At 40.6% G+C, this 115,343-nt stretch carries 103 protein-coding genes and 1 riboswitch (1 of these 104 running past the window's edge); of the genes, 45 read left to right on the plus strand and 58 right to left on the minus strand.

The genetic code is table 11. From position 1 onward, the window contains the following. Positions 1–1,245 precede the first annotated feature (1,245 nt). From AC0N32_RS00005 to AC0N32_RS00065, 13 genes are all read right to left on the minus strand, one after another. Positions 1,246–1,926, minus strand: a complete 681-nt coding sequence (locus AC0N32_RS00005; protein WP_476391830.1) for a hypothetical protein — start codon at positions 1,924–1,926, stop codon at positions 1,246–1,248. 9 nt (positions 1,927–1,935) lie between these two features. Beyond that, complete coding sequence (gene rfbD / locus AC0N32_RS00010) at positions 1,936–2,796, minus strand: dTDP-4-dehydrorhamnose reductase (protein WP_476391831.1); 861 nt, start codon at positions 2,794–2,796, stop codon at positions 1,936–1,938. Continuing rightward, positions 2,796–3,281, minus strand: coding sequence for an acyl-CoA thioesterase (locus AC0N32_RS00015; RefSeq protein ID WP_476391832.1), 486 nt, complete (start codon positions 3,279–3,281; stop codon positions 2,796–2,798). The genes rfbD and AC0N32_RS00015 overlap by 1 nt, the downstream gene beginning before the upstream one ends. Positions 3,282–3,350: 69 nt before the next feature. Continuing rightward, positions 3,351–3,854, minus strand: coding sequence for an OmpH/Skp family outer membrane protein (locus AC0N32_RS00020; RefSeq protein ID WP_476391833.1), 504 nt, complete (start codon positions 3,852–3,854; stop codon positions 3,351–3,353). Between the two features lie 62 nt (positions 3,855–3,916). After that, positions 3,917–4,462 carry an OmpH/Skp family outer membrane protein gene (locus tag AC0N32_RS00025; RefSeq protein WP_476391834.1) on the minus strand — a complete coding sequence of 182 codons (546 nt, stop codon included), beginning with the start codon at positions 4,460–4,462 and terminating at the stop codon, positions 3,917–3,919. A gap of 8 nt (positions 4,463–4,470) precedes the next feature. Beyond that, the gene (gene bamA / locus AC0N32_RS00030) at positions 4,471–7,008 is read right to left on the minus strand and encodes an outer membrane protein assembly factor BamA (RefSeq protein ID WP_476391835.1); all 2,538 of its coding nucleotides are present in this window, start codon (positions 7,006–7,008) and stop codon (positions 4,471–4,473) included. A gap of 29 nt (positions 7,009–7,037) precedes the next feature. Continuing rightward, positions 7,038–7,787 carry an isoprenyl transferase gene (locus tag AC0N32_RS00035; RefSeq protein ID WP_476391836.1) on the minus strand — a complete coding sequence of 250 codons (750 nt, stop codon included), beginning with the start codon at positions 7,785–7,787 and terminating at the stop codon, positions 7,038–7,040. A gap of 1 nt (position 7,788) precedes the next feature. Continuing rightward, complete coding sequence (porG, locus tag AC0N32_RS00040) at positions 7,789–8,682, minus strand: type IX secretion system protein PorG (RefSeq protein ID WP_476391837.1); 894 nt, start codon at positions 8,680–8,682, stop codon at positions 7,789–7,791. Positions 8,683–8,891: 209 nt separating this feature from the next. Beyond that, on the minus strand, positions 8,892–11,381 hold the full coding sequence (locus AC0N32_RS00045) for an exopolysaccharide transport family protein (protein WP_476391838.1): 2,490 nt from the start codon (positions 11,379–11,381) through the stop codon (positions 8,892–8,894). 3 nt (positions 11,382–11,384) lie between these two features. Then, complete coding sequence (locus AC0N32_RS00050; RefSeq protein WP_476391839.1) at positions 11,385–12,263, minus strand: polysaccharide biosynthesis/export family protein; 879 nt, start codon at positions 12,261–12,263, stop codon at positions 11,385–11,387. 25 nt (positions 12,264–12,288) lie between these two features. Further along, a complete protein-coding gene (locus tag AC0N32_RS00055; protein WP_476391840.1) occupies positions 12,289–13,416 on the minus strand; it encodes a glycosyltransferase family 4 protein in 1,128 nt (375 codons plus the stop codon). A 95-nt stretch (positions 13,417–13,511) separates the two neighbouring features. Then, on the minus strand, positions 13,512–14,513 hold the full coding sequence (locus tag AC0N32_RS00060; protein ID WP_476391841.1) for a glycosyltransferase family 2 protein: 1,002 nt from the start codon (positions 14,511–14,513) through the stop codon (positions 13,512–13,514). Between the two features lie 4 nt (positions 14,514–14,517). Continuing rightward, a complete protein-coding gene (locus AC0N32_RS00065; protein WP_476391842.1) occupies positions 14,518–15,588 on the minus strand; it encodes a formimidoylglutamase in 1,071 nt (356 codons plus the stop codon). A gap of 437 nt (positions 15,589–16,025) precedes the next feature. Here AC0N32_RS00065 and AC0N32_RS00070 point away from each other — a divergent pair, with 437 nt between their 5' ends. Next, positions 16,026–16,502: a hypothetical protein gene (locus AC0N32_RS00070; RefSeq protein ID WP_476391843.1), complete on the plus strand. Its 477-nt coding sequence runs from the start codon at positions 16,026–16,028 to the stop codon at positions 16,500–16,502. Positions 16,503–16,848: 346 nt separating this feature from the next. On the opposite strand, the gene AC0N32_RS00075 is transcribed toward AC0N32_RS00070, so the two are convergent. From AC0N32_RS00075 to AC0N32_RS00090, 4 genes are all read right to left on the minus strand, one after another. After that, positions 16,849–17,790 carry a fasciclin domain-containing protein gene (locus tag AC0N32_RS00075; protein ID WP_476391844.1) on the minus strand — a complete coding sequence of 314 codons (942 nt, stop codon included), beginning with the start codon at positions 17,788–17,790 and terminating at the stop codon, positions 16,849–16,851. A gap of 203 nt (positions 17,791–17,993) precedes the next feature. Then, positions 17,994–20,567: a type I DNA topoisomerase gene (topA, locus tag AC0N32_RS00080; RefSeq protein WP_476391845.1), complete on the minus strand. Its 2,574-nt coding sequence runs from the start codon at positions 20,565–20,567 to the stop codon at positions 17,994–17,996. A 51-nt stretch (positions 20,568–20,618) separates the two neighbouring features. Continuing rightward, the gene (locus AC0N32_RS00085; RefSeq protein ID WP_476391846.1) at positions 20,619–21,764 is read right to left on the minus strand and encodes a hypothetical protein; all 1,146 of its coding nucleotides are present in this window, start codon (positions 21,762–21,764) and stop codon (positions 20,619–20,621) included. 34 nt (positions 21,765–21,798) lie between these two features. Beyond that, the gene (locus AC0N32_RS00090; protein WP_476391847.1) at positions 21,799–22,947 is read right to left on the minus strand and encodes a hypothetical protein; all 1,149 of its coding nucleotides are present in this window, start codon (positions 22,945–22,947) and stop codon (positions 21,799–21,801) included. A 172-nt stretch (positions 22,948–23,119) separates the two neighbouring features. Between AC0N32_RS00090 and AC0N32_RS00095 the strand changes: the two genes are divergently transcribed. Then, complete coding sequence (locus tag AC0N32_RS00095; RefSeq protein ID WP_476391848.1) at positions 23,120–24,256, plus strand: EpsG family protein; 1,137 nt, start codon at positions 23,120–23,122, stop codon at positions 24,254–24,256. Here AC0N32_RS00095 and AC0N32_RS00100 read toward each other — a convergent pair. Further along, on the minus strand, positions 24,219–25,253 hold the full coding sequence (locus AC0N32_RS00100) for a hypothetical protein (protein WP_476391849.1): 1,035 nt from the start codon (positions 25,251–25,253) through the stop codon (positions 24,219–24,221). The genes AC0N32_RS00095 and AC0N32_RS00100 overlap by 38 nt on opposite strands. 174 nt (positions 25,254–25,427) lie before the next feature. On the opposite strand from AC0N32_RS00100, the gene AC0N32_RS00105 reads away from it, so the two are divergent. From AC0N32_RS00105 to AC0N32_RS00220, 24 genes are all read left to right on the plus strand, one after another. After that, a complete protein-coding gene (locus AC0N32_RS00105; protein ID WP_476391850.1) occupies positions 25,428–29,078 on the plus strand; it encodes an MMPL family transporter in 3,651 nt (1,216 codons plus the stop codon). Positions 29,079–29,120: 42 nt separating this feature from the next. Next, complete coding sequence (locus tag AC0N32_RS00110; RefSeq protein ID WP_476391851.1) at positions 29,121–30,035, plus strand: dialkylrecorsinol condensing enzyme DarA; 915 nt, start codon at positions 29,121–29,123, stop codon at positions 30,033–30,035. Position 30,036: 1 nt separating this feature from the next. After that, complete coding sequence (darB, locus tag AC0N32_RS00115) at positions 30,037–31,176, plus strand: dialkylresorcinol biosynthesis protein DarB (protein WP_476391852.1); 1,140 nt, start codon at positions 30,037–30,039, stop codon at positions 31,174–31,176. Then, on the plus strand, positions 31,176–31,607 hold the full coding sequence (locus AC0N32_RS00120) for a hotdog family protein (RefSeq protein WP_476391853.1): 432 nt from the start codon (positions 31,176–31,178) through the stop codon (positions 31,605–31,607). The genes darB and AC0N32_RS00120 overlap by 1 nt, the downstream gene beginning before the upstream one ends. Before the next feature lie 22 nt (positions 31,608–31,629). After that, the gene (locus AC0N32_RS00125) at positions 31,630–32,073 is read left to right on the plus strand and encodes a hotdog family protein (RefSeq protein WP_476391854.1); all 444 of its coding nucleotides are present in this window, start codon (positions 31,630–31,632) and stop codon (positions 32,071–32,073) included. A 5-nt stretch (positions 32,074–32,078) separates the two neighbouring features. Further along, on the plus strand, positions 32,079–32,483 hold the full coding sequence (gene DarG / locus AC0N32_RS00130; RefSeq protein WP_476391855.1) for a flexirubin biosynthesis protein DarG: 405 nt from the start codon (positions 32,079–32,081) through the stop codon (positions 32,481–32,483). A gap of 35 nt (positions 32,484–32,518) precedes the next feature. Continuing rightward, positions 32,519–33,514 carry a BtrH-related acyltransferase DarH gene (gene darH / locus AC0N32_RS00135; RefSeq protein WP_476391856.1) on the plus strand — a complete coding sequence of 332 codons (996 nt, stop codon included), beginning with the start codon at positions 32,519–32,521 and terminating at the stop codon, positions 33,512–33,514. Between the two features lies 1 nt (position 33,515). Further along, on the plus strand, positions 33,516–34,271 hold the full coding sequence (locus tag AC0N32_RS00140; protein ID WP_476391857.1) for an ABC transporter ATP-binding protein: 756 nt from the start codon (positions 33,516–33,518) through the stop codon (positions 34,269–34,271). Further along, positions 34,258–35,526: an ABC transporter permease gene (locus AC0N32_RS00145; protein WP_476391858.1), complete on the plus strand. Its 1,269-nt coding sequence runs from the start codon at positions 34,258–34,260 to the stop codon at positions 35,524–35,526. Before AC0N32_RS00140 ends, AC0N32_RS00145 begins: the two co-directional genes overlap by 14 nt. After that, a complete protein-coding gene (locus AC0N32_RS00150; protein ID WP_476391859.1) occupies positions 35,501–35,941 on the plus strand; it encodes an acyl-CoA thioesterase in 441 nt (146 codons plus the stop codon). The genes AC0N32_RS00145 and AC0N32_RS00150 overlap by 26 nt, the downstream gene beginning before the upstream one ends. Before the next feature lie 46 nt (positions 35,942–35,987). Continuing rightward, entirely contained in the window at positions 35,988–37,133 is a 1,146-nt protein-coding gene (locus tag AC0N32_RS00155; protein WP_476391860.1) for a beta-ketoacyl synthase N-terminal-like domain-containing protein, read from the plus strand. Between the two features lie 34 nt (positions 37,134–37,167). Next, positions 37,168–37,407, plus strand: coding sequence for an addiction module protein (locus tag AC0N32_RS00160; protein WP_476391861.1), 240 nt, complete (start codon positions 37,168–37,170; stop codon positions 37,405–37,407). Continuing rightward, the gene (locus tag AC0N32_RS00165; protein ID WP_476391862.1) at positions 37,404–37,691 is read left to right on the plus strand and encodes a type II toxin-antitoxin system RelE/ParE family toxin; all 288 of its coding nucleotides are present in this window, start codon (positions 37,404–37,406) and stop codon (positions 37,689–37,691) included. The genes AC0N32_RS00160 and AC0N32_RS00165 overlap by 4 nt, the downstream gene beginning before the upstream one ends. A gap of 19 nt (positions 37,692–37,710) precedes the next feature. Next, entirely contained in the window at positions 37,711–38,250 is a 540-nt protein-coding gene (locus tag AC0N32_RS00170) for a 3-oxoacyl-ACP synthase (protein WP_476391863.1), read from the plus strand. A gap of 95 nt (positions 38,251–38,345) precedes the next feature. After that, complete coding sequence (locus tag AC0N32_RS00175) at positions 38,346–38,603, plus strand: phosphopantetheine-binding protein (protein ID WP_294225820.1); 258 nt, start codon at positions 38,346–38,348, stop codon at positions 38,601–38,603. Between the two features lie 78 nt (positions 38,604–38,681). Continuing rightward, positions 38,682–39,881, plus strand: a complete 1,200-nt coding sequence (locus AC0N32_RS00180) for a beta-ketoacyl-[acyl-carrier-protein] synthase family protein (protein WP_476391864.1) — start codon at positions 38,682–38,684, stop codon at positions 39,879–39,881. Further along, positions 39,878–40,939 carry a beta-ketoacyl synthase N-terminal-like domain-containing protein gene (locus tag AC0N32_RS00185; protein WP_476391865.1) on the plus strand — a complete coding sequence of 354 codons (1,062 nt, stop codon included), beginning with the start codon at positions 39,878–39,880 and terminating at the stop codon, positions 40,937–40,939. The genes AC0N32_RS00180 and AC0N32_RS00185 overlap by 4 nt, the downstream gene beginning before the upstream one ends. Before the next feature lie 166 nt (positions 40,940–41,105). Then, entirely contained in the window at positions 41,106–41,873 is a 768-nt protein-coding gene (locus AC0N32_RS00190; RefSeq protein ID WP_476391866.1) for a polysaccharide deacetylase family protein, read from the plus strand. Between the two features lie 112 nt (positions 41,874–41,985). Next, the gene (gene lolA2, locus AC0N32_RS00195; RefSeq protein ID WP_476391867.1) at positions 41,986–42,612 is read left to right on the plus strand and encodes a flexirubin biosynthesis/transport protein LolA2; all 627 of its coding nucleotides are present in this window, start codon (positions 41,986–41,988) and stop codon (positions 42,610–42,612) included. After that, positions 42,578–43,216, plus strand: a complete 639-nt coding sequence (gene lolB2 / locus AC0N32_RS00200) for a flexirubin biosynthesis protein LolB2 (protein WP_476391868.1) — start codon at positions 42,578–42,580, stop codon at positions 43,214–43,216. Before lolA2 ends, lolB2 begins: the two co-directional genes overlap by 35 nt. Before the next feature lie 6 nt (positions 43,217–43,222). Then, complete coding sequence (locus tag AC0N32_RS00205; protein WP_476391869.1) at positions 43,223–43,825, plus strand: outer membrane beta-barrel protein; 603 nt, start codon at positions 43,223–43,225, stop codon at positions 43,823–43,825. Positions 43,826–43,829: 4 nt separating this feature from the next. Beyond that, positions 43,830–44,210: an ApeI family dehydratase gene (locus AC0N32_RS00210; RefSeq protein ID WP_476391870.1), complete on the plus strand. Its 381-nt coding sequence runs from the start codon at positions 43,830–43,832 to the stop codon at positions 44,208–44,210. After that, on the plus strand, positions 44,207–44,683 hold the full coding sequence (locus AC0N32_RS00215; RefSeq protein ID WP_476391871.1) for a hypothetical protein: 477 nt from the start codon (positions 44,207–44,209) through the stop codon (positions 44,681–44,683). Before AC0N32_RS00210 ends, AC0N32_RS00215 begins: the two co-directional genes overlap by 4 nt. A gap of 4 nt (positions 44,684–44,687) precedes the next feature. After that, on the plus strand, positions 44,688–45,860 hold the full coding sequence (locus AC0N32_RS00220; protein ID WP_476391872.1) for a DUF2062 domain-containing protein: 1,173 nt from the start codon (positions 44,688–44,690) through the stop codon (positions 45,858–45,860). Between the two features lie 56 nt (positions 45,861–45,916). Here the strand turns inward: AC0N32_RS00220 and AC0N32_RS00225 are convergent, their stop codons facing one another. From AC0N32_RS00225 to flxA, 9 genes are all read right to left on the minus strand, one after another. After that, positions 45,917–47,929 carry an FG-GAP-like repeat-containing protein gene (locus AC0N32_RS00225; RefSeq protein WP_476391873.1) on the minus strand — a complete coding sequence of 671 codons (2,013 nt, stop codon included), beginning with the start codon at positions 47,927–47,929 and terminating at the stop codon, positions 45,917–45,919. Positions 47,930–47,960: 31 nt separating this feature from the next. Further along, entirely contained in the window at positions 47,961–49,055 is a 1,095-nt protein-coding gene (locus tag AC0N32_RS00230) for a hypothetical protein (RefSeq protein ID WP_476391874.1), read from the minus strand. A gap of 225 nt (positions 49,056–49,280) precedes the next feature. Beyond that, the gene (locus tag AC0N32_RS00235; RefSeq protein ID WP_476391875.1) at positions 49,281–50,969 is read right to left on the minus strand and encodes a C45 family autoproteolytic acyltransferase/hydolase; all 1,689 of its coding nucleotides are present in this window, start codon (positions 50,967–50,969) and stop codon (positions 49,281–49,283) included. Further along, complete coding sequence (locus AC0N32_RS00240) at positions 50,959–52,497, minus strand: phytoene desaturase family protein (RefSeq protein ID WP_476391876.1); 1,539 nt, start codon at positions 52,495–52,497, stop codon at positions 50,959–50,961. The genes AC0N32_RS00235 and AC0N32_RS00240 overlap by 11 nt, the downstream gene beginning before the upstream one ends. Positions 52,498–52,592: 95 nt before the next feature. Continuing rightward, positions 52,593–53,477, minus strand: coding sequence for an LpxL/LpxP family acyltransferase (locus tag AC0N32_RS00245; RefSeq protein WP_476391877.1), 885 nt, complete (start codon positions 53,475–53,477; stop codon positions 52,593–52,595). Positions 53,478–53,581: 104 nt separating this feature from the next. Continuing rightward, a complete protein-coding gene (locus tag AC0N32_RS00250) occupies positions 53,582–53,836 on the minus strand; it encodes an acyl carrier protein (RefSeq protein WP_476391878.1) in 255 nt (84 codons plus the stop codon). A 4-nt stretch (positions 53,837–53,840) separates the two neighbouring features. Beyond that, positions 53,841–55,061: a beta-ketoacyl-[acyl-carrier-protein] synthase family protein gene (locus AC0N32_RS00255; protein ID WP_476391879.1), complete on the minus strand. Its 1,221-nt coding sequence runs from the start codon at positions 55,059–55,061 to the stop codon at positions 53,841–53,843. Positions 55,062–55,136: 75 nt separating this feature from the next. Next, positions 55,137–55,868 carry a flexirubin biosynthesis SDR family reductase FlxB gene (flxB, locus tag AC0N32_RS00260; RefSeq protein ID WP_476391880.1) on the minus strand — a complete coding sequence of 244 codons (732 nt, stop codon included), beginning with the start codon at positions 55,866–55,868 and terminating at the stop codon, positions 55,137–55,139. A gap of 69 nt (positions 55,869–55,937) precedes the next feature. Then, a complete protein-coding gene (gene flxA, locus AC0N32_RS00265; RefSeq protein WP_476391881.1) occupies positions 55,938–57,458 on the minus strand; it encodes a flexirubin biosynthesis tyrosine ammonia-lyase FlxA in 1,521 nt (506 codons plus the stop codon). Positions 57,459–57,556: 98 nt separating this feature from the next. On the opposite strand from flxA, the gene AC0N32_RS00270 reads away from it, so the two are divergent. Beyond that, positions 57,557–58,801: an NAD(P)/FAD-dependent oxidoreductase gene (locus tag AC0N32_RS00270; RefSeq protein WP_476391882.1), complete on the plus strand. Its 1,245-nt coding sequence runs from the start codon at positions 57,557–57,559 to the stop codon at positions 58,799–58,801. 33 nt (positions 58,802–58,834) lie between these two features. Here AC0N32_RS00270 and AC0N32_RS00275 read toward each other — a convergent pair whose 3' ends face one another. After that, positions 58,835–59,443, minus strand: coding sequence for a hypothetical protein (locus AC0N32_RS00275; protein ID WP_476391883.1), 609 nt, complete (start codon positions 59,441–59,443; stop codon positions 58,835–58,837). An 18-nt stretch (positions 59,444–59,461) separates the two neighbouring features. Then, positions 59,462–60,754 (minus strand): flexirubin biosynthesis putative acyl-CoA ligase FlxY, encoded by a 1,293-nt coding sequence (flxY, locus tag AC0N32_RS00280; RefSeq protein WP_476391884.1) that lies wholly within the window; start codon positions 60,752–60,754, stop codon positions 59,462–59,464. 542 nt (positions 60,755–61,296) lie between these two features. Between flxY and ileS the strand changes: the two genes are divergently transcribed. The 7 genes from ileS (at position 61,297) to trpS (ending at position 68,463) form a co-directional block, all read left to right on the plus strand. Continuing rightward, a complete protein-coding gene (ileS, locus tag AC0N32_RS00285) occupies positions 61,297–64,761 on the plus strand; it encodes an isoleucine--tRNA ligase (RefSeq protein WP_476391885.1) in 3,465 nt (1,154 codons plus the stop codon). A gap of 61 nt (positions 64,762–64,822) precedes the next feature. Beyond that, the gene (locus AC0N32_RS00290) at positions 64,823–65,203 is read left to right on the plus strand and encodes a TraR/DksA family transcriptional regulator (protein ID WP_027378898.1); all 381 of its coding nucleotides are present in this window, start codon (positions 64,823–64,825) and stop codon (positions 65,201–65,203) included. 81 nt (positions 65,204–65,284) lie between these two features. Beyond that, positions 65,285–65,530 carry a DUF6576 domain-containing protein gene (locus AC0N32_RS00295; protein WP_476391886.1) on the plus strand — a complete coding sequence of 82 codons (246 nt, stop codon included), beginning with the start codon at positions 65,285–65,287 and terminating at the stop codon, positions 65,528–65,530. A 16-nt stretch (positions 65,531–65,546) separates the two neighbouring features. Beyond that, on the plus strand, positions 65,547–65,738 hold the full coding sequence (locus AC0N32_RS00300) for a DUF2683 family protein (RefSeq protein ID WP_476391887.1): 192 nt from the start codon (positions 65,547–65,549) through the stop codon (positions 65,736–65,738). Then, positions 65,738–66,376 carry a lipoprotein signal peptidase gene (locus AC0N32_RS00305; protein ID WP_476391888.1) on the plus strand — a complete coding sequence of 213 codons (639 nt, stop codon included), beginning with the start codon at positions 65,738–65,740 and terminating at the stop codon, positions 66,374–66,376. The genes AC0N32_RS00300 and AC0N32_RS00305 overlap by 1 nt, the downstream gene beginning before the upstream one ends. 15 nt (positions 66,377–66,391) lie before the next feature. Continuing rightward, on the plus strand, positions 66,392–67,036 hold the full coding sequence (locus tag AC0N32_RS00310) for a SanA/YdcF family protein (protein ID WP_476391889.1): 645 nt from the start codon (positions 66,392–66,394) through the stop codon (positions 67,034–67,036). A gap of 458 nt (positions 67,037–67,494) precedes the next feature. Further along, positions 67,495–68,463, plus strand: coding sequence for a tryptophan--tRNA ligase (gene trpS, locus AC0N32_RS00315; RefSeq protein ID WP_476391890.1), 969 nt, complete (start codon positions 67,495–67,497; stop codon positions 68,461–68,463). Positions 68,464–68,522: 59 nt separating this feature from the next. Here trpS and AC0N32_RS00320 read toward each other — a convergent pair whose 3' ends face one another. The 5 genes from AC0N32_RS00320 to AC0N32_RS00340 form a co-directional block, all read right to left on the minus strand. Beyond that, positions 68,523–69,218, minus strand: coding sequence for a YjjG family noncanonical pyrimidine nucleotidase (locus AC0N32_RS00320; RefSeq protein ID WP_476391891.1), 696 nt, complete (start codon positions 69,216–69,218; stop codon positions 68,523–68,525). A 201-nt stretch (positions 69,219–69,419) separates the two neighbouring features. Further along, positions 69,420–70,010 (minus strand): RNA polymerase sigma factor, encoded by a 591-nt coding sequence (locus tag AC0N32_RS00325; RefSeq protein ID WP_476391892.1) that lies wholly within the window; start codon positions 70,008–70,010, stop codon positions 69,420–69,422. 195 nt (positions 70,011–70,205) lie between these two features. Beyond that, a complete protein-coding gene (locus tag AC0N32_RS00330; RefSeq protein ID WP_476391893.1) occupies positions 70,206–70,697 on the minus strand; it encodes a hypothetical protein in 492 nt (163 codons plus the stop codon). A gap of 82 nt (positions 70,698–70,779) precedes the next feature. After that, complete coding sequence (gene metK / locus AC0N32_RS00335; protein WP_476391894.1) at positions 70,780–72,060, minus strand: methionine adenosyltransferase; 1,281 nt, start codon at positions 72,058–72,060, stop codon at positions 70,780–70,782. Between the two features lie 236 nt (positions 72,061–72,296). Further along, a complete protein-coding gene (locus AC0N32_RS00340; RefSeq protein WP_476391895.1) occupies positions 72,297–73,247 on the minus strand; it encodes a LysR substrate-binding domain-containing protein in 951 nt (316 codons plus the stop codon). A 132-nt stretch (positions 73,248–73,379) separates the two neighbouring features. Here AC0N32_RS00340 and AC0N32_RS00345 point away from each other — a divergent pair, with 132 nt between their 5' ends. From AC0N32_RS00345 to AC0N32_RS00365, 5 genes are all read left to right on the plus strand, one after another. After that, a complete protein-coding gene (locus AC0N32_RS00345; RefSeq protein WP_476391896.1) occupies positions 73,380–74,867 on the plus strand; it encodes a catalase in 1,488 nt (495 codons plus the stop codon). 105 nt (positions 74,868–74,972) lie between these two features. Beyond that, on the plus strand, positions 74,973–75,740 hold the full coding sequence (locus tag AC0N32_RS00350) for an enoyl-CoA hydratase/isomerase family protein (protein ID WP_476391897.1): 768 nt from the start codon (positions 74,973–74,975) through the stop codon (positions 75,738–75,740). Between the two features lie 48 nt (positions 75,741–75,788). Next, the gene (locus AC0N32_RS00355; RefSeq protein ID WP_476391898.1) at positions 75,789–76,211 is read left to right on the plus strand and encodes a deoxycytidylate deaminase; all 423 of its coding nucleotides are present in this window, start codon (positions 75,789–75,791) and stop codon (positions 76,209–76,211) included. 6 nt (positions 76,212–76,217) lie between these two features. After that, entirely contained in the window at positions 76,218–77,129 is a 912-nt protein-coding gene (gene xerD, locus AC0N32_RS00360; RefSeq protein ID WP_476391899.1) for a site-specific tyrosine recombinase XerD, read from the plus strand. Continuing rightward, positions 77,129–77,644 carry an NUDIX hydrolase gene (locus AC0N32_RS00365; protein WP_476391900.1) on the plus strand — a complete coding sequence of 172 codons (516 nt, stop codon included), beginning with the start codon at positions 77,129–77,131 and terminating at the stop codon, positions 77,642–77,644. Before xerD ends, AC0N32_RS00365 begins: the two co-directional genes overlap by 1 nt. Before the next feature lie 89 nt (positions 77,645–77,733). Here the strand turns inward: AC0N32_RS00365 and AC0N32_RS00370 are convergent, their stop codons facing one another. The 4 genes from AC0N32_RS00370 to AC0N32_RS00385 form a co-directional block, all read right to left on the minus strand. Further along, complete coding sequence (locus tag AC0N32_RS00370) at positions 77,734–78,192, minus strand: heme-binding domain-containing protein (protein ID WP_476391901.1); 459 nt, start codon at positions 78,190–78,192, stop codon at positions 77,734–77,736. A gap of 2 nt (positions 78,193–78,194) precedes the next feature. Then, a complete protein-coding gene (locus tag AC0N32_RS00375) occupies positions 78,195–79,946 on the minus strand; it encodes an Ig-like domain-containing protein (protein ID WP_476391902.1) in 1,752 nt (583 codons plus the stop codon). A 25-nt stretch (positions 79,947–79,971) separates the two neighbouring features. After that, a complete protein-coding gene (locus tag AC0N32_RS00380; RefSeq protein WP_476392655.1) occupies positions 79,972–81,234 on the minus strand; it encodes a serine hydrolase domain-containing protein in 1,263 nt (420 codons plus the stop codon). A gap of 115 nt (positions 81,235–81,349) precedes the next feature. After that, positions 81,350–82,300, minus strand: a complete 951-nt coding sequence (locus AC0N32_RS00385) for a 2-hydroxyacid dehydrogenase (protein ID WP_476391903.1) — start codon at positions 82,298–82,300, stop codon at positions 81,350–81,352. 90 nt (positions 82,301–82,390) lie between these two features. Between AC0N32_RS00385 and AC0N32_RS00390 the strand changes: the two genes are divergently transcribed. After that, the gene (locus tag AC0N32_RS00390) at positions 82,391–82,747 is read left to right on the plus strand and encodes a hypothetical protein (protein ID WP_476391904.1); all 357 of its coding nucleotides are present in this window, start codon (positions 82,391–82,393) and stop codon (positions 82,745–82,747) included. Between the two features lie 115 nt (positions 82,748–82,862). On the opposite strand, the gene AC0N32_RS00395 is transcribed toward AC0N32_RS00390, so the two are convergent. From AC0N32_RS00395 to AC0N32_RS00410, 4 genes are all read right to left on the minus strand, one after another. Next, positions 82,863–83,387, minus strand: a complete 525-nt coding sequence (locus AC0N32_RS00395; protein WP_476391905.1) for an acyl-CoA thioesterase — start codon at positions 83,385–83,387, stop codon at positions 82,863–82,865. Beyond that, positions 83,375–84,157 (minus strand): hypothetical protein, encoded by a 783-nt coding sequence (locus AC0N32_RS00400; protein ID WP_476391906.1) that lies wholly within the window; start codon positions 84,155–84,157, stop codon positions 83,375–83,377. The genes AC0N32_RS00395 and AC0N32_RS00400 overlap by 13 nt, the downstream gene beginning before the upstream one ends. A gap of 273 nt (positions 84,158–84,430) precedes the next feature. After that, the gene (locus AC0N32_RS00405; RefSeq protein WP_476391907.1) at positions 84,431–86,536 is read right to left on the minus strand and encodes a TonB-dependent receptor; all 2,106 of its coding nucleotides are present in this window, start codon (positions 86,534–86,536) and stop codon (positions 84,431–84,433) included. Positions 86,537–86,824: 288 nt separating this feature from the next. Next, positions 86,825–87,619 (minus strand): WG repeat-containing protein, encoded by a 795-nt coding sequence (locus AC0N32_RS00410; RefSeq protein WP_476391908.1) that lies wholly within the window; start codon positions 87,617–87,619, stop codon positions 86,825–86,827. A gap of 102 nt (positions 87,620–87,721) precedes the next feature. Here AC0N32_RS00410 and AC0N32_RS00415 point away from each other — a divergent pair, with 102 nt between their 5' ends. Then, positions 87,722–89,992 carry an aconitate hydratase gene (locus AC0N32_RS00415; protein ID WP_476391909.1) on the plus strand — a complete coding sequence of 757 codons (2,271 nt, stop codon included), beginning with the start codon at positions 87,722–87,724 and terminating at the stop codon, positions 89,990–89,992. A gap of 323 nt (positions 89,993–90,315) precedes the next feature. Here the strand turns inward: AC0N32_RS00415 and AC0N32_RS00420 are convergent, their stop codons facing one another. Both AC0N32_RS00420 and AC0N32_RS00425 read right to left on the minus strand, forming a co-directional pair. After that, positions 90,316–90,999: a LytR/AlgR family response regulator transcription factor gene (locus AC0N32_RS00420; protein ID WP_476391910.1), complete on the minus strand. Its 684-nt coding sequence runs from the start codon at positions 90,997–90,999 to the stop codon at positions 90,316–90,318. Beyond that, positions 90,986–92,002 carry a sensor histidine kinase gene (locus tag AC0N32_RS00425; protein ID WP_476391911.1) on the minus strand — a complete coding sequence of 339 codons (1,017 nt, stop codon included), beginning with the start codon at positions 92,000–92,002 and terminating at the stop codon, positions 90,986–90,988. Before AC0N32_RS00425 ends, AC0N32_RS00420 begins: the two co-directional genes overlap by 14 nt. A gap of 183 nt (positions 92,003–92,185) precedes the next feature. On the opposite strand from AC0N32_RS00425, the gene AC0N32_RS00430 reads away from it, so the two are divergent. The 4 genes from AC0N32_RS00430 (at position 92,186) to AC0N32_RS00445 (ending at position 96,846) form a co-directional block, all read left to right on the plus strand. Further along, complete coding sequence (locus tag AC0N32_RS00430; protein ID WP_476391912.1) at positions 92,186–93,025, plus strand: DUF5694 domain-containing protein; 840 nt, start codon at positions 92,186–92,188, stop codon at positions 93,023–93,025. Positions 93,026–93,077: 52 nt separating this feature from the next. After that, positions 93,078–93,893 carry a DUF5694 domain-containing protein gene (locus tag AC0N32_RS00435; RefSeq protein ID WP_476391913.1) on the plus strand — a complete coding sequence of 272 codons (816 nt, stop codon included), beginning with the start codon at positions 93,078–93,080 and terminating at the stop codon, positions 93,891–93,893. A gap of 59 nt (positions 93,894–93,952) precedes the next feature. Beyond that, positions 93,953–96,172, plus strand: coding sequence for a TonB-dependent receptor domain-containing protein (locus tag AC0N32_RS00440; protein WP_476391914.1), 2,220 nt, complete (start codon positions 93,953–93,955; stop codon positions 96,170–96,172). 251 nt (positions 96,173–96,423) lie between these two features. Then, the gene (locus AC0N32_RS00445) at positions 96,424–96,846 is read left to right on the plus strand and encodes an endonuclease domain-containing protein (protein ID WP_476391915.1); all 423 of its coding nucleotides are present in this window, start codon (positions 96,424–96,426) and stop codon (positions 96,844–96,846) included. A gap of 444 nt (positions 96,847–97,290) precedes the next feature. Here AC0N32_RS00445 and AC0N32_RS00450 read toward each other — a convergent pair whose 3' ends face one another. The 14 genes from AC0N32_RS00450 to AC0N32_RS00515 form a co-directional block, all read right to left on the minus strand. Continuing rightward, on the minus strand, positions 97,291–98,025 hold the full coding sequence (locus AC0N32_RS00450; RefSeq protein WP_476391916.1) for a DNA-binding domain-containing protein: 735 nt from the start codon (positions 98,023–98,025) through the stop codon (positions 97,291–97,293). Between the two features lie 179 nt (positions 98,026–98,204). Continuing rightward, a complete protein-coding gene (locus AC0N32_RS00455; RefSeq protein WP_476391917.1) occupies positions 98,205–101,414 on the minus strand; it encodes a beta strand repeat-containing protein in 3,210 nt (1,069 codons plus the stop codon). Between the two features lie 821 nt (positions 101,415–102,235). Continuing rightward, positions 102,236–102,814, minus strand: a complete 579-nt coding sequence (locus tag AC0N32_RS00460) for a hypothetical protein (protein ID WP_476391918.1) — start codon at positions 102,812–102,814, stop codon at positions 102,236–102,238. A gap of 409 nt (positions 102,815–103,223) precedes the next feature. After that, the gene (locus tag AC0N32_RS00465; RefSeq protein WP_476391919.1) at positions 103,224–106,028 is read right to left on the minus strand and encodes a DUF8202 domain-containing protein; all 2,805 of its coding nucleotides are present in this window, start codon (positions 106,026–106,028) and stop codon (positions 103,224–103,226) included. Between the two features lie 49 nt (positions 106,029–106,077). Further along, positions 106,078–106,656 (minus strand): hypothetical protein, encoded by a 579-nt coding sequence (locus AC0N32_RS00470; protein ID WP_476391920.1) that lies wholly within the window; start codon positions 106,654–106,656, stop codon positions 106,078–106,080. 265 nt (positions 106,657–106,921) lie between these two features. Next, on the minus strand, positions 106,922–107,632 hold the full coding sequence (locus tag AC0N32_RS00475; RefSeq protein WP_476391921.1) for a HesA/MoeB/ThiF family protein: 711 nt from the start codon (positions 107,630–107,632) through the stop codon (positions 106,922–106,924). An 875-nt stretch (positions 107,633–108,507) separates the two neighbouring features. Then, positions 108,508–109,632 (minus strand): 2-iminoacetate synthase ThiH, encoded by a 1,125-nt coding sequence (gene thiH / locus AC0N32_RS00480; RefSeq protein ID WP_476391922.1) that lies wholly within the window; start codon positions 109,630–109,632, stop codon positions 108,508–108,510. Between the two features lie 118 nt (positions 109,633–109,750). Then, a complete protein-coding gene (locus tag AC0N32_RS00485; RefSeq protein WP_476391923.1) occupies positions 109,751–110,527 on the minus strand; it encodes a thiazole synthase in 777 nt (258 codons plus the stop codon). 3 nt (positions 110,528–110,530) lie between these two features. After that, a complete protein-coding gene (gene thiE, locus AC0N32_RS00490) occupies positions 110,531–111,145 on the minus strand; it encodes a thiamine phosphate synthase (RefSeq protein ID WP_476391924.1) in 615 nt (204 codons plus the stop codon). 114 nt (positions 111,146–111,259) lie between these two features. Then, on the minus strand, positions 111,260–112,003 hold the full coding sequence (locus AC0N32_RS00495) for a hydroxymethylpyrimidine/phosphomethylpyrimidine kinase (RefSeq protein ID WP_476391925.1): 744 nt from the start codon (positions 112,001–112,003) through the stop codon (positions 111,260–111,262). Then, a complete protein-coding gene (locus tag AC0N32_RS00500) occupies positions 111,979–112,563 on the minus strand; it encodes a thiamine phosphate synthase (RefSeq protein ID WP_476391926.1) in 585 nt (194 codons plus the stop codon). Before AC0N32_RS00500 ends, AC0N32_RS00495 begins: the two co-directional genes overlap by 25 nt. Beyond that, on the minus strand, positions 112,560–114,371 hold the full coding sequence (gene thiC / locus AC0N32_RS00505; RefSeq protein ID WP_476391927.1) for a phosphomethylpyrimidine synthase ThiC: 1,812 nt from the start codon (positions 114,369–114,371) through the stop codon (positions 112,560–112,562). Before thiC ends, AC0N32_RS00500 begins: the two co-directional genes overlap by 4 nt. Positions 114,372–114,395: 24 nt before the next feature. Then, positions 114,396–114,602, minus strand: a complete 207-nt coding sequence (thiS, locus tag AC0N32_RS00510; RefSeq protein WP_476391928.1) for a sulfur carrier protein ThiS — start codon at positions 114,600–114,602, stop codon at positions 114,396–114,398. 58 nt (positions 114,603–114,660) lie between these two features. Then, positions 114,661–114,761: riboswitch (TPP riboswitch) on the minus strand. 95 nt (positions 114,762–114,856) lie between these two features. Then, on the minus strand, positions 114,857–115,343 hold the 3' portion of the coding sequence (locus tag AC0N32_RS00515) for a hypothetical protein (protein WP_476391929.1). 356 nt of this gene lie beyond the right edge of the window; only the last 487 of its 843 coding nucleotides appear in the window; the start codon falls outside the window, past its right edge; the stop codon is at positions 114,857–114,859.

A 115,343-nucleotide genomic window follows, 5' to 3' on the forward strand; every position in this document is an offset into this window, starting at 1 on the left:
ATCCTGAGCCAGGATCAAACTCTCCATTGTATGTTTGTTCTTGACTCACTCAAAGTTTTTTTACGCTTTAGTTTTTCCTTACTTGGTTGTTATATTGTATGTCAATGATCTTCTTTGTCTTTCGCTTTTTAACGAAGCAATCTTTTCTGTCAGTGTCGCTCCGTATTTGCGAGTGCAAAAGTAATAACTTATTTTTTAATGACCAAATGTTTTTGAATAAATTTTAAAGTTTTTTTTATTAACCTTAAACCATTCTCCAACTTCCAATCCTATACTCCTGCGCTCCCTGTATTAGGGATTGCAAAGATACAAAACTTTTTAATTCCCACAACTCTTTTTTCAAAAAGTTTTTAAGGTTTAAACCGTTTCTCATATATCTCTACAGAGCCGTTTCTTTAAATTATTCTGCTTATTTAAATGCTCTTCTGCGCTACCTACTCACCTCTCGTTTTCAGTGGGGCAAAAGTAGGACTTTAATCAGATACAATCCTAATTTATTTAACATAAAGTTTATTTTTGATTCATATTTAATCCCTAACCTCCTGAGCCTTAACGACAATAATTTTAAACTAATGTTTGATTTGTTGAGTGTAGTGTGGGTGGCGGGATTAGCGTTTTTGAGAGGTTGGAGAGTTTGAGGGTTGAGGGTTGGAGAGTTTCAGCGTGGAAGGGTTTGAGGGTTTCGGCGTGGGAGGGGGTGGAGTGTTGAGGATTCATTAAGGGTGGTTTTTTGTTTTAGCGTAACCCTGGACGCTCAGTTTTACCCGACGCTGCGATAGGCCGCCTCTTCAGCACTCGGGTTTATTACTGAATGGCTGGCTTTCTTTAATTCTGATTCCTTTTTTTAATCCAGCTGGCTTTTTAGTGATTGGATATTATTGCGGCGAGTATTTTAATAATGTGTGTTCGACATAAAAATAGAGCTAGTTAACTGAACATTGTAATTACAAAGTGGCTTTAGCCGAAATTTATCGTAGGTTTCGGCTAAAGCCGATCTTCATGCTTATCAGGTAAAATGGGCTAAAGCCCATTTCTATTGATATCTGAATAATATAGTTACACCGAACTCACGTTAAATATAAAGACTACCGCTGAAACAGCGTCTTCTACCCTAGCCCGGATCGCAGCGGTTACCCCACAGCAAGCAGAAGGAAAGAGAGGGACTTTGCAAAGGAAGCGTCGGCGCGAGGAGTAGTAGCGGAGAGCCGGATTAAGCTCCTGAGAAAAAAAAGAAAAGCAAAGTTTTCACTCTGCTTTCTGTTTGTTGTAGATGACACTGAGAAATTCGGCATACGATTTTTCAAGTCCTATAATATCGCCACTTTTTAAATTCAGTCCTCCGACACCGGTTTCATCTGATTTTACTTTTGTCGCTGATATCTGAAAGTAAAGATTGGAACTGTTGTCTTTCGGCTGGATCTTAATGGTGGATCCTAAAAGTTTTTTGGTAGAAATGGTGTAAATTTCTCCGGGAGTTGTTTTGATGACCAGATAAGATCTTGGGGAAATCAGATAATCCTGCCTGTTGATGGAAATTTTCTGGTCTTTATCTGAGGAAGCAAATAAATACATATTCCCTGTCTGGTCTGAAAGTTTTTCTTTCGGCAGGTAATATAAGGCAAGCCGATAGTTTGAAGGATTGAACACCTGCGGTGAACCGTCGACGGCTTCGAAGGGTTTTAAGGTAAATGTATTGGCTCCAATTTCTTTTGCCTTCTTGTATATTGCTGAAAAAATTGCTGCGTCATCTTTCGAAAATCCCTGTACTTCGATTTCTCCTAAATATTCGGCATCTTTAATTTCTTCGTTTATTTTATACAAAAAGCGGTCTTTATTTTCATGGGTTTTCTCAACTTTCGTTAAAAATACATTTTGCGCACAAAAAAGTTGAGCGAGGAATATAAAAATAATGGTTAGGTTTTTCATTGTATATGGTTATTGAGTAAGAATACCGACGCATTCTTCCAGGCTGTTTTCCCAATGTTTGGGTTCAATGTTATAGGTTTCTTCAATTTTATCGAGGCACATCGTACTTCTTTTAGGCCTTTTTGCTGGAGTCGGATATTGCTCGGTCGTTAATGTATTCAGCTTAATTTCTGATTTTGAAAATTCAGCTATTTTTTTTGCAAATTCAAACCAGGTTGTTTCGGGATAATTTGAGAAGTGAAATACACCATACGTCTTTTTAGGGGATTCTATGATATTCATAATCGCTTCGGCAAGATCATTGGCGTTGGTAGGCTGCCCAAACTGATCGCTCACAATTCCCAATTGGTCTTTCTGTGAAAATAAATGAAGCATTGTTTTTACAAAATTTTTATTAAACTCTGAATAAAGCCATGAGGTCCTGAGTGTAATCGTCTGCGGATTAATTTCCAAAGCAAGCTCTTCACCTCTGAGTTTTGATTCGCCATAAATTCCTATGGGATTTGTAAAGTCATCTTCAGAATAACAAAGATTGGTTTCGCCATCAAAAACATAGTCTGTAGAAACGTGAATCAATACTGTTTTATGCTCTTTACAGGCTTCCGCAAGGTTAGCAACGCCTTGTGCATTTACCGCAAAAGCTTTGTCTTTTTCAGTTTCTGCAAGGTCTACAGCGGTAAAAGCGGATGCATTGATACAGAAATCGGGTTTGTTATCGTAGAAGAATGAGTTTACCTGATCTTCATTTGTAACATCGAGGGTCTGGGAGTCTGTAAAAATAAACTCGTAATCCAGTTCAAAATCAGGAGCGATTTTCCTGATACAATTTCCCAGCTGTCCGTTTCCTCCTATTACCAATATTTTTTTCATTATGAATTTTTTGCGTTCTGTGATCTTAAAAATTTAACTCTTGACTGAAAATCTTTCTGCTCTAAATCTACATAAAATTTATTGAAAGTTTCTTTAATGTCTTCGGGATGTATTTCTGATTTTCTTGTTTTAACATTAAAATAAATTACAGTGACCCATAACACGGCATGAATTGTCTTTTCGTCGAGGCTTTTCATAAGGATTTCTACTTTTGCCGTTCTGTCCTGCACTTCTATTGTTTTGCTGCTGATGATGACGGATGTATTATATCTTACTTCCCTGAGATAAGCGATCTCGTTTTGGATGGCTATCCATGTACAGCCGGTGAGCTTTGTATATTCTTCGTAGGTAAAACCGTAAAATGTTTCTACGTGATCTTCTCTGGCATTGAACATATAGTCCAGATATTTCACATTATTTAAATGACCAATCGGATCACAATCACTAAACCGCACCTTTACCGTGGTTGATACTTCTTTTTCCATGGTGCAAAAATAAAAAAACCACCCCGATGAGAGATGGTTATTTTATAAATGTTTTTTAATTTCTAAAAATTATTGAACACCCAATTCTTTTTTTACAGCCGGAGTTGCATCAGGACCGCCTTTGAATACGAAGGCAGAAGAGTTTGCATCCATGATATAATCGTAACCGTTTGCTTTGGCTACTTTAGAAACCGCGTCGTTCAGTTTTTTCTCGATTGGTTCATAGGCAGCATCCTGCTTTGCTACGAAATCCTTCTGAGCTTTGTCGTTCATATCCTGGATTTCCTGCTGCATTTTTGCCAATTCTGCTTCTCTTGCTTTGTTTTCTTCGGCAGTTTTCTTAGGAGCTTCTTCAGTATATTGCTTTAATTTCGCCTGTCCTGCGTCTGCTTTTTTCTTGATTTCAGCTTGTTTAGTATCTAAGTAAGCTTTAAGATCAGTATCTGCTTTTTTCTTTTCAGGCATTACATTAAGAACACCTATAACGTCTAAAGTTGCAATTTTTTGAGCTTTTGCCATACCTACCGATACAACCATCATTACCGCTGCAAATAATACACTTAATTTTTTCATAACTGGTAAATAAATAATTTAATTTTGTTTTTAGATCTGTAAATGTAATAAAAGTTAAACTTTTATTTTCTGGTTTTAGTTTTTTCTTTCTTATCGGTATCTTTCAGTAAAATATCCAATACTTTATCTGAATAATCGAATCGTTTCTGCAGGAAAAGTACGTTATTGCTTGTTTTATCGAGCACGATGCCAATTCCGTTTTTCTCAGCCATTGTTTTGATTGCTCCCCAGATCTGATCCTGGAAAGGCTGTACAAGATTGGTCCTCAGTTTTTTTATCTCGCCGGTAGCCCCAAAGCGTAAACTTGTAGTGGTTTTAATATTTTTCTCCAGATCCGTCACTTCTTTTTCTCTCAGTTTCAGCTGATCACCGATTAAAAGAACCTTTTCGTTTTCAAAAGCGGATCTTTTGCGCTCATATTCCGACTGCAGATTCTGCAGCTCAGACTGCCATGTATCAATCTGGGCATTCAGTCTGGCTTCTGCTTCTTTATACTGAGGCATTTTATTCAATATATATTCGGTATCGACAACGCCTACTTTCTGCGCATTGCTTAAACCGAAAAGCAAAAATAAAACAAATGAGAAAACAATTCTAAAATTTTTCATACCATGAATTATAAAGATTGGTTCATCAGGAAGTGTGTTTTCCATCCTGAAGGTTCTGAGGTGCCAATAGGTTTATCAAATCCATAAGCGAAGTCGAACCCGATAAGCCCGAATGCTCCCATATAAACTCTTACCCCAACCCCTACAGATCTTTTTAGCTGGAACGGATTGTAGCTTCCCCATGAATTCCAAACATTTCCTCCTTCAGCAAATGTTAATGCATAAATCTTTGCCGTCTGGTTTAATGAAATCGGATATCTTAATTCTAACGTAAATCTGTTATAAATAGTACCTCCACCTGTCGGCGTAATATCTTCAGAAGTTCCTCCGTACGTAGAAGCATTTTCGTAACCTCTCAACGGAATCAGCTCTCTACCGTCATATCGGCCACCGAAAAGGCCGGTACCTCCCACATAAAATCTTTCAAATGGCGGTGCACCAAGTTCTTTGTTGTATCCATCCATGAATCCCATTTCTGCAGATGATCTCAACACCAGTTTTCCAACAATTTCGTTATAAACATCGGCCTTGAACTTCACTTTATAGAATTCCATCCACTTATATTTTTCCGTCGGAGACATTGTCGAGTAGTCTTTGTTACTAAACAATGAATAAGGCGGAGTGAATTTCACGGAAAGATCAATATTCGAACCTACTGTCGGGAAAATCGGGTCGATACCCGCAGAGTTTCTGCTCAATCCTAAATTGATACTGAAGTTGTTTGCCGTCCCATAATTTTCCGTAACGCCTCCAAAGTCGAAAGGATAATTTTTAAAGTCATATTTCTGGAACTGAAGCCCGGTATACAACGAGAAATAATCATCCGGCCATCTCAACAATCTGTTTAATCCTACTGAAGCGGAGAAAATATTCAATTTCTGAGAAGCTCCATACACATCAGAATATTTTACTCTGGAATTATTAAGACTTACAGAAAGTGCTGTCGCTCTCGTTCCGAATAACCAAGGTTCAGTGAATGAAATTCCGTAATTCTGGAAATATTGTCCTGCCTGAGCCTGAAGGGATAAAGTCTGTCCATCACCTTGTGGCACCGGCTTAAAGTCTTTGAATTTAAGGAAATTCTTCAGCGAGAAGTTGTTGAATGTCAATCCTAAGGTTCCGATAAAGCTGTTACCACCGTAACCGGCCTGTAGCTGAACCTGTGAAGAACCTTTCTCTACCAGTTTCCAGTTGATATCCACCGTGTTATCTTGTTGGTTCGGCTGGATATCCTGACCCACCTGCTGAGGATCGAAGAACTGCATACCAGCCAGATCGAAATAGGTTCTTTTAATATCACTTTTCGCAAAAAGATTACCCGGTTTAGTTCTTAAAGCTCTTAAAATTACATGGTCATGGGTGGTGGTATTTCCCTCCCATGTCACTCTGTTCCAGGTTGCTTTTTCACCTTCGTTGATACGGATTTCAAGGTTGATTTTATCTCCGTCTACCGATTTTTCAACCGGTGTCACGTTTGAGAAAAGATAACCGTTGTTCATGTAGGAAGATTTGATATCGGAATCGTCTTCCTTACCTCCGTCTTCTCCTACTTTCTTGTTGAAACCTACCGCATCGTAGATATCTCCCTTCTTATATCCTAAAAGTCTCTGTAAATAATCTGTAGAATAAACGGTATTTCCGGTAAATGTAATATCACCGATATAATACTGCTTTCCTTCATTAAGCTTTACATTGATCTCATAGTTGTTTCTTTTGTTTCTCCATACGGAATCAGATACGATTTTCGCATCTCTGTAACCCAAAGAATTATAATAATTTATAAGATTCTGTTTGTCATCCTGATACTTTTCTTCGATAAACTTTGAAGATTTCAAAATTCCGCCGATACCGAATCTCTTCTGCTTGGTTTCTTTAAATCCTTTCTTTCTCAGTTTTCTGTCCGTTACTGCCGTATTTCCTTCAAACTCGATATGATCGATCTTGATTCTTTTTCCTTTATCTACATTGATTGTCCAGTCTACGAGATTCGGATCTCCTGCATTTACTTTATCCTGGATGGTAATTTTAGCATCAGCAAATCCTTTTTTAACGAAATCTTTGGGAATATTGGTTTTAAGGCTTGAAACCAGGTTTTGGGTAATTTTGGTTCCCGGCTTCAGATTGTTGTCTTTCGCCATCTTTTCATTCTTGGATTTACCGATCCCTCTCCCGGTGAATTTCACTTCGCCAAGATCTTTAAGATCCTGCAAATGGAATCTTAAAACAATCGTTTCGCCCTCAATACTCTGTACGTACACCTCAACCTCGGAAAAAGATTGGGTATCCCAAAGTTTCTTTACTGCATTACTGACTTTCTGTCCCGGAATATCTACCGTTTCACCTTTGGTTAAACCTGTAAATCTCAAAATCTGAGCGGGCGTATATTTTTTGACCCCATCTACAACGATGTCTTTCAGTGTGTATGTTCCAGCCTGGTTTTCTGCATGTACAGAGTTGGTTACCTTTGTGCTGTCCTGTGGAGTTACCTGTCCATAAAAATGTGCAGAAGCAACAAACATAATGATGGGTAATAGTCTAAACTTCATTTTTATCGTAGTCTTTCTTGTCTTAAATTTTACTGGATTTTTATTTGTTCCCCGGTCTTTCCGAATCTTCTTTCTTTGTTTTGATAATCAACAATACACTGAAAGAAAATATCTTTTGTAAAGTCCGGCCACAGAACATCTAAAAACTGCAGTTCTGCATAGGCGATCTGCCAAAGGAGGAAATTACTGATTCTGATCTCTCCGCTGGTTCTTATTAAAAGATCAACAGGCGGAAAATCTTTAGTATACAGATAGTTTTCGAATAATTTTTCATCAATATCCTCTGCATCTATCTTGCCTTCCTTTACGTCTTCACTTATGCTTTTTACGGCATTCAGTATTTCATTTTGAGAGCCATAGCTTATGGCCAATACCAAATTACCTTTTGTATTTTCCCTGGTTAGTTCCACCACGCGGTTGAGTTGGTCTTTAACCAACGGAGGAAGTTTATCCAGATTACCTATTACATGCATCCTTAACCCTTTACTGAAAATCTCTTCTGCTTCGAGCAATAATGTTTCGACAAGCAAATTCATTAAAGTATTTACTTCTTCGGCAGGGCGATTCCAGTTTTCAGAAGAAAAGGTATACAGTGTTAAATACGGAATATGTATTTCATTACATGCATTAATGGCATTTCTTACCGCCTCAATGGCATTTCTGTGACCGAAAGTTCTTTCTTCGCCACGCGATTTTGCCCACCTTCCATTACCATCCATGATAACAGCAACGTGCTTCGGTAAATTATCAGGATCTATTTTATCTTTTATCAATGACATATTAATCACAATAACACGGAGGTCTTCCGAACGAATAAGTCAATCCGAGACTTACCGTATTCATCCAGTCTTTCGACCTTGAATCTCCAACATTTCTATCTCTCAACAAAGCGGCTTCTCTTTCTTTAGACACGACATAATAAGCATCCGTCTGAAGGAGTGACCCTCCGGTAACCGGGCTTAAAATATCTGCGTTATAAGTAGAAACGACATCTTTGCTCATCACACTGCTGTAATCCAGCTGGTCTGTAAGCGTATATCTTAGTGTAACTTCTCCAAAGATAGCCCAGTTATAATTAAATTTATATTTCAGACCTACTCCAAAAGGAATATTCATGGTAGTTTTTGTTCCTGTAGAATACACCGGCGTTGTGGTAAAATCAAGCTCATTGATAGGCGCCTGTGCCACACCGTCCGCATCTCTTCTGAAATCATTAATAAGGGTTGCTTTCGGGGCATCAAACATCAAAGCGCCTACCCCACCGAATATATATGGGCTCAGCATGCTTTTCTGTTCGTTGTTTACCGGAAAAAAATTATATTCAAAAACCAAACTTGCCTCATAGACATTGTTTTTTCCAAATGAATTTCTATTTTTTCTGTATTCTTCTTTCGCAACTTTATCACTAAACTGAATCTGATTATACCCAAGATCCAATCGGACAGTCTGATGAGGATTAAAATTAAATCTATATAAAATACCACCATAAAACGGAACTCCCCAATCCGACACTTTATGTAAATCCAATGGCTTTTGTAAAATATAATTCGTCCTCCCTATATCCCCAACTAGGTTACTCATACCTAGACGAACTCCCAGTTCGTTTCTTTGAGCTTTAACACTTACCACAGTTCCTAGTGCGGCAAGGAAGCTAAACAATAATTTTCTATTCATAAAAGAATATGGATTTATGGTTATTTTAAAATTTAATTTTTGCAAATATAAAACATTTTTATATTAATGATAATCTTAATGTTTAGTTAAAAATAAACAAAAAAACATAATTTGTTATAAAGTAAACGATAAAGTCACTAAATTATTCTTTTTTTAATAGAATCATAGCGATCATCGTAAAATAAACCCCGCTAAACGAGGTAAAAGTATTATTTTTTATTGAATATCTCACGTACTTTATTTCTAATTCTTATTAACAATGGCTCTTTGTAGTTTTTGTCTTCATCAAAATACCCGTAACCATATCCGTAGCCATATCCATATCCGTAGCCATACCCTTGTGCTACAGTGTAATCGTTATACACAAGACCTAACTTATCCACCTCTCCCTTATGATATTTTTCCGTAATCATCCTCAGCATATATTTCTCGGTATACTCGTGACGGACTACATAAATATTCGCATCAGAATATTTCATTAATTCATAAGAATCTGCTACAAGGCCTACCGGAGGGGAATCTATGATAATAAAGTCATACATTGATTTTAAATCCTGAATAAAACGAATATTTTTTTCACTCATCAGAAGTTCGGAAGGATTCGGCGGAATCGGGCCTGAAGTCGCTACATCAAGATTAGGAATTCTTGTTTTGTTAATGATCTGACTCATTTCGACCTCACCGGTAAGGTAGTTTGATATTCCGTATTTATTATCGATCTTAAAATCTCCGAAAATTTTTGGTTTTCTCAGATCCATCCCCAGAAGAATTGTTTTTTTGTCACTTAATCCTAACACAGAAGCCAGATTAATGGATACATACGTTTTCCCCTCCCCTCCGATAGAGGATGTTACCAAAATTATTTTACTCTTTTCATGATCGCCCGACAAAAATCTCATATTAGCACGAATTCCCCGAAATGCCTCCGAAACCGAAGATTTAGGCTGATCCAAGACCGTAAGCATCGTTTCGTTGCTGTTTTTCCCGATCACTCCCAAAAGAGGAATTTTGGTTGCATTCAGCAATTCCCTGATATTTCTGATTTTGGTATCAAGGAGCTCACCCATCAGAATAAACAATACCGGAAGAACCAAAAGACCTCCTATAATTCCTGATTTCACAATTTTTACATTCGGACCGATGGGCGCCTGCCCCACATTTTTTGCCGGATCGATTACACTGATATCCGACTGGTTTCCGGCTATTTTCAGCTGGGTCTCATTTTGTCTCGTGAGTAAAGTATTGTAGGTAGCTTCAATCATATTATATCCTCTTTCGGCATCCAGATATTTTCTTTCTTTTTCCGGATACGCCTGAAGATCCAGGTCAGCAGTGGCTACTTTATTATTGATCTTCCCTATTTCTTTGAGATATTCGCCATAGTAATTCCTTAAAATATTATCGGAATTCATCCTGGATTCATTAATGAGCTTATTGATCTCAATCATCGGTTCGGAATTTGGCCTGTAGATGAGAGCCATTTCTCTTCTTTTAAGATACAGTTCTTTAAGTTCTGCCAGGGAAGCGGTGAACATGCCATCCTGGAAGCCTGCTGCACTAGTGCTGATCATTTTATCAAAAATCTGTGTGGCCAGCATCTGCTTTATTTTATTAAGAGAATTAATCCGGCTTTCGAAGTCCGCTTTTTTAGCCTCCAGCTCTTTGATCTCATTCAGCGATTTTTCATCGCGGTCTTTGATATCATAGAGCTTTTCTGTCGTCTTCATGTAGTTGAGAATATTGGCACTCGAATCGAGTTTTTTCCTGATTTTATCAAGATTTTCCGTTAAGTAAGCGTCCGTATTTTTATCGACAATCAGTTTGTCGGCCTGTCTTTTTTTCTGAAGTTCACTGACTGATTTATTCAGGAAACTCACGGTTCCATTAAGATTATATCCTGTTTTGGTAATAATCATAATGGTATTAATTTCTTTGTCAAAGTCTACCGAAATCGTAGAAGTAATATCATTGACCGAATTATTAATGGTATTCAGTTTAAAAACAATATTTTCAAGATAAAGTTTAGGTACAATCGTATTTTTAACTAATCTGAACCTCAGATTGGGTGAAGTATACCATTCGCCGACTTCAATAACCCTGTCAGCCGGTTTTTCATAAGGCCCGATCGTAGTAAAACCTTCATTTTGGTAACTATAAAGGTTGGACGATTCTCCATCTTCCGGCAACACCACTTCAAACTTATTCTTCCCTTTTGGGATCAGCGTCACCGGATAATCCATTTGCTGAAGATGCCTTTTATCAACCTCAACCAAAACCGGAATGTCATTTTTGTCCAGAAATGTAGATTTTATGGCTCCCTTTGTAGAATAGTTTACATAAAGCCCAAGCTCCTTCACCAGAAACTCATTATGAGTTCTCGACAAAAGCATTTTTTTAAGATAAATCCCATCCTGGTTACCGCCGTTATTCCAGATAAGGTTTACAGACTGGCTTGGCGTAAAATAGCTTGCCGTATTGCTTGACACACTCAAAGACAAGCTTGAGGCATAAATACTTTGCGCATAATAATTGGTATAAACCCTCGAAATCGAATAGCCGATCACAAACATCATCACAAACCAATACCAGTTTTTAAGGATTCTCTTTAAAAAATGTCCGATATCAAATAATGCGAAAGAACCGTATTTTTCTTTCTGAGAAATCTCCTTCTCAACATTGGTTTCTTTTCCCGGGATCATAGATTAAAGGTTTTTAAGAAGTAAATAGATGGATAAAGCCGTTGTAATCACCGATACACCGGTAGTCAGGGTCTGGATAGGATCTTTCCCTAAACCGTTGAGACTTTTTGCTCTCGTATTAAGATAGATCTCATCCCCATTCTGCACATAATAAAAGGGAGAATTCATGATATCTTCTCTGGTAAGATCAATTTTAGCCACTTTTATGCCTTCCGGAAGTTTTCTGTGGATCACAATATTCTGTCTGTCAACCGTCCTGTTAAGACCGCCGTTCATCGCCAGTGCTTCAGTGATGTTGAGGGTATTTTTATGGGCTACTTTTTCGCCTGTAAGGCCGGTTGTTTCAATATCTCCCAATATATAATAGGTAATTCCGTCAGTATTTAGCCGTACTTCAGATTTTCCTTCCTGGAAATTTTCATTTACCTTAGCCTGTATCTCCTGGGAAACCTCGTCAATCGTTCTTCCTTCCGCTTTAATATAGCCGATACCAAAGACATTGATATCGCCGTTGGCATCCACCTTCAATCCGTTGAAATAAAAGACCGCATTACCTCCCGTAGATGTTCCGCCGACAGCTCCGGAGCCGCTGCCCCGTATACTGGATGTCGCTGCTGACGCACCCTGCGATACCGATGATCCCGAGGTATTCAGTGATGAATAAAACTGGGCGGCATCTCCTTTCGGTGTGGTGACGATATTCAGGTTCAGCAGATCATTCCTGGTGATTCTGTACACCGGAATATTGTACGGAATAAGACCTTCCTCATTGATGACAAGGCCCTCGCTCGGCTGCATATAACGCACATCCTTTGTTGTAATACAGGATGTCACCATAAAAGGCAGTATTAAAAGAAATAAATATTTATAATTTTTCATCATATTTGAAATTATTACAGAGTGTAAATTAATCGTGAGTGTTTTTAATATGTCTGAGGGTATAAAAGATCTGAGGAATATAAGCCCCCAGAAAACCGAAAATAACAATGATAAAAAGTAAAAGGTTTACATCAATATGCCTTAAATAATAAGCAATGCTTACCACAAAAAGATAATACAGAATAATGTAAAACGAAGACCTTCTGTGGGTAAGATTTAGCTTTAAAAGCTTATGGTGAATGTGGTTTTTATCGGCATCGAACGGCGATTTTCCATTAATGATCCTGATAACAATCACATTGAGCGTATCAACGATCGGTAAAATAAGTATGGCGACCGCCACCACCGGCGCAGACTGAAGATGATACCTCGGAACATAAGGAATATTTTTATCGATAAAAATATCAATGAAAGAAATAGATGTGAAGGCAAGCAGGAAACCCAAAAGCATCGAACCCGTATCGCCCATAAAGATTTTATTGGTTCTGTAGTTTGATAAATTGTAATACAGAAAACCGAGAACCGAACCGATAATAATCACCGACAGTACCACCAAAGGATAATTGTATTCCCCAAGCCGGTAATAGCTTATCCCGAACAGTCCGCTGCAGATCAGCGAATATCCGCCGGCAAGGCCATCAATCCCGTCAATAAGATTAAAGGCATTGATCAGGATGATGAATGTAACGATACTGAAAATCACACTGACAAAATAATTGATCTCGTAAATCCCGAAAATCCCGAAAAGATTCCGGATTCTGATATCAGATCCTATTACAACAAGTGACGAAACAACAATCTGGGCAATCAGTTTTTTGTAGGCTCTCATAACGACAATATCGTCCATCACGCCAACATAAAGAAGGATTACCAGAGAAGCAAAGAGAAATTTGTAGAGATCAAAAAGCTCATAAGCGAAAATGGGCGCACAGATACCGATGGAATAAAAAATAGCAACGCCCCCGAGATTGGCGATTTTGCGCAGATGAGAGCTCCTGACGCCAGGCTCATCCATAAGATTCTTTTTTCTCGAAATCTTGAGAATGGTAGGAATCGAAAAAAATGTGATTAAAAAGGAAAATAAAAAACCAAGTCCTATTTTGATGTAAAATATGGGAAGACCCGATTGAGCTAAGAACAATTCAAAATTTTTCATCTTTTTTCATTTAAAAAGCCCTGCTGATTTCTTCTTAAGAAACGTCCCGGAAAAAGTTGTGTCGCCTTAGTTCCGAACAGCGCTTACATTTGTGTTTATATTAATTTTCTTATCAGTTTTTTCTGCCTCGCAAAAAATAAAAGATAAAATATGCGTTTTTTCAGTGACAAAGATAATAGATAATTCTTACCAAAACGACTATAATTCAATAAATTTTTAAGTTTTATATCCCTTTTCTTCATGAATTGTTCTAGTTTTTCGCACATTTTATAAAAAACATCATCATTTTTTACATAAGCGAGATAGGCAATATAACAGTAAACCCCTTCAAAAATCTGGAAATTCTTAAGCTCGTGCAGCTGGTCGGAATACTTTGTCTTTGCGAAAAAAATCTCAACATCTTCTACCGCTCTCAGAATATCGAGACCTTTTTCGGTATGGGTTTTTGTGATAGAATCTGCCCTTTCAAGATACTGGTAGTGAAAATTCTGGGTCTGCGAAATTATTTTACAGCCCAGTAACAGCTGAGGAATAAGCTGTATATCTTCAAAATGAGCATCTCTTTTAAATCTTTTCTCTTTAAAAAGTTCTTTTTTAAACAATTTATTGCAGGCGAAATAACTGATATCGGAAAAAACCGAAAAATGATCCTCAAGAATGATCTTTTCAGGCATATCCGGGAGTTGAGTCAGTTTCTGTATCACCTTTCCCTGCCCGTTTACCTTCTGAATATTACAGATCACCATTTCCGACTGATGTTTTTCCGCGAGCGTTGCCATCTCTTCGAACATAGAAGGATCTACATAGTCATCACTATCTACAAATCCTATATAATCTCCGGTAGCGCGGTCGATGCCGAAATTTCTTGCATCGCTGAGTCCGCCGTTTTCTTTGGTGAAAGATCTTATTTTATCCGGATATTTCCCGGCATATTCCCGGATGATGTTCCCGGAATGATCTTTACTTCCATCATTCACCACCAGGATTTCGATATTCTGGTGGGTTTGGGAGACTAATGATTCAAGACAAAGGGCAAGATAATTTTCAACATTATAAACGGGAACAATAACAGAAACTTTTGAGGGAACATGTTTCATACATTTAAATTTTCGTCAGTCGTGTGTTTAGCCAGCCTTTTTTGGCATCATCAAAATCTTTTCGGGAACAGGGGACGCAGTTTTCCACGCTTTCATCATTCCCGAAATACCAAAGATTACTGAAGGTATCCCGCCGGAAGGTATACTGCCGATCATCGACCAGGACATAAAACACTTCATAGTGCCGTTCCTTCGGGTGAGATCTCTGAATATTGATGCCTTCGATCAGGTACCAGATCATTTGTGCAAGCAGCTGGTGATTGAGCTGGTTTTCAGAATAGATATTATAATTAAAGATTCCTACGGACTTCAGGTTTTCGCTCAGTCCGATTTCCTTCATATAGGCGCAGATCTCGCGGCGGTTCAGGCCGTTTACCTGGGGATTCATCGAGAATGGTTCTCCAAAACTTTCGATCGCATCGCAGTTTACCGTCACCAGATCCGCTTTTCTGAAAAACGGTTCCGTTTTCTCCGTAGAATTCATCATTTCCGCAAGACGGATGATGTCAAACTCCACTTCTTTGATGAGCCTTACCGAGTCTATCTCATTAAGATGCTTCTGATAGCCCAGGTGATGATAGTTTTTAATGGAAAAATTCTTTGCCCCGAAAATCTTACTTAAAAAAGTATATTCATTAATCATCTCTCCCTGCTGAAGCGAAATGATATTGCTGATCTGCGTATAGCTGATGTTTTTAGTGTGAAAATTGAGCGCAGAAAAAAGAGAGAACGCAAAATCGTTGGAGCCTCCAACGATCACCGGAATGGCCCTTTTGTAATGACAGGCCGACAATACCTCCTGCAGAATATAATGGGAATCCTGAACCGATTTCCCGGAAACCAGATCCCCGAGATCGACCACCGGAATTTCAAAATCCAGCTGCGACAGCTTGTAAAACTCCCTTCTGATCCCGGTGAAATCCTGAACTTCAGCATCCCCGTTGGCTCCCCTGTAATCGGAAACAAACAGCAGAACGATGCTGTCTTCCTTAATATCTTTGGTGACCCTGTTTCCGATCTGCCAGCTTTCCGTCTTGAAATTCCTGGGCGAAATGATAAAATCTTCAAAATCCATGTTTCTTTTTCAACATATATATATTGAGATCAAAAATATTAAAATTAAATTATTTCCCAAGTATAAAATAATACCTGTTTTCGGTTTCTTTTAAGAGCCCGATCAAATTCTAAATACATTTTTAACATTAAAAATCAAGGTCTGGCACATTAAACAGGTCCATAAGAAATTATCAGATCAATTTAAACCGGTTCTAAAATTCATTTGCATCATTAATACCGGATTATCTTTGTTTGGATGTGCATCCAGAAATTCTTCACCTCTAAACACTTTTTCCATGCTTTTGTTTAAATTATTTTAAACTAAAAAAGATTCGCGACTGAGGGTACTTTGTCCTGCAAATCGGGTTAACATAATAATATTCAGGCATTATCATGATTTCTTTTTCCGAAAATTTCTTTACTTTTAACCGTTCAACAATTTAAAATCCACAAACGATGAGTACACAAAATCAGATCAGTGTAGAAATCCCTCAATCTGTAATCGAAGAGGTAAACGAAAAGCTACAGGAATGCAAGAAACTTCTCACTCCTTATTTACAGGCATTAACTTCCGAAGAAAAAGAATCCATCTTTAAAATGGGAGACAAAACGGTAGCTACCGTACAAAAGGTAAAAGGCTACATGGAAACCAACCCTGAATTCATTCCTAAATACATGGACAAAAAAGAGTTTCTGAAGGACGAAGCTTTGGTAAGCGCACTGGATCCTATCGGGAATCTGGCCACACAGCTGGCCTCGGACATCAGGGACACCACAATTCTTGCGGGAAGTGAGGCGCTCACGGCGGCCATGTTTTATTACGGCTCCGCGAAAGAAGCTTATGACAAGGGAGTTCTCACAGCAAAACCGATCTATGAAGATCTGAGCCAGAGGTTTGTAAGGAAAAGCTATAAAAAAGCCCCTAAACAATAGCCCCTGCTCATCCCAGGTTTCAAAAACGACCCTTTTAGGCTCACCAACCAGCCAAAAAGGGTCGTTTTTCATGCAAAAAGGGTGAAATTACAGCCTAAAAGGTTCAAATTTCACCCTAAAAGGGTCAACGATGAACCTAAAAGGGTGGAAAACCAGTCTTTTATACTGGTTTTTGAAGGTAAAAGGGTGAATGATGAGTCTAAGAGGCTGACGGACGAATGTTTTTGGGTGGACGCTCATTATTTAACGGTAACGAACCCTACAGATTTACACTTCATTAAATGTAATGGAAATAAAAAAGACCACCTTGCAAAAGGCAGTCTTCGAGAAATAATTATTATAAAAATTATGGTAATAAGACCTGATCGATCACGTGAACCACTCCGTTCGTAACGACCATATCTTTCGCAGTAATATTTGACGCTGTAGTGTTGGAATTTCCTTTTACCTTGGCCCCTCCGGAAAGGGAGATGGTTACTTTAGCCCCATTCAGTGTTGTTGGCATGGCTCCGTCGGTAAGATCGGTAGAAAAGATCTTCGCATTGATGACGTGGTAGGTAAGAATATTGGCCAGCGTATCCGGATTCATTGCGTTGATCACCGCTTCAGATGTAAGCCCTGCATTGATGAATGCCTGGTTCGTAGGGGCAAAAACGGTAAGGGAAGCATTGGCGTTTGATAATACAGCAGCCACATTAGTGGTTCCCTGGCTTGCGCGTGTCACGGCAGCGACCAGCAGGCTCAAATTAGGATTTGCCTGGGCAGCCTGTACGATATTGTTGGTCGGCGGCATCAGAACTTTGTTTATAATGTGTACAATCCCGTTTCTTGCCATCACGTCTGCTGTAGTAACCTGTGCGGCATTCACGTAAACCCCGCTGCTGTTTTTTGTAATGTGAAGTTTCTGGTTGTTTGCAATCGAAATATCCGTTGCCCCTGTCGGAATGTCTGCCGAAGCATATTTCTGCATGGCGACATGGTACATCAAGATGCTTTTCAGCTGGTCTACCGGCACTGCGTTGATGGCCGCTTCGGTACCCAACCCAGCCGCTGCAAATGCTTCATTGCTTGGTGCAAAAACGGTAAACGTACCGTCTGCCGCCAGTGTCTGGGCCAACCCGGCGCGTACTACCGCCACTTTTAAAAGCGACAGGTTGGGATTCTTTGATACGAGATCAGTAATAGATTTTCCGCTGTTGTCCATGACCATATCATCATTATCGTCACATGAAATGAGACATACGGTCAAAAGTAAAAATCCGAAGAAAGTTTTTAAGAGATTTTTCATAAAATTTTGCTTTTGGTTTATAAATAAATTAATGATTGATAATTTAGTGTATAAATCCACCATTCAAACTTTATGCCGATTATGTGGTATGATGATCCCGCGATGATTCTATTGTAGATAATCATCGCAAAGAACCTCCATGAATACGGGGAATAAAAAAAGCACAGATTGAAATCTGTGCTTCGTATGTTAAGAAAAACATTTTATTTTTTTGCAGCTGGCTTTTTGGCGGCAGGTTTTTTTGCAGTTGTTGTTTTCTTCGCTGCGACTGTTTTCTTGGCGGCAGGTTTTTTCTTTTCTGCAAAGGCATTTTTATCCTGATCGGTGATCCATTTTTTAACCTCATCCAGAGAAACTTCTTTCAGCTCTTCCGCATCATATTTGGTATCATCTTTCTTCTTCGGAATTTTAAACATGCCTTTTCCGAATTTGATGAAAGGCCCCCATCTTCCGTTTTCAATGGAGATCTTTTCCTTTTCCCATTGCTGAATGTAGCGGTTGGCTTCTTTTTCAAGCTTGGCATCGATCAGTTCATTGATGTCACTTTGAGAAAGATTTTCGAAATCGTATCTCTTCGGAACATTGATGAAAATATCTTTATACTTGATGAACGGCCCGAATCTTCCGGAACCTTTCGTTACCGGTTCACCTTTATAGGTTGCGATGGGTGCGTCGGCAATTTTCTTTTCATTAATGATCTCTTCTGCCCTTTTCTGATCTACGGAAAGCGGATCTTCCCCTTTCGGAATGCTTATATAAGTATCGCCCCATTTCACATACGGCCCGAATCTTCCGACTCCCACTGAAACCGGCTGTCCGTCTACTTCATTAAGATCAAACGGAAGCTTAAACAATTCCAGCGCTTCTTCAAGGCTAATGGTTGCGATATTCTGGCCAACCATTAGCGAGGCAAAAACAGGTTTTTCTTCATCATCCGTTTCCCCGATCTGGATCATGGCCCCGAATCTTCCTATCCTGGCGTGAACATTTTTCCCGGTTTTCGGGTCGATCCCAAGAAGTCTGTCTCCGGTCGCCCTGTCGGCATTTTCTTCTACATCTTCAATTCTCGGATGGAATTTAGAGTAAAAATCATTCATCATTTGCTTCCATTTCTGGTCGCCGCTGGCAATTTCATCAAAGCTTTCTTCTACTCTTGCTGTGAATCCGTAGTCAAGAATTTCTTTAAAATTATCGGTCAGGAAGTCATTCACTACTTCACCGATGTCTGTAGGAACGAATTTATTTTTATCGCCCCCGAATTTTTCTTCGAGAACTTCTTTTTTAATTTTATCTTTTGCTAAAGAGATTTTTACCACTTCGCGGGTTTGCGGCTCGATTTCGCGCTTATCCACGTACTCACGATTCTGAATGGTCTGAATGGTCGGCGCATAAGTAGAAGGACGCCCGATTCCCAGCTCCTCAAGCTTTCTCACCAATCCTGCTTCGGTGTATCTTGCGCTTGGTCTTGTGAATTTCTCTGTGGCGGTAATTTTTTTATAGTCTAAAACTTCTCCCACATTTACTTTGGGAAGCAGTTTTTCATTGCTTTCTTCGTCATCATCCTCGGCTTTTACAATTCCGTAGGCTTTAAGGAATCCGTCGAAGATAATCACTTCCCCCTGCGCTTCGAAATGCTGAGGTAATTTCGCATTCCCAATTTCGATTACTGTTTTCTCTATTTTAGCATTGGCCATCTGAGAAGCTAATGTTCTTCTGTAAATTAACTGATACAATCTGTTCAGTTGGGCATCTCCTATACTTTTAACGGTAAAATCAGTCGGACGGATGGCCTCGTGAGCTTCCTGAGCCGACGCTGATTTGGTGGTATAATTTCTTGGAGAAGAGTATTCTGTCCCGTATTCTGAAGTGATCTGTTTTTTTGCGCCCTCAATGGCTTCCTGGGAAAGGTTTACGGAGTCCGTTCTCATGTAGGTAATGTATCCCTCTTCATATAATCTTTGTGCAAGACGCATGGTATTGGTCACATTATATCCTAATCTGGAAGAAGCTTCCTGCTGTAGCGTAGAAGTCGTAAAGGGTGCTGAAGCGGATCTTGTTCCGGGTCTTGTTTCAACATTTAAAACTTTGAACTCTACTGTTTTTGCGAGCTCGAGGAATTGTTCTGCGTCCTGTTCTTTATCGAAATCTTTTTTAAGCTTTGCCGCAATTTCCTGGTTGGTTTTGTTCAGGAAAACCCCATCAAGCTTGAAGCTTGCTTTCGGAACAAACTCGCGGATTTCTTTTTCCCGCTCCACGATCAGCCTTACGGCTACGGACTGCACTCTTCCTGCGGATAGTCCCGGTTTTACTTTTTTCCAGAGAACCGGTGACATTTCAAAACCTACGATCCTGTCGAGAACCCTTCTTGCCTGTTGGGCATTTACCAGATTCTGATCGATATCTCTCGGGTTATCGATTGCTTTTAGAATAGCATTTTTAGTAATCTCGTGGAAAACGATTCTCTTCCTGTTTTCCGGTTTCAGCTTCAGTTCGTCGGCAAGATGCCACGCGATGGCTTCCCCTTCGCGGTCTTCATCGGAAGCGAGCCACACCATTTCGGCTTTTTTCACAGCGGCTTTCAGCTCGGTCACCAATTTCTTTTTGTCGGCGGAAACTTCGTAATCAGGACTGAAGGTAGCCAAATCGATTCCCATTCCTTTTTTAGGCAGGTCACGGATATGTCCGAAACTGGATTTCACTTCAAAATCCTTCCCTAAATACTTCTGAATCGTTTTTGCTTTTGCCGGTGATTCGACGATTACTAAATTTTTCGACATTCTAAAAATTTTTGCAAAAGTAAAGTTTTTTTATTAGATAGGTTTTTGGAATTACATTTTATTTAGCAATTCCCCTTGTGCCACGAATAATCTGTAGAGAATTCCTTCGAAAGTAAAACCTTTTCCTGACATCTCAACCCTGTAGATAAGGGACGCTAAAATAATGAATGCGGTAATGTAAAATTTTTTACTGATTATTATTCTTTCAAAAGCGTATGGCGAGCATGCTTTCGGCAATTTTAAAGTAAAAAGGATAATGATCATTATCATATGAATATACATCCATCTTCCCCAGTCGATCGCCAGATAAAAAAGCGGCAGGGAGAACAGGAATGTACATACTAATGCTATAGATAAAAGTTTTCGGTTGTTTAGAAATTTTAAATAATAACCTATGTGAAACACACTTATTGCTAAACTGACTCCATAGAGCAGATATTCTTTCCTGTGCTGAATGATATATTTTCTTTCATCGATATTCCAATAGAATATACCGTATACCGGATGAACGCCTCTGGCCGCTAAGATTTCCAATGATTTCCCTTCATTTACATTTTTCCCGAATAAAAAGATAACGAGGGCGGGAATTCCTACGGCAAGAAAGTACTTAATATACCTTTTAAAATGAATTTCTCCGGTTTTCAGGTATAATGCCAAGGCAAAATAGGGGACGTAGAACACCATGATTTCATGTAAGAGAACGGTCACAAAGAGTGCCGCACAAAAAAAGTATTCTTTATCACTGGAAAGCCTGTTCCGGTCTAAAAAATATACAAACCATGTAAAGAGCAGGAAAACGATAAATTCTTTTTTACCGACATAAGTAACGGTATTCAAAAGACCTATAAAGCCAATGGGCGACAATAATAGAGACAGGTACAGCAAATCTGTCATTTTATAACGGATGAGTTTTGCATACAGCAGAAAAAATCCTGAGATAATGACAAACTGAAAAAAATACACAAGGTAATTTAGTCTTAAGCCCGTGAGATCCTGCAACAGGAAGAAGAAACTCCCTGACAAACCTCTTCTTTTGAAGCCGCCGTCCTGGTAGTTGATGAGCCAGTCTGCGAGAATATATCCGTCGTCTTTAAAATTATAGTAACAGGTAAAGGCCAGCGTGTAAACTGCGGTTATTGCAATTAAAAAATAAATGAAGATTTTGATATTAAAATATCGTGAAACGTTTTGTATCATAATGTGTTTTTTAAATTGAGATGAAATCTGTGAGCTAAAAACGAATACCGAAAAGGTTCAGAAAAAATCTTAATGGCAATCCGGTTTGTATTCCAATCAGTGCTGAGGGAACCCTGTACACGAAAATGGCTATTAATGTGAGAATACTAAAGACAAACATCATGCGATTTTTTATCAGTTGGAGGTCAAAAAATTTCATTTCCGATACAGGAACCAGAGAAACAAGAAGTATCTGAAAAAGAATAAAATTATTGTAGAACCATCTTCCCATATCGATAGCGATCAGAAAGAGCGGAATGCTCATTAAAAAAGCCAATGCAAAAGCGAGTAACAGTTTTCTTCTGTCTTCAGGGGTAATTTTTTTCAGAACCATGTAAAACACAACAAACATGAGCTGAAGCACGACACTGATAATGTATAAACTCAGATTTTTAATTTCCTTCGTGAGATAATCTACCTTGATAAGCTGCGTTTCTTTCCACCGGAAAATATTCTCTTTCTGCAGCTCGATCCCACAATCCTGAACCAGCTGTAATGTTTTGGGATAGTCGATGCTAATCCCCGACCACAAAATAATTACGGCCGGAATATAAAAGGACAGTAAAATAAGGCTGTACCTTTTAATATCAATTTTTCTGTTCTGAAAATAGAGGACGATCAAAAAATACGGCGCATAAAAAACAAAGCTTTCATGAACTAAAACCGAAACGGCAAACAATACCAAAAAGAGATACTCCTTCGTTTTGCTGAGTTTATTCTGGGAAATATAATACGTAAAAGCAGTAAAAAGCAGCCATAAAATCCCATCTTTCCGGGCACCGATAGCGGGATCAGAAAAAAAACCCCACAGACAAAATGGGGTAAAGAGAAACAGAACATCGACAAGATTCGCTTTTTTAAACCGTAAAAGCTTGTACAGAAAATAGAAAAACCATACATACACGATGGTTTGCATCAGAAAAACAGAGTACTGAATCTTTATTGAAAAAACTTTATATAAAAGAACAGAGACCGTTCCCGGAAGTCCTCTTCTGGTGAATCCTGACTCCTGATAATTGATCAGCCAGTCGGCAAATGCATAACCGTTGCAGGTGAGGTATGCAAAATATATTTTAAAAATACATAAGAACGTAATGACAGTGAGATAGAGAACGACCGGATAATCGATTGTGTTTTTTTTCATCTTTAAAAATTTGATTCTGTTAGAATTAATCTCTTTTTAAATGTGCTTAATTTGTGTTTTTATCAGATTCGCTAAATTACATAATTTCTTTTAAGGTTTTGTTTATTTTTAGCGATCGTATATTAATTATTTTACTACTTTTGCATACACAGACTCTGAAAAACACAAATGTATGCATCTATTGCACCCTTACTATCTGGTTCCCTGCATTATCATTTTATGCCTCAGCTTTGCCGAAGCCTACCGGGACGAAAAACCAAGTACAAAATACCTGATTCCTATCGCGGCATGGTTTATCCTTGTTGTCGGTTTCAGAGATGCGGGTCCCGATTACGGGAGCTATAAGAATATTTATTTGTGGTACAGCTCCCATACCCATTACACCGATATTTTCAGGAAAGCGCTGAAGCTCGACAGCCCGCTGGATATGGAGTGGCTGTATATTCTCATCAATAAATTAATATTTGATGTTTTCCTGGCTCCCCCATTTTATGTGGTCACTTTTTTCCTGGCTCTTATTTCGATTCCATTAAATTATATAAACATTAAAGAAAATTCGCTTTATCCTTATACAACGATCCTGCTTTTCTTTTTTCCAAGTTTTTTCATTGGCGAAAACGGCCAGATGAGACAGGCATTGGGAACTATTATCTGTTATTTTTCGATTCGTTTTATCAAGGAAAGGAAGGTGTGGTACTACCTCATTTGCATTTATCTGGCGATGGGAATTCATAATGTATGTATATTTTTCCTGCCGATGTATTGGCTGGCCAGAATCCCTATCAACAAAACGGTTATGGCCACCGCCATCATCGGATCCATGATTGTTTCACCTTTTGAAATTTATAAATATTTCGGGAGCCTTCTTCCTGAAGAAAGTACTTTAATGACCGGGTTCAACAACTATATCAACATGAGTACCACCACGGAAAGGCTAAATGGCGGGATCGGAATTCCTGAAGGAAATGCTATCCTTTCTACGATATTTCTTTTTGCATTTGACAATAATATGAAGGAGAAATACCCTTACTACGAATACATGAGGAATTTTTGTGTATTAGGAATATGCTTCTTTTTTATATTCAGGGGAAGCACCATTTTTTCTTCCAGGCTCACCGGGATATTCTTTACGGCAACAGGCTATTTAATGCCTTATGCTATGTATTCGACGAATAGCGGGAACAGAAAAATAATACACGGAATTATCATCTTCTACTGTCTTTTCAACTTTGTTATTTTTTCCATCTTTAAAAATATCGAAAGAGGAAAGTTTACGATTGATACGTATTCGAATTTTTTGTTGCCTTAATTTTTCCGGCGTCATTTTGTGAAGCGGCTATCATTCCGGTGAGAATCAGAGGCAGGAAAAGCCTTGCTTCCCAGAAAAGGCCTACCGAAGCAATCATGAGAATGTAAGGTAAAGAGAATAACAGATACTTTATGATCAGTCGTTTTCCGGCTTTTCCAGAGATTTTATAACTTAAGTAAATACCCAGTAAGCCAAATAAAAGCCCGAGAAGATTGTAAGGACTCGTAAAATTTTTAACCAAATAAATCCCCTCCACAAAGGAGGTGTGCTGATGAATCATGAGACGCAAAACTATATAGGGCAGAATAAAGGCCAGAACCAGAAAGCAAACCTCTTTTACACAGACAAAATTTCTTTTCCTGAGATGAACGGGTTCGATAAAAACCGCCGCAAAAAAAGCAATATTAAGGCAAGCCGTTTCCCTGACGCAGGTGGAAATAAATATAACCGCAGCCAGGCAAATAAAATACACCGGTTTGTTTTCCTGCAGATATTTAAGATTGAAAAAAATTCCCAGGACGTAAAAAAAAATGGCGATACAATCACAGTTTGTCGGCACATACTGTACGATCACCATAAAAAATACAGCAATCAGGTGAAGCATTCTTCCTGCATTTTCATTCGGCAGAAGTTGTTGCCCCGATTTTAATTTAAAAATTTTATCTAAAAAAATAGAAGCCAGAAGAAAGAAGAAAACATTGATAAGAAAAGTGCTGTGATAGAATAATGAACCCTGTTTTAAAAGAAAGCTTTTCGCAAAAGGCATATAATTATTGACGATAAACGTCACAGTTTCCGTTACATGAACACTTAAATAATTGGGGATAACCCGGTAGGCATAGACCGATGAAAACATGAAATCCGGGGTCTTCTCCCAAAATTTGATTCTTACGACATAAGAAGATTCAAATCCGTAGTAAGACATGAAAAACAGAAGGAACGGGAGTACGATCACGAATAGAAATTCGTTTATTTTTTCATCAAATGTTTTAAGCATAATAATTCCAGGCAACGGCCAAGCTTTTTTTTCGTCATTAATAGGGAACTCTTACAAAAGTATATATTTTTTCGATTTTAACTAAATATTTTATTGATTTTCAGACAAACTTATGTTAAAAATTTTCAGACTGTAATGAAAAAATTAAATTTGCAAACTTGATTTGATAACCTGATGCATCGTTTCTTCATTTTTTTATATTACCTGATCTCTAAAAACAGGCTTTTATCCATACTCTTTGCGGTAGGAATTGCTGTGGCATGCGGCTTTTTCGCTTCAAAAATCAATTTTGAAGAAGATATCAATCAGATCATCCCGAAAAATGAAAAGTCTGACCTTACGGCAAAAGTTCTCAAGCAGCTCAACTTTTCAGACAAAATTATTGTCATCATTGAAAATAAATCGAAGGAAGATAACTTCCAGCTTTCCGAGACTGCCGACGCCTTTTTGCAGAAAACGGAGCCTTTAAAGAAGTATATAGGTTCCATTCAGGGAAAAGTAAATGACAATGAAATTTCGGAGACTTTTGATTTTGTCAATCAGCACCTTCCCTTATTTTTAGATGAAAATGATTATAAGGAAATCGAAAGAAAACTGAATAAGGACAGTATTTCAAAACAGGTAGAAAGTAACTATATTTCACTGGCATCTCCCACGAGCTTAGTCACGAAGGAATTCATCAAAAAAGATCCCCTTGGAATTACTTTTTTAGGCATTAAAAAATTAAACGCGCTTAATATCAGTAAGGATTTTAAACTCGAAAACAGCTATATCGTTACCAAAGACGGAAAAAATCTCCTGCTATTTATCGATCCAAAAAATAAGAGCAACGACACCAAACACAATGAAACTTTCGTCAATGAACTTAATGAAATAAAAGATCACCTCAATAAACAATTTAAAGGCAAAACGGAAATCAGCTATTTCGGTTCCCCTGTCATAGCGGTGGCCAATGCCCAGCAGATCAAAAAAGACATTCAGAATACCGTGATGATCTCCATGACCGTACTTTTGATTCTACTGATTTATTATTTCCGGAATTTCTTTACCCCGATTATTGTTTTCCTGCCGACGGTTTTTTCGGTTTTACTGGCTTTACTGATTTTATACTTTATTAAAGATAAAATTTCGGCTATTTCGCTGAGTGTAGGTGCTATTCTGATTGGGATAACGATCGATTATGCGCTTCATATTCTTACCCATTACAAGCACAACAACAATATAGAAGAGCTTTACAAAGAAATCACCCAGCCGATCATACTGAGCAGTGCAACGACTGCTGTTTCTTTTCTGTGCCTCGTATTTGTCCGTTCGGAAGCGCTAAAAGACCTGGGCCTATTTGCCGCGATTACCGTGATCCTCTCTTCGGTCACGGCATTAATCATCGTTCCTCAATTGTATCATCCGAAAAAAGAAAAGAAAGCCAACACCAATTTTATCGATAAAATAGGCGCTTATCCTTACGAAAAGAACAAACCTCTGATCATCGGCTGTTCGGTAATCATTATTGCCTGCCTGTTTGGGTTCAGGCATGTCGGGTTTAATGAGGACATCGGAGATTTGAATTATATTCCTAAAGACCTCAAGATCAGTGAAGCGAAACTTCAGAAGCTTTCGGATATCACTTCAAAATCCATTTATACCATTTCTTACGGGAATTCTGCGGAAGAAGCCCTTACGAAAAATTCAGCGCTGAGCGGTTTCCTTGAAAAAGAAAAGCAGGAAGGGAAAATCATGAACTATAATTCTTTGGGAAAGGTGGTTTTATCACAAAAAGACCAGGATGAAAAAATAAAAGAATGGAATACATTCTGGACGAAAGAAAAAAAAGCGTCTACAATGTCGGAGCTGATCAGAAATGGAAATGAATATGGCTTTAACAGCGCTGCATTCAACCAGTTTAATGATCATTTAAATAAAAACTATACCCCGATAAGCCTTAAGGACTACGAAAAAATAAAGGCGCTGCAGGTATCCGAATTCCTGAGTGAGGAAAACGGATTCTTTACGGTCTCTAATGTGGTGAAAGTAGATGAAGGCAAAAGAGATGCTTTCATTAAAGATATTGAGCAAAAACACGATGTTCTGGCCATCGACCGCCAGCAGATGAATGAGAATTTCCTTGGCCTGCTGAAAAGGGAGTTCAATACCCTAATCAATTATTCTCTTTTAGCCATTATTCTCACGATCATCGTATTTTTCAGGAATTTTGAACTTACGGTTCTTACCATGTTCCCGATTGTTCTTACCGGGATTGTAACAGCTGGAATTTTATACTTTCTGGGGCTCGAGCTTAATATTTTCAGTACCGTGGTCTGTACGCTGGTATTTGGTGTAGGTGATGATTTCAGCATCTTCCTTACGCAGGCCATGCAAAAGGAACATACGACCGGAAAAAATGAACTTCCGACCTACAGGACATCCATTATCCTGGCCGTTTTTACGACTATTTTATCGATCGGCTCACTGATTTTTGCCAAACACCCGGCGCTTCATTCGCTGGCGCTGGTAGCATTAATTGGGATGTTTTCGGTGATCATTATTACTTCAACCCTGTACCCTTTCTGGTTCAGGTTGCTGATTACCAACAGGGCGAGAAAAGGACTTTCGCCGATTACGTTCAGACTTTTTTTACATTCAATCCTTTCTTTCCTGTATTATGGATTGGGAGGTCTATTCTTTTCACTGATCATCAGCCCTTTCGCCAAAAATTCAAAAGGAAAAACCCTGAACTTTTTTAAATTAATTTCCGCCAGGTTTTTAACTTCCGTGCTGTTTACGAATCCATGGGTAAGGAAAAAGGTCATTAAAGTTACGAAAGAAGATTTCAACAGGCCGGCAGTCATTATTGCCAATCATACGTCGTTCCTGGATACTTTGGCTATTGCAATGGCGACTCATAAGATCGTTTACCTGGTCAATGACTGGGTATATACATCCCCTGTGTTCGGGAAAATGGTAAAGGCCATGGGATTTTATCCCGTATCTCAGGGTATTGAAAACGGGATGAGCAAACTGCAGGAAAAGATCAATCAGGGCTATTCGCTGGTGGTATTTCCTGAGGCGGAGCGTTCTTATACCAATGACATCAAAAGGTTTCATAAAGGAGCATTTTATCTGGCTGAACAGTTTAACCTTGATATTTTACCTATTTATATCCATGGGAATTCTGAAGTTTTACCCAAAGGAGATTTTATCATTTATGACGGCTCAATAACCGTAAAAATTGGTGAGCGGATTAAAAAAGAAGATCCGAGTTTTGGATTAAATTATTCAGAAAGGGCAAAAAAAATCAATGCTCATTTCAGAAAAGAATTTGCCGGTTTGAGAAGAGAGCTTGAAGATGAAAATTATTTTAAGAAAAAACTTTTTTTAAGCTTTTTATATAAAGATAATGAAGTGGTAAGTGAAGTAAAAGCAGATTTCAAGGAGAATAAAAGTGTTTATTTTCAGCTGAATAAACATATTCCGAAAAATGCGAATATCCTTCATATCGCCGATGATTTTGGACAGAAAGATGTTTTACTGACGCTTCAGCAGGCAGGAAGACGAATGTTCAGTCATATTAAAAATAACGAAAAAAGACAGATTGCCAGACAGAATTACCTGGTGAAAAGAAGGAAGATCAATTACATAGAAAGCATGAGTGAAATCAATAAAAACATTGACGTATTGCTGATTTCAGATGAAAATTTTGACATCGCTTCACTGGAGCAGCTTCCCGGAACTATCATCTTTTGTAATGTAAAAAGCGGAATGGTAAACAATGCTGACTACGCACTAAAATTCAGTTCTGAATCATTAAAAGTATTTAGTTCTGAATAATAAATATGAAAAGCATATTTTTGTAACGGATAAAAAGAATTAATGAAAAAAAATATACTGGTTATATACTACACTCAGTCCGGACAGCTGGAAGATATCGTAAAAAATATCGCCCTCCCGTTTGAGGAAAAAAGTGAGCAATATGACGTGACGTACTACAACATCAGACTGAAAAAAGATTTTCCTTTCCCATGGTCCGGTGATGTATTTTTCAACACGTTTCCCGAATCTTACCTTCAGATTCCGAGTGAAATTCTTCCACCGCCGGAAGAGGTCCTGAACAAAAAGTTCGATTTGATTCTTTTCGGATATCAGGTATGGTATCTTACGCCTTCCATTCCGATCATTTCATTCCTGAAGAGTGGTTTTGCAGAAAATATACTCAAAGACACTCCCGTAGTTACGATTTCCGGAACTAGGAATATGTGGATGTTTTCCCAGGAAAAACTGAAAGTATATTTAAAACAAATGCAAGCCAGGCTGGTCGGAAATATCGCTCTTGTAGACAGACATGACAATTACACCAGTGTACTGACGATTCTTCGCTGGATGACCACCGGGAAAAAAGAGAAATCAGGAATGCTTCCTGCCGCGGGTGTTTCAGACGAAGAAATCAATGGCTCCCCGAAATACGGAAGGATTATTGAAAAGCATTTTTCAGAAAACACCCTGGAAACGCTGCAGCCCGAGCTCGTAAAGAACGGTGCGGTAGAAATCAGGGCCTTCCTGGTAAGGGTGGAAAAAGTAGGAAACAAGATTTTCAAAGTCTGGTCTAACCTCATTATCAGGAAAAAAGAAAAGCGACCTTTGCTGATCAAATTCTTTAAGGTATATTTGATGGCTGCAATCTGGATTATTTCACCAATTGTTTTGGTTTTACATTTGCTTACAACACCTATCTTTTGGTTTAAAAGAAAAAAACAAAGAGAATATTTACAAGGAATTAATATAAAATAGAATGTACGACGTATTTATAACAAAAGCATCAACATACCTGCCGAATGAACCGGTTTCTAATGATGAAATGGAAACGTATCTTGGTTATATAAATGACGCAAAATCTAAAGCTAAAGCACTTATTTTAAGAAATAATAAAATCACGACGCGATATTATGCTTTAGACAAAGAAGGAAATCCTACCCATACCAATGCTCAGATTGCAGCCAATGCAGTGAAGCAGCTTTTTGATGATAAATTCAGAAAAGAGGATATGGAACTCCTTTCGGTAGGAACTTCTTCTCCTGACCAGATCCAGCCTTCCCATGCCTCGATGATTCATGGTGAGCTTGATATCAACAAACCCCTGGCCATCAATACAGCCTCCGGACTCTGCAATTCCGGGATGAATGCCCTCAATTACGGATTTCTTTCCGTAAAAGCCGGCGTTCACAACAATGCGGTTTGCTTAGGTTCCGAAAGAATGTCTGCATGGATGACGGCAGATAAATTCAACCATGAGGCAGAAAACCTGGCTCTGTTGGAAGAAAGACCCATTATCGCTTTCAAAAGAGAATTCCTGAGATGGATGCTTTCTGACGGTGCCGGAGCTTTCCTTCTGGAAAATAAGCCGAGAGAAAATGAGGTTTCCCTGAAGATCGAATTCATCGATTTTTATTCTTACGCTCACGAAATAGAAGCCTGTATGTATGCAGGTTGTGAAAAGCAGGAAGACGGAAGCTTAAAATCCTGGGCAGATTATCCATCAGATGAATGGCTGAAGCAATCTATTTTTGCATTAAAGCAGGATACGAAAATTTTAGATAAATACATTCTGGTAAAAGGTGCCGAAAGTTTAAGATCATCTTTCGACAAGCACAATCTTGACCCGAATACGATAGACCATGTGCTGGCACATATTTCCTCAGGTTATTTTAAAGAAGGTTTAAAAAATGAATTTGCCAATGTAGGGCTCGATTTCCCTTGGGAAAAATGGTTCTATAATCTTTCAGAAGTAGGAAACATTGGTGCGGGATCAATTTTCATCGCCCTGGAACAGCTTATGAATTCAGGAAAGCTTAAAAAAGGTGAAAAAGTACTTCTCTGCGTTCCTGAAAGCGGAAGATTTGCCTATTCCTGCGCTTTATTAACTGTTTGCTAATGGAAAACCAATTGCCTACCTCTGATCAGGATTTTGTGGAAAGCTTAATTCCTCAAAGAGCTCCATTTGTAATGGTGGACCGTATTGACGAATATTCTGAAAATCATCTGGTTTCAGGATTTAAAATCAAAGAGGAAAACATTTTTGTTCAGGACGGAATCTTTCAGGCATCCGGGCTCATTGAACATCAGGCACAGAGCGTAGCCCTTCATACCGGATACAAATTTTATCTTCTGGGAAAAGAAGCTCCGACGGGATATATCGGCGCCATAAAAACATTCGAGGCCCATACTCTCCCAAAAGCAGGAGATGTTCTTACTACGGAAGTCAAAATCCTCAGTGAGATCATGGGCGTAACCTTAGTTGACACCACTACCCGACTGAACGATAAGGTGATTGCCGGCAGCCAGATGAAAACTGTTGTAAAATAATTATGATTAAAAATGTAACATCATGGAAATCAAGGAAGAAAACATCATCAATATACATAATTTCCTGCCACACCGCGAGCCGATGCTCATGGCAGATTACATTCTGGAATTGACTGAAGAAAAAGTAGTGACTTCCTTCGAGATCAAAGAAAACAACATTTTTGTTCATCATAATGAGTTTGCAGAAGCAGGACTGATTGAAAACCTGGCACAAACCTGCTCTTCAATCCTCGGTCAAAGCTTCTTTGAAAATCAGGAAGCCCACACAAAAGTGATCGGCTTCATTACCAACATAAAGAAAATTGAAGTTTTTGCATTACCAAAAGTAGGTGACCGAATCATTTCCAAAGCTTCACTGATTTCGAAATTTGAGAATATCTGCCATATTTTTTGTGAAGCTTTTCATCACGATGAATTATTAATAAGAGCTGAAATAAATTTGTTTATTCAGGAAGTAAAACCCTAATACGAATGAAAAAACAAGATCTTCCACAGGACGAAAGCAACTTACAATCTGCCAACATGACAGAAGTACTGTATGTAACGGATGAAAATAACAATTACACCACGGCAAACAGCATCGGCTGGGAAGCTAAGAAAGCTGCTTTGGAGGAATCTCTGGCTTTGATCAGCGAAAGGATTGAAGAAGCCAGGCAGAACGTCGCCAGCAACACCGTAAGCCCTATCGTCTACTTCATGGAGCTTAATAAAATGGACCTTCAGGTTCTGGCAGCTTATGTCGGGATGTGGCAGTGGCGTGTAAAAAGACATGGCAAACCAAAAGTATTCAAAACACTAAGCGAATCTGTCCTGAAAAAATATGCCGATGCCTTCGGAATTTCAACAGATGAACTCAAAAATTTCAACGGAAAATAAAGGAACCTTGCGGGTTCTGTAATACCAAGCTAAGAATGAAACTTAATTTTGAACACCATCAGACTGCGCATTGCGAGAACGGTGTTGCCTCCAATTTATTATTAAACAAAGGGTTGAAACTCAGCGAGCCGATGATCTTCGGGATCGGTTCGGGATTATTCTTTGTATACCTCCCTTTTTTAAAAGTAAATTTCGCACCCGGATTCAGCTACCGCCCGATGCCCGGAGCGATCTTCAGCAAAGCCGCAAAAAGACTGGGAATTAAAATTAAAAGACTGAAATTCTCCAATCCGGATGAAGCTCAGAAAGCATTGGAAAAAAACCTGGAAAACAATATTCCCACAGGTCTTCAGGTGGGCGTTTTTAACCTAACCTACTTTCCGGAAGAATATAAATTCCATTTCAATGCCCATAATCTTGTGGTGTATGGCAAGGAAGACGGAAAATTCCTGATCAGCGATCCGGTGATGGATTACACCACGACCCTTACCGAAGCCGAGCTGGAAAAAGTAAGATATGCCAAAGGCGCGCTTCCCCCGAAAGGACACATGTATTACCCGACCTATATTCCGGAACAAGTGAATCTGGAAGAAGCCATTAAAAAAGGGATTAAAGATACCTGCAAAAATATGCTGGCTCCGGTTCCGATCATCGGAGTAAAAGCCATGAGATGGGTCGCGAAAAGCATTCCGAAATGGGCTGAGAAAAAAGGCACGAAAACCACCAATCACTATCTGGGACAACTGATCCGGATGCAGGAAGAAATCGGTACTGGCGGCGGCGGATTCAGGTTCATTTACGGAGCATTCTTACAGGAAGCGGCAGTTACCCTGAAAAATGACCAACTCAACGAACTCTCCAAAGAAATTACAATGATCGGTGATCTCTGGAGAGATTTTGCCGTAGATATTGCCCGGGTATATAAAAACAGGAATTCCAAAAGCGACATCTACAACCAGCTTTCAAAAACCATGCTTCATATTGCCGACCTGGAAGAAGCTTTCTATAAAAAACTCAGAAAAGCGATATAACGTGGAGCATTTCATAGAGATAAAAAACCTGTACAAAAAATATAAAAATGCTGAAGACTTTTCGGTGAACGATATTTCTTTGATCATCGATAAGAATGAAATCTACGGAATCCTTGGCCCCAACGGAGCTGGAAAAACCACTCTGATTTCTATGCTTTCGGGACTTATAAAACCGACTTCGGGACAATTTACGATCGATGGACTCTCCCACCAGAAAAATGGTTTTAAACTCAGGCAGATCATGGGCATCGTTCCGCAGGAATATGCCTTGTATCCTACGCTGACTGCCCGGGAAAACCTGATGTTCTTCGGGAGCCTTTACGGGTTAAGCCATAAAAATTTAAAAAAAGCTATTGATGAATCTCTGGAAATCATGGGCTTATCAAAATTTGCCGATAAAAAAGTAGAACAGTTTTCCGGAGGCATGAAGCGAAGATGCAACCTGATTGCCGGAACACTTCATAACCCGAAGGTTCTTTTTTTGGACGAGCCTACTGTTGGCGTGGATGTTCAGTCCAAAAAAGCGATAATCGATTATCTTTTGGATTTAAATAAAAAAGGGACCTGCATTATTTACACCTCGCATCACCTTTCGGAAGCTGAGGAATTCTGCACAAAAATTGCGATCATCGATCATGGTAAAATCCACGCGGTAGGAACACCGGAAGAACTGATCGGTAAAGTTGCCCATGCGGAAAATTTAGAAGATGTTTTTATTTCATTAACCGGAAAAGAATTACGCGATGTTGTTGTATAAATTGTGGAGAAGTTTTGTGAAGGAAATCCTTTTGCTGAAAAGAGATATCGGAGGGATCGTCATTATTTTCGTAATGCCGCTGCTGCTGATCATCACGATCACCCTGATCCAGGATTCCACGTTTAAAAACCTGGAAGGCTCGAAAATTCCGGTTATTTTCATCGATCACGACAGGTCTGAAGTCTCACAGAGCATAAAAAAAGAACTTGAAAACAGCAATACGTTTGAATTGCTGACCGATTTCACTGAAAAATCCGCACAGGATGCCGTATTTTCCGGAGATTACCAGATGGCGATCGTTATTCCTGAGCATTTAACGAAAGACATCAATTCCAATATCGATTCCAAGGTACAGACGATTGTAAGTTCATTCGGCCTGGAATCAGATTCTGCAAAACTAAAGAAAGAAGCCCCGAAAGCCAAAGAGATTCATTTGTATTTTGATCCGGCCACCAACATCGGATTCAAAAATAATGTGATGAATTCCATCAACAAAATGGTCTTTGAAATCGAAAATAAAAAGATCTACAAAGCATTCCAGGATCAGCTGGGTACTACGGAAGATCTTGAAAAAGACAAAAGCCTGATCGGTTTTAAAGAAATCACTCCGAAGAAAGGGGAAATGGATGTGATGCCGAATTCCGTTCAGCATAATGTTCCGGCATGGGCACTATTTGCGATTTTCTTTATCGTCGTGCCGTTATCGATTAATTTAGTTAAAGAAAAAAGCCAGGGAACCAGTGTAAGGGCAAGAATCAGCCCGACGCCTTATTTCGTTCACATCCTCGGAAAGACTTTTACGTATCTTATCATCTGTGTCATCCAGTTTTTGCTGATGGTGGCCGTCGGGATTTACCTGTTCCCCTATATGGATCTGCCACAGTTCGACGTTACCGGGAAGATGTTCCCAATGATTATCGTAACGATCTTTGCGGGATTGGCTGCTATCGGATTCGGCGTTTTACTGGGAACGATAGCAGATACACAGGAACAGTCGGCCCCATTCGGAGCGACTTCCGTAGTGGTTCTGGCAGCCATCGGAGGAATCTGGGTTCCGGTATTTCTAATGCCCGAATTTATGCAGACCATCGCTAAATTTTCTCCGATGAATTGGGGGCTGAATGCGTATTATGATATTATTTTAAGAAACAGCGGAATCGGCGGTATTGCCAAAGAAATTACGTTTTTATTTTTATTCTACATCGCAATGGTGGGTATTTCATTATTTTATGAAAGAAAACAAAATGCAGTCTAAAGAAAATATATTGACGTGTACCGAAGAGGTACGGGTAAGATTTAATGAAACAGATCCGCTGGGAATTGTCTGGCACGGCCATTATATCGTCTATTTCGAAGACGGAAGAGAAGCCTTCGGAAGACAGCACGGCTTAACGTACCTTGATATTCAGAAAGCAGGTTTTGTAACCCCCATCGTTAAAAGTACCTGCGAACATTTTCTTCCTTTGAAATACGGGGAAACATTCAGGATTGTTACGACATTCGTGAATTCGGTTTCTGCCAAGTTAATTTACCGGTACGAACTTTTTAACCAGGAAGACAAGCTGGTCTGTTCGGGAGAAACCATTCAGGTTTTTCTGGATTCCGATAATAATTTATGCTTATACAATCCTGAATTTTTTCAGGCATGGAAAGATAAAATGGGACTTTAGCTATATTTTGGCTTTACCAGATATGAATCGAAAATTTCATTAATGAATGAACAACGAAATTTACATTACGGATTATAACTGCATCACGCCTTTGGGTTTTGATGTTTCCTCGAATTGGAATGCTCTCTTAGAAGGGAAATCCGGTGTTTCCTTACACAAGATTATCGAAAATCAGGAGCCTTTTTATGCTTCCATGATAGAGGATGAAAAACTCAATGAAAAATTTGATAAAGTCTTTGAAGTTCAAAACCCACAGCATTTTACCCGGTTGGAAAAGATGTTCCTGTTAAGCCTAAAACCTCTGGTTGAAAAACATCCCGTTTCAGAAGGTACGGCTTTTATTTTATCCACCACAAAAGGGAATATCAGTTTATTAAAAAATCAAGAAACATTACCGGAAGGTGCTTTTCTTTCAAGCCTGGCTCAAAAAATTGCCGATTTTTTCGGATTTAAAACCAAACCTGTCGTTGTTTCCAATGCCTGCGTTTCCGGAGTGATGGCTATGGCCGTTGCGAAAAATATGATCCGGGCAGGAAAATACAAAGATGCTTTTGTCATCGCCGGTGATGAGATTTCGGAGTTTGTGATTTCGGGCTTCAATTCCTTTCAGGCCATCGGAACCAGAATCTGTAAACCCTATGACAAAAACCGGGACGGCATCAACATCGGTGAAGCCGCAGCAGCCGTTTATATAACTTCCGAACCTACAGGGAACGAAAAATTTAGTTTTAAAATAGCCGGAGATTCGGCAGTAAATGATGCCAACCATATTTCCGGCCCTTCCAGAACAGGCGACGGGCTGTTTGCCAGCATCAGGAATGCCATGAAAGAAGCACAGGTTTCCCCGCAAGAGATTGATTTTATTTCCGCCCACGGTACAGCAACCATTTACAACGATGAAATGGAAGCCATTGCCTTCAACAGGATGGAACTGCAGCATATTCCCCTCAACAGCATGAAAGCCTATTACGGACATTGCCTGGGCGCTTCGGGACTGCTGGAAAGCATCATTTCCATGGAAAGTGCCCTGAACAGCACCCTGATCCCATCCAAAAACTTTGAAGAGCAGGGAATCTCCCAATCTTTGAATATCATCAGAGAAAATCAACCTGCAGACATCCGATATATTCTGAAAACCGCTTCCGGATTCGGTGGGTGTAATGCGGCGGTTGTTTTGGAAAAATGTAAATAATAATTTCGTATTTTTGATAGATTAAGTTTAAAAAATGGAATCTACCTTAGAAATCAGAAAAAGAATTCACGAATTCATTGAGACGGCAGACGACAGGATCCTGCGGATTTTCAACGGGATTATTGATGCTGAAGAGCAGGAAGAGGATCAGCCGTCTGTTCCTGAATGGTTTTATGAAGAGCTTGATAAGAGAAAAGAAAAGTACATCAGTGGAGAATCAAAATCATTTACCTGGGAGGAAGTAAAAGCAAAGGCGAAAGCTTCTTTAAAATGATGTATAAACTGATCGTACAGGAAGAGGCGGGTCTTGAAATTTTGGAGACCTACATTTACTATGAGAGCATGCAAACAGGCCTTGGGGAAAAATTCCTCATGCAGGTTGAAAAATATTTTCTTCAGATTCAAAATAACCCAAAACATTTTCAGATCAAAGGAAGTAAATATAGAGAAGCCTATCTTCGTAAGTTTCCCTACATTATCATTTTCGATACGGTGGATGACAGAGTAATTATTCTGTCTGTTTTCAATGCCCATCAAAACCCGGAGCGGAAGCCCTAATCCTTTTTTTAACGTATTCATGAAGAAAACAGAAACCTGCCTCATCGAAAATTCAAAAATTATTCTGAACGACGAAACCGTTTTTGAACTCCCTGTCGGAAATTTTTCAGATTTCGCCAAAGAAGCCTATAAAAGCATGGAGTTAGGCTATCCAAAATTTCACAAAATGGATAACCTCAGCAAACTGGCTTTCCTGGCTTCTGAAATAATCTTAAAAAATGAAGATCACAGCCGGACCGGCCTGGTTTTTGCCAACCGTTCCTCCAGCCTGGATACCGATTCCAAATATCAGGAAAGCATTAATTCACCTGAAAACTATTTTCCGAGTCCTGCGGTTTTTGTATACACGCTGCCCAACATCTGTGTAGGTGAGATCAGTATCCGGCACAAGATGCAGACCGAAAATGCGTTTTTTGTACTGGATGAATTCGACGAAGAATTTGTAAACAGCTATGCCGGACAGCTTATACAGTCGGGAAAAGCCGATAAAGTATTGTGCGGCTGGGTAGAACTTTATCAGGAAAGTTATAAAGCTTTTGTATATTTGCTGACTGCGTAATTTAATAATATAACAGTATAACATTGTAACAATCATATTCAGTAATATCCTATTGGTAAACTGGTAGATTGATACATTGGTAAATTTTAAAAAATATGGAAAACTTAAGAGAAGAATTAAAACACAAAATCATTGAAGTTCTTAATTTAGAAGATGTTGCGGTAGAGGAAATCCAGGATACGGATCCTTTATTCGGCGGAGGTCTTGGTCTTGACTCTATCGACGCGCTTGAGCTGATCGTTCTTCTGGATAAAGAATACGGCATCAAATTATCCGATCCCAAGAAAGGAAAGGAAATTTTTACCTCTATCGATACGATGGCGAAATTTATCGAAGAAAACAGAACAAAATAAATTAATATACCAATATATCAGTGTAACATTCTAACCATTGGTAAACTGTTACACTGATATATTGTTACATTTTTAAACATGGGTCAAAAAATTGCCATCACAGGAATGGGCATCATCTCTTCCATCGGGAACAACGTGGAAGAAAACCTGAGTTCATTACAGTCCGGGAAGCACGGGATTTCAGACATCCAATTGTTTGAAACACGCCACGCCGGACATATCAAAACCGGAGAAATCAAGCTTTCCAACGCACAGCTGATGGAAAGACTTCAGCTGAAAGATGAAAAGAATGCGACAAGAACAGCCCTGTTTGGCATGATTGCCGCAAAAGAAGCCATCGAAAGCGCTGGGATTTCGGATATCAATGAATACAAAACAGGTCTGATCTCCTCTACCAGTGTCGGCGGAATGGATGTTACCGAAAACTACTTCTACACGTACGAAGATTTTCCTGACAAGCAAAAATATATTGACTCCCATGATGCAGGCAATTCCTCATTATTAATCGCCGATTATTTAGGTTTAAAGGGCATGGTCTCCACGATCAGCACCGCCTGTTCTTCAGCAGCCAATGCGATTATGATGGGGGCAAAGCTTATTAAAAACGGTGTTCTGGACCGGGTAATCGTCGGCGGAACAGACGCGCTTTCCAAATTTACCTTAAACGGGTTCAATACGCTGATGATTCTTACCGATTCCTACAACACACCTTTTGACAATAACCGGAAAGGATTGAATCTGGGGGAAGCCGCGGCATTCATTGTCCTGGAATCTGATGAGGCGGTCCAAAAAGAAAATAAAAAAGTCATCGGCTATCTCTCAGGATACGGAAATGCCAACGATGCTCACCACCAGACGGCTTCTTCGGAAAACGGACAGGGTGCTTATCTCGCCATGGAAAAAGCTCTGAAAATCTCCGGTTTGGATAAAGAAAACATCGATTACATCAACGTTCACGGGACGGCAACGCCAAACAACGACCTTTCGGAAGGAATCGCAATGATCCGGATCTTCGGAGAAGGAAAAGTTCCTGAATTCAGTTCTACAAAAGCATTTACAGGTCATACTTTAGCTGCTGCGGCAGGAATTGAAGCCGTATATTCATTACTGGCCATCCAGAACGGCCTTATTTTCCCAAACCTGAATTTCAAAACCAAAATGGCAGAATTTGACCTGACACCGGTGACGGAACTAAAAGAAAAAAATATAGATCACGTCCTTTCCAATTCGTTCGGATTCGGAGGAAATTGTTCAACCCTAATTTTCTCGAAATCATGACGGACGCTTATATCAACAGTGCCGCCTGCATCTCTGTACAGGACACTTTAAACGAAAATTTCTTTGAAAATCTTCATCCCTTTAACTCAAACCAGGTTCTCAAAGCCGTTGAGCCCGTTTACAAAGAATTCATTCCGCCGGCTATGATCCGGAGAATGTCTAAAACGGTAAAAATGAGCTCCGTGGCATCTCAATATGCTTTGAAGGAAGCGGGAATCGAGAACCCGGATGCGATTATCGTAGGAACCGGAATCGGCTGTTCGCAGGATTCCGAAAAATTTCTGAAAAATGTGCTGGACAACAACGAAGAGTTTCTTACGCCTACTTATTTTATCCAGTCGACCCATAATACCGTTGCGGGACAGATTGCATTGGGGCTGCAATGCCACGCTTATAATTTCACCTATGTAAACAGTTCTTCATCACTCGAATTTTCATTTTTAGATGCTAAACTTCAGATTAATGATGGTGAAGCCGAAAATGTTCTGGTAGGTTCCACAGATGAACAAACCGAAAGAACAATGGAATTGTATGAACTCAACAAAACTATTAAAAAAGAAGAACATCTTCCTGTAGATTACCTGAACTCAACTACGGACGGCGTTGTCTGGGGCGAAGGCGCCAGCTTTTTTGTGATGAGCAAAGATAAAAAGGACAGTTCTTATGCCCGATTGAAAGACATCCGGATCACCAACCGGCTGGACTTGGAAGAAATACAAGATTTTATTCAAGATTTTTTAGCTGAAAATAACCTGAAGAATAATGAAATCGATGCCGTAATTCTGGGTTTCAGCGGTGATGCAAAGTCTGATGCTTATTATACACAAGCCATGGAATTGTTCACGGACTCTGCTTTGCTGTATTATAAACATCTAAGCGGAGAGTTCAATACCGCCAGCGGTTTTTCAACGTTTATGGCTTGCCAGATCCTGAAAAAACAGGAAATCCCGGAAGTAATGAGAATTAATGAGGTGAAAAAAGAGGAAGTAAAGAATATTTTACTTTACAATCATCTTAGTGGAAACGACCATAGTCTGGTTTTGCTGGAAAGAGCTTAAAAAACTTTTTATATACGTATTCTCAACATATTCGACCTTTTCAACATTTTCAAATTGTGCAAGCGCCACCTGCATAAATTAACCTGATATCACATCAGCTTAACCGATTGGAGCAACTGGTCAAGGAAAATATCGACAAACTGAATATTGATAACGAAGAAATATAATGAAACATTATTTATTTATCCTATTCTACCTCTTCTGCAACGTGTTTATCTATACGTTTCATGGGACAGTCTGGGTATATCTGTTTTGTTTTCTGATGTTCTCAGCCATGGTAATCTGGGGATCCTTTGATATCGAGCTTGGCTATTTTGTCAATAGCATTACACACAAAAGAACAAAAACAAAGGAAGTAGCCCTGACTTTCGATGACGGACCGACGGAGTTTACCCCGAAGTTTTTAGATCTTTTAAAAGAAAATAATATTAAAGCCACCTTTTTCTGCATCGGAAAACAGATTGAAAAATATCCCGAAACCTTTCAGCGGATTATTAATGAAGGCCATGCTGTTGGGAATCATACCTACTCACACTCCAATCAGACCGGGTTTTTATCCACCTCAAAAATGGTGGAAGAAATGAAAAAGTGTGATGAAGTCATGCTGAAAACCGGAAATCTGAAGACCTATCTGTACCGCCCGCCTTTCGGGGTTACCAATCCGAATATTGCCAAAGCGATAAAGCTGACCGGAAAAAAAAGCATTGGCTGGAACGTGCGCTCACTGGATACCATTACCGAAAATGAGAATAAAATTTACCGGAAAGTTACCAAAGAAGTGAAAAAAGGCAGCATCATCCTGCTTCATGACACTTCGGAAAAAACGTACAATGTTTTGGTAAATTTATTAGTATTTTTGGAGGATAAAAATTACTCAACATTTACAATTGATAATATTTTAACCGTAAAAGGACCAAAAGCTTTTAATAAGTGAAAGTTTAAAGGGGATCATTTTGAAAGGTTTTACTTTACATTTTGGTGAGCTTTTCATTTACAAAATTTTAAATGGGATATTATTTTATGGTTGAATTTAAACATGTTATATAATGATTAAAAATCTTTTCATCACCATGCTTTTATCCGTTTCCGGATCATCCTTCGCGCAGAATACAGCCATGTCGGGAGCGGAAGCCAAAGCTTTTGTAAGCAAAGTATCATCGGAAGCCAAAGAGATCAAGACCTTGCAGAGTGATTTTAACCAGACTAAAAAAATGGATTTCCTGGATAAAAATATCGTTACCTATGGGAAGATGTCACTAAAAACCCCGAATATGCTGAGCTGGAAATATACAAAGCCTTATCAGTACAGTATTGTCTTTAAGGAAAATAAGATTTTCATCAACGACCAGGGGAAAAAATCAGCCGTAGATGCCAAAAGCAAAACCTTCGAGAAGATCAATAAGCTGATTGTCGGAAGTTCCAACGGACAAATGTTTAACGATCCGGAATTTTCCGTAGCTTACTTCAAAAACGGCAGTTTCAATATTGCGAAATTCACCCCCAAATCTGCACAGCTGCTCAAATACATTAAGCAGATCGAACTGTATTTTCCTAAAAACCAGTCGACGGTTTCACAGGTGAACATGACGGAAGCTTCGGGAGACACGACCAATATCGTTTTCAAAAACACAAAGATCAATGCACCGGTTGCTGCTTCGGAATTTAGCTTATAGCCTGATTTTCACATCGTTCGTATCCTGTAAAACCTATAAGCTTACGGATGCGAAACCTGTTCTGAATACAGAAAAAAAAATGGTGGAAAATCTGTATTTTTCCTCCAAGGAAGACTATGTGTATAAATGCCAGATGGATATTTACAAAAATCACGTCAGCGGAATCCTGATATTAAAAAAAATTAATGAAACGACCCATCGCGTTGTGCTGACTTCAGATTTCGGAAACAAATTAATCGATTTTGAAATTTCCGGAGATGATTTTAAACTCAATTATGTCCTTCCCGATCTGGATAAAAAAATCGTCATTAATTTTCTGAAAGACGATTTTCAGCAGCTTTTAAGGCAGAAATATCCCGTGGCCGAAAGTTTTGAAAATGAAATCAGCCGCATTTACCTTTCAAAGATCGATGCTAAAGCCTATTATTTATTTTTTAACAAACAGAACGGTTTGCTGAAACAGATCATTTACACGAAAAACAATAAGGAAAAAATCGATTTTACTTTTGAGGCAAAAAAACATATCTTCGCGGACAGTATCAACCTTCAGCATAAAGATTTTAAAATAAACATAAAACTATTCCAGATAACCGAAAACGAATAAATTCACATGAAAAAACTTATTTCTTTATTTACGTTAATCATTTCAGCCATTGCTTTCTCACAGGTAACTTTTAATCCGGGAATCAGGGCGGGTGCCAATTTTTCGCATTTTACCAACAAAGCCCAGTGGTATTCTTATATGGATTTAGATTACTACGGCAATGCCGATCCCAATATGGAATTTAAAAATAAAACCGATCTTTATCTGGGACTTTTCGGCAATATCCGGTTTGCCCGGTTTTATGCATTGCAGCCGGAGATCAATTACTCAAGACAAGGCGCAAAACTGGAAACCAATATCAACAACTGGAACGGACAGACGCTTACGGCTTCTTATGTGAGTATTCAGTTGGTTAACAAATTCTATTTCAACAAATTCAATATCCATTTCGGCCCCACGCTGGAATTTCTGGTGGAACAGAAAAACTTCGATGCCGCTAATGAAATCGACCTGGGCATTACGGCAGGAGCAGGATTTGACATCACCGATCATTTCGGGGTTGAAGCCAGGGTAAAAAAAGGTTTTGTCCCGGTATACTCCTTTTACAACGACCATTCGAACATCACGTTCCAGGCCGGCGTGTATTATGCCTTTAACATGAAAAAATAATTCTATGCAGACTATTCTTACGGATTTTTATACTTTACAGTCTTACGAGCAGGCCGAAAACGGAAGTTATACGGCCAACATCTCCCTGAATAAAGATCATGATATATTCAAAGGACATTTTCCGGGAAATCCGGTAACGCCGGGTGTATGCATGATGCAGATCGTAAAGGAACTTTCTGAAGAATTTACCGGTCTGCCCCTATTCCTGAAGACGGCTTCCAATGTAAAATTCATGGCCATTATCAATCCATTTGAAACACCGGACCTGAAGCTGCAGCTGGATATTACCCAGACCGAAGGAGAAGTGAAAGTAAAAAATACCACATCCTTTGGCGAGACTATTGCATTAAAAATGTCAGTTAACTACCAAAAATTGACCTCATGAAATTTATGTTCTCCCTCATAACGGCCTTCGTCCTTTTTTTCCAGTCGAATCTTGAATCGCTGAGAGAAAGCTACGCAAAAGCCAATGCTTCCAATGCGAATACGGAATCTTTCATCAATATGGCCGAAAAAGCTGCGGGCTCGGATGCCGTAATCCAGGGATACAAGGCTGCTGCGCAGATTATGGAAGCAAAGATTGCCAAATCCAACCGGAAAGCTTTGGTGAAATCCGGAGCAACCAACCTGGAAGCAGTGATCAAAAGCAATCCCAATAATGCCGAACTCAGGGTAATCCGGATGAGCGTTCAGGAAAACATTCCGAAAATCGTAGGATACAGAGGAAGCCTAAGAGACGATAAAGCATTTCTTCTGAATAATTACAGCAAGCAGAATACCGCCCTGAAAAATTACATCAAACGTTTCGCCGCACAGTCCAAAACCATTACCCCGGCCGAAAGAGCAACCCTAAAATAACACAATGACCCTGCCCGAAGTGCAAAACGCGATTCTTGAAAAGAAAATCTGTGTTTTAATCCCGACTTACAACAACGAGAAAACCCTGAAAAGAGTCATTGACGGCGTTCTCGATTATACGCAGGACATTATTGTGGTCAACGACGGCTCTACCGACTCCACCAGGGAGATTTTAGGGCAGTATCCTCAACTTCACGTCATCCATTTACAGGAAAACAAAGGCAAAGGAAATGGCCTTAAAACCGGCTTCAGGAAGGCAAAGAAACTCGGCTATCATTATGCCATCACCATCGATTCCGACGGGCAGCATTATCCTGATGACATTCCCGTTTTCGTGGAAGCATTACTTTACGAAAAAGAAGATGTCCTTTTGATCGGGAACCGTAATATGGCCCAGGACGGCATTCCAAAGAAGAGCAGCTTCGGAAACCGGTTTTCCAATTTCTGGTTCTGGTTTGAGACCGGGATCAAACTGGAAGATACCCAATCCGGCTACCGCCTTTATCCTTTACATAAAATTCCAAAGAAATACTTCACCCCGAAATTTGAATTTGAGATCGAGATTATCGTACGAACTGCCTGGAGGCATGTGCCGGTAAAGAACGTTCCGGTGAAAGTGTTGTACGATCCTGCAGAAAGGGTATCGCATTTCAGGCCGTTCAAAGATTTTACGCGGATCAGCATTCTCAATACCATTTTGGTAACGATTACTTTAGTGTATATTATTCCACGCAACTTTATCCTTAATTTCAGAAAAAAAAGCTTTAAAAGATTTATTCAGGAAGATGTACTGGAAAGCGACGGAACCAACCGTACAAAAGCTTTTTCCATTGCTCTTGGTGTGTTCATAGGGTTTTCGCCTTTTTGGGGTTTTCATACCCTTTTAACCATCTCTTTGGCGGTACTTTTTAAACTAAATAAGGTTCTTGCTTTTGTGGCTTCCAATGTCAGCTTACCTCCTTTTATCCCTTTCATCATTGCGGCATCACTTTTTTTAGGATCACCTTTTGTGGAAGGAGACAGCAATATTTTCAGTCAGGAACTGAATTTCGACCTGGTAAAAAACAATCTCCTGCAATATCTCATTGGCAGTGCTATATTATCCATTACCATGTCCGTAATTTCAGGAATCGCTACTTTTTTATTTTTAAACAAGGTTAATCCTGAAGATAGTTAATAAAAAAACTGCAGGACCTTTCGATCCTGCAGCATGATTTTGATTAATATAAATAATTACTTTACAGTTAGCTTCTGTGAAAGTCTTTTTCCATTTTTATCTGTCAGCACCAGCATGTAATTACCCGCATTCAATTGTTTTACAGAAACTGAATCTCCTTCAATTTTGCTCTGCAATACCACTCTTCCGGTAAGATCATAAATTTTAACTTCAGTAGGAACAAAATCTTTCTGAGCCTTAAAATAGACCATGTCATGAGCCGGATTCGGATATATCGCCAATGCCTGCTGAACTTCCTGCACCTCGCTTGTATTAAGGAATGAACCTTCTACAACATTCAGGGTTGTGTTTGGCGTCACATTATTGATGACATCCACCACTCCGGATGGCCATCTTACGATAACTTTTGTAATCGCCGTGGCCTGCCCGATTCCAAAATGAGCATTCAGTGTGCTCATGTTTGCGAAACCGGTTCCGCTTTGTACATCTCTGATCTGTTTGCCCCATGATCCATATATTTCTACTCTTGCCCCGATTCCGTTTCTGTTGCTTTGGGTACCTTTCAGAGTTACTTTCAGCCATTTATTCGTGTTTCCGGCATTCATCATGATGGTAGTGCCGCTTTGGATATCCAGGAATCCGTCATTATTTAAATCTCCGATCGGACGATCATAGAAATCAAAATTATATGCAGTCTGATTAGGGGTAAATGTAAAATCTCCATTGCCAAACATAATCCTGTTTCCTGCTCCCAAAACATCTAAAAACCCATCGTTATCGAAGTCGTGCGCTACATATTCACGGCTTAGATCATAAACAACATCGTATCCCGATCCTGCCGATTTGTCTGTAAATGTGCCGTCCCCGTTATTTTTCATCACTTTGCTCAGACCGTTGCTGTTGGAGTTGATTCCCACTACGGCGTCCATCCATCCGTCATTGTTAAAATCGCCCCATGCGGAAGACCATGTCTGAACGGGATTTGCCATGTTTGCCGCCGCCGCTACATTAGTAAAGGTTCCATTACCATTATTTCTGTGGAGTTCATCGATATTTCCGCCGGGGCCGGAACCTCCGCCGCTGCATTTCGCGATGAAAAGATCCATATCGCCGTCGTTGTCATAATCAATCCATATCGAACCGTAATTTCCGCCGGAAGGAAAATCTCCCAGTCCGCCCTGATTATGGTTCATATTCGTTCCGTCGTTGATATAATAACGGTTCGGGGCGTTATCATCACAGACAAAAGCGTCCAGCTTTCCATCATTATTGATGTCTATAAAATTGGTTCTCTGTACCAGGAAAGACTCTGATTTTCTGTCGGATGTGTAAGCTGTTCCGGTGGCATTCGCTTTTAGAAATGCAACTCCGCTGCTGGAACCATAAATAAGGTCGTTGTAGCCATTGTTGTCATAATCTCCTGCCGCAATGCTCCAGGATGGTGTTATGATGGTAGAAGGAACCGTATAGGTAACATTATTGAATCCTCCGCCAGGCTGCTGATAAGAGATCATCAGTTGCGTCGCACTCATCACTGATACGATGTCATCGAGGTAATCGCCGTTCATATCGACGATACAGTTGTTAAAATTCGTTGGCACAGAGATCGACTGCGGAACAAAAGATAAGCGATCCGGAACGATAACCACTTCAGAAATGGTAATATTAAAGCCTAATGCAGAATATTTATTATCAAATACAATGTAATAAGTGGTTCCTGCTACCGCATTGAAAGTGACGGCAGAAAATGCCCCTGCACTATCGTCATTTGCCGCAACACAAGTCAATGCATTACAGTTTCCGGAAAATACAATGAGACGAGTATCTGCATTTTGTCCCGCAGAAGAGGTGGCAATTTTAATGCTTTTATTTTCTGTAGGCGTAAATTTGTACCACAAGCCTTTAGTGCCGGGAGTTCCTAAGGAACAGGCTGTGGTTGGTGGCGTTCCGGTTACGCTGGGAGCAGTAACGGTTCCTAATCCAAGAGGGACCGCTGTGGCACATGTCAATTGCGCCATAGCCCAGGTACTATTCAATAATAAAATAAAAAAGGGTAATATTTTTTTCATGAATTAAAAGTTTTGTTAGTATTAAATTAAATTATGGACAAGTTTGATTCAATGAAGAAATCCACTGGCTTAGAAGATCGACGCCTTCATCATGAACAATGGTTCTGCCTAGCAAGGGCATTCTGTTGTTTTCATCTATAGAGCTTAGTCTGAAATGCATCACCGATTTGGCAGGATTTCCTGCCATAATAATCCTTTCTACAGAAGGACTGATAGGCTCATCGGCCGTAATACATACACCCAGTTTTGTTAAGTCCGAGGTTTTACTGAAACTTAATCGTATGGCCCGGTAGTCACAACGGGCATTGTCCTGGTGACAATGGGCACAGTTGATATCGAGATAAGATCTCAGGCGGATATCTAAAGGTTTGCTGGTGTCTTTATAATTCACCGTAGACACAATGTTCGAAGGATAGCTTTGCAGGTAACCTTCATCTACAAACTTTTGCAGCTGGTTCTTTATTCCGTTCGGATAATTGTAGGAAACATTTATATTCTGGGGTTTCAGACCAATCGGAATCGGTTTATTATCAAGCTTATGACAGGCCAGACACTCAGTTTCCGACGGAATTCTGTAGGCTGTTGCAATGAGATCGCCGTTTTCTTTTTTAAATGAAATGTTTTTGGAACTGCCACTCGCGAAATTACTTCCTGTAACGAGTTCTGCTTCTGTCTGAGCATCATTCCAAAGGTATTCTGCAAAAATCCACCCGCTTGATTTTCTGATCATTAAACGTGTTTCAATGATTTTCGTTGTATTACCAGGCTGTATCGTATTGTAATAGAAATTTTTGATCAGGACGGTTCCTACAGGAAAATTTAATATTTTATCATCGGTGTCATAAGTTGCCTTCGTCCCCCCGGGCATCCAGATAAATCTCTTTTTTAAGGCATAATCCGTGAAAAGTGAACTGGCAGGCTCATAAGGAACCACCTTTGTGTTAGGCTGGAGATTTTTAAGATCTCCCGTAAAAAACATATAGGTTGATAATTTTGCATACGGAACTGCATCGATATTGAAATTCACGAAAGAACCTTCCGTTTCTATACTCTCAATTTTTTCGTCGCTTTTGCAGGAAAACACAGTCAGAAAACAAAATAAATACAAAAAGTAGATTTTTTTCATTCATTAAAAAATTAATGAACGAATATAAATAATAAATCCAAAACAAAACAAATTTTTCCCAATAAAAAGAATATTATATTTAAAAATACTTAACAGGATATACTATTTAAAGAATTTTCTCTGTTAAAAAATATTAATTTCACTAAAATTAAAAAATTTCAGACAATAACATGAATACTAACAATCACATCTTAATACCACAATAATTTTATAATATTGAAAATGCTATTTCATTTTCTTCAGGGTTTTCCTGAGATATTTTTCAACATTTTCTCTGTCAGGAACCGTAGTGATTTCTTTGCTTAAAGCCAATTCAAATTCATTTTTAGCCTTAGAATATTGTCTGGTATGATAATAATATTTCCCGGCCTGGTAATACACCAGCCAGAAATCGGGGTTCAGTGACTGGTAATGAGGAAAAAAATCATCTTTGACCGCTATTTCTCCATCGACAGCTTTACCGACTTCTGCGCTCATCAGTTTATACTGTTCATAATTCTGAAATTCCCGGGTTTTTAAAAACGGATCTTCAGGAATGTTTAATTCAGATTTTGAAAACTGTCCGTTTTTTAGTCTTTTATCCGAAAAAATCTCATTGAGGTCGTAGCAGACGAATTCGCCCAGCTGATAAGGATTGGCGGAAACCCACACCAGTCTTTTCTGAGGAGAAAAAATCACGGCATGATGGGCCAAAAGCTGATTAATGGCCTTTTCATTGCCATACCCGATCTTTTCTCTTTTCAGCCCTGATTTATCTCTTAAAATAGCGGCCATCTTTTCAGGATTCAGCTTTTTGTTTTCCTGCAAAAGCTCCTGCAGTTTTTCGTAGCGGTATTCGGAATGGCTTTCCAGGATATGTTTCTGATTTCTCTTGTCATTTTTATAAGCCTCCGACTGGAAATGATTGGTACAGAAAATCCTCGCGCTGTTTTCAACCCGGTATACGCCGAAATTATCCGGCGAAACTTCGATAATCGCGGCATTTTTATCATTCGCACTTCCAACCAGAATGGATTCCGAGACAAAAACTTTTCTTTTTTTGGCAATGGCAATGGCTTCATCGATATTTCTGGCATATTGGAGAATTTCACGCGTCACAAGTGAAATAGGCGTTTTGGCCGTCAGCGGAATTTTAGACTTTCCCGCATTGATGGTCACGGTAATCCCTTCTTTATTCATCCCCGAAACAACGCCTATCATCCCAGGCCAGCTTACGGACATATAAGGAATCCCATCCTCCGGTTCTACAAACTCAATAAATTTATTCTTAGCAAAATCATCACCGACGTAAAAATCGAAATTCCGGCCGATAAGAAGATCGCCGTCTTCGGTATTTTCGTTCCAGACGGCAAGCGACGTACAGCCGACAATCATCAGGTCCTGCATCGCATGACCGATGTCGTGCGCACCGTGCAGGTAAAGATTCCTCAGATATTTCGGGGCGATAAAATCGTATTCATCCGACGAGTACTGTGACAGCCCGTACAACTCTGCCTGGTAATCCTCACGTACATTCAGGTACATCTTCCTGTTGTACCATTTCAGAAAGCCCCGTAAAAGATTTTGTTTAAATTTTGAGGGAACAAAAGTCTCTACTTTCGAGAAGAAGATTTTCTCCTGCTTCTGCATCAGGCTTTGGGTCAATGCCCCGTTATTATAGCCCAGCTGCAAAGGATTTCCTTTAATATATAATTCCCAGATTTTCTGCTTGTTTTTGGTTAAATAATTTTCACGAAAACTAAATGTCGAATCATTAACCTTATTCACTTTCGGAATGTCAAGCGCATATTGTCTGATTTCCGGAAGATGCCGGACGGATTTTCTTGTACCGCAGGAAATAAGGCTGAGATTCAGGATAAGGCTGAAAAATAATATCCAATAAGAACAGCTGCCTGCAATAACTTTATTTTTCACCTTTGTTCTTATTAATCAGTTGTGTTAATCTTTCATCAATCACTTCTTTTCCAATGATTTCCGCGCATGTATTGAATGCACCGATGGTACAGCCCAAAATGCCGTGCATATTTACGGACTGGCCTGTCAGGAACAAATTGTCGATTTTCGTTCTCGGGGAAACCATTGTTTTCAGCGGATTTTCCGAACTCTTCATATACCCATACATATTTCCGTCGGCACTGCCAATGTAATCGCGATAAGACAGCGGCGAAGAAGTATATATCCTCTTGATGGATGTTCTCAGATCAGGAATTTTCTTCTCCAGGGCGGCAATCATTTTTTCAGCCTTTTCAAGTTTGAATTGTTCATAGGCTTCTCCCCGGTCCTGCTCTTCCGCTACCGTATTGAATGTATCTTGCCATTTTTTTACTTCTTCAAAATCCATATAGGAAATGGCGGTCAGGCTTTCGGCGAAATCCGGGTCGTGTTTAGATTGCGTCGAGGACAGCATATAGGTTTCCGGCCAGGCATCTTTATCATAACGATGGGCATTCCATACCGATTCTTCACTGGAAAAATGGTAAACATTATAATTAAAATTCTGAACCGTCCGGGGTTTTAAAACGAGATACACACTGAAACAGGAAGAAACCGGTTCCCAGCTTTTAATTCTGTTTAAGAAAGATTTTTTCAGCCGGTCTTCCCCGATCAGCCTGATGGCAGAACGAATCTCAATATTGGAGATAAACTTTTCAGCAAAATATTCTTTTCCGGCCTTTGTACGTACTCCGGCCAGTATATTTCCGTCATTAAATATAAATTCCGAAACTTCAGAATGTTTATGCACTTCCACCCCATGTTCACGAAGCCTCTTAATCAGTAATTTTGAAATCTGGCTGCCTCCTTTCACACACTTGTAAGCGCTCTGAATGTAAGAATTTACCGTAAGGGCATGTACATAAAAAGGAACATTTTCAGAATCTCCGGCGTATAAAAAGTTAGATCCCAGTAAAACCGACTGAAGTTTCCTGTTCGGGGTAATGGATTCGATAAACCGTTTGGTATTGAGGTGCAGGACTTCTTCATTATAATTGTCTTTCCCTACCAGGTTATATCTCGGGAACTGGCCGCATACCCTTTGGATTTCTTCACAGTAATTCTGCAGGTTTTCCCTTTCGTCAGGAAAATGCTGAACCAGCTGCTCTACAAAATTATCGTAGCCCTGCGCATGAGGATATTCGGTTTTATAATTCCCGAAAGTAATTTTATCATACCCATTCGGCTCCATCTGCTGAAGCTGAAGGTCATCCCTAATACCGAGGTAGGAAAAATACCGATGAAGGTTCTGGCCTTCGGAAAGCCCGCCCAGGTAATGAACACCGGTATCAAAAATCAGTTTGTCGCGGGAAAAGGTCTGGAGGTTTCCGCCATATTGGTTATTTTTCTCTAAGACACAGACTTTCAGGCCTTCTTTGGCGAGCACCAGCGCCGAAACAAGACCTCCCAATCCGCTGCCAATTACCAGTATGTCGAATTCTTTTTTCAAGGAGAAAAGCTGTGTTTAGTGATTTTGAATTAAATTTCTCAATCACTTTGATGTTGCGTTAAATATTAGTTTTATTTGGGGTAAAAGTAGGAAAATTAATCAATATCATCCCAAAAATCAAAATAATTGAACCATTGGAGCGGATATTTTCTGATCATGGATTCCAGATTCTGGGTATAGGAATTGAGAAGACCCTGGGCATCCCGTTTTTTTACATTTTGAGCAACTCTGGCGTACAGGTGGTAATGAAGATTTTTTTCTTTCATTACATACACATACACCACCGGAACACCCAGTCTTGAAGCGATAAGGAAAGGACCCGCCGGGAATTTTGCCGTTCTTCCGAGCAACTCGCCTTCCAGAAATTTGGAACCCTCGAAATACCGGTCGCCGGTAAAGCAGATCAGTTCATTTTTAGACAGTGCCTCATTGATCTCGAAAATATGGGACATATCTTCTTTTACATAAATAAATTTAATGCTGCTCTGTTTTACGGAAACACTTTCCAGATATTCTTTAATGACCGTAACTTCCTGATCGGTGGTAACCAGATTGATCTGGCAATCGAAATCGATATCGGCAAAGAAATGTTCCGCGATCTCAAAGTTTCCGATGTGGGCACTGATGAGAACGCCGCCTTTTTTTTCCGCTAAAAGGTTTCGGAGGTTTTCAATTCCGTCGAATTCGTAGGTATATTTATTTCTGAGTCCTGCGGAAATGGCCGTTTTATCAATTAAAACCGTTCCGAAGGTGAAATAATTTTTAAACAACGAGAGTTTTGTTTTCCAGTAGCCGTATTTCAGTCTTTCCCGGAAGTAATACCGGTAATATGTGTTGCTCCTTTTTTCGAATACGAAATAGTAGAATGCAACGAAATACAGTACAGCGTATGAACTCCGGATCCCGATATTTCTAATGCACCAGACAAAAATCCTGTACCCCAGGATCGTCCCCTTAGATTTACCTTTCCATTTGTTCATAGCATTGTTTTCATAATGTACCAATATACACAATGTACCAGTTTAACAATTATTCAATGAAGCATTGGTAAATTGTTATATTATTACATTTTTACATTAATATATTATTTATTCTTTTCTGTGATTTTGTTTTCAATGGTCGTGTAGAAATCATCGAACGTAACCATCTTTTTAAAGTCTGCTTCGCCTAATTTCACCCCGAAATTAGATTCGATTACAACAACCATATCAATATAATCCAGGCTGTCCAGCCCAAGCGTTGTTTTTAAGTTTGCCTCGTTGCTGATCTCATCGCCGTCCACCTCAAATTCATTGACCAAAAAATCATTAACGATCGCAACAATTTTCTCCCTTTCCATGTTTTTAATTAAATTTTTTAACGATTAATGCGGAGTTGGTTCCCCCAAATCCGAAAGAATTCGACAAAAATACGTCAATTTTTTGACTTTTTGTTTCGGCGACCAGATTTATCTTTTTCGCCTCATCATCAGGATGTTCCAGATTGATATTCGGGGCAATAAAGCCGTTCTGCATCATCAGGATTGAGTAGATCACTTCACTGGCGCCGGCCATCCAGCATTCGTGCCCTGTCATGGATTTTGTAGAACTTACCGGAACCTCCCCACCGAAAATTTCGAAAATTGCTTTGGCTTCATTGGCATCACCAATCGGTGTGGAAGTGGCATGGGCATTAATGTAATCAATATCTTCTGCTGTGAAGCCCGATTGTTTCAGCGCTCTTTCCATCGCCAGTGCCGGCCCGTCTACATTCGGGGTGGATATATGTCCGCCGTTTGATGAAAATCCGTAGCCTACGATTTCTGCGATAATATTCGCTCCTCTTTTTTGTGCGGACTCTAAGCTTTCAACGATTAAGGTCGCTGCCCCGCCGCTCGGAATCAGGCCGTCCCTTCCCGAGTCGAAAGGTCTTGAAGCTTTCGTCGGTTCGTCTTCCCGCACAGAGAAAACACCAAGCCCGTCAAAGCTCGCCATGGAATATTTATTGGTTTCCTGCGCTCCTCCGCAGACGATCATCTCCTGGAAACCGTTTTTAATCATCATAAAAGCCAATCCCAAGGAATGAGAACCGCTTGCGCAGGCAGCACTGATGGTCAGATTAATCCCTCTCAGTTTAAAAATCGTGGAAAGATTCATCGTTACCGTAGAGTTCATCGATTTGAAAATCGCTCCCGAACCCATCAGCGTCGTATCTTTTTTCTCTCTGGCAATATCGATGGATTCCACCACTGCCTGAGAAACACTGTCGTTTCCATATAAAATTCCGACTTCGTGGTTATCTAAAAAATCCTGGTCTATTCCTGCCTGTCTCAGAGCATCTAAAGTAGCGATATAGGCATACTCGCTCTCTTCCCCCATACTTACACGCTGCCGGCGGTTCAGAAGATTCTTCAGATCCGGCTTCGGGACAACGCCCGTTAATCCCGACCTGAAACCGAATTCTTTTCTTTCATCCACTAAAAATATACCGGATTTCCCCTGAAATAAAGATTCCTTTACCTCTTCCAAAGAAGTTCCGATGCAGGAATAAATTCCCATTCCGGTAATGACAACCCTGTTTTCCATTTAAAATTCAAGATTTTAGGTTGCAGATTTTAGGTTGCAGCTATTCCCTGCCATCTTATATCTGCTGCCTGATTTTTATGAATAAATTCCTCCGTTAATATTAATGATTTCGCCGGTAATATAAGATGACTTTTTAGAAGCTAAAAATGCCACCAGATCTGCTACTTCTTCCGCCTCGCCGAATCGATTGGCAGGAATCATTGCCTTTAATTCATCTTCGTTAAACTCCTGCGTCATATCCGTTTTGATAAATCCGGGTGCTACGGCATTTACCGTAATGTTTCTTTTCGCCACTTCCTGCGCCAGGGCCTTTGTAGCGCCTACCACAGCTCCTTTTGCCGCAGAATAATTGGTCTGTCCGGCCGTTCCTTTCACGCCGGAAACAGAAACCATGTTGATGATTCTTCCGTATTTATTGCGCAACAGCTTTTGGATAAAGAAATTCGTCACATTGAAAAAACCATTTAAACTTGTGTTAATCACTGCGTTCCAATCTTCACTCGGCATCCACATGAAAAGTCCGTCTCTCGTAATCCCGGCATTATTTACAATCACCTCAACGATCGCCTGCGGATTATTTTCCTGCCACTGCGTTAACACCTGCTGTGTTTCTTCGGCATTGCCGACATCAAATTTCAGGATCTCTCCCGTAGCACCCCATGCTTCTACCTTGGAAAGCGTTTCTTTTGCCGCAGCTTCATTGGAAGTATAATTAATCAGCAGATGGTAATTTTTCTCTTCTGCCAGTTTGATACAGATAGCTCTTCCAATTCCCCTGGAGCCGCCTGTGATGATTGCACATTTCATGTGTTGCGTATGTTAGTTTTAGTTTTTAATATATTTTCTTCTTTTATGACAATGTATATAAGCCTGAAGTTACATACTTTTAAGATATTTTTTTACATTTTCCAGGTACGGATACATTACCATGTCACTGGAGAACGCAGGAATAATCTTTCTTATCTCGTCATACAGTTCTTTTGTCGCCGATGAGATTTTATCCTGAAAACCAAGATATTCGATAGCCTGAACGATAGTAATGGCTTCAATCGTCAAAACTTCAAAAGCATTGTCAATCACTTTTCTGCAGATGACGGCCGCATTGGTTCCCATGCTTACAATATCCTGATTATCATTGTTATTCGGTATGCTGTGCACATACATTGGGTTGGAAAGCATCTGGCTTTCTGCAGTAGTAGAAGTAGCGGTAAACTGCACGCCCTGCATTCCGAAATTGAAGCCCAGTTTCCCGAGATTCACAAACGGAGGCAAAATCTCGTTGATTTTAGAGTTTAAAAGATAGTTCAGTTGTCTTTCCGCCAGCATTGTGAGTTTCGTCACCACGATTTTCAGCTTGTCCATTTCCAGCGAAATATAATCCCCGTGGAAATTTCCACCGTGGTAAACATGCTGATCCTCAACATTAATGATCGGATTATCATTTGCTGAGTTGATCTCATTTTCTAATACTTTCTCAGTGTATTCCAACGTATCCAGAACAGGCCCTAAAATCTGCGGAACACATCGTAAGGAGTAATATTCCTGGACTTTTTCTTTGAAGACTTTTTCCTGTTCTTCAAAGTGTGTATATAAATGATCGGCTCTTTTCCGGATCAGCTTGCTGTCGGACAAATGAGCACGCATTTTAGCGGCAATCTTCTGCTGACCTTCATGAAGCTTGGTTCCGTTCAGCACTTCCGAAAGGTGGTCGTCATAAGCCTGGACAATTTCATTGATCGCACAGGATAATTTTAAAGAAATATCAGTTAACTGATTCGCTTTATGCGCATTAACCGCACCGATTCCGGACATGACAGATGTTCCGTTCATTAAAGCAAGCCCTTCACGGATCTCCACCTGAATCGGTTCAAGGCCTTCTGCAGCGAAAACTTCTTTTGTCGGTTTTCTTTCCCCATTATAAAAAACTTCCCCTTCGCCGATCAATACCAGAGCGAGGTGTGCCAACTGCACAAGGTCACCGCTTGCACCTACCCCGCCGTGTTCAAAGATCAATGGCGTAATATCCCTGTTTATTAATTCTTTAAGTAGATTGACAACCGACTGATGAACCCCTGATTTTCCAAGAGACAACGTATTTAATCTGGCCAGCATACAGGCTTTCGCTTCATCGGCAGGAAGCGGATTTCCAATCCCTGAGGAATGGCTCCGGATCAGGTTGTACTGAAGCTGATGGGTATCTTCATCGCTTATTTTAAACTGAGCCATCGGACCGAACCCCGTATTGACTCCATATATTACTTTATTTTTTGAAAATTCTCTCAGAAACTGAAAACTCTCATCTACTCTGGCAAGAAGCGTTTCATCCAGTTCTATTCTTTCATTCTCAATGATGACTTTTTTAAAGTCGCTCAGTTTTAAAAAGTTGTTTATTTTCATTAATTAAAAGTAATAATATGATAATTTTGTAATTATTAATTAATTGTCATTAATTTTGCGGCAAAGATAGAAGTTATTATTAAAATAAAAAATCAAAGATGAGCAAAGAATTTGTTGACGTTCTTGTAATCGGCGCCGGGCCTTCCGGTTGCGTATCTTCTTCATACTTAAAGAAGAACAACGTCAGCGTAAAAGTTGTTGAAAAAACCAGATTTCCCAGATTAGTGGTCGGGGAAAGCCTGATTCCGCGTGTGATGGATCATTTTGATGAAGCCGGATTATTTCCTGCCCTTGATAAAATGGGGTTTGAAAAGAAATTGGGCGCCCGGTTTTTAAGAGGCAACGAAGTCTGCATTTTTGATTTCAGTAATAAGTTCGGGAAAGGATGGGACTGGACGTGGCAGGTTCCGAGAGCCGATTTTGACAACGTATTGGCTCAGGAAGTCATCAATAAAGGCATCGACCTGGAATTTGAGACCGAAGTGATCGGCATTGAATTCAACGGGACGGATTCCGTGACAACTGTAAGAACCAAAGACGGGGAAGCAAAAGAGATCCATGCCAAATTCGTGATCGATTCCAGCGGCTACGGAAGGGTGCTTCCAAGACTTCTGGATCTTGAAAAGCCCTCCAAACTTTCTCCGCACTCCGCTATTTTTTCCCATGTAAAAGACATCAACCGTGAAGAAGGGACCGAAGGAACTTTAATTTCTTTTGATATTATCGAGACTGAAGTATGGCTTTGGGTAATTCCTTTCTCCAACGGAAATACCAGTGTCGGAATTGTGGGACCTACAGAATACATCGATAAGTTATCCGAAAACGGCGATACGGCGGAAGCTTTAAGAAAAGCGATTTCCCTTTCGGATTATTATGTAAAACGTTTCGGGGATTTGGATTTCCTATTTGAGCCGAAGCACCTGAAAGACTATTCCTGCTCGGTAAAAAAATTATACGGGGACGGATTTGCCTTAACGGGAAATGCATCGGAATTCCTGGATCCGGTTTTCTCTTCAGGAATGGCCTTTGCCACCGAAGGTGGAATGACGGCCGCAAAATTAGCCTTACGGCAGCTGAATGGCGAAAAAGTAGACTGGCAGAAAGAATTTGCAGATTATATCCTATATGGTGTTGATGTTTTCACCACTTATGTAAAAGAGTGGTATACCGGAAATCTCCAGGAACTGTTTTTCCACCAGCCGGAAAATCCGGATGTGAAGCGGAAGATCTGCGCCGTACTGGCGGGTTATGTATGGGACAAAAAGAATACTTTTGTGAGAATACACGATACGGCGATAAAAAATTTAGCCGAATTTATAAAAACGGAAAAGCAAAAGGTATAAAAAAAGGTCTGAGATTTTCAGACCTTTTTTGTTTTATTTTACTGCATTTTTGATCTCTTTTCCGAGATATTTTCCAAGGGACTCGTATGCGCCGGCCACCCTGCCATATTCCATCACAATTTCTTTATTATTGACAAATTTATCGAACTTATCAAATTCCGCCTCTGCTAAAACGTTTTCGGGATTATTGGTTTCAATCAATTTTATTTTCCCGGTGATTTCTGCAGTCATCATAACCATACCTCCATGCCATCCAGGAAAAACCCAATTGGTTTCCAGCAATATGGTGTATTTTGACGATGGACTGTCTTTCTTAAAGCTGATATTTTTATAAGCTTTATTCAGGCCCTTCGTGAAATAATTAATATATTCTTCATCTTTATACCTTTGCCATTCTGCACTCCACTTTTGCCATCCTATTTCGCCTCTTTTAGGATTTGCAATAACATCTTTTTTTCTGTTTTCCAGATATTGCTCTTCTGTGACATTTTCTTTCATCATCAGAACATTATCGAATTTTAACTCCACATTTACATCCGTCTGATCCTTTAAAGCGCTAAAACTTCCGGACTTGATTACTATTCTCTGTGCATTGAGTACCAAAGCGGCCATTAAAGAAAATAGTAAGAATAATTTTTTCATAGTTTATAATTTTAAAGTTTATCGCAAATCTATAAATGCAATGGGCTTCCTGCTGTTCGGATTAAAAACAACTTTAGACAGAACATCAAAGTCAACCATTTCAATCTTCGGGCTTACCCGCAGCTTCGCCCGGAAATGATCTCTTACCTCATTCACAAAATTTTCCGAGTCGCTGTCTGTGCTTATTTTAATGATAATTTCATCAAGACCGATTTCATTCGAGCGGATAACGATCTGATAACACAAAATATTATTAAAATCATTTAAAATATCATTCATGGCCGGCGGATACAGAGTTGTTCCCTTATACTTGATCATGTGTTGTTTCCTGCCGATCACCGGACCCAGCCTCATCGTATTTCTTCCACACGCACAAGGTTCATAATGCGCTTTTACAATATCGCCTGTTTTGAATCTTAATAACGGGATCGCCTCAACGCCTAATGTCGTGATGGTTAATTCTCCGCTTTCTCCCTCTTCTACAGGATTTCCTTCGTCGTCAAGGATTTCGGTAATGATTAATTCCGGATGCTGATGGCCGCCAATCTGATATTCACATTCCGTGAAAGCGGTACTCATCTCCGTAGAAGCATACGTCGAGAACAATTTAATATCCCATTTCTCTTTAATTTTCTGCGACAAAATATTGTCTGTAAAATCCTGATTTTTGATGCTTTCTCCAATACAAACCGCTCCGTAGACACTGGAATTTTTATAATCGATTCCATGTTTTTCGGCGTAATCTATCATTTTCAATAAAAATGACGGAACGGTAATTAAATATTTCGGTTTATATCTGAAAATTGAATCCCATTGTAATTCCGGAATTCCGGGACCCATTCTGACAACGCTGGCGCCCATTTTCCGCAATCCCAAAAAGTAAGCAAGACCGGCCATAAACCTTTTGTCGATGGTGGTAATCATCTGTACCACATCGCCTTTTTGGATTCCCGCGCAGGCAAAAGAAATAGCTTCGTTGTAGGCCAGACGTTCCAGATCGTTATCGGATAATCCGAACGTCACGGGATCACCCAGCGTTCCTGAAGTGGTGCTGTAATCCACGATTTTATCCGGCGTAATGCAGAAAAAATCATCGTTGTTCTGCTGGATATCGTTTTTCGTCGTCGTTGGGATTTTCTGTAAATCTTCCAGCGTCCGGATATCAGCAATTTTTATGTTGTTTTCCGTAAATAGTCTTTGGTAAAAAGGAGAATGTACCTCAAGATACATGAGAAGTTCCTGAAGCTTTTGCTCCTGAAATTTTTTTATTTCCTGAATGCTTGCTTTTTCGATTGATGGATGGAGTTCCAATGGCTGTATTTTAAACGACAAATTTATTTAATTAAAATCAATTTTCCCGTGGAGATTTTAGTTCCAATAGATTTCGTGGATTTTAATGATGATGGACTATTTAATTATAACGTAAACTCAAAGTAGAAATAAGGTATTGCTTTGAAAAAAAATCTGCGTAATCTGCAAGATCTGCGTGCTTATGTAAGCTTTGGTTAAAACCTTTTTCACAACGCCGTATTCTGAAGGCGGGCTGAAGCCCGCCCCTATTGATAAAGATTCGATTGATAAAGATTGTATTGATGAGATTCGATTGACAGGGATTATGAATAGAGCATTTACTGAAACAATGTTAACAACACTGATTAAATCTTTTTTTAAATAAATCGATTCCAAAAAATTCACTTATTCACCATTGACCATTCACCTTCCCTCGTTGCTCTGCTTTATTTTTCTGAAACAGAACATTTTCATTGGAAATATCAAAATAAAACATATATTATAAACCGGTAAATTTTAGTAAATTTGCCAACTTAATTAATCAACGATATTGAGATATTACAATGAGCCAATTTAAAGAATACAAAAACCTCAACCTTATTGACGTAGCCGACAACATCGCGGAATTCTGGAAACAGAACAAAACTTTCAATAAAAGTGTTGAGATTCGTGAAGGGCAGCCCGAGTTTGTTTTTTATGAAGGTCCGCCTTCGGCAAACGGTATGCCCGGAATTCACCACGTAATGGCCAGGGCATTAAAGGATATTTTCTGTCGTTATCAGACCCAGAACGGAAAGCAGGTTTTCCGTAAAGCGGGTTGGGACACGCACGGACTTCCGGTAGAGCTTGGTGTGGAAAAAGAATTAGGAATCACTAAAGAAGATATTGGCAATAAAATTTCGATTGAAGATTACAACAAAGCCTGTCGTGAAGCGGTAATGCGCTATACCGACGTCTGGAACAACCTTACTGAGAAAATCGGATATTGGGTAGATCTTGATGATCCGTATGTGACGTACAAATCAAAATACATGGAAACCGTCTGGTGGCTGCTGAAGCAATTGTATGATAAAGGATTATTGTACAAAGGCTACACCATCCAGCCTTATTCTCCAAAAGCGGGAACCGGACTTTCTTCCCATGAAGTCAACCAGCCGGGCGCTTACCGTGATGTTTCCGATACGACGGTTGTGGCACAGTTTAAGACATTACCTGAAACCTTACCATCATTTTTACAAGGCTTTGGAGAGGTACATTTCCTAGCCTGGACAACTACTCCTTGGACGCTGCCTTCTAACACCGCCTTGACAGTCGGTCCAAAAATCGATTATGTTTTAGTTAAAACTTTCAACCAATATACTTTTGAACCCGTAAATGTTGTTTTGGCTAAAGCTTTGGTGGGGAAACAGTTTGCAAAAAAATACAGTGAAGGTACAGAAGAAGATTTCGCAAATTACACTTCAGAAAGTAAAGTTATTCCTTATCAGATCTTAGCCGAATTCAAAGGAGCTGATTTAGTTGGAATTAAATATGAACAACTTTTACCTTATGCTCTTCCGCACCAGAATCCGGAAAATGCGTTCAGGGTCATTTCAGGGAACTTCGTTACAACAGAAGACGGAACAGGTATCGTTCATACGGCGCCTACCTTCGGTGCCGATGATGCGAAAGTAGCCAAAGAAGCGACCCCTGAAGTTCCGCCAATGCTTGTTTTGGATAAAAACGGAAATCCCGTTCCTCTGGTAGATCTTCAGGGAAGATTTTTACCGCAGGTAAGTGATGAAATTTATGGTTTTGCCAATGAATACGTAAAAGGGGAATACCTTAGTGAAGCAGAAAAAGAGGCAGAACTCAAAATTCAAAAGGAAAACCTTAAGTCAATCATTTCAGACCTGAAAACGTATCTTTCTGTAGATGAAAGAATTGCTTTAAAATTAAGAAAAGAAAACAAGGCTTTTAAAGTAGAAAAATATGTTCACTCCTATCCACATAGCTGGAGAACAGATGAGCCGTTATTATATTATCCGCTCGATTCATGGTTTGTGAAAATGACTGCCGTGAAAGACAGACTGGTCGATTTAAACAAAGAAATCAACTGGAAGCCCAAATCTACGGGAGAAGGCCGTTTTGCCAACTGGCTTGAGAATGTGAACGACTGGAATCTTTCCCGTTCAAGATACTGGGGAATCCCCTTACCGATCTGGAGAACAGATGCTTCAACAGGAAAAGCAGAAGAGAAAATCATTGGTTCTGTGGAAGAATTGTACAACGAGATCGAAAAATCCGTTGAAGCAGGATTCATGAAAGAAAATCCATTTAAAGGTTTTGTAATCGGGAATATGTCTGAACAGAACTATGCTTTGGTAGACCTGCATAAAAATGTGGTTGATAAAGTAATCTTAGTTTCAGATTCAGGACAGCCGATGAAGAGAGAAAGCGACCTGATCGACGTTTGGTTTGATTCAGGGGCTATGCCTTATGCGCAGCTGCATTACCCTTTTGAAAATAAAGAATTAATAGAAACCAACAAAGCCTTCCCGGCAGATTTCATTGCGGAAGGCGTTGACCAGACCCGTGGCTGGTTTTATACGCTTCATGCAATCGGAACGGCTGTTTTTGATTCGGTGGCTTATAAAAATGTCATGAGTAACGGGCTTGTTTTGGATAAAAACGGTCAGAAGATGTCAAAACGTTTAGGCAACGCGGTTGATCCGTTTGAAACACTTGCCGTTTACGGTCCCGACGCAACGCGCTGGTACATGATTTCCAACGCCAATCCTTGGGAAAACCTGAAATTCGATATCGAAGGCATTGATGAAGTGAGAAGAAAATTCTTCGGAACTTTATATAACACTTATTCCTTCTTTGCTTTATATGCGAATGTTGACGGATTTAATTATTCTGAGAAAGAAGTAGAAAACCGTCCTGAAATCGACCGATGGATTTTATCGGAATTAAATTTATTGATCAAAGAAGTTAAAGCATTTTACGAAGATTACGAACCGACAAAAGTAGCGAGAGCAATAAACACTTTTGTGAACGATAACTTATCTAACTGGTACGTAAGGTTGTGCAGAAGACGCTTCTGGAAAGGTGATTACTCTGAAGATAAAATCTCCGCTTACCAGACTTTATACACTTGTCTTGAAACAGTTGCCAAATTATCCGCACCGATTGCTCCGTTCTTTATGGATCAGTTGTATCAGGATTTAAATAAAGTCACCGGAAAAGAAACGGCGGAATCTATCCATTTAACAGATTTCCCGGTAGCGGATGAAAGCCTGATCGATCAGGATCTGGTTGAAAAAACGCATTTAGCACAGAACATTACCAGTATGGTTTTTTCTTTAAGGAAGAAAGAAAATGTAAAAGTTCGTCAGCCGTTACAAAAAGTTTTAATACCGGTTTTAGATTCAAAAACGGAAGAACAGATTTTAGCCGTTTCCGAATTAATCAGACAGGAGGTCAACGTAAAAGAACTGCAGCTCATCAATGCAGAGGAAGCCGCGCATCTTATTGTAAAACAGATCAAACCGAATTTCAAAGCACTGGGTCCCAAATTGGGAAAAGACATGAAAACGGTTGGCGGAGAGATTGCAAACTTTAGCGCAGAACAAATCTCAACGTTGGAAAAAGAAGGAAAATTAGACATCCAGGGTTACGAAATAACACTTGATGATGTTGAAATTTCAACAAAAGACATCCCGGGATGGACGGTAACTTCCGATGGCAAAACGACTGTGGCATTAGATTTGAAGCTAACTGATGAGTTAAAATCTGAAGGGATTGCAAGAGAATTTATCAACAGAATTCAGAACCTTAGAAAAGACAAAGATTTTGATCTTACGGACAGGATCAATATTTTCGTTGAAGAAAGTTCTCCTTTTATCAATGACATCCGGAAAAATGAAGAATATATTTCTTCCGAAGTCTTGTCAAATAAAATAGAAATTGTATCTTCACTTTCAAATTTTAACGAAATCGAAATAGATGAGGTTAATTTTAAGATAAATGTTGAAAAAAATTAACATATAGTTATTGTTTTTCAATTTTCATTTCATAATTTTATTAAAAAACAGAAAAATGATTATGTCAGACGAAAGAGTAAGATACAGTGATGCTGATTTACAGGAGTTTAAAGCCATCATTAAGGAAAAAATAGAAAAAGCAGAAAACGATTTAAAGCTTATCCGGGAAAGCTTCATCAACGACCAGAATAATGGCACGGATGACACCTCTCCTACGTTCAAAGCGTTTGAAGAAGGCGCCGAAACACTGAGCAAAGAGCAGAATTCTATTTTAGCAGGAAGACAGGAAAAATTCGTCCGTGATCTTAAAAACGCGCTGATAAGAATTGAAAACAAAACTTACGGTGTTTGCAGGGTGACAGGAAAGCTGATTCCTAAAGAAAGGCTATTGGCTGTTCCTCATGCTACATTGAGCATCGAAGCGAAAAATATGCAGAAATAACCATCAGGTTAATATCATAAATTTGGGTTTATATTGTATTTTTGACAAATACTTTATAAACCTAATTTTTAGTATATACCCATGAGCGAATTACTCATCGTTGTCCTTATCGTCATTGTGATCCTTGCTTTTTTCAACAAAGACAGGATCCGAAATATGTTTTTCCGTGAGAAACATACCAATTATACGATAGATGATCAGTTTAATGCTGATAAACGCGACAGGGAAAAGGAAATAGACCGCCTTTTGAGCAAAATGGGTAAAAACGGAATCAATGACCTTTCGCCTAAGGAAAGAAAAAGGCTTGATGAGCTGTCGAAAAAATAATTTAAATATAAAAAACGTGGAATCCATTATCGTACACACTAAAAATGCAATGGAACTTAACGCACTGAAAAGCGTTTTAAAAGAAATGAACATCAAGTTCGAAAAATTCCATACGAAGAATACGCACCACAATCAGAAGACGATCAAAAAAATCGTTGATCAGAAAAACGAAAAAATAGGAAAACCTTCAAAACCAAAAGGACAGTAATGAAAAAGATCGTATTGGTAACCTTTCTTATCTTGCTGATTGATCAGGTTTCAAAAATCTACGTTAAAACACATTTTGAACTGAATGACAGTATTCCTGTTTTTCCAGGCTTCAGACTTACCTTTGTGGAAAACCCCGGAATGGCTTACGGGCTGCATTTCGGAGGCATTATCGGTAAATATTTCCTTGTTTTGGTAAGAATTTTCCTGATTGGAGGAATGATCTATTTATTTAAAAAATGGCTGCAGAGAGGGGAATCCAATTATCTTCTGATTCCGATGGCGATGATCTTTGCCGGAGCAATAGGAAATCTCATTGACGGAATGTTCTATGGATTGATCTTCAACAGCGGAATGGTTTATGATGAAAGTGTCAATCAATGGATTGGCTATGGAGGGGTTTCTAAATTTGTTCCTTTCGGACAGGGATATTCTTCCTTTATGAAAGGCTGTGTTGTCGACATGCTTCATTTCCCTCTGGTAGACTGGAACGTTCCCGAAAGCTGGCCTTTGATTGGCGGAAAACATATTGAGTTTTTCAAATACATCTTCAACGTCGCAGACTCGGCGATTACAGTAGGAGCCGCTTTATTGCTGGTTTTCAGAAAAAAAGCTTTCCCGAACGGCTTGGAATTTTAAAGAGATTTTCATTCGATGAAAAAAATAATCAAAAATATTTTTAAAATTTTCCTGCTTCTTTTTGTGGCAGGAATTATTTTTATGGCGTGGGCCAATTACAGCATCAAGACCAGCAGCGATCCGTATACTTCTTACCAGACGGCAGGTCTCCCCGCAGCCAAAACAGCATTGCTTCTGGGAACCAGCAGGACCCTAAATAACGGTTTTCCCAATGCCTATTTCTACAACAGGATCTATGCTGCTGTAGAACTATACAAAAGCGGAAAAGTACAGTACATTATCGTCAGCGGAGACAACAGCCGGAAAGACTACAACGAGCCGGAAGATATGCAGTTTGCCTTAATGGAACATGGGATTCCCAAAGATAAAATTTTCCTGGACTTTGCCGGTTTCAGGACCTTGGATTCGGTGGTAAGGGCGAAAGAAATTTTCGGGCAGCATAAAATCATTATTGTTTCCCAGAAATTCCATAATGAAAGAGCGGTATTTCTCGCAAAAAAGTATGGGATGGAAGCTTTCGGTTTTAATGCTGAAGATGTAAATAAATATGCCGGGTTCAAAACCAATATGAGAGAATATCTGGCGAAGGCAAAAGCCTACCTGGATCTGATGACAGGCGTAGAGCCGAAGTTTGGTGGAAAGAAAATTCAGATTCCTTAATACTTATTTTGTACTTCGGCTATCCGGTTTGCCTCTGCGCTATTGATCCTGTTGTTTTTTTAACATTAAGAATTTAAGGCAATATGGCTTATCAGTTTATTTATTCTACCTTATTCAATAAACAGCTATTATTGTTAAAGTTAAGAATAAACAAAGTTTATTTTGATTTTAGAAATTAAGAGCTTATGTAATATTTAGAATTAAGTTTAACTTCTTAATTAACTTAATTTAAATCAATTAATTGACTTCTTATTTTTTCCGCTTAATAAACTGAATTCCTTAATGTTAAAATTAAGCAGAAGTCTGTAAAAAATTATCAGATCAAATTTAAACATCCTCTAAGAAAAACCAACAGGAAATAAATTTGAACAAAATTTAAACTTACTCTTACACTGCACAATCTGTTGAAGAATTGATTAAATTTGCAATTCATTAATTTTAAATATAAATTTTAAACAATGTCAAGAATTCTTACCGGCATTCAAGCCACCGGAACCCCGCACCTCGGGAATTTACTGGGTGCTATTATTCCTGCGATTGAGCTATCCAAGCAGGAAGGAAACGAATCATTTTTATTTATTGCGAACCTTCACTCGCTTACCCAGATTAAGGACGCGAAAGAATTGAAACAGAACACCTACGAGATTGCTGCGGCTTGGCTTGCTTGTGGGCTTGACACCGAAAAAACATATTTTTACAGACAGAGCGATATCCCTGAAACCTGTGAACTTTCTTGGCATTTATCATGTTTTTTTCCGTATCAGCGACTTACTTTGGCACATTCATTCAAAGATAAAGCAGACCGTTTGCAGGATGTAAACGCCGGTTTGTTTACCTATCCCATTTTAATGGCTGCCGATATTTTATTGTATGACGCGGAGATCGTCCCTGTAGGAAAAGACCAGCTTCAGCACCTGGAAATTGCCCGTGATGTAGCTTCCCGATTCAACAACCAGATGGGTGAAGTTTTTGTACTTCCACAATCGGAACTTCAGGAGAACACCAAATACGTTCCCGGAATCGACGGCCATAAAATGTCTAAATCGAGAGGAAATATCATCAATATTTTCTTACCTGAAAAAGAGCTGAAAAAACAGGTAATGAGCATCGAAACCGATTCCAAATCCTTGGAAGAGCCGAAAGATCCCGAAACGGATAAAGTGTTTGCTATTTATCAGTTGGTGGCAACACCTGAACAGACAGAGGAGTTAAGAGCCAAATATCTGGCCGGAAATTTCGGTTACGGACACGCGAAGAAAGAATTGCTGGATCTCATCCTGACAAGATTCGAGAAAGAAAGAGAACTTTTCTCTCATTACATGAACAATCTGGATGAACTTGAAGCCAAGCTTCAGGAAGGAGCAGCAAAAACGAGGGTAATTGCTACTGAAACGATGAAAAGAGTACGTGAGAGCCTGGGGCTTTAATATATCCTGAGTTTGACCATCAATATAGTTCGGCGGCACCAAAGGTGCCGCCGAAGCTTTTATAGATATTCTTTAATCTGCAGAAGATGCTTGATGACTTTAAGTCCTTTCTGGTTGCGGTTTTCATTTAAAACATCAAAGAAAATAACATCCATTCCGAAATTCTGCGCGCCGGTCACATCGGCAATCCAGTCGTCGCCAATCAGAATACTGTTTTCTTTTTCAGCATCAGAAAGTCTTAGTGAATATTCAAAAATCTCAGGTCTTGGCTTTCTGACTCCGACAGTATCCGCACTGGTAATAGTCTGGAAATAGGTATTGATTCCGGATAAAATACATTTTCGTTCCGTGACTTCTTTGAAACCATTCGAAATAATATGTAATGTGTAGTTTTTAGCTTTAAGATACTCTAAAATATACGCGGCGCCTTCCACCAATTCATTATGATTGAGAATTTTATCTAGGAAATGCTCTTCGAAATACATGGATAATTCTTCATCATCCACTCCGAAGTGTTTAAAGGTATCATAAAAACGGTGCTTTCTGAGATACTCTTTATCAATAATTCCGTCCCGGATATCTTCCCAGAGTTTCTCATTGATTTTATGATAAAAGGCATGAAACTCTTCAAAATCAATGGTATATTTTAAGGTGATTTCTTCTTGCTCAAAAAGGTCTTTGATGGTGAGATAGGCATTTCGCCGGTGATCCCAAAGGGTATTGTCGAGATCAAAAAAAATGTGCTGAATTTTCATACAGCACAAAATTAATTTTAATTTTTGGAAATCGGGTAATTCTTGCCCGGGGTTTTCACAACCTCGACACTCTTTGAAAAGCTGAGTAGAAACTCAATTGTCTGTTTTTTTGGTTTCAAAGTTTTCACTTTTAAGGAATCATTTTTTCTCATAGGCGATTAAATGTTTTTCCTTAAAACGAGAATTTTTCGAAATTATTATCTACCGTGTTAAGACAATGTGATTTTCTTCCATGATTTTTCTCAGGTTGATGAGCGCATACCGTACTCTGCCCAGTGTGGTATTGATACTCATATCGGTATGATCTGCGATTTCTTTAAAGCTTAGCCCGTCAAAAAACCTTAATCGGATCACTTCCTGCTGATTTTCAGGCAGAAACTGAAGCATTCTTAAAAGATCTTCCTGGATCTGGTTGGTCACCAACTGGTCTTCGATATTTTCCGAAGGCTCTTTCAGGAGATCAAAAATAGAATATTCGTCGGTTTCAAAAGTGGTTTCTGAAACTTTAATATTTTTTGCTTTTGCTCTGAAATGGTCGATAATAAGATTGTAAGCGATTCTTTTTGCCCACAGAATGAATTTTCCTTCTTCGTTATAGCGTCCTTCTTTTAGCATAACGATAATTTTCATGAATGTATCCTGAAACACGTCGTTTGCTAAATCTTCATCATTAATTTTGTAAAAAATGAATGTAAACAGTTCTCTTTGGTGGCGGTGAATAAGGGTAGACAACGCCGTTTCGTCTCCTTTCTGGTAAAGGGAAATTAGTAAACTATCCGATTTTGATTTCATAACTCTTCTCAATACTATTTTTGCTGATAAAACATTTTCCAGATATTTTACCTGGGATCAGCTGTAAATACAAAACAATTCTTCAGAGTAAAGTCTAATCAATAGGCGGATACAATTTTTAATGATGTAAATATAATAAATTTTTAATAACTGTTAACCTATTATTAAATTTTTAAGAGAAAAAAATAAAAAAAATCAATTAAACATGTCGTGAATGAGTACAGTAGGGATATTTAGTGTAAAATTAACATTCAGACCTTTGAGTTCTTTACCGTTTATTCCGCTGTTCCCAACCGGAAAAGCATATCCTCCGGTAAGGTCGAGCATTCCGAAAAGGGTAACACCCACCTTCGGCGCTACATATTTATTGGTTCCTTCGGCACCGATTAAAAAATAATACGAATGATAAAAATCCACATTTTTCTGAAAATTCAGCAAAACATCGGCAGACACTTTAGGCATGATGGCAAATTTCGAATGGGCAGAACCCATCAGCGCAGTAGCTCCCAGCCGATAGATTACATCGTCATTTTTAAGAAAAAGCAGCTTTCCGCCCACTTCACCAAAACTCTGGTTTTGATAGGTATATCCTACCGTTATCATTTTATGCACCGTCAGCTGAGCTTTAGAAAAGGCTGTCAGAAAAAATACAGCAAGGATCGTCAGGGCAAATTGCGCTTTATTCATTTTATTCTATTTATATGTAAATTTAAAAAAAACTGCCTTATCTGAGAGATAAAGCAGCGGTTTGATGATATAAGTTTAAAAATTAAATTCCGAAAGAGGCTTTAATTTCATCTACCTTGTCTAATTTTTCCCACGTAAAAAACTCTAAACCAGTAAGGGTAAGCTCATTCTTATGTCCTTTATTAAAAGTTTTATCCGCTACATAATGTTCTTTCCCCATGTGTCCGTAAGATGCGGTTTCCTGGTATATAGGATTTCTCAGTTTCAGATTCTGCTCGATCGCGTAGGGTCTCAGGTCAAAAATTTCAGAAACTTTTTTTGCGATCGCCCCGTCATGAAGATCAACTTTTGCTGTTCCGTACGTGTTGATGTATAATCCACAAGGCTCTGCAACACCAATTGCATACGAAACCTGTACCAAAACCTCGTCTGCAACACCCGCAGCCACAAGATTTTTAGCAATATGCCTTGTTGCATACGCGGCACTCCTGTCAACTTTTGACGGATCTTTTCCAGAGAAAGCACCGCCCCCGTGAGCACCCTTACCTCCGTATGTATCAACGATGATCTTTCTTCCTGTAAGACCTGTGTCTCCGTGAGGCCCTCCGATAACGAATTTTCCGGTAGGATTGATGTGATATTTGATCTGGTCGTTAAATAAAGCTTTGATCTCATCAGACTGCAAAGCCACTACTCTCGGGATCAGGATATTTTTGATGTCTTCACGGATCTTATTCAGCATTTCTTCTTCAGAACCGAAGTCATCATGTTGGGTAGAAACGACGATAGAATCGATTCTTACCGGCTTATGATCGTCGGAATATTCGATGGTTACCTGGCTTTTTGCATCCGGGCGAAGATATTTGATCTCAGCATCTTCTCTTCTAAGCGCTGAAAGTTCTTTAAGGATCGTATGGGCAAGATCAAGGGCCAAAGGCATATAATTAGCCGTTTCATTGGTGGCGTACCCGAACATCATTCCCTGGTCGCCGGCTCCCTGAGCGTTGGCTTTCGCTTCGAAAGACTCATCAGAAACAGCTCTGTCCACTCCCTGGTTGATATCCGGAGACTGCTCATGAATTGCGGAAATCACTCCACAAGAATCGCCGTTAAACATATATTCTCCTTTCGTATATCCGATTCCGTTGATCACTTCCCTGGCAATGGTCTGCACGTCGAGATAAGCATCCGATTTCACTTCACCGGCCAGTACGACCTGCCCTGTGGTCACAAGTGTTTCACAAGCTACCTTTGAATTTTTATCATATGCTAAAAAGTGGTCGATTAATGCATCAGAAATCTGATCGGCAACTTTATCCGGATGTCCTTCTGAAACGGATTCAGACGTAAATAAATAAGACATATTATTCTATTTGTTTTAAGATTAAAATTCACGAGAAAAAATAAGAATAATTGTCGGAAAGGCTAAAAAGAAATACTGTTTTAGCATTTTTTTATAGAGGTTGCAATCAGGTCAAATTTTTCCTCGTTCGTAAACGTGGGCAAATTTAAGTACTATTTTTTTAATACTCAAATTTTTGCCTGCGAATTATAATTTTCTTGAAATTAACGGTTTATCAAAGCTTTAACGATAAAAAACTATTGTGGTTTTATGCTTACGAATTCTTTTGGATTTTCGTGATAATTAAGTTTTTTTTCTAAAGATGTCCTGATGGAATGTGACAATTCGTCAATGATCTTTTGCTTGAAGGTCGGCTTGTAATAAATAATGCTAATTTCCCTGTACGGGAAAGGTTTTTTGAACCTGAAAACATTTTCTTTCTGCTTTTCAGACAGCTGGCTGAGTGCAAGTTCGGGCAAAATACTTATCCCCCCTACTTTATCTACCATATGAACCAACGTCTGGATATTGGAGGCCAGGAAGTCTAAATTTTTAGGCTTTAATGTATTTTCTTTCAGATGACAGATGTTTTCAAACTGATTTCTCAGGCAGTTTCCCTCTTCCAGCAGCCATACTTTTTCTACGTTCAGCTCCTCAGGAACCACATAAGAATTCTTTTTGTTGGCTTCCGTATCCGAACTGTAGATCATAAGTTCTTCATTAAACAGGAAGTCCTGATAAAATTCATCCGCAGAATCGTAAGGGGTTGAAATAATTCCCGCGTCCAGTTCTCCCGCCTTTAAAGCTTTGATAATATTATCGGTCGTCATTTCCTTTACATTCATCTGAATCTTCGGATTGTCTTCCAGAAATTTAAAAATCTCCGTAGGCAGAATAAACGAAGAAACCGTAGGAATAATCCCGATGTTGATGGTACCTCCTAAAATATTATTTAAAAGATTGGCTTTGTTCCTGAGTTCATTGACAGATTCTATAATCACCTTGGCCTGATCGATGATCTGAAGCCCCACATCTGTGGTACGGATCGGGTGGGTTGTTCTGTCGAATACCTTCACATCCAGTTCATCCTCAAATTTCTGTATCATTGCACTTAACGTAGGTTGCGTAATGAAGCATGCTTGAGCTGCTTTTCCAAAATGTTTATACTTATCTACAGCGATAAGGTACTCCAGTTGCTGAATGTTCATCTGATTAATATTATCTATGACAAAGATAAAACGTTTTTGCTATTTGTAATTAAAAATTAGAGTAAATTTGATATTTAATACGTCATTATAAACTGATCCAAGATCAATATCAGCAAAACAAATCATAAGTATATGGATTCTAAAAAATTAACGTTAAGTAACGGTGCTCCTTATTATGAGCATCAGGATTGTCAGACAGTAGGTCCCAGAGGTCCGGTTTTATTGCAGGATTTTGTTTTACAGGAAAACCTTGCCCATTTTGTAAGAGAAAGAATCCCGGAAAGAATTGTACATGCCAAAGGAACCGGTGCTTATGGAAAATTCACGGTAACGCACGACATCAGCAAATATACGAAAGCAAAATTATTCTCTAAAGTTGGAAATTCATGCAGAATGTTTGCCCGTTTTTCGACCGTAGGAGGCGAAAAAGGAAGTGCAGACACCGCAAGAGACCCGAGAGGATTTGCCCTAAAATTTTATACCGAAGACGGAAACTGGGACCTTGTAGGAAACAATACGCCCGTTTTTTTCATTAAAGATGCTAAAAAGTTCCCGGACTTCATCCATACCCAGAAAAGAGTTCCGAAAACCAACCTTAAAAGCGCGACCATGATGTGGGATTTCTGGAGCCTTAATCCCGAATCGCTTCACCAGGTGCTGATCCTGATGTCTGACAGAGGTACGCCGTACGGATACCGTCACATGCACGGTTTCGGATCTCACACATTTTCGATGATTAATGATAAAAATGAAAGAGTGTGGGTAAAATTCCACTTAAAAACAAAACAGGGCATTAAAAATTTCACAGATGCCGAAGCGGTAAAAATGGCAGGGGAAAACCCGGATTTTGCCCAGGAGGACATGTGCAATGCCATTGAAGAAGGAAATTTCCCGAAGTGGACGATGTACATCCAGGTGATGACCGAAGAACAGGCCCGGGATTTCAGATGGAATCCTTTTGACATCACTAAAGTATGGTTCCAGGGAGACTTTCCTCTAATTGAAGTGGGAGAAATGGAACTGAATGAAGTTCCCGTTAATTACTTTGCCCACGTGGAACAATCTACTTTTTCGCCAAGCAACCTCATCAACGGGATCAGCTTTTCCCCGGACAAGATGCTTCAGGGCAGATTATTTTCCTATCCTGATGCACACCGCTACAGAGTGGGCGTAAACGCGCACCACCTGGAAGTCAACCGATGTCCTTTCGCGGTAAACAACTACCAGAGAGACGGTTTCATGGCAGATTCCAGCCACTATCAGGACAAACCGAACTACCACCCGAACAGCTTTGATGAGATCAGACCCGATCCATCGTACAAAAATTATGAATATGAGCTGGACAGCGCTCATGTAGCCAACTACAGCAGAAATGAAAATGACGATGATCATTACACCCAGCCCGGATTATTATACTCCAAAGCCATGAACCCGGAAGACCGGCAGAATCTCGTAAACAATATTGTCGGAAGCATGCAGGGAATCACGGGGCCTAAGAAGGATGAAATCATCAACCGGCAGTTGTGCCATTTCTTCAGAGCCAATATCGAACTGGGAATGAAGGTGGCGACTCAGCTTAACGTGGTTATCGACGCCAATATGATGAATCATTCCAAATAATTACTTTCAACCGTAATTTTAATTAAAAGGAAAAAAAGTCAACATTTTTTCCTTTTTTTTATAAAAAATTTATAATTTGCAGAGAATAATATTTTAATGTGGAAAATGAGTTACGAAAATATATTATTAAATAAGGAAAATAAAATAGCCGTTATCACCATAAACCGTCCTGAAAGTTTGAATGCATTAAATGCCAAAACGATCAGCGAGCTTAGTTCTGCGTTGGAAGAATTAAATGAAGATGCAGAATGCAGGGCAATTATTCTTACCGGAAGCGGTGAAAAATCCTTCGTGGCCGGCGCCGACATCAAAGAATTCAGCGATTTCGGACAGGAGAAAGCACAGGAACTTGCCAGAAACGGACACCACTCATTATTCAACAAAATAGAAAATATGACCAAGCCTGTGATTGCAGCCGTCAACGGATTTGCATTGGGCGGCGGTCTTGAGCTTGCCATGGCATGCCACATCAGATACGCATCGGAAAATGCAAAACTGGGACTTCCCGAAGTAACTTTAGGATTAATTCCTGGGTACGGGGGAACCCAGAGGCTTCCGAAACTTGTAGGAAAAGGTATTGCCAATGAAATGATCTTCTCTGCCAAAATGGTTCCCGCTGCAAGAGCAAAGGAAATCGGATTGGTAAATGAAGTATACCCTATTGAAGAACTATTAACCAAAACACGAGAATTAGCCAACACGATTGCCGGAAATTCCCCAATGGCAATATCTAAAGCAATTCATGCTGTCAATTTATCAGACACGGAAAAAGGTTTTGAAACCGAAATCACCTATTTCGGAGAGCTTTTTGACATGAGCGATAAAAAAGAAGGAGTTGCAGCGTTTCTGGAAAAAAGGAAACCCAACTTCTAACAACTTCCTTAATACAAAAATTATTTCGAAAAAAAACGATGCTGCGGTATGAATAAGTTTGATAAAGCTTATCTAAAGATGGCTCAGGAATGGGCAAAACTATCCTACTGTAAACGAAAGCAGGTAGGAGCTCTTATCGTAAAAGATAGGATGATTATTTCAGATGGTTACAATGGTACCCCTTCAGGGTTCGAAAACTGCTGTGAGGACAGCGAGGGCAAAACACACTGGTACGTACTTCATGCAGAAGCCAATGCTATTTTAAAGCTGGCCGCTTCCACACAATCTGCAAAAGATGCGACCTTGTATTTAACGCTCTCTCCGTGCAAAGAATGCAGTAAGCTCATTTTACAGGCAGGCATCAACCGGCTTGTGTACATCAATGAGTATTCGGACGACGACGGAATATCATTTTTAAGAAACCACGGCATTGAAATAGTCCAAATTTCGGATTATGAACTAAAAAAATAACACAACATGACTTGGGATGAAAAAATTAAGGATTTTGAAATCTTTCTTCGCTTCGAAAGAAACTTTTCAGAAAACACGCTCGACGCGTACATTCGGGACATCAAAAAATTAAAAGAATACGCCGAAGAAGATCTGGAAAATGTAGGACCTGACGCCATTGCCTACGAAAATCTCCAGGAATACATCTTCAATTTATCCAAACAAAAATTCAGCGAACGGTCTCAGGCACGATGGATCTCTTCCATAAAAGCATTCTTCAGATATCTGGTGGAGGATGAGTTTCGTGAAGACAACCCTGCCACTCTGCTTGAGGGACCAAAATTGGGGCTTTATCTGCCGGATACCTTAAGTCTTCCGGACATCAACAAAATCATCAGCGCTATAGAATTGAATTCTGACCTCGGGAAGAGAAATCATTGCATTATTGAAGTGCTTTACGGCTGTGGGCTGCGCGTTTCGGAACTTATCGATCTGAAAATATCAAACATTAATTTCAGGGAGCATTATATTAAAGTAATAGGAAAAGGGAACAAAATACGCTTTGTTCCGTTGGCTGACTATACGGCAAAATTGCTAAAAAGCTACATTTCTGAAGTACGCTCAAAGATCAAAGTCGGAAAAAGACATGAAGACACCTTGTTTTTGAACACCAGGGGAACTTCGATGTCAAGGGTCATCGTATTTGTAATCATCAAAGAACTTACAGATAAAGCGGGGGTAAGCAAGAAAATTTCGCCCCATACTTTCCGCCATTCTTTTGCCACTCACCTGTTGCAGAACGGAGCGGATCTTCGCTACATCCAGGAAATGCTGGGCCACTCCAGTATTACAACAACGGAAATTTATACCCACCTGAAAACGGAAGAACTGCGGGATGTTATTTTACATTATCATCCCAGAAATATTAATACGGTCTAATGAAAATATTGAAATACTGCCCAAACTGCGGCAAAGAATCTCTACACTGGGACGGCGAAAAAAAATGGAGCTGCCCCAACTGCAACTTTACACTTTATAATAACGTCGCCGGTGCTGTGGCGGTCATTATACGGTTTGAAAACGAAATTTTTCTTACCCGAAGAAACAGGGATCCTAAAAAAGGAAAACTTGATCTGGCCGGAGGATTTGTCGATCCGCGGGAAAGTGCAGAAGAAGCCTGTAAAAGAGAACTCTTTGAAGAACTGCAGCTTGATGTTGATATTTCAAAATTAAAATACCTGACAAGTCTTCCCAATATTTATCAGTATAAGGAAATCGATTATCATACGATCGATCTGTTTTATGAATACAAGGTGTCGGAAAAATTCGAAGTCAATCTGGAACTGTCTGAAATATACGAAGCAGTATGGATTGATTTAAAAGAATTAAAACTCGAGGATCTTGCTTTTGATTCGCAGAAAAGATTTTTTGAAGGATACCTGAAGAATATCTAAAATAATTTAAAGAAATTCTCCCGCTGATTTAGAAAACACTATAAACTTCTAAATCAGCGGGAGTTTTTATTTTGCCGTCTTTTCTTCGATCAATACTTTTTCGTGGCAAGCACTTCATCAAAATACTTTATCAGCAGGGTTCTTTCTGCATCAGATAAATTGGCCTTGTCGTGATAGACGATATATCCGGGCATAGGCATTGTTTTATTTTGTATAGCCTGCACGGATTTCTCCAGCATGCTTTTTTTCAGATCATTGTTATAAGATTCCCAGACGGAAAAGTTGAGATGTTCCCGACCCTCATTTACATGGCTTTTAACCGACCATGAAACGGGAGCTACGTATGCATACTTCGGATACACCGTTTCATCCGAGTGACAGTCATAACAGGCCCCTTTAATAAGTTCCGAAACCTTCGGGGGTGTTTTTTGTGCATCTATAAAATTGGCCTTATGGTCTACCGGCCGGTTTGTTTTATCTGTCGGAATAAACTGGATAAGAGCAAATCCTATGAGGCACCAGAAAAGTACTTTTTTAAATGTTTTCATGATTACCGGGTGGGAGTCAATGATGAACTTCCTGTTTTAATGTCAGAACGGGATCCGTTGCCTATTGACGGTTGTATTTCGGTTTCGTCTATTTTGGGAGTACTCATTTTTGAAGTATCCAGAACTCTCGTGTCCTTGAGATCCCAGTTTTCGTTGCTGTCCCATAAAGGCCGCACAATGGCCGTTTTATAATAGATATAAGAATCTTCGGCAAATACATCATCTTGAAAATCAGCCTCATCCCAATGTTTATTTTCATTGGTATCGGCGAGTATCCTTACGATATATTCACCGGGTCTGAGGATATCAAACTTCACCTCATTTCCTTTCGTATATTTTTGGTAAAGGACTTTATCCGAAGGATCCAACAGCTGAATCCAATAACTTGAAGCCGGGGCATTTTCGAGCTTAAAGATTAGACTTCCGTAATTTTCAACTTTATCGACCTCAAAATCAAAGCGTTTTGACTGGTAATTCCTGGTATAAAAAGAAGAGACGGTTTCTTTAGGAACGGTAAGCTGGTATTTCTTACCTGAAACAAAATCTGCATTCACAATGATCTGATATGGGTTGGTATCAGAAATTTTAGCGGTAAAAGGCACCGTATTCAGGCTATCTCCTTCCGCTCTGAAGATCCATTTATCGCTATTGATCTTATTGATGTAATAGTTTGAGATGATTCTGAAGTCCTGTTTGGGAGCCAGCATTCCTCCGCCGTTATCGCTGTTTACATCCATGTTGTTTTTAGCGTTGTAACGATAGAAAAGAGAGGCGTTATAAAGGGTATCTTTTTTTGTTCCGGCATTATATCCGAATTTTAAATTCTCCACCGTGTTCTGCCCGATATTGCTTTTTACCGCATCAAACCAGATTCTTACCGTATCCGATTTCGGCGTATGGGTTACCTGGTAATCGGTAAGTTTCTCATTTTGTGATTTCACCCGTACACTGTCGGGCTTGCCTTCAAAAGCCATTAAAGCACCTCCCGGAGCTTCTTTCATTTCAAGATACCTCACAGGTTTCTTTGAGGGATACACTTTTAAATTCAGCCCTGAAATGGATTTCTCTATCACTACCGGATCTTTCTGAAAACCTACCTTTTCTTTTCCCTGATCAAAAATGGAATTTCCATTGGCATCATCAAAGGCAATAATCCGGTACTTGCCCGGTGCCAGATAATTCAGCTCGTAATAGCCGTCATCGTCAACCTTTGTAATATAATACGGTTTCTGCTTGTAATTCATGGTATCTTTTACCTGATACAGCCCTACAACAAGCTTATTTTCCGTTTCTTTTTTAATGGATAAGGCATCTCTCACTTCCCCGCTGATGTAAAGATCATCCAGTTTATCACCCGTAGAAAATGCAAAATTAAAATACCTTAAAACATTGTTTTCGTTATTATCCGCTATTGAATTACCAAAATTAAAATTATACGTCGTATTCGCCTGTAAAGTGTCTTTCCACTGGATCAGGACAAACTTGTTGGCGATATTGGAAGGTATGATTCTGGTAATATTCTGGATCGGCGGAGAAATGCTGAGGTTTTTGTAAATATCCTTCAACGTGATATATTCGTCGAAATCAATCCGCAATTCCTTAATATCTCTGGGAACATTAATTCGTGCACTGTCTATATTTGAGCTTAAAAATTTAGGAGCCAGCGTATCTTTCGGCCCGCCCACAGGCGATCCCACTCTTGCGCACGACTGCAAAAGAAAGCCAATGACCAATAATAAAAGAAGTCTTTTCATGAATATGTTTACGCAAAAATAAACATTATTCTCCATAAACTTCGCCATGACCTTTCAATGTATCTTTATCGTCACTCATTACACTGTGCAGTTTTTCTTTCTGGGGAGGAAAATCTTCAAACAGTCCGGAAAGGGCAAGTGCCGTGTACACCTTGCCGGAATATCTGTTTCCGATGGCAACGATGGTTACTTTTGATTTTAAAAGATGGGCAAAAACAGAGTTGGAACCATGCCACCAGCCATTGTGATACGTAAGCTTTTCACCGTTATCAAAAATTTTCATTCTGAACCCGAAACCGTAGTTATTCATTCCGAATTTTTCATTGCTGTAAGGGGTAAAAACCTGCTCCATGAGCTCTGGCTTTAAGAAATCTCTTGAAAACATGGCTTTGGAGAAATTATAGAGGTCTCTTGGGGTGGTGTACACGTTTTTGTCACCGTAAATAAGGTCAAGACGGTCCAAAGGATATAATTTTTTTCCGCCGTAATAAAATGACTGCGATGCGGTCGGAATATCTTTTTCCTGAAAGATGAAGGTATGCTTCATTTTCAGCGGATCAAAGACCATTTCTTTCATCGCCTGCGGAAAAGGTGTTTTGGTTACTTTCTCAATCAGCAGTGCCAGCAGTGCAAAATTCGTATTGCAGTACATAAACCCTGTGTCTGTTTCTCTGGCCAGATCAGGTTTGTATTTGATGAGCATATTCAAGACATCCTGATTTGTAATGAACGTTTTGGAAAGTTCGGAAGGTGCCGGCTGTATTTTGGTGATAAAATATTCATATTTCGGGAGGCCGCTTCTCTGGTCGAGCAAAGTCCTCACCGTCACATTAGGATACGGAAAACCCGGGAAAAATTTTGTAAGATGATCATCCAGGTTGATTTTTCCTGCTTCCACAAGTTTAAGCATGGCCATCGCCGTAAGCGTTTTTGAGACCGAGGCCACATGTAGCGGAGTGTCTTTTCCAATAGGATTCTGATTGCCATCTCGCGCAAACCCTCTGTAATTTTCATAGAGGATATCATCTCCTTTTGCGACCAGAATTCCACCGCTCAGATCGCCTCTTTCCCAGACCCTTTTGTAATACTGATCGATGTATCCTGCGAGGGATGCTTTATTGGGGACTTGACTGTCTTCTTTCGTGAAAACCTTGCTTAAATCTACATTTCCGTAATTGGGAAGGTTGGTCGTACTTTCAACGACATTTTCTTGATTTTCAGGTTTGTTTTTACAGGAAAAAAACGTTAAACAGGCAGTGATAACAAGTACAAAATTACGCATCCTCATGAATTTCAAAATGAGCGGCAATTTAATAAAACTCAAAATAATGAGTAAATATTGGCTCTACATTATGAATTATTTAACATAAAATATAACCCTTAGAATTTACTTCAAATAATGATCAGTGAATAGACGGAAAACTTTCTGAAAATTGAGCCACGATTTTATCAACGATCACCTGTGCGAGTTTTTCCTTACTTTGAATCGTCCATCCTGCGATGTGCGGAGTTACGATTGCTTTTTCGGACTCAAGAAGAAACTGCAGGTCCTCATTTTCATCTTCCAGCTTTTCGAAAGAAGACTTTTCGTATTCCAGGACATCAAGGCAAGCTCCTTTTACTTTACCTGCTTTTATTGCTTCTACGAGACTTTTGGTTTCTACATTTTTTCCTCTGGCAGTATTAACGAAATAAAAGTTGTTTTTCATTTCAGAAATGAAAGGCCCGTCGATGAGATTATACGATTCATCCGTCAGTGGAATATGAAGACTCAGAATCTCTGCGCGTTCCTGAAGTTCTTTCAAAGGAACCTGTGTGGCGTATTCATCCGAAAGTCCCGGAAGAATATCATGGAAAATCACAGTACAGCCAAACCCTGAAAGTCTCTTCGCCGTGGCTTTCCCCATATTGCCGTAACCGATAAGGCCCACCGTTTTACCCAGCAGTTCATCGCCCCTGTTTTCTTCTCTCAGCCAGATGCCGTTTTTCACTTCCTGAGAGGCAATGAAGAGGCGGTTCATGAGGATCAACAGCATTCCTACAACATGTTCTGCAACAGAATCCCGGTTTCCTTCCGGAGAATTGATGAGCTGAATCCCAAGCCTTTCAGCCACAGAAATATCAATATTTTCCATGCCCGCTCCTACTCTTGCAATGAATTTGAGGTTTTTTGCTCTTTCTAAAAAGCTTTTATCTAAAGGAATTCTGCTTCTGATGATAATCCCGTCGTAATTTTGGATTTTATGGCAAACCTCATCATACGAGGACGTAAAATCCTCTTCAAGAATGAAATTTTTAGCCAAAAGCTGTTCCGTAATTAAATGGTGGTTTTTATCGAGAAGCAATATTTTCATGGAAGACATTATTCATTATATTTGTGATGCAAAGTTAAGGCACAAGCTTGTACAAAATACTTTTGCCAGATAGAATTTTTCAATTGATTTATGAAATCACATAAAATTATTTTTGCCGTTTCCATAATGCTTCTTTTGCTATATGTCATTATTTTGTCCGTAAAATTTCATTCCGTCAACGAGATCATACCGATTCATTATTCAGGAACAGGAGCCGACGGTTTTGGCAGTAAAAACTTCCTATGGCTTTCGGTAGGGATCAATGCGATTCTTTTATGCCTTTTTGCATTGCCTGTATTTTTCCCTGAAAAAATGTTTAGGGATAAAGGAAATTACCTGGAAAAAGATATGGGTTCAGCAATAAAAAACCGACAAATATTTCTGTCGGTTCTATCTGTAATAATAACATTGATTTTTTGCGGACTCTCGCTAAAAGAAATTATTTAATTTTATTTCAGGATAAAAATAGTTAAATGCTTCAGTATATCCCGCTGATTAAACAGATTGAGCAGATTTTAGCTTATTGTAACCAGCCTTTGATCATTTCTTTTTTAACAACCTATTATTTAGGCACTTCCTGGAAAAGCTTTTTAAGTTCAATCGATTCGGATGGCTTCATTCTTCCGGAGAGGATCAGGGAAAGTTCTTTTCTTCTCAGGGCAGCGGCATATCTTTCTTTTTCGAGGTCTGTTTCGGGTTCCATTTCCGGAATCGGGATCGGGCGGTTAAATTCGTCTACCGCTACAAAAGTGTAGATCCCTTTGTTGGTCTGAATTTTTTTATGATTGATTGGATCGTCGAGCCATACATCCACATAAATCTCCATGGAAGTGGAAAACGCTCTGGAAACTTTAGATTCCATAACGACAATTCCGCCCTCGGGAATCGGGTGATCAAATGATACATGATTCACGGAAGCCGTTACGACCCTTCTCTCACAATGTCTTGTTGCGGAAATCGACGCACAACGGTCCATCCTTGCCAGCAACTCGCCTCCGAAGAGGTTCCTCAGCTGGTTAGTATCGTTGGGAAGTACGATATTCGTCATTACCGTCAGGGATTCTGACGCTTTTTTTATTTTTGCCATTTCTTCTTAGTGTTATATAAAGGGGTCTTTGCTTTTACGGCATGGTTTGATGCGGGCTGAATGTTCTGTCTGACCACAGAGTCTTTTCTCAGGGAATCTTTTTTCAGAGAATCCGAGGGTACCGGCAGGATCACTTTCTTTGCTTTTAGCGTATTATTAGGGATTCTGTGCGTTGTGGTCTGTACGGAGACCTGAGCGGGATCAAAGGATTTTTTCCCAAACAGAAGTTCCTGCTGTGTAAACGCTACATATAATATTCCCGCAACAGGAATAATCACCAGGAAAGCCCATAGAATGGATTTATTAAACCGGTAATCCTTTTCAGATTTGCTTGCAGTCGTTTGAGATTCTTTATTGTTGATATCTGAAAATCTGATTTCCTCCAGTCCATAAAAATCAGGATGATCCGACTGAAGACGATTTCCTTTGAAATGGGTTTCGCCGTCTTCAATAAAAATCGTACCCAGGCCCTGGATCTCAAGCATCTGATCTGCCTGAAGTTTTTTCTTCCAGAAATCGGTCTGAATCTGAAGGTCTGTTTTGGAGGCCTCCACCGTCATCTGTTTGTGTCCGGCAATAAAAGCAGCCAAATCATCAGACTGCACCCGATAGTCCGGAGCGTATACAATTTTACTTGCCGGAGGAAGAATGCTCCCATTTTCGGAATTGATAACGGCTTTGGATTTTTCCAGTGAAAACACCCCAAAATCCGGAACGGTAACGTTGCCGAACTGTTTTAAATATTCTAAAATGTAAGCTGAGATATTCATTTGGCAGCAAATTTATGACTTTTTCATGACTTTTGGCGTATGAGATCATCAGGGAACCAAATTTGTCTCCTGAAGATTATTGCGTAAGAATAACCGCTACCCTAGCCCTGATAGAAACGGCATCCTTTTGGGTTGCAGAGGGAAAAAGCGGTGGCCGCAACCCAAAAGATACAGTGGATAGCAGGATCAGCTCCTAAAAAACAAAAAGGCCGCCGGAGCAGCCTTAATCTAACTTTACTTTTTACTATAATTATTTCAATATAGCCTGATGAATTACTGAATTTTCCAGCTGATGCCAAACATAAAGTTGGTTCCGGCCTGGGAAAAATAGTATGGAGAGCCATCGTAAACCGCCCCGTTGTTTACATATTTCCTGTTGAAAATATTATTAACCAGGAGCTTGAGTGCGATGTCATTATGATGGATTTTGAATTGGTACTGGGCATTAAAATCGGTAAGGAAGTAGTCTTTCAGCTGCAGATTCCGGTCTTCGGAATTGTCGAGATACTGCTCTCCGACATATTGATTGGTGAGGGCAAACTGGAAGCTTTCATCAGGATTAAACCTGATTCCCAGGTTGGCGATTACATCCGGGGAAAAGGAAATCTGAGTGTTCCCAAGATCCTGCACCCCGTCTTTATTTTCCACTTTAAAATCTAAATTCCGGTTGTTGCTAAAACTTACATTTCCTGTTAGCTCCCATTGTTTGGAAAGTTTGGCCAGAGCGCCCAGTTCGATCCCGCTGCGGAAGCTTTTCCCCGAATTGGTCCTGATGAAAGCGCCTACATTATTCAGTTCGCCATTCAGGACAAGCTGGTTGACGTAGTACATATAATATAAGTTGGCGGTAAAAGATACGGGTCCGAACTGTCTTTCAAAGCCCGCTTCGAAATCGTGCAGCTTTTCGGCTTTTACATCGTTGTTGGCGAGAAGGTCGTCGCGGTTGGGCTCTCTGTGGGCATGGGCGTAGGAAACAAATATTTTTCCGTTCCCTATTTTATAATTCACTCCGAGTTTCGGGTTGAAAAAGAGCCAGTTTTTATCAAGGTTAGCCCCTTCATCGTCACCGGAAGTGACAATTTTCGTGTTGTAATCTACATTTCTTAGTTGCAGGTCTCCGAAAAACTCGAAATCATTTACCCTGACCAGGGCTTTTGCAAAACCTGAAACTTCGTTTTTTACCGAACGGTTTCTGTAATATTCATGCTCATCGATCTGCGGAAGGAAAACCCCGGTAACATTACCGAAATGTCTTCCGTAGTACTGGTTGGCCACGGCTCCGAAGTTCACGTCCACTATTCCAAGTTTCCCGTATAGGGTGGATACGATACCATAGAAATCATTATTCAGCCATTTTTTTCTGATAAAGTCTGAATATTCTTCACCATTAAAATCCGGCAGATTGTATCTGGCAAACGGATCGCCCTGCTTATAATTTTCGTAATAGCCTTTTCCTTTGGTGTAATGGAAAGTTGTCTCCAGGTTCCATTTGTCATTAAACTTCTGCTGCCAAAGCAACTGATAGTGGTTCTGGCGGTAGTTGTCGGTTTCATTATCGTAGAAGCCTACAATATTTTCCCAATTGGCATCATAAATCGCTCCTGAATAATTAAACTTAGGATCAGTTTCCCAGGTTTTCCTGTCGATTCCGTTCCAGGCCTGGTAGGTTTTCTCTTTACCACCGAAAGCCATCAGGCGGATTCTCGTATTGCCTTCTTCATACAAGGCTGTAAAGTTGTAAGAATTCAGCTTTGAAAAAGCCCTGTCGATATACCCGTCGGAATTGATATGCGTATACCTTCCCATTACCGAAAGACGGTTTCCCCAGAATTTCCCGGAACCGATTTCAGCGGAATATTTATAGGTATTAAAAGAACCGTAGCTGTCGTCTGTTTTTACGTAGAATTTATCTTCAGGATCTTTTGAAAGCACGTTGATGCTTGCTCCAAAAGCTGCGGAACCGTTATTGGATGTTCCCACACCGCGCTGAATAACAATTTGCGATGCCGAACTCGTAAGGTCCGGAACATTGACAAAGAACGTACCCTGGCTTTCAGAATCGTTATATGGCACCCCATTCATCATGACATTGATGCCGCTTCCGGAGACCCCGCGGATCCTGAAACCGGTGTAGCCGACTCCGTTTCCCGCATCGGAAGTTGAAATGATGGAGGTCTGGTTTTTAAGAAGAATCGGCAGATCCTGCCCCAGGTTTTTACTGTCTAAATCTCTCTGAACGTTGATAATCTCTTTCGCAACAGGAAGTCTTTTGGTGAAATTAACAGCTTCAATTTCCTTGATTTTGAGGGAGTCGCTGTTCTGTGCCTGGATAAAGGCAAACGATCCTACGGTGAGGCCTAAAAAAAATAATCCTTTCATTCTATAAATTTTAACATTTAATGAATAAAAGGGGCGGATTAAATTAATGTACCAATTTATTAATTTAACAGTCTAGCAATAATTGTACATTGGTACACTGTTATATGGTTACATTTTTAATTTCCCTAAACGGCATTACCCGTTCCAGGTTCATTGGGTATAATCTCAGCTTGCTAAAGCACCCCTTTATATCTGCTGCAAAACTACAAAAATATTGTCAGAGATCACTTACAGACGCACATCAATTTGTATTATTTCTCAAATACCCCTGTTTTTTGACGGCTGTATTTAATAAGTCCTGTTTTTTGAGTCGATATAATAATAATTTTTGCCGTCTTTGGAAACATCGAACATTTTTCCGAGCTTCCAGCTGAAATTGCGCTTGATGTCATTATATTCAAAAGGAATGATGACCCTGTTGCGCACATCAATAACCCCGAACATATTATCTTTGGATGCAATGATCATGGGATTGGCTACATCATCACCTTCGAGGATAAACAGGTAATCGTATTGAGGATAGATCTGGAACTGCTTATAATCGGCAGGATCTTTAAAGGTAGCCTTTTCAATAATTCCGTAGAAACCGTTTAAGACGTACGCCTGGTAAAGCTGTTGCGTATATTCTTTATGTACGCACTTTCCCAGGTCTTCCTGTTTAAAACGATACACCTTTTTCCCTTTTTGATCCACTCTGTAGGAAATTTCGTTCTTTTCCACAGTGGCGTAATCTGCCGTTCCAAATTTGCGGAGCTTTTCATCCGGAGAATTAAGCAGATTGCAGTCTTCATAAAAGAAAACTGCGATATGATATTCGGGCGGGATAATGAACTTTCCCTTTTGGTCGATATATCCGAAATTACCGTCTTTCTTCTTTGGAATCAGAAGCGGCAGCTCTTCATTTACAACTGGCAGGACAATTTCTTTAGCCGCCACCGCTTTCTTTTTTACCGGCGCTTTTTTCGGGGCGGCTTTCTGTGAGAAAACAGCTGCCGAAATACAAACGCAGATCATCTGGATTATTTTTTTTATTCCCATACTGCCTGCAAAAATACGTTGAAAAATAGAAATTATAAAACTCATATTTATAAAGAATCTAAATAATATAGCCCCTACAAAATATTAAAAATTCGTACTTTTGGGAACATTTACAATTGTTTGATAATTTTAAAACGTTTTTGAGATATGACATTTGATATCGATATGATCAAAAAAGTGTACGAGCGTTACCCTGAGCGGATTGCAGCTGCAAGACAGATCGTGGGAAAACCTCTTACATTATCAGAAAAAATATTATACACTCACCTTTGGGAAGGCAATGCCACACAGGCTTATGAAAGAGGAAATTCTTATGTAGACTTCGCACCGGACAGAGTAGCCATGCAGGATGCCACGGCACAAATGGCGCTTCTGCAGTTTATGCAGGCCGGGAAAACCAAAGTTGCGGTTCCTTCAACCGCTCACGCAGATCACCTTATCCAGGCAAAGGTAGGTGCTGATAAAGATTTACAGGAAGGTATCAATAAAAACTCGGAAGTATTCAACTTTTTGAGTTCTGTTTGCGACAAATACGGAATCGGTTTCTGGAAGCCGGGAGCCGGGATCATCCACCAGGTTGTGCTTGAAAACTATGCATTCCCGGGCGGAATGATGATCGGAACCGACTCTCACACGGTAAATGCCGGAGGGCTAGGAATGGTAGCCATCGGTGTAGGAGGTGCCGATGCAGTAGACGTAATGGCAGGGATGGCATGGGAACTTAAAATGCCTAAGCTTATCGGAGTAAAACTTACCGGAAAAATGTCAGGATGGACTTCTGCAAAAGATGTTATCCTTAAAGTAGCAGGGATCCTTACCGTAAAAGGTGGTACAGGATGCATCGTAGAATATTTCGGTGAAGGGGCAGAGTCTCTTTCCGCAACAGGAAAAGGAACCATCTGTAACATGGGTGCTGAAATCGGTGCTACGACTTCTACTTTCGGATATGATGATTCCATGAGAAGATATCTTGCTTCTACCGGAAGACAGGATGTTGTGGATGCTGCAGACCAGATCGCTGAACACTTAACGGGTGATGCTGAAGTATATGCAAACCCTGAACAATATTTCGACCAATTAATAGAAATCAACCTTTCTGAGCTTACGCCTCACTTAAACGGGCCTTTCACTCCGGACTTGGCAACGCCTGTTTCTGAATTCAGAGCAAAAGCGGAAGCTAACGGATGGCCTTTAGAAGTAGAATGGGCTTTGATCGGATCTTGTACCAACTCTTCTTATGAAGATTTATCAAGAGCCGCTTCTATCGTGGAAGATGCCGTTGCCAAAGGCGTAAAACCTAAAGCAATCTTAGGGATCAACCCAGGTTCGGAACAGGTAAAATATACTGCCGAAAGAGACGGATTCTTAGACTCTTTCAGAAAATTCGAAAATGCCAGAATCTTTACCAACGCTTGCGGACCATGTATCGGACAGTGGGACAGAGAAGGTGCTGAAAAAGGAGAGAAAAACTCCATCATTCACTCTTTCAACAGAAACTTTGCGAAAAGAGCAGATGGTAACCCAAATACGCACGCTTTCGTAGCTTCCCCTGAAATGGTAGCTGCTGTAGCGATTTCCGGAAGATTAGATTTTAACCCAATCACAGATACTTTAACCAACGAAGCCGGTGAGCAGATCAAATTAGACGAGCCGAAAGGTTCCGAATTACCTGCCAAAGGTTTTGCGGTAGAAGACGCAGGATACCAGGCACCATCTGAAGACGGATCTCATGTTACGGTAAATGTCAGCCCGACTTCAGACAGACTTCAGCTATTGGAAGAATTCCCGGCTTGGGACGGAAGAAATATTTCAGGCGCGAAAGTACTGATCAAAGCATTCGGAAAATGTACGACTGACCACATTTCTATGGCGGGACCATGGTTGAAATACAGAGGTCACTTAGACAACATTTCCAACAACATGCTGATCGGTGCGGTAAACGCTTACAACATGGAAACCAATAAGGTGAAAAACCAGCTTACCGGTGAATACGGTGAAGTTCCTGCGGTACAGAGAGCTTACAAAGCAGCTGGTGTTCCGTCGATTGTGGTAGGAGACCAGAACTACGGTGAAGGATCTTCAAGAGAGCACGCGGCAATGGAACCGAGACACCTTGGCGTAAAAGCAGTATTGGTAAAATCATTTGCAAGAATCCACGAAACCAACCTTAAGAAACAAGGGATGCTTGGATTGACGTTTGCCAATGAAGCCGATTACGATAAAGTACAGGAAGACGACACCGTTAACTTCCTTGATCTTGAGCAGTTTGCTCCGGGGAAACAGCTTACTTTGGAATTCGTTCACGCAGACGGAACCAAAGATATCGTGATGGCCAACCACACGTACAATGATCAGCAGATCGAATGGTTTAAAGCAGGTTCTGCATTAAACCTGATTAAGCAACAAGAGAAAAATTAATTGTTAGATTTAATTAATCATAGAAAAAGAGGCTGTCCTAATAGTTGGGCAGTCTCTTTTTTTTGCATGAAAATCGAATAAGTAATTTTTTGCTCCGGAGGAGCAATATCTGTGTAGCAGAAAAAATAGAATGTCGCAGGCACGCCAGAGGTGTGCTATAATAAGATAGAACTCCTATGGAGTTCCTGTATTATAAACAACTGATCAAGTTCTACACAGCTATTGCTAAGGAGCAAATCCTCGCTTTGCTATAAAATCACTAATTACATCAGATAAAGTCTCAGCGATGACAAAACCTATCCGGACTTTTAGGACAGCTTCCTTTATTTGAGGCGGGTCAGCAAATTCATCCTGTAGTTCTCCCCTATCGGGATTTCATGGTCAGGGTTAATGATGATCTTTTTAGTGCCGATGTTTTTAATCTGGCTCATATTAATAATAAAAGACTTATGAATTCTTACAAAAGAGCTTTCCGGAAGCTGCTGTTCCATCGACTTTAAGGTATCTAAGACAATAAACTCTTCCTCCAGGGTCTTTATATTCACATAATCCCTGATACTTTCAATATAAAGGATATCTTCAAAGGTGATCCGGTGCTGCTTTCCTGAAGCTTTTACAAAGAAATGGCTTTGCTCCTGCTTACCCAATGAAAAACGTTCCTGCGCCTTCAAAGCACTTTTGCGAAAACGTTCAAGAGAAATGGGCTTCAGGAGATAATCTACGATATGGTGTTCATAGCCTTCCAGCGCATATTCGGAATAGGCGGTCGTCAACACATATTTCACCTTATCGCCAAGGATCTTCATGAAATTGATCCCGGTAAGTTCCGGCATCTGGATATCCAGAAACACAAGATCACACGCATTATGCTGAATATACTCCAACGCTTCAATGGGATTTTCAGAGGAAAAGACCAGCTCGAGGAAAGGGATTTCCCTTACATAATTTTCCAGCAGGGAGATGGCCAGCGGCTCGTCATCGACAATAATACATTTAATTGTTTTCATCTCCCAGATCAATTTTTAAATCAACGATAAATTCCGTTTCGGAGCTTTTGATCTCCAGCAAATATTTCCCGGGGTACAGGATATCCAGTCTTTTTCTTACATTTTCGATACCGATCCCCGACAGCGTATCTTTCATCTTTTCTCTTTTATAATTTAAAAGGTAAAAGCGAAGTATCCTGTCTTCATCAGAGATCTTCATATCAAAACCTTTATTCCTGAAATCACCGTGTTTAAAAGCATTTTCAACAAATGGAACCAGGATCATCGGTGAGATGCTGAGATTCGGATGAAGGATTTTCTTTTCCAGGACCAGCAGTTCCGGGTTTTTAATCCTGAGTTTTTCCAGCGCCATCAGGCTTTCGATATAGCCGATTTCTTTTTCCAGAGCAATCCGGTCTTCACCGAGGTCTTTTGTACTGTACCTGAGGAGCCGGCTCAGCTCTTCGATGGCGGGGAGGGCATTATCCGACTTCTGGTAGACCAGGGAATAGATATTATTTAAAGAATTAAATATAAAATGAGGGTTGATCTGGGTTTTCAGCGCCTGAAGCTCTGCCGTTTTCCGGGCCTCGATAAGCTGAGACTTTTCTTCTTCTGCAATGAGGGAATATTTAAAGAACCAAAAGGTCGTGCTGATAAAGATCGTGGTGCTGCTGTAAAAAATATTGTCGAAGAAATAATAGCCGAAACCGGTATCCTCCGAATAATTCCTGATACCGAAATAGGTTGGCAGAAACCACTCTTCTGCAAAATACCTTACCAGTACAAAAGAACTTACACTGAGGAAAAAAGCAAAAAAGGACTTATAGATCTTGTCGGCATCAAAAAACCTGGGAACGACAATAAAATAGTTGACGTAGAAACAGGTGATGCTGGTGATAAAGAAGGTGATATTAAACAGAGTACCATTGGAATGAAACACAAAATAAGGAATCAGCACCGCCCCGGTAATATAGATGATCCAGAAGAAGATATGCAGATATAGCAGCTTATTGTTTTTCATACCGCAAAAATAGATTTTCTATGAACATGCACGCTGTTTTTTCGATAAACCCTCCATTTTTTCCGATGAGTTTATTTTGCCCATGTTTTGGGCCGGTTGGTCGAAACGGCATTTCGTCTTCTGGCCACAAGCAATAATTTTGTCAGCAACAGGACAGCCTATTATTAACCTCAATCCCTATTTATGAAAACAGTACTCTATACATTTCTCGTTTGTTTATCAGCCTTCATGACCGCTCAGAAAAAGCCGGCGGAATATTTCCCCGATCCCAAAGCAAAAGTGCTCGTCGTAGGATCCTTCCATTTCGATTATCCGAATCTCGATGCCCACAAGACTGAGAAAGGCGATCAGGTAGACGTGCTGTCTCCGAAAACGGCAAAAGAAGTCACGGAGCTTGTGAATTATATTAAAAAGTTCAGGCCGACCAAAATTGCCATCGAAGCATTCCCGAACTGGAATGCCAACCAGAAGCTGAAAGAATACAACGAAGGAAAGTACGCCGATAAAAGGGACGAGCGCTACCAGCTGGCCATGCGTATTGCGAAAGAGCTTAAGATCAACGAGCTCTATAGCGTCGATGCCAACTCTGTGCTGGATGACCTGCAGGAAAGATTCGGGAAGACCGATTCCCTGTATTTTAATAACCTGAGTGCCGAATACGACTTTCAGAGCGATGATCCTGTTTCAAAACAATACGATGCTTTCTTTAAAAGCTCGGAGCCGAAAAACTTCAGATCGCTGCTGGACCTTTTCAAATATATGAACGGGAAAGAATACCATCAGCATGAATACGGAGCATACCTGATTGGCGATTTTAAGCTGAGAGCACATGACGGTGCCGATATGCTGGCCCTGTACTGGTACGACAGAAACCTGAGAATCTTCAGAAATATTCAGAATATCCCGCATGGTCCGGAAGACCGGTTGCTGGTCATCGTCGGCAATGGACACGCCTCTGTTCTGAGACAGCTATTCACATCATCGCCTGATTTTAATTATACAGAATTTGATTCTTTGAAATAAGACTGTACACAGAAAACTTACCGTACCATTAAAGAATTTAACCATACTTACCATGAAAACAATACATATCACCACGTTCCTTCTTGCCTTTGCCATTTCTTTCCAGGCCCAGACGTTTCAGTTTAAAGATAAATTAGACGATGCCGTTCCTGTTTTAAACATCGCTACCTTTCACATGGGCAGTACTTCTGATGCAAACACGACCGAATTTGATGAGCACAACGCAGAGAATAAAAGAAGGATCCATGAAATCGCCGCGGAGATCGCCGCATTCAGGCCGACCATTATCGTGGTGGAGGACCTTCCGGAAAACAACGCTGCTCTTCAGAAAGACTACCAGGAATACCTTCAAAATCCGGAAAAGCAATACAAAAACCCGGGGGAGATCGAGCTGCTGGCCTACGAAATCGGCAGGCTGTCCGGTACGTCTAAAATTTTCGGTATCGATTATAAAGAAGGATACGACTACAGCCTGTACTATCATCTCAAGAATAAACGGGACGACGCCACCTATCAGCAATATGGCGCACTCGTGGATGCCGCTGAGAAAAAATACCCCGAGGATAAAATGACCTTCCGCGAGCTGTTTAAACTCAACAATCATCCGCAGATGCTGGATATGCTGATCAACATCAATGCAGACATGCTCACTTACGTTTCCACAAAAGACGGGAACGAAGGGGCTGACGAGGCCGCTAAAATGTATCACCGGAACCTCGTGATGTTTTCGAACTTCAATAAGATCAGCGTCAGTAAAAACGACCGTATCGTCCTGCTCATGGGAGGTACCCACACCGCCTTTTTCATGGATTTCCTGAAGAGAAGCCCTAAATACAAACCCGAATCTGTTTTAAAGTATATAAAATAAAGCTTAACCCCTGTAACAAAAAACATTTTCGTGCGTCTAACCTGGTACGACAGGACATTATGAAAAAAACTATTATCGCTTTATCATTTCTGGGCACGGTCATTACCTATGCCCAGGAAAAGACCAATAACCAGGTTAAAGAAAAAGAAATTGAAGGAGTCACCATCACCAAAACTAAAAAAGCCGTTGAGCAGAAAGCCGACCGTACCATTTTCGACTTTTCGGAGCAGCCGCAGCTGAATAACGGAAATGTTTTAGAAGGCATTAAAAAGCTACCGGGACTCGTCTCTACCGACATTGCCGGGATGATGTACCAGGGAAAGGTATTGGATGTGTACCTCAACGGAAGACCTTTAAATATCACCTCCAATGAGCTGAATTCCTTCCTGGAAGGGATGCCTGCCAATTCCGTAGACCGGATCGAAGTGATCACCCAGCCGGGTGCCGAGTTCCCCGCGACTTCCGGGGGAGCCATCATGAACATCATTACCAACAAAAATGCCAATAAATATTTAACGGCCACCTATTCCGGGAACTACTCGTTTACGAACTATGATAAATTCAGGAGCAGAACCAGCAATTCCGTAAACCTGAATGCCAGAAATAAGATCTTCGGATGGCAGTTGAACGTCGGCCAGAACTACCGCGAAAGTATGCTGACCGGTAAACAGGACGATCTCTTAACCAGCAATACCGACCGGTTTGGAAGGGGGTATTTTGCCAAATCAGGATTAACTTTTGACCTGGGGCAGGATCGATTGCTTTTAAACTATGATATCTACCACAACAATAATGACAATTATACCGGAAGTGACGGACATGGATTTTTACCTTATCAAAACGATCCCAAAGACCTCCGGGAAGCGCGGTATTCTTCCTCTGACGCGGCACATACCGACAACTTAAGACAGGAAGCGGTCGTAACCTATCAGAAACGTTTTACCGACAAATCTCAGAAGCTCGATTTCCAGTTCGGCTACACAAGATCCGACAGTAAATTTGCCCAGGATAATTTCTTTCAGGACGGAACTTTTGTTCAGAATCAGGAATACTTCTATAATCCGGGACGCAACAGCATCCTGGATAACAAATCTGATATGAATATTGCGAATTTTAAAGTGGATTATTCGCAGCCCATCAAACTCCTTGACGGTGGAAAAGTGAGCTTAGGAGGCTTATATGAAAGACAGGATTACGAGACCGAAAGCAAAGGCATTACCAATCTCGATTACACCCGGCAGACGACCTCTACCTACCTGGAACTCCAAGCAAAGCTGAAAAAGTTCGATTTCATCTTGGGGACCCGCGCCGAAAACTACGACATTTCAGGAATTACACGGTTTTACGATAAAAACAATGTGCTTACCGAGGCCGACCTTATTCCTTTTAATAAGTTTAAATTATTTCCGAATGCCAGTGTTCAGTACAACCTCATGAACCAGGTGTATGTCGCCGCCAATTACAACAAAAAGATCAGCTTACCGAGCATCTCCGCCCTGAACCCCAACAACGTGACCTTCCAGGGTCCCAATACCCAGGTGACCGGGAACCCCAATCTTCAGCCGACCATCTTCGACAATTATGAACTGAAGATCTCAGCCTTCGACTATGCCTTCATCGGCTACAGCGTGAGCTCGGCAAAAAACCAGGTGGCCCAGATCATCCGTAAAGACGGCCTGAATTTATATAATGAGCAGATCAATATCTCGGATATGAAGATCCATAATTTCAATCTTGGATTGCCCGTTCCTTTTATGATCTTCAGCAAGCCGCTGAGCGAGATTATGAAGTTTAATTTCAATCCCGATAAGATCAACTTCATGTACCTCTACGCCGGGTACCAGAAACATGATATCGACAACCTGAACAACAAAGGCTTCTGGATCTTCAACATCATGACCCAGATCATTCTCCCGAAAGATATTAAGCTGACGGCCAACTACAGTTACCTCACCCCAAAAGCAGGGTACTTCTACTTCACGGCCGAGAAACCGTTCAACAATTCGTTCGACCTTACCGTGACCAAGAAATTCATGGACAACCGTCTTACCGTGTCCCTATTTGCCAATGATATCTTCAACGGACAGGTGATGCAGGTGCGCTCCAACCCGCCGACAGGCCAGGCCGTCTACATCAGAAGCAAGTACGACACCCGAAACTTCGGACTCTCCGTCAATTACAAGATCCCGACGAAAAACAAGCTGGCCAAGGAAGATGCCAACATCCTCAACCAGACCAAAAAAGAAGAAAGCGGCGGCGTAATGCAGCAGGCCCAATAACAATAGATTCCCAACGGCTCCCATGAGGAGCCGTTGTTTTTTGGCGGTGGCTGAGCGGAGCCGAAGCCACAGCATTCAACAGAAACCACCATTCCCTCGTAACAGTAACCCCAAAGTACACCGTAAGAACAGTGTACGAAAAATTCCCCTCCGATGGAGGGGTGCCAAAAATTCTTTGAATTTTTGGTGGGGTGGTTTTACACTTTTCCACTTCCGGAAAAAAACTTAAATTAGTTTAAACTTAAACACAAATGCCAGAAAAACATATACTCACCCATATACAGGGCATCATTATTTACCGCAATTTCGTCGGAAACTTACCTTACAACCCTCATCTCAAACCTTTAATAAAGGAAAAAAGAAAATTAGGTATTTTGTCAGAAGTCCTGTTCTGGAAACAGGTCCGAAACAAAAAATTTCACCATATTGATTTTGACAGACAAAGAATTATCGGCAGTTATATTGTTGATTTTTATGTAAAATCATTAGGTCTGGTTGTTGAAATTGATGGTATCAGTCACGATTTTAAGCAGGACTATGATTTGCAAAGGACAATGTTTCTGGAGGGTCTGGGCCTGAAAGTTTTTAGAATTACCGATTTTGATATTAAGCAAAATCTTTCAGTGGCAATGAATGATCTTGAGAACTTTATTATTGAACATTACAGTTCTTAATCATTGATTTTTTTTAAAAATAGAGGGTGATATGCAAGAATATTTTATGCAGATCGGGTAATACCACCCCGTCGTAAATTCCGTTGGAATTTCCGCCACCCCTCCGGTGGAGGGGAATTGGAAGTGGTCGGTTTTATATAACGAAGACCTTTTTACAAACGGTAGCTGAGTGGAGCCGAAGCCACGCCCCCACAAAAAAACTCCGGCCGGGAAAGATTTCCCGAGCCGGAGCCAAACACAATTGATGAAAATACCCATCCCTCACGATGGAATGCTTTTGCGCTGATATATACCTTAATACTTATGATATAACTTCATTGCAGGATAGTCTGTTTTTACCACAAGGACATTGCATGCTCCCTTGTAACCCTCTTGCAAGCCTCCTTGCAATACCCTTACAAGCCTCCTTGCAAACCGCTTGCATGCACCGATGCAAGCCGCTTATTATTCAACAGCCAATTGCCTGTTGAGGGTGGCGATGCGCGGTTCCTTCAGGGTAATGCTGCCTGCATATTGGGTGACAATCTCTATGGTATACGTCCCCGCTTCCAGTGCCGGGATCACTACGATAAGCTCCGAAGGATTGTTGGTCACGATATCACTGGCCTCCACTTTAGTTCTTTCCTGTGAAGAAGCGTTGACAAAGAACACCCCTACCGAAGGATCTTCGCCTGCTACTTTGATCTTGCTGCCGGCGATCTTCAGGTTTCTGCCAGGAGTAAGCAGGTCGTTGACCGAACCACTCTTGACATCGGTAACCTGTAAGATCACTGCCGAAGATTCGGCGACGCCTAAGATATTCACTTCAATGTTAGGGATCTCAGCGCGGAGCTTTTCGCCCTGGTTGAACTGGAAAATGATGCTGTGCTTGTCTTTGTTAAACGTCTCCGAAGGGCTGTCGAACACCCCGCGGATGGTTGTGCTTGCCGTAAAGTAGCCCGTATTTACGGAAAAGCCGTCACACAGCTGGTAGGCCATTTCTTTCAGGAACAGCTCGGTGGCATGCTCCATTGAGGAAGCAGAAATGTCTGCCCCACCACGGGACACGGCTGCCTGGCAGATCTGCTGAACATTGAGGCTGCGCTCGCTCGCCGTGCGCGCCGTGAAATCATTAGGATTGTCTTTCGTTAAAACGTTATCGTACAGATAAGCTTTGATTCTGTGAAGAATTGTTGCCATACTAATTTATTTTAAAAAGGTGTTTGTTTTAAAAACCTTCAAGGTTTCGGAAACCTTGAAGGTTTAGTTTAAAAGGTAAAGCCGGATATCGGTTTGCTGGTTTAATTACGCTCTAACCCTGATCTTGCTAAACCGGCACGAGCAAGACGCTCGCGCCAGCAGGGGATAATGAGGTATGTTTACTTCTGATATTCCACATATATATATCCCAATGCGCCAAATCCTAAACTATCTCCATCAGCAATGTGAACATTAACCCTGTAATACGTACGGTCTGTATAGGAAAAGAAAGAAAATTGCGCATGTCCATCAGAACCACAGTTAAGAGGATATGATGTAAGATCTGCAAAAGTTGTTGAAAGCGTTGCAGGCGTTACATTTACAAACCCTGATCCGGATTGATTGTCAATAAAAGCGCCATGAAAAATACCTGAATTATTTGCGCCAGAAGCAGATCTAGCTTGCATGTAACTATTACTACCACTACAAGTTCCGGCAAATCTGAATTCCAGGCTTCCAATAGAAACCAACGAATTAGTCGCTACATTACTGTCAATACTGAACGATTTAAACTTTGTTTGTACCGGCGCGGCACTTTGTACTACTACATTTCCACTGGCATCTACTCCTAAAGTTGAAGCATTGCTGGTAGAAGGAGAAGTATTATTTAAGTTGGTAAATTTCAGTCCGGAGGTATTGCTTGTCCCTGAGTTTACTTCTAACTTAGCAGAAGGAGCACTTGTTCCTATTCCGACTTGTCCGTTATCTTTTACCACGAATTCTGTTCCTACGGATCTTGTTGTTGTACCATCTGCATTTGTACCTAATTTTACAAGGCTATTGGTCGTATCATTTATCCAAGCATCATTGGTCGTATCTCCCGCTGAAACACCGGTAGCCATTTTCAACCAATTGGTTCCATCAAAATAGTAATAGCCTACAGCGGTCACATTGGCCGTTTGTCCTGTAGGCGTTCCAGAGACTGAATTCACATAAACAATGGCACCGGTTTGATTCGTACCATACGCGTACCCCTGGAGTGCCGTCAAAGAAAGCCTTGGGGCAATAATCCCTTCGGGACTGGTACCGGCAGTGATCGCTTTAACATCTAAAGTAGCATTCGGACTTTCCGCTCCTGCTCCTATCCCAACGCTACCGGAAGATTTTATCGCCAGACGTGAAGCAAAATCCGTAGCATTTCTGGTATAAAATGATAGCCCTGCATAGTTATTGGTGGCATCTCTGTCAATTCCCTGTATAGTTGCGCCGGAACTACCTGTTGGATCTGTCCCCGGAACAAAATCAACGGAAGCAAAGAGACTATTATTGGCCTGATTATTATTAAGGACAATATTTCTTGCCGTTCCTTGACCACATCCTGCTCCACAATTAACACTGGAAAAAGCTACTACCGGACTAGCAGAGCCCGCCGGTGATTGTACCTGAAGATATGTTTTTGGAGCAGCGGTTCCTATTCCCACTCTATTATTAACAGCATCTACATTTAAGGTACTCCCATCCACCGTAAAATGGCTGGTTCCCGCAGTTGCTGTAGAGGTAAAAGCTAAAGTATTAGCCGCTTGGGTCACGGTAGTATTCCCGGATAATGAACCGTCCCCTTTGTAAATCCCACCTGCTCCTGAAGCTAAATCTGCATTGGCTACGGTACCGTCTGCAATCTGGGTAGTAGTGACCTTTCCGCTTCCGATGGAAGTGACCCCGGTATTGGAAATGGTAACGTCTCCTGAAGGTGTTACCGAGGTAGCAACATTGGAGGCATTACCCACCAGAATGTTTCCGCTATTCAGCGTTGTACTTATCCCATTGGCAGTGGGAGCCCACGCAGTTCCGTTCCATCCCAATACCTGTCCTGAGCTGGCAGACATCTGGTTAAGTTTTGCTGCTGTTACCGCACCGTCTGCTATTTTAGCAGAGGTTACGGCACTGCCGGCAATGCTCGGTGATGCTGCGGTTCCGGATAAATCTCCTGCCAACTGTACAATCCCTTTAGCCGTTGTCGTCGCATCGGTTACTGAGGCACCAGTAGTCATTTTCAACCAATTGGTTCCATCAAAATAGTAATAGCCTACTGCGGTCACATTGGCCGTCTGTCCTGTAGGCGTTCCGGAAACGGAATTCACATAAACAATGGCACCGGTTTGGTTTCCGTCATACGTGTACCCCTGTAGTGCCGTCAGGGAAAGCCTTGGGGCGATAATCCCTTCGGGGCTGGTACCTGAGCTGATTGCTTTAACGTCCAGCGTGGCTTGTGGGCTTTCTGCACTTGTCCCGATCCCCACTCTACCAGAAGATTTTATGATCATCCGTGAAGCATAGTTGGTAGCATTTCTTGTATAAAATACCAACCCAGCATAGTTATTGGTGGCATCTCTGTCGATCCCCTGTATAGAAGCGCCGGATGATGCCGTTGGATCTAGGCTGGGAACAAAATCAATCGATGCAAACAAACCGTTAGTCCCATTTAAATTATTGAGAACAATATTTCTTGCGGTAGGCTGTCCACAGGATCCTCCACAATTATTAATGGAAAAAATTCCTGCGTCAATCAGGCCTCCTGCTGTAGGTGTATTAGCATGAAAATACGATTTTGGGGCTTCTGTTCCGATTCCGACATAGCCTCTCGCATTGATAGACATGATGGACCTTATCACGGAAACGGCATCGTCAGAAACGGAACGTACATTGAGTAATCCATCTCCTGAAGCATCTTTTATCAAATTGAACTTGAAAACCCGGGTTCCGGTATTGTTATTCTGCCCTTCAAAGTATAGTCCCGGGCCTCCACCTGAGGCATTTGACTGTCCGGTCAAAATAATTCCGGGTGACAGCGTTGAATTTGTAATAGCAGTAGTCGCATTACTATAACTGATGTTTAGGGGCCCTTTTGGTGAAGCTGTTCCTATCCCTACGCTGCCGTTATCGGTCACGACGAAATCGGTTCCCGTTGCTCTTGCCGTACCATCTGATTTTGTTCCGATTTTTACCATCGAATTGCCGGTGTCATTAACAAAGGCATCATTGGTGGTATCTCCTGAAGAGCTTCCTAAGATCTTCTGCCACACACTGCCGTCGAAATAATAATACCCCGGAGCCGTAATATTGGCTGTGGCTCCTGCGGGGGCTGTATCTGCGGCAGAGGCAAAAAGAATAAGCCCCTTCTGCGCCGACCCATAAACCGGCGTCGAACCTGTACTTGCCGCACGGATCTGATCTCCGGTCAGCTGCGGAACGATAAGCCCCTCAGGCTTGCTTCCGGTGGTTTTGGCGGTAATGTCTAAGGTTGCTTTCGGGGACGTATTATTAATCCCTACCTGTGCGAATGCGGTCATACTGAAAAGCACTCCCGCCGTTGTAAATAATTGTTTCATTACTCTCGTATTTAAGATTATTGTTTTGTTTTAAATCACGGGCCCCCGGCTCTGGAACACGAAGGCCGCTAAGTTTTTTTATTTGTCGTGATGCTCGCTGCGGCTGGAACACGGAGGACACGAAGTCTTTTTCTCCATGCTTACTGCTTCAAGCTTCGCAAAGCCGCTTCGCTTAGAAGAGCTAGCGGAGGCTTAAACACGAATAACACTATGGCTTTCACTAATTTCACGAATGTTGGTTGCCTTGCTTTCTGCCTAGCCTGCTAAAATAGTAGCGTTATTTGTGTAAGACCATTTGTGCTATTTGTGTTTAGATCACGCTGCTGGTCGAACACGGAGGGCACAAAGGTTTCTTCTACATGCTTGCTGCTTTTAAGTTTCACAAAGCCGCTTCGCTTAGAAGAGCTTGCGGAGGCTTAAACACGAATAACACTAATGGCTTTCACTAATTTCACGAATGTTGGTTGCCTTGCTTTGCCTATTGGTGCTATCGGTGTTTAGATCACGTACTGGTCGAACACGGAGGACACAAAGGTTTCTTCTACATGCTTGCTGCTTCAAGTTTCGCAAAGCCGCTTCGCTTAGAAGAGCTTACGCAGTAAACTATTGAAGATGGACGACCACTCATCGTACCGAAAACCGGGAATTCCCATCCACCGGAGGGGTGGCGAAAATTCAACGAATTTTTGACGGGGTGGTTGTATTTATGCATCAATCATTTAATTTATCACAAAGCTGGTCTGCTTATAAGAGCTCGCGGAGTTTAGACTATGAGCTTCCGGATTCACTATGCCAAATATATTGGTGCCATTAGTGCAAAATCATTCGTGCCATTCGTGTTTAAACCCTAGGGGCGGAGGCCGGCTGAAGTGGCTCATGGTCATCTTCAGGAGGGTAAAGGGTTCTTCATAGAAATATTGTAGTTTTTGTTTTGAAAGAGAGACTATTAAAAAAGCCATGAAAACCGGGCCTGCTATTTTAAGCTGCTTCTTCGGCTGGAAAGTGTTTCCCAATACCGCCGTTGAAAGCGTATTCCCCGAACGTCCTATATACTGCGGACTTTGAGGCGATGCGCAGGCCATCACCGCATTGATCTTATGAACCGTATTGTTACAGGCCGTTGGCAAGTTGGTTTTGACCGAAACTTTACGTCTCTTTTTATATTCCTGTTTATTGGGAGCCCTTTGTTTTAAAGGGATTTGAGCCTCCGTATAAATCCCATCCTGGGAAACATTAAACACAAAAGATCCGTCAGATACGAAGATCACGGAATCCGGATCATGAAAAGGGGTTTCCGACCTGAAGGAAAGGGAGATGAAAAACATCACAAAGCACAACCTCCGTACGCAAAAAAGTGCGAATTGAGGGGGCTTAGCGAATATGTTTACAGATTTCTCCATCCTTTCTGTGTTTAAGAAGCCGTAATGCCAGACTTCTCGTTATGCGACAAATGTAAACAAATAAACTTTATTTGCCAATAATAATAAGCTGTTTTATAATATGTTAAATAGAAAACAACATCCCATTTACTTTAAAGAACGGCTCTTCGGGCAGGACAACGCGTTATTGTTCTTATCTACCTATTTAAGACACGATAATGTTAATGTGGCTTCGACTCCGATCAGCCACCTATCTGTAATCTCCTGAACCACCCCACCGAAAATTCACAGAATTTTCGGTACCCCAGGGGAGGGGAATGTTTACGGCAGGTCTTCTTACGGTGGATTTTTGGGTTGCTGGTACCATGGAAATGGTAGTCTTGTTGACTGGTGGCTGAGGCGACTCGAAGCCACCACTCCCGGAATTCTCCTAACCGATCCCGGCGATGTTATTCTGGTAGGTTGCAGAACCTGTCCAGAAGATCGTATTATCAGACGCAATATAATCTCCTTCTCTTATGCTACCACTTATAACTTCATTAACCGTAGTGTTTCCATCATTATTATTTGATAACGATATACCGTATTTGATAGCCATATAAGAGTTAACACGTATTCTGTCGGTCGCACCTAAAGGACTATTATAAGCAACTACTTCGCTTAATCCTGAGTTTCCTGTACTAGCCTGTCCGGAATACGCAAATAAATGGTTAGCATCACCGGTAGAATAATAGTTTCCTCCTCCGGTAGTATATGATGATATTTGCTTACCCTGTAAGTACATCTTCATATTTACTCCACTTTTCCATCCCTCTATCAAATTGGAAGCACCATATACTCCAGCGTTCGAAGAGAATGCCGTATTGATACGATATCCATAAGGAGCATCAAAATATTCATTATCATTACTATAAACAAAAAGTGAAGCATTATTAGTACTACTACTGTTACTGTTATTAGCCTTTTCACCCCAAGCGGCACAAACCTTACCTGACACCGGCTGACCTATAGCAAAAATGTTCATATTATCATAATTACTGCCATTAGGATATACCGGATTAGTATATGACATCCATCCACCGTCAGTAGTTAACTGTGGATTAAAGTTAGTGGTAAAATCACCGTTTTTATAGCTTATTGTACCTCCTCCTATTGAAGCATTTCTACCATTCGATGAGGCATCGGCCCATGCTGTACCCGATGCAGAATAATCTGCTTTCCACCAGGCTCCTAAGCTACTTAAAACACCACCTGGTGCTGTTACAAGAGCCGCAAAGCTGAAATACTGTCCAGAAGAGAAGTCAATATTAGCATTGACCGCTGTTACATAATAATCTACTCCACCAATGGTTTCTTTGGTCATTAAAAACGTAGAATCCGAAGCATCAAAGGTCGTGTCACCACTGACCAAAAGTGTAGGTTTCGTGATACTTCCCGGAAGGTCGCTCACTTTTAAGGCTACTCTCACCTTCCCTACGGTTCCGGTTTCCTGTATTTTCCAGATCCTTCCCATTCTGTTGTTCAATCCGCCAAAGGCAAAGGAGGTCGCAAAATTGGCGCTGCCAGTATCAGAGCCCCATACCATAAAGGTTTTATCGGCTGCGAAGTCATTGCTGTTATTGGCATTGGTATCGGCAACAAAGACGGTAGTACCACTTACTAGTAAAGAAGGTTTTGTTACTGACCCCAGCCATAGGCTTACGGGTACCGCGATCTTCACCGCTGCTATTGTTTTCGTTTTCTGCACTTTCCAGGTACGGGCCATCCTGTAGTTTAGCCCGCCATAGGAAAAAGCCGTAGAAAAGTTGGTGCTGCCCGTATCGGAGCCCCATACCATAAAGGTACCGTCTTCATTGAAGCTGTTGCTGTTGCCGGCATTGGTAGCGGCAATGTTTCCATTTCCAATGACCGGCTGAAAGCCGCCATTCACCGACTGCGACTGCTTCTGGATCAATCCGGAGTCATAATCCCAGCCAATCCCGGCGATGTTGTTGTTGTAACCGGAATTCGTTCCCGAGTTCCATATAACGGTACCATCGCCCGCTACATAATTCTGCGGATCGAGTGTAACCCCATATTTCATCGCCAGATAGCTTTCTACCTTGTTGATCTGAGCCGGTGATAACGCCGAGCTGAATACAATAGTCTCTGCTATGGTAGAAGAAGCCGGAATATTAGTACCTGATTGAAAGGCACCGATCTGCAGGCCTCCTGCCGTATACCCTGTCGAGCTGGTAAATGCGGTCCCCGATTTACCGTTGGTCTTGATGTATGTTCCGTTGGACGTCCCATTACTCCATACCCCCGTCCCAATGACGGGAACATTATTGCTTACCGGTACCGGATTGCTCAAATTTCCATTATGGTACAAATATAAGCTCCCGCCACTCAAGTAAAAGGCCGAATTTCCGGGATCTGCGGCGGAGATTATATTTCCTGTGGTGCCCGTCGTGTTAAATACCGCAAACTTTGTATAATTGGTATTGTTTGCCGAAGGAACAGAGACATAGTTCTCGAAATAATTGCTTCCGTTGAACTGAATCACCGGATTGAAGTTGGTTCCTGCCGCACCGGAATTTTGATATACAGGTGCCGTTGCCCCCCTTCTCATAAAATTCATCCCGTTGCCGCTCTGGTCCTGCCAAAGATGCACCGAGGAATCCCCTGCCGAAAACGGATTCACATTTTTAATCAGATCCACCCGCATGCAGGGATGGCTATTATAATCCGTTTCCGTAACCCGTACGTACCGGGCTGTAATGGCCGACGGAAATATATTGGTCGCTTCCGTATTCTGGTCTATATTCCCAGGAAATGTTATTCCTAAGGGAGTATAGGTAACATTATCGTTCGAATAGCTTACGGTATATTTTTTCACCCATTGCGCATAAGATCCCTGTCTTCCTTTAGTTACCACACCATATACGGTCTGAACTGATCCCAGGTCAAGGGTAAGGTATTGCCCGGTTACCGCCGAGCTGGCTGCCCACGCACTGGATGAAGACAACGTAGAATACGCCGGTGTCAGTGAAGCATCATTATAAGTGCTGCTCGCCGTCCGGTTGGCTGCAGGTACGTTGAAGTACGTCACGCTGCTGCTATTTATACCGGCATCTGCCTTCAGCCACAGTGACGCTCCCGGAACCCCACCGGGCCCGGTCTGCGCCCTGAGCAAGTTGCCACAATATCCTGTCAAAATGCAGAATATTGTCATTAAATAAATTTTGTTTTTCATTATAAGATTTTAAAAGTATTGTGTTATATTCTTGAGAATACATTACTATTTATACAATACTCTTAAAAGGGGGCGGCCGCGAGAAATGGATGATGAGTATTCCTGAAACAGGGCCGCACGCAGTACCATAAGAAACCCGCTCTTCTTCCCTGATACGGATGTATTTTTCAAAGCTCTGCCTTGTATGCAGTGCCGTATATTTCACAGATGGATTTCCGGTAACAAGCATCACCCCTGCATTATTATCAAAAAGTCCCAATCTATACCTGCTCTCTGACAGTGGTAAAGAGATTGCCTTAAAAGCAGTGGTATCTACTTGTTTCCGTACATGATCTGTTTTCTCAGACCTCTTAACTGACACATCGTTCTTTTTGCTGTTCTTTTTATGGACAGGCAGAAGTAAGCCGGTCGTTCCCCGGGCTGCCGTGATAGAATCTTCTGCCGTGTGCCCGCTTTCTCCAAGCCCATAGAGCTTCACACCATCCTGAATATAGATCAATGTTTCTTTTTCTATGTAAATATTGCTGCCGGAAAATGACTGCCCGTGTGTATGAAAAAAGGCGATAATGAGAACATAGAAAAGCTTCCCCGATACAGGGAGTGCGTTCTGTTTCCAGATTTTTCTCATTCGTTGTGCTGTTTTTTTCATCATGTGTAAAGTCAGTTAAGACTTATTTTGTGTCCGCAAATTTACACAAATTATAATAACTTTCACAAAAAATTAACTTTTTATGCCCTAAAACACTAAAAAATATTCATTTATTCATCATATAATTCAATATTCTTCAATCATAAGTGAGAAAATCACAGGTGCAGAATGGTACTGGCCATGTTGTTTTACAAGCTAAAATTATTCACCTTTCTGTTGAGCATTATCCATCATCGATCTTCATTTAAAAATCGACCGTCTGAAACTGCCACCGCAGCATATCCACCAAAGTCAGCCTGTTGAGCTGCAAGGGCAGGTCTGCAGCCATCTTGAGCACCTGAGCAGCCATCATATTCCCGATCATCCCGGGTAATGGGCCTAAAACACCGAGACTGTCGCAATCAGGAAGATGGTCTTCCGATGGCGGTTCCGGAAAGATGTCTCTTAAATTCCTGCTTCCCCCGTAATTGAAAACCGCCAGTTGCCCCTCAAACCCCAAAATGCTGCCGTACACCAAAGGCTTATTCAGTTTCACACAAACATCATTAACCAAATACCTCGTCTTAAAATTATCAGACCCGTCCACCACAATGTCAAATCCTGAAATTATATCCTCGATATTCGATTCATCTATTTTCTGTTCGATCCCGATGAAATTCACCTGATGGTTGATATGGCTCACAAAACGTTCCGCACTTTTTACCTTGGAAATACCCACAGCATCTTCACGGTGAATGATCTGCCGGTTCAGGTTGTGCCATTCGACCTCATCAAAATCCGCAACCCCCAATTCCCCAACTCCCGCCGCCGCGAGATACTGGATGACCGGGCTTCCCAAACCTCCCGCCCCAATGACCAGAACTTTGGCGCTCATTATTTTTTTCTGCCCCTCAAGGCCGATTTCGTCGATGAATATCTGCCGGCTGTAGCGGGCGTAAATGTCTTCTTTTTTCATTTTTTTAACGCAATAAAGCGCAAGGTTTATTTATATGATGATGTATATTTTCGGGAGCAAGGGTACTTCGAAAGCCTTACTATAAACTTTAGAATTCAGCAAATGAGCAAACTGCTTTTGAACACGAAGAGCACAAAGGTTTTTTGACATGATTGAGCATATTTAAGTTTCACAAAGCCGTTTCATTTGGAAGAGCACGCGGAGTAGACGGCGAGAGGATTTTTTTAACGCAAGGATCGCAAGGGTTTATTTTAAAAGGCTGCGCATATTTTCCGGGCGCAAAGGCGTTTCACTCAGCAAATGAGCAGACCGTTTTTGAACACCAAGGGCACAAAGGTTTTTTGACATGATTGAGTATATTTAAGTTTCACAAAGACGTTTCACTTGGAAGAGACCACAGAGGGCACTGTTGTAAGAATCGACCACCATCGTAATACCGACCGCACGAAATTCCACTCCTGTGGAGGGGTGGCGAAAATTCAACGAATTTTTGACGGGGTGGTTTTCGATATTCATCAAGTTTTTGAACACCGAGGGCGCAAAGGTTTTTTGACATGATTAAGTATATTTAAGTTTCACAAAGCCGTTTCACTTGGTAGAGACCACGGAGGGCATTGTTGTAAGAATCGACCACCATCGTAATACCGACCGCACGAAATTCCACTCCTGTGAAGGAGTGGCGAAAATTCAACGAATTTTTGACGGGGTGGTTTTCGATATTCATCAAGCTTTTGAACACGAAGAGCGCGAAGGTTTTTTGACATGATTGAGTATATTTAAGTTTCGCAAAGCCGTTTCACTTGGAAGAGCTCCCAGAGCTAAGTATTAAAAATGGTTTGAATAAGTGAATGTAATTTGTAGTTACAGGCATTTAGCTATAGGAGATTTCCATTATACGCAGCATCCCAATCTTTCATGACAGGATCATATCCGGCTTTTTTAATGATGTTTCTGATTTCATCCATGCTTCTCTCATCGCTGGTTTCAAACTGTTCCAGAGATTCTCTATCGACGGCGTATCCTCCGGGATTGGTTTTGGAGCCGGCACTCATAGCTGTTGCCCCCAGGGAAATGATGTTGTTCCTGAACTTCTCATTTTCCCGGGTCGAAATGGAAATCTCAAGGTCTTCGTTCCAGATCCTGTAAGCACAGATGAGTTGTAATAAATCCTGATCTGACATCATAAAGTTCGGTTCTATGATGCCTTCCGCCGGACGCAGCCTGGGAAAGGATATCGAAAACCTGCTTTTCCAGTATTGCTTTTGAAGGTAATCGATATGAAGCGCATTGAAAAAGCTGTCCACCCGCCAGTCTTCCAAACCAAGCAATACCCCCAGCCCCATTTTATGAATCCCCGCTTTTCCAATCCTGTCGGGTGTTTCAAGACGGAAAGTGAAATTGGATTTCTTCCCTTTCGGATGGTATTCTTTATACACTTCCTGATGATAGGTTTCCTGATATACCAGAACCGCATTCACCCCGGCTTCATGCAGCTGCCGGTATTCTTCCTCAGATAAAGGCTGTACTTCAATGGAAATATTCGTAAAATGGGGTTTCAATAAACGGACGGCATTCAGAAAATAGTCTATTCCGACAGTTTTGTTCGCCTCTCCACTGACCAGCAAAACATGATTCACTCCCATAGATTTTAAAACGGAAGCTTCGGTCATCAATTCAGTATCAGTCAGTGTTTTTCTTTTAATGGAGTTGTCTAAACTAAATCCGCAATAGGTACAGATATTCTGGCATTCATTGCTGAGATACAACGGCGCATACAGCTGAATGGTTTTTCCGAACCGTTTCTGAGTGAGATGTTGTGCCCTATTTGCCATGGCTTCTAATTTTCCGGCAGCAACGGGTGACAGAAAATTCAGGAAATCCTCTATGGTTCTGTTCGTTTTCTGCAGACTTCTTTCGACATCGGACAACGTCACTTTTCCGAGCCTTTCTTTTATTTCATCCCATTGGTAGTGTACAAAAAGGTCTGTAAAAGTCTTCATACCATTTAATTTAATCCTATTTAGGTGTAAATGTTATACGTTTTTATTAATTAGGGATAGGACTGCATCCTATCCTGTTTTAGGTCGCCCCTTCAGGGCTCTACTGCGACTTACTCGGTTAGTCAAACAAAAAAGAGGTCAGCGGGCTTGAAGCTTCTGCATGTTGCGCGATGGATCCCAGTCCAGCTTCAAATGCTCTTCGTCCGGCAATTACCCCTTCTTTAAAAGCCTGCGCCATTCGTACAGGATCGTGAGCAACGGCGATGGCGGTATTCACCAAAACGGCATCCGCTCCCATTTCCATTGCTTTTGCCGCATCGGAAGGCGCACCAATTCCGGCATCGACCACCACAGGAACATTGCTCTGGCTGATGATGATCTCTAAAAAATCAAGTGTCCTGAGTCCTTTATTCGTCCCGATCGGCGCTCCTAAAGGCATGACCACAGCTGTTCCCGCATCTTCGAGACGCTTGCACAACACAGGATCGGCATGAATATAAGGCATCACCACAAATCCCAGTTTCGCCAGCTCTTCCGTGGCATAAAGGGTTTCAATGGGATCGGGCAGCAAATATTTCGGATCGGGATGTATTTCCAGTTTTACCCAGTTGGTTTCCAGGGCTTCCCTCGCCAACTGTGCGGCCAATACAGCCTCTTTTGCGGTTCTCGCTCCCGAAGTGTTGGGCAGAAGGTGCGCTTTTGTCGGTTTTAAAGCACTTAAAATATCATCTTCTGAAGAGTGTACATCAATGCGTTTCAGTGCCATCGTTACAAGTTCGCTCCCGGAAGCGATGATGGAATCGGTCATCTGTGACAGATCTCCAAATTTTCCCGTGCCCAGGAATAGTCTTGATTCGAAAATACGGTCTGCTATTGTTAATTTCTGATTATCCATAATTTAATATAATGCTGTTTTAAAATCGTTGATTAGGGAAGGTTTGAGGGTAATCTGCCCGGAAACCGAAACCCCGTAAATACCAATCTGCTGAAGTAATTCTATATCGTTAAGTACCACACCGCCAATGGCAAATATTTTAGGGATCTCCAATGATCTTTCTTTTAATTCCTGAATGATGTCCTGATATCCCCTGAATCCCAAAACAGGACTCAGCTTTTCTTTGGTCGGTGTAAATCGCAGCGGTCCGAGGCCGATATAATCACAAGATTCTACCATTCTCTGTAGCACATCCTGAAAGGTATTGGCCGTACCGCCAATGATCTTATCTTTTCCCAGGATCAACCTTGCTTCTTCCACCGGCATATCCTGCAACCCGACATGAACCCCATCCGCCTCAATATCCCTGGCGATCTGAACATTATCGTTGATGATGCATACCGCCTGATATGTTGAGCAAAGTGTTTTTGCTTTTTCGCAAAGCCTGGTGAATTCATCTTCAGGCCCGTTTTTCCAGCGGACCTGTATCCATTGTATACCGTTATCAAGGGCTTTTCTGATGTTCAGCTCCTGATCTTCCATGGTAAGTCCCTGAGAGATGTATTGTAATTTTTCCATTTCTTTTATTTTAACGCGAAGGGCGCAAGGTTAGTTTTTAAAAGTTTTCTGCATATTTTTCGCTCGCAACGGCATTTCATTCAGCAAATGATAGAAATCTTTAAATAATATATTTCAAGAATGAAATCCCAGTAAAGTCGGATTGCTTGTTAAAAACTTTTCAATGTATAATTTTCCTTTTCGGCAGGCTGTTTCTAAGTTTTCTCCTTTTGCTAAATGACCCGCAATGGCTGAAGAAAGCACACAGCCTGAACCGTGTTTTGGATAAAAAGCTGAGGTTTTGTCTACAGGATCAATTAAAATTTCTTTATCTTTTTCCATTAAAATATCTGTTCCTAACCGGTCTTCCCGGTGACCTCCCTTAATTAAAACTGAACATGAACCATCCCCAACCTGAAAAACATGATTTTCTTTTAAAATTTTATATTCAATATAATTTGGTGTAATTAAATCAATTTGCCGGATCACATTTTTCAGTTGTGAAATGGTATTCAGGTCAAAAAAGGAAAATTCTGAAGTGCTTTTTAAAACCGGGTCCCAAACAATTTTTGCCTCCGGATGATTCGCTTTAATGGTCGTGATTATTTCACTTAAAAAATCGGCATCTCTTACCACGCCGATTTTTATGGCCCGGACAGGATAATTTCTCATTAAAACATTTATCCCTGACAGAATCTGTTCCGGCGGTTGCCATTCCAGGCTGAAAAACCGGGATTCGGTCTGTAGCGTCATGGCCGTACAGATGCCTAATCCCTGAACCTTCAATTGTTCAAAGGTTTTGATATCCGCCAGCAGGCCTGCTCCGCCACTGGGATCATAGCCTGCAATGCTCATTACGAAAGGACGTTCTGTCTGCATTTCCTGAAAATATTTAACGGATCATTGTCTTCCCAAATGGCTCCTAATAGAGCTGCTCCATCGGCTTCACTAGCGAAAACTTTATGAATATTGTTTTCATTAATTCCTCCCAGTGCAATCAGCTTTACTTTCGGATTGTTTCTGTTTTTAATATCATTTAAAACCGTTGATTCTTCTCCATATCCTTTTTTAGAAATACTTGGAAAAACCGGGCTGATAAAAGCATATTCCCATTCATCATCCAATTCATTAAAGGTTCCGATATCATGAACGGATGTCGAAATGACCTTACCCGCAAAAGCTTTGTGTACATTATTCCTTCTGTCTGCTTCCCTGAAATGAAATCTTGAAATCCCGAAATCCCCAGTCAGATCATAATGCCCATGCAAAACCAACTGAGCATGAAATCCCGGCTCTATCTTTTGAATAAAACTTTTCATCTCTTCCCGATGCATCAATGGCTTTCTGATATGCAGCAGATCTAAACCTTCACGGAACAGTTCATTAATCCATTCCGTTTCATTCCGAACCCATTCTTCAGGCGTGATGATGACGATCATATATAAATCTGCTTTCCTTTTTCAATGAATTCCTGAGATTTGTCGAACATTCCTTTTTCTGCGGATTCACGGATTTCCTGTGTGATTTTCATGGAGCAGAATTTCGGTCCGCACATCGAACAGAAATGAGCGATCTTCGCCCCGTCGGCAGGAAGCGTTTCATCGTGGTAAGATCTTGCCGTATCCGGATCCAGTGAAAGATTGAACTGATCTTCCCACCGGAATTCGAATCTTGCTTTGCTTAAAGCATTGTCCCTGTACTGTGCTCCCGGATGGCCTTTCGCGAGATCAGCAGCATGCGCAGCCAGCTTATAGGTAATCACGCCTACTTTTACATCTTCTTTATTCGGAAGTCCCAAATGTTCTTTTGGCGTCACGTAGCACAACATCGCGCACCCGAACCAGCCGATCATGGCCGCTCCGATCCCGGAAGTGATGTGGTCATAGCCCGGTGCGATATCTGTCGTTAAGGGTCCTAAAGTATAAAACGGCGCTTCATGGCATTCTTCCAATTGCTTGTCCATATTTTCTTTAATCATGTGCATCGGAACGTGCCCTGGCCCTTCGATCATGACCTGAACATTATGCTTCCAGGCAATTTTGGTTAATTCTCCCAATGTTTCAAGCTCTGCAAACTGGGCTTCATCGTTAGCATCGGCAATCGAACCCGGACGAAGACCGTCTCCCAGGGAAAAAGCCACATCGTATTTTTTCATGATCTCGCAGATTTCCTCAAAATGCGTGTACAAAAAGTTTTCTTTGTGGTGGAAAAGACACCATTTCGCCATGATAGAACCGCCCCTGGAAACAATTCCCGTCACTCTTTTTGCGGTAAGATGGATATATCGCAACAAAACACCGGCATGAATAGTGAAATAAGAAACACCCTGCTCCGCCTGTTCAATCAAAGTATCTTTAAAGATTTCCCAGGTTAAATCTTCTGCAACCCCCTTTACCTTTTCCAGGGCCTGGTAGATCGGAACCGTACCAATTGGCACCGGGCTGTTCCTGATGATCCATTCCCTCGTTTCGTGGATATTTTTCCCGGTGGAAAGATCCATGATGGTATCTGCTCCCCAACGACAGGCCCAGACGGCTTTTTCCACTTCTTCTTCAATGCTCGAGGAAACGGCACTGTTTCCGATGTTGGCATTAATTTTAACTAAAAAATTCCGCCCTATAATCATCGGCTCGCTTTCCGGATGGTTGATGTTATTGGGAATAATTGCCCTTCCTGCCGCGATTTCGTCTCTTACGAATTCGGGAGTAATTTTACTTTTCGGGGTTCTCGCGCCGAAGCTGTTCCCTTCATGCTGAAAAGCCATTTCTTTGGAAACAGAAGCCTGCTGCTCGATCCGCTGGTTTTCCCTGATGGCAATGTATTCCATTTCGGGCGTGATGATTCCCTGCTTAGCATAGTACAGCTGGGTAACTTCCTTTCCTTCTTTTGCAATTTTGGGTTTGTGATTGTAAGAGAAACGCAGTTCATCCAGCCTGGAATCGGCAAGGCGTGCTTTTCCGTATTCTGATGTGATTCCGTCGAGAATGTCTACATCGTTCCTGTCTAAAATCCATTGTTCCCTCATCCTGGGAAGTCCTTTTTCAATATTGATTTCGGAATTTTCGTCGGTGTAAGGTCCCGAGGTATCGTAAACGGTAACCGGCGGGTTATGCTCTAAAGAGCCGTTGGATAATTTTGTCGGACTGAGTGTTATTTCGCGCATTGCGACCTGAATTGGATGAATTTCCCCTTCAACATAGATTTTTTTTGAGTTCGGAAACGGCGAACGTGTGATGTTATGAGCCATACAATATTTGTTTTTTATGTGGAATTAACCGCCCTGAGTGGCCGTGATAATTAAGATTGAATCTTTGTCGTTGAGGAAGGTCTCCGCCCAGAATGCCTGCGGAACAATGCGGTTGTTAAGTGCGACGGCTATGCCTTTCCTTTTATGGGGAATTTCCATAGCCAATAATGCTTCCAGTGTTTCCGGAAGTGCGTCGAATGTTCTTAATGTGTGGTTGATTGTGAGCTCCATTCCTAAATTTTTTACATAAACTTTAGGAATGCCTATGATGGTACAATAGAATGTACCGCAAAGTCATTTCACTTTTCCCTACGCTAGTATGATCTAGAAATCAGGTTCAAAGGGTAAAATCTCAGCCTGTTTTGTCAACAGACACCCCTAAAGTTGAAACGAAGGTAGAGATTTTTTTGGAACGGACAAAATTCTAAGCCAGGGAATAAAAAAACAATCCCGCCCTGGGATGTTTATTTACGTTTAAAATATATTTAATAATAAAGCTTTAATTTTCCGTCCGGAGTGTATGTATTGGTCCATGTCATTTCATTAAAGGATGTTTCCTGTCCAACAAAATTAAACTCCTGGGTTTTTATTTTTTGAAAATTGTTTTTTGATAAAGATAAATAAAAGTAATCTTCGAAAATCCTAAGACTTTGAAATGGATTGGATACGGTATCGAAGTTACTGAACTCTACTTTCTTCATAACATACGCGTCAACATTATCATGCCTCTCAGTAGTTGTTGCTGTCAACAAATTACCTGAAACATCATATGTGAACTTGTCAACATAAGTTAAGATGTAATCACCAGGATCATCAGGAAAGTAAGGCATATTGGGTAGCTCAGTTAAAATTTCAACAAGTTTTCCTGTTGCATCATATTTGTAGCTGAGATGTTTTTCCCATTCTATAGAAGACGGAGCATATATAATGGATTTTATGAGTCTTTTTTGACTATCAAATTCAAAATATTTC

The sequence above is a fragment of the Chryseobacterium endophyticum genome (assembly GCF_056333165.1).

Coding starts and splice junctions, on each gene's coding strand:
- AC0N32_RS00005 (WP_476391830.1), bottom strand. CDS start 1,926: ATGAAAAACCTAACCATTATTTTTATATTCCTCGCTCAACTTTTTTGT.
- rfbD (WP_476391831.1), bottom strand. CDS start 2,796: ATGAAAAAAATATTGGTAATAGGAGGAAACGGACAGCTGGGAAATTGT.
- AC0N32_RS00015 (WP_476391832.1), bottom strand. CDS start 3,281: ATGGAAAAAGAAGTATCAACCACGGTAAAGGTGCGGTTTAGTGATTGT.
- AC0N32_RS00020 (WP_476391833.1), bottom strand. CDS start 3,854: ATGAAAAAATTAAGTGTATTATTTGCAGCGGTAATGATGGTTGTATCG.
- AC0N32_RS00025 (WP_476391834.1), bottom strand. CDS start 4,462: ATGAAAAATTTTAGAATTGTTTTCTCATTTGTTTTATTTTTGCTTTTC.
- bamA (WP_476391835.1), bottom strand. CDS start 7,008: ATGAAGTTTAGACTATTACCCATCATTATGTTTGTTGCTTCTGCACAT.
- AC0N32_RS00035 (WP_476391836.1), bottom strand. CDS start 7,787: ATGTCATTGATAAAAGATAAAATAGATCCTGATAATTTACCGAAGCAC.
- porG (WP_476391837.1), bottom strand. CDS start 8,682: ATGAATAGAAAATTATTGTTTAGCTTCCTTGCCGCACTAGGAACTGTG.
- AC0N32_RS00045 (WP_476391838.1), bottom strand. CDS start 11,381: ATGATCCCGGGAAAAGAAACCAATGTTGAGAAGGAGATTTCTCAGAAA.
- AC0N32_RS00050 (WP_476391839.1), bottom strand. CDS start 12,263: ATGATGAAAAATTATAAATATTTATTTCTTTTAATACTGCCTTTTATG.
- AC0N32_RS00055 (WP_476391840.1), bottom strand. CDS start 13,416: ATGAAAAATTTTGAATTGTTCTTAGCTCAATCGGGTCTTCCCATATTT.
- AC0N32_RS00060 (WP_476391841.1), bottom strand. CDS start 14,513: ATGAAACATGTTCCCTCAAAAGTTTCTGTTATTGTTCCCGTTTATAAT.
- AC0N32_RS00065 (WP_476391842.1), bottom strand. CDS start 15,588: ATGGATTTTGAAGATTTTATCATTTCGCCCAGGAATTTCAAGACGGAA.
- AC0N32_RS00070 (WP_476391843.1), top strand. CDS start 16,026: ATGAGTACACAAAATCAGATCAGTGTAGAAATCCCTCAATCTGTAATC.
- AC0N32_RS00075 (WP_476391844.1), bottom strand. CDS start 17,790: ATGAAAAATCTCTTAAAAACTTTCTTCGGATTTTTACTTTTGACCGTA.
- topA (WP_476391845.1), bottom strand. CDS start 20,567: ATGTCGAAAAATTTAGTAATCGTCGAATCACCGGCAAAAGCAAAAACG.
- AC0N32_RS00085 (WP_476391846.1), bottom strand. CDS start 21,764: ATGATACAAAACGTTTCACGATATTTTAATATCAAAATCTTCATTTAT.
- AC0N32_RS00090 (WP_476391847.1), bottom strand. CDS start 22,947: ATGAAAAAAAACACAATCGATTATCCGGTCGTTCTCTATCTCACTGTC.
- AC0N32_RS00095 (WP_476391848.1), top strand. CDS start 23,120: ATGCATCTATTGCACCCTTACTATCTGGTTCCCTGCATTATCATTTTA.
- AC0N32_RS00100 (WP_476391849.1), bottom strand. CDS start 25,253: ATGCTTAAAACATTTGATGAAAAAATAAACGAATTTCTATTCGTGATC.
- AC0N32_RS00105 (WP_476391850.1), top strand. CDS start 25,428: ATGCATCGTTTCTTCATTTTTTTATATTACCTGATCTCTAAAAACAGG.
- AC0N32_RS00110 (WP_476391851.1), top strand. CDS start 29,121: ATGAAAAAAAATATACTGGTTATATACTACACTCAGTCCGGACAGCTG.
- darB (WP_476391852.1), top strand. CDS start 30,037: ATGTACGACGTATTTATAACAAAAGCATCAACATACCTGCCGAATGAA.
- AC0N32_RS00120 (WP_476391853.1), top strand. CDS start 31,176: ATGGAAAACCAATTGCCTACCTCTGATCAGGATTTTGTGGAAAGCTTA.
- AC0N32_RS00125 (WP_476391854.1), top strand. CDS start 31,630: ATGGAAATCAAGGAAGAAAACATCATCAATATACATAATTTCCTGCCA.
- DarG (WP_476391855.1), top strand. CDS start 32,079: ATGAAAAAACAAGATCTTCCACAGGACGAAAGCAACTTACAATCTGCC.
- darH (WP_476391856.1), top strand. CDS start 32,519: ATGAAACTTAATTTTGAACACCATCAGACTGCGCATTGCGAGAACGGT.
- AC0N32_RS00145 (WP_476391858.1), top strand. CDS start 34,258: ATGTTGTTGTATAAATTGTGGAGAAGTTTTGTGAAGGAAATCCTTTTG.
- AC0N32_RS00150 (WP_476391859.1), top strand. CDS start 35,501: ATGAAAGAAAACAAAATGCAGTCTAAAGAAAATATATTGACGTGTACC.
- AC0N32_RS00155 (WP_476391860.1), top strand. CDS start 35,988: ATGAACAACGAAATTTACATTACGGATTATAACTGCATCACGCCTTTG.
- AC0N32_RS00160 (WP_476391861.1), top strand. CDS start 37,168: ATGGAATCTACCTTAGAAATCAGAAAAAGAATTCACGAATTCATTGAG.
- AC0N32_RS00165 (WP_476391862.1), top strand. CDS start 37,404: ATGATGTATAAACTGATCGTACAGGAAGAGGCGGGTCTTGAAATTTTG.
- AC0N32_RS00170 (WP_476391863.1), top strand. CDS start 37,711: ATGAAGAAAACAGAAACCTGCCTCATCGAAAATTCAAAAATTATTCTG.
- AC0N32_RS00175 (WP_294225820.1), top strand. CDS start 38,346: ATGGAAAACTTAAGAGAAGAATTAAAACACAAAATCATTGAAGTTCTT.
- AC0N32_RS00180 (WP_476391864.1), top strand. CDS start 38,682: ATGGGTCAAAAAATTGCCATCACAGGAATGGGCATCATCTCTTCCATC.
- AC0N32_RS00185 (WP_476391865.1), top strand. CDS start 39,878: ATGACGGACGCTTATATCAACAGTGCCGCCTGCATCTCTGTACAGGAC.
- AC0N32_RS00190 (WP_476391866.1), top strand. CDS start 41,106: ATGAAACATTATTTATTTATCCTATTCTACCTCTTCTGCAACGTGTTT.
- lolA2 (WP_476391867.1), top strand. CDS start 41,986: ATGATTAAAAATCTTTTCATCACCATGCTTTTATCCGTTTCCGGATCA.
- lolB2 (WP_476391868.1), top strand. CDS start 42,578: ATGCACCGGTTGCTGCTTCGGAATTTAGCTTATAGCCTGATTTTCACA.
- AC0N32_RS00205 (WP_476391869.1), top strand. CDS start 43,223: ATGAAAAAACTTATTTCTTTATTTACGTTAATCATTTCAGCCATTGCT.
- AC0N32_RS00210 (WP_476391870.1), top strand. CDS start 43,830: ATGCAGACTATTCTTACGGATTTTTATACTTTACAGTCTTACGAGCAG.
- AC0N32_RS00215 (WP_476391871.1), top strand. CDS start 44,207: ATGAAATTTATGTTCTCCCTCATAACGGCCTTCGTCCTTTTTTTCCAG.
- AC0N32_RS00220 (WP_476391872.1), top strand. CDS start 44,688: ATGACCCTGCCCGAAGTGCAAAACGCGATTCTTGAAAAGAAAATCTGT.
- AC0N32_RS00225 (WP_476391873.1), bottom strand. CDS start 47,929: ATGAAAAAAATATTACCCTTTTTTATTTTATTATTGAATAGTACCTGG.
- AC0N32_RS00230 (WP_476391874.1), bottom strand. CDS start 49,055: ATGAAAAAAATCTACTTTTTGTATTTATTTTGTTTTCTGACTGTGTTT.
- AC0N32_RS00245 (WP_476391877.1), bottom strand. CDS start 53,477: ATGAACAAATGGAAAGGTAAATCTAAGGGGACGATCCTGGGGTACAGG.
- AC0N32_RS00250 (WP_476391878.1), bottom strand. CDS start 53,836: ATGGAAAGGGAGAAAATTGTTGCGATCGTTAATGATTTTTTGGTCAAT.
- AC0N32_RS00255 (WP_476391879.1), bottom strand. CDS start 55,061: ATGGAAAACAGGGTTGTCATTACCGGAATGGGAATTTATTCCTGCATC.
- flxB (WP_476391880.1), bottom strand. CDS start 55,868: ATGAAATGTGCAATCATCACAGGCGGCTCCAGGGGAATTGGAAGAGCT.
- flxA (WP_476391881.1), bottom strand. CDS start 57,458: ATGAAAATAAACAACTTTTTAAAACTGAGCGACTTTAAAAAAGTCATC.
- AC0N32_RS00270 (WP_476391882.1), top strand. CDS start 57,557: ATGAGCAAAGAATTTGTTGACGTTCTTGTAATCGGCGCCGGGCCTTCC.
- AC0N32_RS00275 (WP_476391883.1), bottom strand. CDS start 59,443: ATGAAAAAATTATTCTTACTATTTTCTTTAATGGCCGCTTTGGTACTC.
- ileS (WP_476391885.1), top strand. CDS start 61,297: ATGAGCCAATTTAAAGAATACAAAAACCTCAACCTTATTGACGTAGCC.
- AC0N32_RS00290 (WP_027378898.1), top strand. CDS start 64,823: ATGTCAGACGAAAGAGTAAGATACAGTGATGCTGATTTACAGGAGTTT.
- AC0N32_RS00295 (WP_476391886.1), top strand. CDS start 65,285: ATGAGCGAATTACTCATCGTTGTCCTTATCGTCATTGTGATCCTTGCT.
- AC0N32_RS00305 (WP_476391888.1), top strand. CDS start 65,738: ATGAAAAAGATCGTATTGGTAACCTTTCTTATCTTGCTGATTGATCAG.
- AC0N32_RS00310 (WP_476391889.1), top strand. CDS start 66,392: ATGAAAAAAATAATCAAAAATATTTTTAAAATTTTCCTGCTTCTTTTT.
- trpS (WP_476391890.1), top strand. CDS start 67,495: ATGTCAAGAATTCTTACCGGCATTCAAGCCACCGGAACCCCGCACCTC.
- AC0N32_RS00320 (WP_476391891.1), bottom strand. CDS start 69,218: ATGAAAATTCAGCACATTTTTTTTGATCTCGACAATACCCTTTGGGAT.
- AC0N32_RS00325 (WP_476391892.1), bottom strand. CDS start 70,010: ATGAAATCAAAATCGGATAGTTTACTAATTTCCCTTTACCAGAAAGGA.
- AC0N32_RS00330 (WP_476391893.1), bottom strand. CDS start 70,697: ATGAATAAAGCGCAATTTGCCCTGACGATCCTTGCTGTATTTTTTCTG.
- metK (WP_476391894.1), bottom strand. CDS start 72,060: ATGTCTTATTTATTTACGTCTGAATCCGTTTCAGAAGGACATCCGGAT.
- AC0N32_RS00340 (WP_476391895.1), bottom strand. CDS start 73,247: ATGAACATTCAGCAACTGGAGTACCTTATCGCTGTAGATAAGTATAAA.
- AC0N32_RS00345 (WP_476391896.1), top strand. CDS start 73,380: ATGGATTCTAAAAAATTAACGTTAAGTAACGGTGCTCCTTATTATGAG.
- AC0N32_RS00350 (WP_476391897.1), top strand. CDS start 74,973: ATGAGTTACGAAAATATATTATTAAATAAGGAAAATAAAATAGCCGTT.
- AC0N32_RS00355 (WP_476391898.1), top strand. CDS start 75,789: ATGAATAAGTTTGATAAAGCTTATCTAAAGATGGCTCAGGAATGGGCA.
- xerD (WP_476391899.1), top strand. CDS start 76,218: ATGACTTGGGATGAAAAAATTAAGGATTTTGAAATCTTTCTTCGCTTC.
- AC0N32_RS00365 (WP_476391900.1), top strand. CDS start 77,129: ATGAAAATATTGAAATACTGCCCAAACTGCGGCAAAGAATCTCTACAC.
- AC0N32_RS00370 (WP_476391901.1), bottom strand. CDS start 78,192: ATGAAAACATTTAAAAAAGTACTTTTCTGGTGCCTCATAGGATTTGCT.
- AC0N32_RS00375 (WP_476391902.1), bottom strand. CDS start 79,946: ATGAAAAGACTTCTTTTATTATTGGTCATTGGCTTTCTTTTGCAGTCG.
- AC0N32_RS00380 (WP_476392655.1), bottom strand. CDS start 81,234: ATGAGGATGCGTAATTTTGTACTTGTTATCACTGCCTGTTTAACGTTT.
- AC0N32_RS00385 (WP_476391903.1), bottom strand. CDS start 82,300: ATGAAAATATTGCTTCTCGATAAAAACCACCATTTAATTACGGAACAG.
- AC0N32_RS00390 (WP_476391904.1), top strand. CDS start 82,391: ATGAAATCACATAAAATTATTTTTGCCGTTTCCATAATGCTTCTTTTG.
- AC0N32_RS00395 (WP_476391905.1), bottom strand. CDS start 83,387: ATGGCAAAAATAAAAAAAGCGTCAGAATCCCTGACGGTAATGACGAAT.
- AC0N32_RS00400 (WP_476391906.1), bottom strand. CDS start 84,157: ATGAATATCTCAGCTTACATTTTAGAATATTTAAAACAGTTCGGCAAC.
- AC0N32_RS00405 (WP_476391907.1), bottom strand. CDS start 86,536: ATGAAAGGATTATTTTTTTTAGGCCTCACCGTAGGATCGTTTGCCTTT.
- AC0N32_RS00410 (WP_476391908.1), bottom strand. CDS start 87,619: ATGAGTTTTATAATTTCTATTTTTCAACGTATTTTTGCAGGCAGTATG.
- AC0N32_RS00415 (WP_476391909.1), top strand. CDS start 87,722: ATGACATTTGATATCGATATGATCAAAAAAGTGTACGAGCGTTACCCT.
- AC0N32_RS00420 (WP_476391910.1), bottom strand. CDS start 90,999: ATGAAAACAATTAAATGTATTATTGTCGATGACGAGCCGCTGGCCATC.
- AC0N32_RS00425 (WP_476391911.1), bottom strand. CDS start 92,002: ATGAAAAACAATAAGCTGCTATATCTGCATATCTTCTTCTGGATCATC.
- AC0N32_RS00430 (WP_476391912.1), top strand. CDS start 92,186: ATGAAAACAGTACTCTATACATTTCTCGTTTGTTTATCAGCCTTCATG.
- AC0N32_RS00435 (WP_476391913.1), top strand. CDS start 93,078: ATGAAAACAATACATATCACCACGTTCCTTCTTGCCTTTGCCATTTCT.
- AC0N32_RS00440 (WP_476391914.1), top strand. CDS start 93,953: ATGAAAAAAACTATTATCGCTTTATCATTTCTGGGCACGGTCATTACC.
- AC0N32_RS00445 (WP_476391915.1), top strand. CDS start 96,424: ATGCCAGAAAAACATATACTCACCCATATACAGGGCATCATTATTTAC.
- AC0N32_RS00450 (WP_476391916.1), bottom strand. CDS start 98,025: ATGGCAACAATTCTTCACAGAATCAAAGCTTATCTGTACGATAACGTT.
- AC0N32_RS00455 (WP_476391917.1), bottom strand. CDS start 101,414: ATGAAACAATTATTTACAACGGCGGGAGTGCTTTTCAGTATGACCGCA.
- AC0N32_RS00460 (WP_476391918.1), bottom strand. CDS start 102,814: ATGGAGAAATCTGTAAACATATTCGCTAAGCCCCCTCAATTCGCACTT.
- AC0N32_RS00465 (WP_476391919.1), bottom strand. CDS start 106,028: ATGAAAAACAAAATTTATTTAATGACAATATTCTGCATTTTGACAGGA.
- AC0N32_RS00470 (WP_476391920.1), bottom strand. CDS start 106,656: ATGAGAAAAATCTGGAAACAGAACGCACTCCCTGTATCGGGGAAGCTT.
- AC0N32_RS00475 (WP_476391921.1), bottom strand. CDS start 107,632: ATGAAAAAAGAAGACATTTACGCCCGCTACAGCCGGCAGATATTCATC.
- thiH (WP_476391922.1), bottom strand. CDS start 109,632: ATGAAGACTTTTACAGACCTTTTTGTACACTACCAATGGGATGAAATA.
- AC0N32_RS00485 (WP_476391923.1), bottom strand. CDS start 110,527: ATGGATAATCAGAAATTAACAATAGCAGACCGTATTTTCGAATCAAGA.
- thiE (WP_476391924.1), bottom strand. CDS start 111,145: ATGGAAAAATTACAATACATCTCTCAGGGACTTACCATGGAAGATCAG.
- AC0N32_RS00495 (WP_476391925.1), bottom strand. CDS start 112,003: ATGCAGACAGAACGTCCTTTCGTAATGAGCATTGCAGGCTATGATCCC.
- AC0N32_RS00500 (WP_476391926.1), bottom strand. CDS start 112,563: ATGATCGTCATCATCACGCCTGAAGAATGGGTTCGGAATGAAACGGAA.
- thiC (WP_476391927.1), bottom strand. CDS start 114,371: ATGGCTCATAACATCACACGTTCGCCGTTTCCGAACTCAAAAAAAATC.
- thiS (WP_476391928.1), bottom strand. CDS start 114,602: ATGGAGCTCACAATCAACCACACATTAAGAACATTCGACGCACTTCCG.